Source organism: Streptomyces sp. NPDC053076 (assembly GCF_044546845.1).
Lineage (GTDB): Bacteria > Actinomycetota > Actinomycetes > Streptomycetales > Streptomycetaceae > Streptomyces.
Genome location: NZ_JBITZL010000001.1, coordinates 57,672 through 170,167, shown reverse-complemented (window position 1 = coordinate 170,167; position 112,496 = coordinate 57,672). Strand labels below are relative to the sequence as shown.

General features: G+C 73.0%; 103 protein-coding genes and 1 pseudogene (2 of these 104 cut by a window edge). 58 read left to right on the top strand and 46 right to left on the bottom strand.

Features of this window, described 5'->3' with window-relative positions; all coding sequences use genetic code 11:
- From ACIGYR_RS00710 to ACIGYR_RS00685, 6 genes are all read left to right on the top strand, one after another.
- Positions 1-161, top strand: the 3' end of a protein-coding gene (locus tag ACIGYR_RS00710) for an FAD-binding protein (RefSeq protein WP_399605463.1). Its footprint begins 1,171 nt before the window's first position; only the last 161 of its 1,332 coding nucleotides appear in the window; the start codon falls outside the window, past its left edge; it ends in the stop codon at positions 159-161.
- A gap of 201 nt (positions 162-362) precedes the next feature.
- Positions 363-1,607, top strand: a complete 1,245-nt coding sequence (locus ACIGYR_RS00705; protein WP_399605465.1) for an ROK family transcriptional regulator — start codon at positions 363-365, stop codon at positions 1,605-1,607.
- On the top strand, positions 1,604-3,154 hold the full coding sequence (locus ACIGYR_RS00700) for a glycoside hydrolase (protein WP_399605467.1): 1,551 nt from the start codon (positions 1,604-1,606) through the stop codon (positions 3,152-3,154). The genes ACIGYR_RS00705 and ACIGYR_RS00700 overlap by 4 nt, the downstream gene beginning before the upstream one ends.
- A 91-nt stretch (positions 3,155-3,245) precedes the next feature.
- Positions 3,246-6,113, top strand: coding sequence for a glycoside hydrolase family 2 TIM barrel-domain containing protein (locus tag ACIGYR_RS00695; RefSeq protein WP_399605468.1), 2,868 nt, complete (start codon positions 3,246-3,248; stop codon positions 6,111-6,113).
- A gap of 123 nt (positions 6,114-6,236) precedes the next feature.
- A complete protein-coding gene (locus tag ACIGYR_RS00690; protein ID WP_391841309.1) occupies positions 6,237-6,821 on the top strand; it encodes a TetR/AcrR family transcriptional regulator in 585 nt (194 codons plus the stop codon).
- The gene (locus ACIGYR_RS00685; protein WP_399605470.1) at positions 6,814-7,530 is read left to right on the top strand and encodes an alpha/beta fold hydrolase; all 717 of its coding nucleotides are present in this window, start codon (positions 6,814-6,816) and stop codon (positions 7,528-7,530) included. Before ACIGYR_RS00690 ends, ACIGYR_RS00685 begins: the two co-directional genes overlap by 8 nt.
- On the opposite strand, the gene ACIGYR_RS00680 is transcribed toward ACIGYR_RS00685, so the two are convergent.
- Positions 7,464-8,273, bottom strand: coding sequence for an isocitrate lyase/phosphoenolpyruvate mutase family protein (locus tag ACIGYR_RS00680; protein ID WP_399605472.1), 810 nt, complete (start codon positions 8,271-8,273; stop codon positions 7,464-7,466). The two genes, ACIGYR_RS00685 and ACIGYR_RS00680, sit on opposite strands and share 67 nt — an antisense overlap.
- A gap of 103 nt (positions 8,274-8,376) precedes the next feature.
- A complete protein-coding gene (locus tag ACIGYR_RS00675) occupies positions 8,377-10,278 on the bottom strand; it encodes a DUF2264 domain-containing protein (protein WP_399605741.1) in 1,902 nt (633 codons plus the stop codon).
- 7 nt (positions 10,279-10,285) lie between these two features.
- On the opposite strand from ACIGYR_RS00675, the gene ACIGYR_RS00670 reads away from it, so the two are divergent.
- Positions 10,286-10,540, top strand: a complete 255-nt coding sequence (locus ACIGYR_RS00670; RefSeq protein WP_399605474.1) for a hypothetical protein — start codon at positions 10,286-10,288, stop codon at positions 10,538-10,540.
- 9 nt (positions 10,541-10,549) lie between these two features.
- Complete coding sequence (mmuM, locus tag ACIGYR_RS00665) at positions 10,550-11,470, top strand: homocysteine S-methyltransferase (protein WP_399605476.1); 921 nt, start codon at positions 10,550-10,552, stop codon at positions 11,468-11,470.
- Positions 11,471-11,700: 230 nt separating this feature from the next.
- Here the strand turns inward: mmuM and ACIGYR_RS00660 are convergent, their stop codons facing one another.
- Complete coding sequence (locus ACIGYR_RS00660) at positions 11,701-13,269, bottom strand: carboxylesterase/lipase family protein (protein WP_399605478.1); 1,569 nt, start codon at positions 13,267-13,269, stop codon at positions 11,701-11,703.
- 418 nt (positions 13,270-13,687) lie between these two features.
- Here ACIGYR_RS00660 and ACIGYR_RS00655 point away from each other — a divergent pair, with 418 nt between their 5' ends.
- Entirely contained in the window at positions 13,688-13,891 is a 204-nt protein-coding gene (locus tag ACIGYR_RS00655; protein ID WP_399605480.1) for a hypothetical protein, read from the top strand.
- Between the two features lie 79 nt (positions 13,892-13,970).
- On the opposite strand, the gene ACIGYR_RS00650 is transcribed toward ACIGYR_RS00655, so the two are convergent.
- The 4 genes from ACIGYR_RS00650 to ACIGYR_RS00635 form a co-directional block, all read right to left on the bottom strand.
- Positions 13,971-14,249, bottom strand: coding sequence for a hypothetical protein (locus tag ACIGYR_RS00650; protein ID WP_399605482.1), 279 nt, complete (start codon positions 14,247-14,249; stop codon positions 13,971-13,973).
- On the bottom strand, positions 14,246-15,109 hold the full coding sequence (locus ACIGYR_RS00645; RefSeq protein WP_399605484.1) for an oxaloacetate decarboxylase: 864 nt from the start codon (positions 15,107-15,109) through the stop codon (positions 14,246-14,248). The genes ACIGYR_RS00650 and ACIGYR_RS00645 overlap by 4 nt, the downstream gene beginning before the upstream one ends.
- Positions 15,110-15,268: 159 nt before the next feature.
- Positions 15,269-15,979 carry a ThuA domain-containing protein gene (locus ACIGYR_RS00640; protein WP_399605486.1) on the bottom strand — a complete coding sequence of 237 codons (711 nt, stop codon included), beginning with the start codon at positions 15,977-15,979 and terminating at the stop codon, positions 15,269-15,271.
- Positions 15,980-15,985: 6 nt separating this feature from the next.
- On the bottom strand, positions 15,986-16,579 hold the full coding sequence (locus tag ACIGYR_RS00635; protein ID WP_399605488.1) for a membrane lipoprotein: 594 nt from the start codon (positions 16,577-16,579) through the stop codon (positions 15,986-15,988).
- A gap of 264 nt (positions 16,580-16,843) precedes the next feature.
- On the opposite strand from ACIGYR_RS00635, the gene ACIGYR_RS00630 reads away from it, so the two are divergent.
- Positions 16,844-17,704: a DUF817 domain-containing protein gene (locus tag ACIGYR_RS00630; protein WP_399605490.1), complete on the top strand. Its 861-nt coding sequence runs from the start codon at positions 16,844-16,846 to the stop codon at positions 17,702-17,704.
- A gap of 626 nt (positions 17,705-18,330) precedes the next feature.
- Here ACIGYR_RS00630 and ACIGYR_RS00625 read toward each other — a convergent pair.
- Entirely contained in the window at positions 18,331-19,530 is a 1,200-nt protein-coding gene (locus ACIGYR_RS00625) for a YihY/virulence factor BrkB family protein (protein ID WP_391841290.1), read from the bottom strand.
- Positions 19,531-19,707: 177 nt separating this feature from the next.
- Between ACIGYR_RS00625 and ACIGYR_RS00620 the strand changes: the two genes are divergently transcribed.
- From ACIGYR_RS00620 to ACIGYR_RS00550, 15 genes are all read left to right on the top strand, one after another.
- A complete protein-coding gene (locus tag ACIGYR_RS00620) occupies positions 19,708-21,342 on the top strand; it encodes an acyl-CoA dehydrogenase family protein (RefSeq protein ID WP_399605492.1) in 1,635 nt (544 codons plus the stop codon).
- Positions 21,343-21,911: 569 nt separating this feature from the next.
- A complete protein-coding gene (locus ACIGYR_RS00615) occupies positions 21,912-23,201 on the top strand; it encodes a GAF domain-containing protein (RefSeq protein ID WP_399605494.1) in 1,290 nt (429 codons plus the stop codon).
- A gap of 186 nt (positions 23,202-23,387) precedes the next feature.
- Positions 23,388-24,722, top strand: coding sequence for a hypothetical protein (locus ACIGYR_RS00610; RefSeq protein ID WP_399605496.1), 1,335 nt, complete (start codon positions 23,388-23,390; stop codon positions 24,720-24,722).
- Positions 24,723-24,782: 60 nt separating this feature from the next.
- The gene (locus ACIGYR_RS00605; protein WP_399605498.1) at positions 24,783-25,355 is read left to right on the top strand and encodes a GNAT family N-acetyltransferase; all 573 of its coding nucleotides are present in this window, start codon (positions 24,783-24,785) and stop codon (positions 25,353-25,355) included.
- Positions 25,356-25,482: 127 nt separating this feature from the next.
- A complete protein-coding gene (locus ACIGYR_RS00600; RefSeq protein WP_309486338.1) occupies positions 25,483-25,566 on the top strand; it encodes a putative leader peptide in 84 nt (27 codons plus the stop codon).
- A 126-nt stretch (positions 25,567-25,692) separates the two neighbouring features.
- On the top strand, positions 25,693-27,390 hold the full coding sequence (locus tag ACIGYR_RS00595) for a nitrite/sulfite reductase (protein WP_399605500.1): 1,698 nt from the start codon (positions 25,693-25,695) through the stop codon (positions 27,388-27,390).
- Positions 27,387-27,569 carry a hypothetical protein gene (locus ACIGYR_RS00590; RefSeq protein ID WP_391841278.1) on the top strand — a complete coding sequence of 61 codons (183 nt, stop codon included), beginning with the start codon at positions 27,387-27,389 and terminating at the stop codon, positions 27,567-27,569. Before ACIGYR_RS00595 ends, ACIGYR_RS00590 begins: the two co-directional genes overlap by 4 nt.
- Entirely contained in the window at positions 27,566-28,279 is a 714-nt protein-coding gene (locus tag ACIGYR_RS00585) for a phosphoadenylyl-sulfate reductase (RefSeq protein WP_399605503.1), read from the top strand. Before ACIGYR_RS00590 ends, ACIGYR_RS00585 begins: the two co-directional genes overlap by 4 nt.
- Positions 28,280-28,305: 26 nt before the next feature.
- Entirely contained in the window at positions 28,306-28,842 is a 537-nt protein-coding gene (gene cysC / locus ACIGYR_RS00580) for an adenylyl-sulfate kinase (RefSeq protein WP_399605505.1), read from the top strand.
- Positions 28,839-29,774, top strand: a complete 936-nt coding sequence (gene cysD / locus ACIGYR_RS00575; RefSeq protein ID WP_391841272.1) for a sulfate adenylyltransferase subunit CysD — start codon at positions 28,839-28,841, stop codon at positions 29,772-29,774. The genes cysC and cysD overlap by 4 nt, the downstream gene beginning before the upstream one ends.
- A 2-nt stretch (positions 29,775-29,776) precedes the next feature.
- The gene (locus ACIGYR_RS00570) at positions 29,777-31,111 is read left to right on the top strand and encodes a sulfate adenylyltransferase subunit 1 (RefSeq protein ID WP_391841270.1); all 1,335 of its coding nucleotides are present in this window, start codon (positions 29,777-29,779) and stop codon (positions 31,109-31,111) included.
- A 223-nt stretch (positions 31,112-31,334) separates the two neighbouring features.
- A complete protein-coding gene (locus ACIGYR_RS00565) occupies positions 31,335-32,447 on the top strand; it encodes an aliphatic sulfonate ABC transporter substrate-binding protein (protein WP_399605508.1) in 1,113 nt (370 codons plus the stop codon).
- Positions 32,448-32,482: 35 nt separating this feature from the next.
- Complete coding sequence (locus ACIGYR_RS00560) at positions 32,483-33,262, top strand: ABC transporter ATP-binding protein (protein WP_399605510.1); 780 nt, start codon at positions 32,483-32,485, stop codon at positions 33,260-33,262.
- Positions 33,249-34,133: an ABC transporter permease gene (locus ACIGYR_RS00555; RefSeq protein WP_391841264.1), complete on the top strand. Its 885-nt coding sequence runs from the start codon at positions 33,249-33,251 to the stop codon at positions 34,131-34,133. The genes ACIGYR_RS00560 and ACIGYR_RS00555 overlap by 14 nt, the downstream gene beginning before the upstream one ends.
- A gap of 1 nt (position 34,134) precedes the next feature.
- On the top strand, positions 34,135-34,872 hold the full coding sequence (locus ACIGYR_RS00550; protein WP_399605514.1) for a sirohydrochlorin chelatase: 738 nt from the start codon (positions 34,135-34,137) through the stop codon (positions 34,870-34,872).
- Positions 34,873-35,182: 310 nt separating this feature from the next.
- On the opposite strand, the gene ACIGYR_RS00545 is transcribed toward ACIGYR_RS00550, so the two are convergent.
- Both ACIGYR_RS00545 and ACIGYR_RS00540 read right to left on the bottom strand, forming a co-directional pair.
- The gene (locus ACIGYR_RS00545; RefSeq protein ID WP_399605517.1) at positions 35,183-35,506 is read right to left on the bottom strand and encodes a hypothetical protein; all 324 of its coding nucleotides are present in this window, start codon (positions 35,504-35,506) and stop codon (positions 35,183-35,185) included.
- Between the two features lie 617 nt (positions 35,507-36,123).
- On the bottom strand, positions 36,124-36,762 hold the full coding sequence (locus tag ACIGYR_RS00540) for a DsbA family protein (protein WP_399605520.1): 639 nt from the start codon (positions 36,760-36,762) through the stop codon (positions 36,124-36,126).
- A gap of 491 nt (positions 36,763-37,253) precedes the next feature.
- Here ACIGYR_RS00540 and ACIGYR_RS00535 point away from each other — a divergent pair, with 491 nt between their 5' ends.
- The gene (locus ACIGYR_RS00535; RefSeq protein WP_399605523.1) at positions 37,254-39,506 is read left to right on the top strand and encodes an MMPL family transporter; all 2,253 of its coding nucleotides are present in this window, start codon (positions 37,254-37,256) and stop codon (positions 39,504-39,506) included.
- A 209-nt stretch (positions 39,507-39,715) separates the two neighbouring features.
- Here the strand turns inward: ACIGYR_RS00535 and mgt are convergent, their stop codons facing one another.
- From mgt to ACIGYR_RS00515, 4 genes are all read right to left on the bottom strand, one after another.
- Positions 39,716-40,930, bottom strand: coding sequence for a macrolide-inactivating glycosyltransferase (mgt, locus tag ACIGYR_RS00530; RefSeq protein ID WP_399605526.1), 1,215 nt, complete (start codon positions 40,928-40,930; stop codon positions 39,716-39,718).
- A gap of 74 nt (positions 40,931-41,004) precedes the next feature.
- Positions 41,005-42,279, bottom strand: a complete 1,275-nt coding sequence (locus ACIGYR_RS00525) for an ABC transporter substrate-binding protein (RefSeq protein WP_399605528.1) — start codon at positions 42,277-42,279, stop codon at positions 41,005-41,007.
- Positions 42,279-43,112 carry a carbohydrate ABC transporter permease gene (locus ACIGYR_RS00520; RefSeq protein ID WP_399605530.1) on the bottom strand — a complete coding sequence of 278 codons (834 nt, stop codon included), beginning with the start codon at positions 43,110-43,112 and terminating at the stop codon, positions 42,279-42,281. The genes ACIGYR_RS00525 and ACIGYR_RS00520 overlap by 1 nt, the downstream gene beginning before the upstream one ends.
- The gene (locus ACIGYR_RS00515) at positions 43,109-44,032 is read right to left on the bottom strand and encodes a carbohydrate ABC transporter permease (protein WP_399605744.1); all 924 of its coding nucleotides are present in this window, start codon (positions 44,030-44,032) and stop codon (positions 43,109-43,111) included. Before ACIGYR_RS00515 ends, ACIGYR_RS00520 begins: the two co-directional genes overlap by 4 nt.
- 191 nt (positions 44,033-44,223) lie before the next feature.
- On the opposite strand from ACIGYR_RS00515, the gene ACIGYR_RS00510 reads away from it, so the two are divergent.
- A complete protein-coding gene (locus ACIGYR_RS00510; protein ID WP_399605532.1) occupies positions 44,224-45,087 on the top strand; it encodes a phosphotransferase enzyme family protein in 864 nt (287 codons plus the stop codon).
- A 203-nt stretch (positions 45,088-45,290) separates the two neighbouring features.
- On the opposite strand, the gene ACIGYR_RS00505 is transcribed toward ACIGYR_RS00510, so the two are convergent.
- The 4 genes from ACIGYR_RS00505 to ACIGYR_RS00490 form a co-directional block, all read right to left on the bottom strand.
- Positions 45,291-46,016: a 3'-5' exonuclease gene (locus ACIGYR_RS00505; RefSeq protein WP_399605535.1), complete on the bottom strand. Its 726-nt coding sequence runs from the start codon at positions 46,014-46,016 to the stop codon at positions 45,291-45,293.
- 102 nt (positions 46,017-46,118) lie between these two features.
- Positions 46,119-47,357, bottom strand: coding sequence for an SAV2148 family HEPN domain-containing protein (locus ACIGYR_RS00500; protein ID WP_391841234.1), 1,239 nt, complete (start codon positions 47,355-47,357; stop codon positions 46,119-46,121).
- A 115-nt stretch (positions 47,358-47,472) separates the two neighbouring features.
- Positions 47,473-48,819 (bottom strand): copper amine oxidase, encoded by a 1,347-nt coding sequence (locus ACIGYR_RS00495; RefSeq protein WP_399605538.1) that lies wholly within the window; start codon positions 48,817-48,819, stop codon positions 47,473-47,475.
- Between the two features lie 51 nt (positions 48,820-48,870).
- Positions 48,871-49,683 (bottom strand): Tat pathway signal sequence domain protein, encoded by an 813-nt coding sequence (locus ACIGYR_RS00490; RefSeq protein ID WP_399605541.1) that lies wholly within the window; start codon positions 49,681-49,683, stop codon positions 48,871-48,873.
- 197 nt (positions 49,684-49,880) lie between these two features.
- On the opposite strand from ACIGYR_RS00490, the gene glgX reads away from it, so the two are divergent.
- On the top strand, positions 49,881-51,989 hold the full coding sequence (gene glgX, locus ACIGYR_RS00485; RefSeq protein ID WP_391841228.1) for a glycogen debranching protein GlgX: 2,109 nt from the start codon (positions 49,881-49,883) through the stop codon (positions 51,987-51,989).
- Here glgX and ACIGYR_RS00480 read toward each other — a convergent pair.
- Entirely contained in the window at positions 51,943-52,737 is a 795-nt protein-coding gene (locus ACIGYR_RS00480; RefSeq protein WP_399605543.1) for a hypothetical protein, read from the bottom strand. The genes glgX and ACIGYR_RS00480 overlap by 47 nt on opposite strands.
- 73 nt (positions 52,738-52,810) lie before the next feature.
- A complete protein-coding gene (locus ACIGYR_RS00475) occupies positions 52,811-52,993 on the bottom strand; it encodes a hypothetical protein (protein ID WP_399605544.1) in 183 nt (60 codons plus the stop codon).
- An 80-nt stretch (positions 52,994-53,073) separates the two neighbouring features.
- Between ACIGYR_RS00475 and treY the strand changes: the two genes are divergently transcribed.
- Both treY and ACIGYR_RS00465 read left to right on the top strand, forming a co-directional pair.
- Positions 53,074-55,443: a malto-oligosyltrehalose synthase gene (gene treY, locus ACIGYR_RS00470; RefSeq protein ID WP_399605546.1), complete on the top strand. Its 2,370-nt coding sequence runs from the start codon at positions 53,074-53,076 to the stop codon at positions 55,441-55,443.
- A gap of 400 nt (positions 55,444-55,843) precedes the next feature.
- A complete protein-coding gene (locus tag ACIGYR_RS00465; protein ID WP_399605549.1) occupies positions 55,844-57,094 on the top strand; it encodes a M14 family zinc carboxypeptidase in 1,251 nt (416 codons plus the stop codon).
- A 39-nt stretch (positions 57,095-57,133) separates the two neighbouring features.
- Here the strand turns inward: ACIGYR_RS00465 and ACIGYR_RS00460 are convergent, their stop codons facing one another.
- Both ACIGYR_RS00460 and ACIGYR_RS00455 read right to left on the bottom strand, forming a co-directional pair.
- On the bottom strand, positions 57,134-57,547 hold the full coding sequence (locus tag ACIGYR_RS00460; protein WP_399605551.1) for an SSI family serine proteinase inhibitor: 414 nt from the start codon (positions 57,545-57,547) through the stop codon (positions 57,134-57,136).
- A 273-nt stretch (positions 57,548-57,820) separates the two neighbouring features.
- Entirely contained in the window at positions 57,821-58,375 is a 555-nt protein-coding gene (locus tag ACIGYR_RS00455; protein ID WP_399605554.1) for an FHA domain-containing protein, read from the bottom strand.
- A gap of 177 nt (positions 58,376-58,552) precedes the next feature.
- Between ACIGYR_RS00455 and treZ the strand changes: the two genes are divergently transcribed.
- Entirely contained in the window at positions 58,553-60,298 is a 1,746-nt protein-coding gene (treZ, locus tag ACIGYR_RS00450) for a malto-oligosyltrehalose trehalohydrolase (protein WP_399605557.1), read from the top strand.
- A gap of 18 nt (positions 60,299-60,316) precedes the next feature.
- On the opposite strand, the gene ACIGYR_RS00445 is transcribed toward treZ, so the two are convergent.
- The 4 genes from ACIGYR_RS00445 to ACIGYR_RS00430 form a co-directional block, all read right to left on the bottom strand.
- Positions 60,317-61,252: an aminoglycoside phosphotransferase family protein gene (locus ACIGYR_RS00445; protein ID WP_399605560.1), complete on the bottom strand. Its 936-nt coding sequence runs from the start codon at positions 61,250-61,252 to the stop codon at positions 60,317-60,319.
- Between the two features lie 52 nt (positions 61,253-61,304).
- A complete protein-coding gene (locus tag ACIGYR_RS00440; protein ID WP_399605562.1) occupies positions 61,305-62,432 on the bottom strand; it encodes an aminopeptidase P family protein in 1,128 nt (375 codons plus the stop codon).
- A gap of 221 nt (positions 62,433-62,653) precedes the next feature.
- Positions 62,654-63,217 (bottom strand): PDZ domain-containing protein, encoded by a 564-nt coding sequence (locus ACIGYR_RS00435; RefSeq protein ID WP_399605565.1) that lies wholly within the window; start codon positions 63,215-63,217, stop codon positions 62,654-62,656.
- 486 nt (positions 63,218-63,703) lie between these two features.
- On the bottom strand, positions 63,704-64,570 hold the full coding sequence (locus tag ACIGYR_RS00430; protein ID WP_399605568.1) for a LysR family transcriptional regulator: 867 nt from the start codon (positions 64,568-64,570) through the stop codon (positions 63,704-63,706).
- A gap of 93 nt (positions 64,571-64,663) precedes the next feature.
- Here ACIGYR_RS00430 and ACIGYR_RS00425 point away from each other — a divergent pair, with 93 nt between their 5' ends.
- A complete protein-coding gene (locus ACIGYR_RS00425) occupies positions 64,664-65,386 on the top strand; it encodes a hypothetical protein (RefSeq protein WP_391841209.1) in 723 nt (240 codons plus the stop codon).
- Positions 65,387-65,441: 55 nt separating this feature from the next.
- Here ACIGYR_RS00425 and cyc2 read toward each other — a convergent pair whose 3' ends face one another.
- A complete protein-coding gene (cyc2, locus tag ACIGYR_RS00420) occupies positions 65,442-67,625 on the bottom strand; it encodes a germacradienol/geosmin synthase Cyc2 (protein ID WP_399605571.1) in 2,184 nt (727 codons plus the stop codon).
- Between the two features lie 153 nt (positions 67,626-67,778).
- Here cyc2 and ACIGYR_RS00415 point away from each other — a divergent pair, with 153 nt between their 5' ends.
- A complete protein-coding gene (locus ACIGYR_RS00415) occupies positions 67,779-68,570 on the top strand; it encodes an alpha/beta fold hydrolase (protein ID WP_399605574.1) in 792 nt (263 codons plus the stop codon).
- Positions 68,567-69,838: a cytochrome P450 gene (locus tag ACIGYR_RS00410; RefSeq protein WP_399605576.1), complete on the top strand. Its 1,272-nt coding sequence runs from the start codon at positions 68,567-68,569 to the stop codon at positions 69,836-69,838. The genes ACIGYR_RS00415 and ACIGYR_RS00410 overlap by 4 nt, the downstream gene beginning before the upstream one ends.
- Here the strand turns inward: ACIGYR_RS00410 and ACIGYR_RS00405 are convergent.
- A complete protein-coding gene (locus ACIGYR_RS00405) occupies positions 69,815-71,014 on the bottom strand; it encodes a damage-control phosphatase ARMT1 family protein (RefSeq protein WP_399605579.1) in 1,200 nt (399 codons plus the stop codon). The genes ACIGYR_RS00410 and ACIGYR_RS00405 overlap by 24 nt on opposite strands.
- Before the next feature lie 22 nt (positions 71,015-71,036).
- Positions 71,037-71,684: a ScbR family autoregulator-binding transcription factor gene (locus tag ACIGYR_RS00400; RefSeq protein WP_391841199.1), complete on the bottom strand. Its 648-nt coding sequence runs from the start codon at positions 71,682-71,684 to the stop codon at positions 71,037-71,039.
- Positions 71,685-72,122: 438 nt separating this feature from the next.
- Here ACIGYR_RS00400 and ACIGYR_RS00395 point away from each other — a divergent pair, with 438 nt between their 5' ends.
- On the top strand, positions 72,123-73,040 hold the full coding sequence (locus ACIGYR_RS00395) for a lytic polysaccharide monooxygenase (RefSeq protein ID WP_399605583.1): 918 nt from the start codon (positions 72,123-72,125) through the stop codon (positions 73,038-73,040).
- Positions 73,041-73,058: 18 nt separating this feature from the next.
- Here the strand turns inward: ACIGYR_RS00395 and ACIGYR_RS00390 are convergent, their stop codons facing one another.
- Positions 73,059-73,709: a Tat pathway signal sequence domain protein gene (locus ACIGYR_RS00390; protein WP_391841195.1), complete on the bottom strand. Its 651-nt coding sequence runs from the start codon at positions 73,707-73,709 to the stop codon at positions 73,059-73,061.
- Between the two features lie 622 nt (positions 73,710-74,331).
- Between ACIGYR_RS00390 and ACIGYR_RS00385 the strand changes: the two genes are divergently transcribed.
- The 3 genes from ACIGYR_RS00385 to ACIGYR_RS00375 all read left to right on the top strand — a co-directional run bounded on the left by ACIGYR_RS00385 (position 74,332) and on the right by ACIGYR_RS00375 (position 76,225).
- Complete coding sequence (locus tag ACIGYR_RS00385) at positions 74,332-75,030, top strand: DUF6230 family protein (RefSeq protein ID WP_399605586.1); 699 nt, start codon at positions 74,332-74,334, stop codon at positions 75,028-75,030.
- Positions 75,031-75,035: 5 nt separating this feature from the next.
- Positions 75,036-75,497 (top strand): DUF6114 domain-containing protein, encoded by a 462-nt coding sequence (locus tag ACIGYR_RS00380; protein WP_399605588.1) that lies wholly within the window; start codon positions 75,036-75,038, stop codon positions 75,495-75,497.
- A 272-nt stretch (positions 75,498-75,769) separates the two neighbouring features.
- Positions 75,770-76,225: a tellurite resistance TerB family protein gene (locus ACIGYR_RS00375; RefSeq protein ID WP_391841191.1), complete on the top strand. Its 456-nt coding sequence runs from the start codon at positions 75,770-75,772 to the stop codon at positions 76,223-76,225.
- 94 nt (positions 76,226-76,319) lie between these two features.
- On the opposite strand, the gene ACIGYR_RS00370 is transcribed toward ACIGYR_RS00375, so the two are convergent.
- The 9 genes from ACIGYR_RS00370 to ACIGYR_RS00330 all read right to left on the bottom strand — a co-directional run bounded on the left by ACIGYR_RS00370 (position 76,320) and on the right by ACIGYR_RS00330 (position 85,063).
- Positions 76,320-77,279 (bottom strand): ABC transporter substrate-binding protein, encoded by a 960-nt coding sequence (locus ACIGYR_RS00370; protein ID WP_391841189.1) that lies wholly within the window; start codon positions 77,277-77,279, stop codon positions 76,320-76,322.
- Between the two features lie 146 nt (positions 77,280-77,425).
- Positions 77,426-78,094, bottom strand: a complete 669-nt coding sequence (locus tag ACIGYR_RS00365) for an ABC transporter permease (protein WP_399605593.1) — start codon at positions 78,092-78,094, stop codon at positions 77,426-77,428.
- Positions 78,091-78,744 (bottom strand): ABC transporter permease, encoded by a 654-nt coding sequence (locus tag ACIGYR_RS00360; protein WP_391841185.1) that lies wholly within the window; start codon positions 78,742-78,744, stop codon positions 78,091-78,093. The genes ACIGYR_RS00365 and ACIGYR_RS00360 overlap by 4 nt, the downstream gene beginning before the upstream one ends.
- Positions 78,741-79,874: an ABC transporter ATP-binding protein gene (locus ACIGYR_RS00355; protein WP_399605596.1), complete on the bottom strand. Its 1,134-nt coding sequence runs from the start codon at positions 79,872-79,874 to the stop codon at positions 78,741-78,743. Before ACIGYR_RS00355 ends, ACIGYR_RS00360 begins: the two co-directional genes overlap by 4 nt.
- Positions 79,875-80,113: 239 nt before the next feature.
- The gene (locus ACIGYR_RS00350; RefSeq protein ID WP_399605599.1) at positions 80,114-81,433 is read right to left on the bottom strand and encodes a PP2C family protein-serine/threonine phosphatase; all 1,320 of its coding nucleotides are present in this window, start codon (positions 81,431-81,433) and stop codon (positions 80,114-80,116) included.
- A 97-nt stretch (positions 81,434-81,530) separates the two neighbouring features.
- Positions 81,531-81,938: a peptide-methionine (R)-S-oxide reductase MsrB gene (gene msrB, locus ACIGYR_RS00345; protein ID WP_391841180.1), complete on the bottom strand. Its 408-nt coding sequence runs from the start codon at positions 81,936-81,938 to the stop codon at positions 81,531-81,533.
- A gap of 15 nt (positions 81,939-81,953) precedes the next feature.
- Entirely contained in the window at positions 81,954-83,345 is a 1,392-nt protein-coding gene (gene murC, locus ACIGYR_RS00340; RefSeq protein ID WP_399605601.1) for a UDP-N-acetylmuramate--L-alanine ligase, read from the bottom strand.
- A 275-nt stretch (positions 83,346-83,620) separates the two neighbouring features.
- Complete coding sequence (locus ACIGYR_RS00335) at positions 83,621-84,103, bottom strand: indole-3-glycerol phosphate synthase (protein WP_391841176.1); 483 nt, start codon at positions 84,101-84,103, stop codon at positions 83,621-83,623.
- Between the two features lie 129 nt (positions 84,104-84,232).
- Positions 84,233-85,063: a pyrimidine reductase family protein gene (locus ACIGYR_RS00330; RefSeq protein WP_399605603.1), complete on the bottom strand. Its 831-nt coding sequence runs from the start codon at positions 85,061-85,063 to the stop codon at positions 84,233-84,235.
- A gap of 36 nt (positions 85,064-85,099) precedes the next feature.
- Between ACIGYR_RS00330 and zapE the strand changes: the two genes are divergently transcribed.
- From zapE to ACIGYR_RS00285, 9 genes are all read left to right on the top strand, one after another.
- Complete coding sequence (gene zapE, locus ACIGYR_RS00325) at positions 85,100-86,203, top strand: cell division protein ZapE (RefSeq protein WP_399605605.1); 1,104 nt, start codon at positions 85,100-85,102, stop codon at positions 86,201-86,203.
- A gap of 207 nt (positions 86,204-86,410) precedes the next feature.
- Positions 86,411-86,803 (top strand): hypothetical protein, encoded by a 393-nt coding sequence (locus ACIGYR_RS00320; protein ID WP_399605607.1) that lies wholly within the window; start codon positions 86,411-86,413, stop codon positions 86,801-86,803.
- A gap of 80 nt (positions 86,804-86,883) precedes the next feature.
- Positions 86,884-87,462, top strand: coding sequence for a carbonic anhydrase (locus ACIGYR_RS00315; RefSeq protein WP_399605608.1), 579 nt, complete (start codon positions 86,884-86,886; stop codon positions 87,460-87,462).
- Positions 87,463-87,470: 8 nt separating this feature from the next.
- The gene (locus ACIGYR_RS00310) at positions 87,471-88,949 is read left to right on the top strand and encodes a SulP family inorganic anion transporter (RefSeq protein WP_399605611.1); all 1,479 of its coding nucleotides are present in this window, start codon (positions 87,471-87,473) and stop codon (positions 88,947-88,949) included.
- Between the two features lie 152 nt (positions 88,950-89,101).
- Entirely contained in the window at positions 89,102-89,902 is an 801-nt protein-coding gene (locus ACIGYR_RS00305; RefSeq protein WP_391841164.1) for a slipin family protein, read from the top strand.
- A 345-nt stretch (positions 89,903-90,247) separates the two neighbouring features.
- A complete protein-coding gene (locus tag ACIGYR_RS00300; protein ID WP_399605614.1) occupies positions 90,248-91,105 on the top strand; it encodes a PPK2 family polyphosphate kinase in 858 nt (285 codons plus the stop codon).
- 315 nt (positions 91,106-91,420) lie between these two features.
- Positions 91,421-92,974, top strand: coding sequence for an FAD-dependent oxidoreductase (locus tag ACIGYR_RS00295; RefSeq protein WP_399605618.1), 1,554 nt, complete (start codon positions 91,421-91,423; stop codon positions 92,972-92,974).
- 245 nt (positions 92,975-93,219) lie between these two features.
- Entirely contained in the window at positions 93,220-94,056 is an 837-nt protein-coding gene (locus tag ACIGYR_RS00290; RefSeq protein ID WP_399605620.1) for a polysaccharide deacetylase family protein, read from the top strand.
- Positions 94,057-94,074: 18 nt separating this feature from the next.
- Positions 94,075-94,257, top strand: coding sequence for a hypothetical protein (locus ACIGYR_RS00285; RefSeq protein WP_391841156.1), 183 nt, complete (start codon positions 94,075-94,077; stop codon positions 94,255-94,257).
- A 65-nt stretch (positions 94,258-94,322) separates the two neighbouring features.
- On the opposite strand, the gene ACIGYR_RS00280 is transcribed toward ACIGYR_RS00285, so the two are convergent.
- The 3 genes and pseudogenes from ACIGYR_RS00280 to ACIGYR_RS00270 all read right to left on the bottom strand — a co-directional run bounded on the left by ACIGYR_RS00280 (position 94,323) and on the right by ACIGYR_RS00270 (position 96,621).
- The gene (locus ACIGYR_RS00280) at positions 94,323-94,994 is read right to left on the bottom strand and encodes an ABC transporter (RefSeq protein ID WP_399605622.1); all 672 of its coding nucleotides are present in this window, start codon (positions 94,992-94,994) and stop codon (positions 94,323-94,325) included.
- Between the two features lie 302 nt (positions 94,995-95,296).
- Positions 95,297-96,151 (bottom strand): annotated as a pseudogene (locus ACIGYR_RS00275) (ATP-binding cassette domain-containing protein); the annotation flags it as partial.
- Between the two features lie 32 nt (positions 96,152-96,183).
- Positions 96,184-96,621, bottom strand: a complete 438-nt coding sequence (locus ACIGYR_RS00270; RefSeq protein WP_399605624.1) for a DUF6086 family protein — start codon at positions 96,619-96,621, stop codon at positions 96,184-96,186.
- 225 nt (positions 96,622-96,846) lie between these two features.
- Here ACIGYR_RS00270 and ACIGYR_RS00265 point away from each other — a divergent pair, with 225 nt between their 5' ends.
- From ACIGYR_RS00265 to ACIGYR_RS00245, 5 genes are all read left to right on the top strand, one after another.
- Complete coding sequence (locus ACIGYR_RS00265; protein WP_399605626.1) at positions 96,847-97,563, top strand: aminoacyl-tRNA hydrolase; 717 nt, start codon at positions 96,847-96,849, stop codon at positions 97,561-97,563.
- Positions 97,564-97,909: 346 nt separating this feature from the next.
- The gene (locus ACIGYR_RS00260) at positions 97,910-99,238 is read left to right on the top strand and encodes a DUF692 domain-containing protein (RefSeq protein ID WP_399605629.1); all 1,329 of its coding nucleotides are present in this window, start codon (positions 97,910-97,912) and stop codon (positions 99,236-99,238) included.
- Positions 99,239-99,415: 177 nt separating this feature from the next.
- Complete coding sequence (locus tag ACIGYR_RS00255; protein WP_399605631.1) at positions 99,416-100,183, top strand: DUF4142 domain-containing protein; 768 nt, start codon at positions 99,416-99,418, stop codon at positions 100,181-100,183.
- A gap of 116 nt (positions 100,184-100,299) precedes the next feature.
- Positions 100,300-101,079: a TIGR04222 domain-containing membrane protein gene (locus tag ACIGYR_RS00250; RefSeq protein WP_391841144.1), complete on the top strand. Its 780-nt coding sequence runs from the start codon at positions 100,300-100,302 to the stop codon at positions 101,077-101,079.
- A gap of 152 nt (positions 101,080-101,231) precedes the next feature.
- Positions 101,232-102,890 (top strand): alpha/beta hydrolase, encoded by a 1,659-nt coding sequence (locus ACIGYR_RS00245; protein ID WP_399605633.1) that lies wholly within the window; start codon positions 101,232-101,234, stop codon positions 102,888-102,890.
- A gap of 129 nt (positions 102,891-103,019) precedes the next feature.
- Here the strand turns inward: ACIGYR_RS00245 and hemQ are convergent, their stop codons facing one another.
- Together hemQ and hemG are read right to left on the bottom strand one after the other, a co-directional pair.
- The gene (gene hemQ / locus ACIGYR_RS00240) at positions 103,020-103,751 is read right to left on the bottom strand and encodes a hydrogen peroxide-dependent heme synthase (RefSeq protein WP_391841140.1); all 732 of its coding nucleotides are present in this window, start codon (positions 103,749-103,751) and stop codon (positions 103,020-103,022) included.
- 5 nt (positions 103,752-103,756) lie between these two features.
- On the bottom strand, positions 103,757-105,211 hold the full coding sequence (gene hemG, locus ACIGYR_RS00235; RefSeq protein WP_399605636.1) for a protoporphyrinogen oxidase: 1,455 nt from the start codon (positions 105,209-105,211) through the stop codon (positions 103,757-103,759).
- 157 nt (positions 105,212-105,368) lie between these two features.
- Here hemG and ACIGYR_RS00230 point away from each other — a divergent pair, with 157 nt between their 5' ends.
- The gene (locus ACIGYR_RS00230) at positions 105,369-106,373 is read left to right on the top strand and encodes a DUF4349 domain-containing protein (RefSeq protein WP_399605639.1); all 1,005 of its coding nucleotides are present in this window, start codon (positions 105,369-105,371) and stop codon (positions 106,371-106,373) included.
- 27 nt (positions 106,374-106,400) lie between these two features.
- Positions 106,401-107,801, top strand: coding sequence for an FAD-dependent oxidoreductase (locus tag ACIGYR_RS00225; protein WP_399605641.1), 1,401 nt, complete (start codon positions 106,401-106,403; stop codon positions 107,799-107,801).
- Here ACIGYR_RS00225 and ACIGYR_RS00220 read toward each other — a convergent pair.
- Positions 107,798-108,067: a hypothetical protein gene (locus ACIGYR_RS00220; protein WP_391841132.1), complete on the bottom strand. Its 270-nt coding sequence runs from the start codon at positions 108,065-108,067 to the stop codon at positions 107,798-107,800. The genes ACIGYR_RS00225 and ACIGYR_RS00220 overlap by 4 nt on opposite strands.
- 92 nt (positions 108,068-108,159) lie before the next feature.
- Between ACIGYR_RS00220 and ACIGYR_RS00215 the strand changes: the two genes are divergently transcribed.
- On the top strand, positions 108,160-108,984 hold the full coding sequence (locus ACIGYR_RS00215; protein ID WP_391841130.1) for a rhomboid family intramembrane serine protease: 825 nt from the start codon (positions 108,160-108,162) through the stop codon (positions 108,982-108,984).
- A gap of 1 nt (position 108,985) precedes the next feature.
- Here ACIGYR_RS00215 and hemE read toward each other — a convergent pair whose 3' ends face one another.
- Positions 108,986-110,044: a uroporphyrinogen decarboxylase gene (hemE, locus tag ACIGYR_RS00210; RefSeq protein WP_391841128.1), complete on the bottom strand. Its 1,059-nt coding sequence runs from the start codon at positions 110,042-110,044 to the stop codon at positions 108,986-108,988.
- Between the two features lie 233 nt (positions 110,045-110,277).
- Between hemE and ACIGYR_RS00205 the strand changes: the two genes are divergently transcribed.
- The 3 genes from ACIGYR_RS00205 to ACIGYR_RS00195 all read left to right on the top strand — a co-directional run.
- Positions 110,278-110,955: a DUF3000 domain-containing protein gene (locus tag ACIGYR_RS00205; protein ID WP_399605647.1), complete on the top strand. Its 678-nt coding sequence runs from the start codon at positions 110,278-110,280 to the stop codon at positions 110,953-110,955.
- Between the two features lie 259 nt (positions 110,956-111,214).
- Positions 111,215-111,874: a response regulator transcription factor gene (locus ACIGYR_RS00200; protein ID WP_161290719.1), complete on the top strand. Its 660-nt coding sequence runs from the start codon at positions 111,215-111,217 to the stop codon at positions 111,872-111,874.
- 146 nt (positions 111,875-112,020) lie between these two features.
- Positions 112,021-112,496, top strand: partial view of a ribonuclease D gene (locus tag ACIGYR_RS00195; RefSeq protein WP_399605651.1) — the start only. Its footprint extends 814 nt past the window's final position; 476 of the gene's 1,290 nt are visible here — the first part of the coding sequence; the start codon lies at positions 112,021-112,023; its stop codon lies beyond the right edge, outside the window.

The window sequence follows — 112,496 nt, the reverse complement described above, 5'->3', positions numbered from 1 at the left end:
GCATCCCCTCGGCGGTACTGCGTGGGCGGTATGCGCGGCTCGCCGACTTCCGGGCCCTGGTGCGCTCCCTGGATCCCGGGGGCACGTTCACCAACGCCTTCGTGCGGGACCTCCTCGAGGACGCGGGGGGCCCGGGGGCTCCTGACGGGAGCGGGAGGTGACCGACGGTGAGGGGGCCGCCGAAGCGCTCGTCCGGCCCGACGGCACGACGAACCGGCCGGCGGGTCCGGGTGGCGGACTTTCTACAGCCCCTTTCCTAACCCCTTGTCGAAAGTCCCTCCCAGCCCATAGCCTGACGCCCGCGCCGGTGCCGATGCCGTTCCGGCCCGGTCCGGTCCGCACGGGCGAGGAGGAGCTGCCGCGTGAAACGCACGTCACGTGACATCCGCACCGCGAACCGCTACGAGGTGCTGCGCCAGATCATCGCCGAGTCCCCCACGTCCCGTCAGGATCTGGCGGCGGCCACCGGGCTGAGCCTGGCCACGGTGGCCACCCTCGTCGGCGAGCTGCTGGACCTGGGCCTGATCACCGAGGTCGGGTTCGAGGACTCGGCCGGAGGCCGCCCCCGGGGGCTGGTCGCCGTCGACGCGTCGGGAGGCGCGCTGATCGGCGTGGACGTCGCGGAGACGTACATCCATGTCGAGCTGTTCGACCTGGCGCTGAACGTGCTGGCCCGGGCCGACGAGGACATGCGGCCCGGGGAGAGCCGGCCCGAGCAGGTGGTGGCGCATGTCGCCGCCGGGGTCGGCTCGGTGGTCGCCCGGGCCGGAGTCGAAGCGGCCCGGGTGCTCGGCGTCGGGGTGAGCGTGCCCGGCCAGGTGGACCGCGACACCGGTGTCGCCGAGTACGCGCCCAACTGGGACTGGCGCGACGTACCGCTGCTCGATCTGCTCGCCGGACACATCCCCCATCCCCTGTACTTGGACAACCCGCTGCGCGCCTGCACGGTCGCGGAGCTGTGGTTCGGGGCGGCGCGGGGGCGCGGGGACGCCGTGGTCGTCAACCTCGGCACCGGGGTCGGCGCCGGTCTCGCGCTCGGCGGCGGGCTGCACCGGGGCGTGAGCAACAGCGCCGGTGAGTGGGGGCACACCACGCTCGTGCTGGACGGCCGGCTGTGCCACTGCGGCAACCACGGCTGCGTGGAGACGTACGTCGGGGCACCCGGCATCATGCAGAACCTGCGCGAACTGAGCCCGCGGTCCGCCCTGCTGCACTCCGAGGACCAGACCGCCACCATCGACGCGCTGGCCCGCGCGGTCGCCGAGGACGACCCGGTCGCCCTCAAGGTCGTCCACGAAACGGCCCGTTACCTGGGCGCCGGCATCTCCGACCTGATCAATCTCCTCAACCCCGAAGTGGTCGTCCTCAGCAGCTGGGTGGCCGCACGGCTGGGCGAGCCGTTGCTCGGGGAGGTCCGCCGGGCGGTCGCCGGCCACGCGCTGCGCCGGCCGCTGGCCGCCACCGAGATCGTCCTCTCCCCGGTCCCCGGCGACCCGGTGTCCCTGGGCGCGGCCACGTTCGCGCTGGAAGGGGCGCTGCGGTCCGTCGGGCAGCGGACAGGCAGAGGCGGCACCACCGCAAGGAGTCGTACCGCACCGCCTTCATGACGACGGAAGGGATGCACGTGCCCGGTACCCGCATCAGAAAACCGCTTCTGCTGACCGCCTCGGCCGCACTGGCCGTCACCGGGGCCCTGCTCGGCCCCCCGCCCGCGAGCGCCACCTCCCCGGCCGGCTCTCCGGTCACCGCCGAGGTCTCCCCGCACGCCGCCCAGACCATCGACAACATCGGTGCCTCCGGCGCCTGGTGGGTCAACGACCTCCAGCACTTCGATCCCGGGGTCCGGGCCCGGGTCGCCCGGCTGCTGTTCTCCCGCCAGGGCCTGAACCTCAGCTCGTACCGCTACAACATCGGCGGAGGCGGCACCGGCGTGACGTACGCGCCGCGCGCCCCGGAGGACTTCCTGGATCCGGACGGTGGCTACGACTGGAGCAAGGACAAGGCCGGCCGGTACTACCTCCACGCCGCCGCCGAGTACGGCGTGAAGGACCTGATCGGCTTCGTCAACAGCGCGCCCGCCGGGTGGAAGACGAACGGCAAGAGCTGCGGCGGGCATCTGTTGGCCGAGCACGAAGGGGACTTCGCGAGGTACCTGGCCGATGTCACCGGCCACTTCGCACGGCAGGGCGTGCGGCTGGACTACATCAGCCCGTTCAACGAGCCGACGAACAGCTTCGACTCGTGCGGTCAGGAGGGCATGCTCGTCGACGTCTCCCAGCGCGACGACATCGTGCGCGCGCTCGGCGCCGAGCAGCGGGCCCGGCACCAGCGGACGACGATCATCGCCGACGAGTCGACCAGCACGGCGAAGTTCAACTCCGAGGTCCCGCAGTGGATCTCCCAGCCCGGCACGGCCCGGTACGTCGCCAAGCTGGCCCATCACACCTACGACAACCCGAGCGACGCGGACCGGGCGCAGGTGTACGCGACCTCCCGGGCGGCCGGCAAGCACTCCTGGTCGACGGAGATCTGCTGCTTCGGCAAGGGCGGCACCGGCTGGGCGCAGGAGTACGACCCGACGATCGACGGCGGGCTGAACCTGTCCCGGATCATCTACAAGGACTTCGCGACCGCCCACGACTCCGCGTTCCAGTGGTGGGTGGCGCTGTCGGAGATGTTCGGCAGCGACCCCGAGGCCCGCAACGACGACGGCTGGAACGACGGTCTGATCTACTACGACCCCGACTACGCGGCCACCGGCAACCAGACCCTGTACTTCACCAAGCGCTACTACGCGCTCGGCCAGTACAGCAAGTTCGTGCGTCCGGGCGCGGTCCTCCACGACGTGACCGGCGTCCCGGACGGCGTGGAGGTCTCCGCGTACGACCGCGGCGGCGAGTGGGTCGTCGTGGTGAACAACCACCACACGACCGACACCGCGCTCAAGCTGCGCTTCGGCGGCGGCACGCCGGTGCGGGCCACGCAGGCGGTGCGGACGTCCGCCGACGAGAACTGGGCGAGGGCCGCCAAGCCGTCCGTCTCCGGCGGCACGATGTCCGCGACGCTCGCCGCCCGCTCGATCACGACGTACGTCCTCGCCCGGACGGGCCATGGCGGCACCGGCGGCGCCGACGAGTCCTGGACCGGGCGGTAGACCGACCCCTCTCCCTTCGTGTTCCCCGTCGCCGGCGCGGCCGGTGCCGGGGAGCACGCAGACCGGTACCGAAGGCCGAGCTAGGAGACCCATGTCGTTGCACACAACCACCGAGTACGTCGAGGACGTCTCCCCGGGCTCCGGGGCGCTGCCACCCCGCGCCTGGTACCCGTCCTCCGACGCCAAGTCCCTCTGCCTCAACGGCAACTGGCGCTTCCGGCTGTCCGACACGGCCGACGCCGAGGACGACTCCTTCGCGGCGCCGGGGTACGACGCCGGCGATTGGGCGGAGGTGTCGGTCCCCGGCCACTGGGTGCTCCAGGGCCATGGCTCCCCCATCTACACCAACCACCTCTATCCGTTCCCGGTGGACCCGCCCCGGGTGCCGACCGAGAACCCGACCGGCGACCATCTGCGCGTCTTCGACCTGCCCGGGGACTGGCCCGCGGACGGTGACGCGGTGCTCCGTTTCGACGGTGTGGAGTCCTGCGCCCGGGTCTGGCTGAACGGCACCGACCTCGGCGATTTCAAGGGGTCCCGGCTGCCGCACGAGTTCGCGGTCGGACAGCTGCTGAGGCCGGCCGACAACGTCCTGGCCGTCCGGGTCCACCAGTGGTCGGCGGGCTCGTACCTGGAGGACCAGGACCAGTGGTGGCTGCCCGGCGTCTTCCGGGACGTCACCCTGCTGCACCGGCCGGCGGGCAGTGTCCTGGACTTCTTCGTGCACGCCTCGTACGACCACACCACCGGGGAGGGCACGCTGTGTGTCGACTCCGACGTGGACGGCCGGGTGAGCGTCCCGGCCCTCGGCATCGACATCGCGACGGGCGAGCCGGTGACGGTGCCGGCCGAGCCGTGGTCGGCGGAGACGCCGAGGCTGTACGACGGCGTGCTGGCCACCGAGGGCGAACGGGTGCCGCTGCGCATCGGCTTCCGCACGGTGGCCCTGTCGGACGGCCTGATCAAGGTGAACGGCCGTCCGGTGCTCTTCAAGGGCGTCAACAGGCATGAGTGGCATCCCGAGCGGGGAAGGGCGCTGGACCTCACGACCATGCGCGAGGACGTGCTGCTGATGAAGCGGCACAACGTCAACGCCGTCCGCACCTCCCACTATCCGCCGCACCCGGCCTTCCTCGGTCTGTGCGACGAGCTGGGCCTGTGGGTGATCGACGAGTGTGACCTGGAGACGCACGGCTTCACCGAGCAGGGCTGGCGGGACAACCCCGTGGACGACGACCGCTGGACCCCGGCCCTGCTCGACCGCGCGGCCCGCATGGTCGAACGGGACAAGAACCACCCGTCGGTCGTGATCTGGTCCCTCGGCAACGAGGCCGGCACCGGCCGGGGCCTGACCGCGATGGCCGAGTGGATCCACGGCCGGGACCCCTCGCGGCTGGTGCACTACGAAGGTGACCCGAACTGCCGTGACACGGACATGTACTCGCGCATGTACGCAGGCCACGCCGAGGTCGAGCGGATCGGCCGCGGTCTGGACGGCGGACCCCGCGGGCGTCGCGGACTCCCGCTCGTCCTCTGCGAGTACGGGCACGCCATGGGCAACGGTCCCGGAGGACTCGCCGACTACCAAAGGCTCTTCGACGCCCACGACCGGCTCCAGGGCGGCTTCGTCTGGGAGTGGATCGACCACGGCATCGCCCATCCCCGGCTGGGCTACGCCTACGGCGGCGACTTCGGCGAGGAGTTGCACGACGGCAACTTCGTCTGCGACGGCCTGCTCTTCCCGGACCGCCGGCCCTCCCCCGGCCTGACCGAGTACAAGAAGGTGATCGAACCGGTCGGCATCACGGGCGGCCCTACGGCCGGCACGGTCCGCGTCACCAACAAGCACGACTTCGCCGACCTGTCGGCACTGGTCTTCTCCTGGTCCTACGAGGTCGAGGGCGAAGCGGTGGGCCGCGGCACGCTGCCGGTGCCCGCGCTGGCACCCGGCGCGTCCGCCGACGTCGAACTGCCCGAGCCGCCGGCCGGAGCGCCGGCGGGCGAGGCCCACTGGACGATCCGCGCGGTGCTCGCGGCCGACACCCCGTGGGCGGCGAAGGAGCACGTGGTCGCCTGGGGCCAGCTCCCGGCGGCGGAGCGTCGGGCGCCGTCCGTCGCGGCGACCGCCCGGCCGGTGCCGGGCGACGGGCTGATCACGCTCGGCCCCGGCGTCTTCGACGCCCGCACCGGTGCCCTGCGGGCCATCGGGGACGTCACCGTCCGCGGTCTGCGTCTGGACGTGTGGCGGGCCACCACCGACAACGACGACGGCGCCGCCTGGCAGAGCGACCTCCGCTACGGCCCGCTCTGGCGCAAGCTGGGGCTGCACCGGATGCGGCACCGGCTGGACGCGGTGGAGACGGCCGGTGACGCGCTGACGGTCCGCACGAGGGTGGCGCCGGCCGCCCGGGCCCTGGGGCTGTCGGTGGTGTACCGCTGGACGTCGGACGGTGACCGGCTGCGGTTGACCGTCGGTACCGTCCCGGAGGGCGACTGGACGCTGCCCCTCCCCCGGCTCGGCATCCGCTTCGGGCTGTCGGCGGCCGACCGTGTGGAGTGGTACGGCGGTGGTCCGGGCGAGGCGTATCCGGACACCAAAACGGCGTCCGCGATCGGCCGTTGGCGGTCGACCGTGGACGACATGCAGACGCCGTACGTTCGTCCCCAGGAGAACGGCGCCCGTATCGACGTCCGCTGGGCGGAGCTGGGCGGCCTGCGCGTCGAGGGCGACCCCGCGTTCCACCTCACCGCTCGCCGCTGGACCACCGAGCAGCTGGACGCGGCGGCCCATCGCAGCGACCTCGTGCCCGGCGAGACGGTCTGGGTGAACCTCGACCACGGCCAGCACGGCATCGGCTCCCAGTCCTGCGGCCCGGGCCCGCTGCCCCAGTACCACCTGCCGGCCGAGCCGGCCACGTTCTCGTTCGTCTTCGCCGTGCCCGCCGCCGAGGCCGGCTGAACCGCACGGATCCCGGCGTACGCGCGGCCGGCTCTCCCGGGGCCGGCCGCGCGGCGAGGCGCCCGGCCGCCCACCTACCTAGATGCTCTAGGATTGCACCTAGACATCCAAGGAGGTGGGCGTGTGGCCCGGGCGGGACTCAGCACGGAACGGCTGGTGGCGGCCGCCGCCGAGCTGGCGGACGAGGTCGGCTTCGACAGCATCAGCGTCTCCGCGCTGGCCCGCCGCTTCGGGGTCAAGGACGCGAGCCTGTACTCGCACGTCCGCAACCTCCAGGACCTGCGCACCCGGCTGGCGCTGCACGCGGGCGGCGAGCTGATCGACCGGATCGCGGCGGCCGTGGCCGGGCGGGCGGGCAAGCAGGCACTGGCGGCGTTCGCGGGCGCCTACCGGGAGTACGCCCTGGAGCACCCGGGCCGGTACGCCGCCACCCAGATCCGCATCGACCAGGCCCTGATCGCGGACTCCCCCGCACTGCGCCGCACGGCGGAGATCACTTACGGCATGCTGCGCGCCTACGGCCTGGCGGAACCGGACCTCACGGACGCGGTGCGCCTGCTGCGCAGCACGTTCCACGGGTACTGCGTGCTGGAGGGCGCGGGCGGCTTCGGCGCGGACCGGGACGTGCGGGCCTCCTGGGACAAGGCGGTCGACGCCCTGCACATCACCCTCGAACACTGGCCCCGGGAGCAGAAGAGCGATGACTGACCCGCTGCACTACGACGTGACGGGCCGCGGTCCCGTCCTGCTGCTCCTGCCGGGCGGAGCCGGGCATCCGATGGGCCTCGGGCCGCTGACCGCACGGCTGGCGACCCGCTTCACCGTGGTGACGTACGACCCGCTGGGCCTCGCGCACGGCCGGCTGGGCAGGCCGGTCGCCGAGCAGCGGGTGGCGGACTGGAGCGAGGGCGCGCGGCGGGTGCTGGACGCGGTGCTGCCGGACGGTGAGTCGGCGTACCTGTTCGGCACCAGCTCCGGTGGCATCGCCGCCCTGGACCTGCTGGCCCGGCACCCCGAGCGGGTGGCGCACGGGGTCGCGCACGAACCGCCGTGCGTCACGGTCCTGCCGCACGGGGCGACACGCCGGACCGAGCTGATCGACCAGCTGGACGGGGCCGAACGCCCGCCCGCCGAGGGCGGGTCGGCCACTGCGTTCGGCGTCTTCCTGGCTCGTGTCCTGCGCCCGTTCAGCGCGTACGCGCCCGCCGTCGCCCCGCCTCCCGGCCGGCTCACGGTCGGCTTCGGCGCCGACTCCCGCGGTCAGCTCCTGCACCGCACGGCCGAGCTGCTCGCCGAGCGGCTGGGGAGCGCCTGCGTCGCCTTCCCGGGCGGGCATCTCGGCACGCTGGATCACCCGGTGGAGTTCGCCGACCTGCTCACCGAGACGCTGCGTTCGAGTGCCGCGACGTCGGCGTAGGACGGGGTCGTACCGCTCGGGGCGCGCCCGGCCGAGATGTCGGCCACCGCGTCCAGGGCCGCGCCGAGCGCCCGCCGGTACAGCAGCGAGCCGAGGCTGACGCGACGCACGCCGAGGTCGGCGAGGCGGGCGAACGTGGGACCGGCGGGCGAGTACAGCACGTTGAGGGGGACATCGGTGTGCCGGACGAGGGCGGCGATGCGCTCCGGGTCGTCCACACCCGGCACGAAGACCCCGTCGGCGCCCGCTTCCTGGTAGGCGTCGAGCCGGCGCAGGGTGTCCTTCTCGTCGCCGTCACCCGCCCAGTAGGTGTCCGTGCGGGCGTTGACGAACAGGCCCGGTACGGCCGCCTTCACGGCCGCGATCTTCGCCGCGTGCCGGCCGGCCGGGCACAGGCCGTCCTCCAGGTTGATACCGACGGCACCGCCGGCCCACAACTCCCGTGCCAGTTCAGCGACTTCGTCCGGGTCCTCGCTGAAGCCGTCCTCGGCGTCGACCGAGAGGAGATAGGGCCCGGAGCCGAGGGTGAGGGCGAGACGAACGGTGTGCTCGCGGGTCGCGGCCTCCCCGTCGGGCAGGCCGACGGCCGCCGCCACCGCCAGGCTCGTCGTGGCGATCGCCGGGAACCCCCGGGCCGCGAGGGCGGCGGCCGAGGCGTGGTCCCAGGCGTTGGGCAGCAGCAGCGGCTCTCCCGGGCGGTGGTGGAGGCCGGTGAAGGTGAGGAAGGCGGACTCTGCGGTCATACGGCCACGCTAGCGTCGGCTCGGTTCGGCGCCCGCCGAACCGTGCGCGGTGGCCCGCGCCCCCGCGCCCTCGCGGGCCTGCACGCCTGTCACCCCTCCTCCGTCAAGCCGCCGCGTGCGGGGTCACCGACCACGACGAGCCCGCGGACCGGCCGGCCGACGCCGTGAAGCGGAAGGCGGCGTCGGGGCCCGCGGCCCAGCTCACCCGCACCTCGTAGCCCACCCGGGCGTCGTCGGTCCTCCGCACCGTGATGCCCACCAGATCCGTCAGGGGCAGGGGGTCCGGCTCCCCGGTGAGCCGGGCGAGCACCACGAAGAGCGTGGCCGCACCGCCCCCGGTCACCCCGGTCAGCCCGATCGACAGGCCCGCACCCGGGGCCAGTTCGCCCCGCACACCGTCCCCGGGCTCCGCCGACAGGCCCGCACCCGGGGCGAGTTCGGCCACCACGCCGACCCCCGGTTCCGCCGACAGGCCCGCACCCGGGGCGAGTTCGGCCCGCACACCGTCCCCCAGAACCGCCGACAGGCCCGTGACCGGGACGAGTTCGGCTCGCACGCCGTCCGTGGCGGGCCAGCCCGTCACCCGTACCGGGGTTCCGGGGGACGCGCCCGCCACCAGATGGGCCCGCACTTCCACGGCGCCCCGGACGGCCACCAGGGTGGTGACGGTGATGCCGGCGCGCACGGTGTGCCGGGAGGCGATCCAGCTCTCGCCCGTGCCGAGCGGCTCGATCCCCGTACGGTGCGGATCACCGCCGACGATCACGCTGTTGTCGTACGACGGCAGGGGCGCGGTGGCGGTCGAGTAGGCGAGCCGGGTGTAGTAGGGGTCGTACCGGACGTCCTCGCTGCCGTGGTTGTGCAGCCGGACCAGGCCGTCGGAACGGGTGGTCTGGAGCAGCCAGTTGGGGGCGGGCATCGGGTGTGCCGCGTCGGCGCGGTCGGCCGGTGCCGGTTCCTCCGGTGCCGTCCACACCTCGTGCCCGGGCGGCAGCAGCAGGCCGAGGAAGCCCTTGCTCGCCCAGTACGGGGAGGCGGGACCCGAGTAGCTCTGCACGAGCGAGGTGTCGGGACCGAGCCAGCCGAGCGGCAGCAGGCCCCGCTCGTCGACCGCGCCGCCGTCGAGGAAGTACCGCAGGGCTCCGGAGGCCAGGCGCCGCGTCTCACCCGCCGGCAGGGGCGTGTGTCCGGTCAGCGCGCCGAGCCAGAGCGGGGCCGCGGTCGCGAACCGGTAGGTCAGGGAGCGGCCCTGGTACAGCGGGGCGCCGTCGCCGCCGAAGAGCCGGGCGTAGTCCGCGAGGTGACGCGACAGCCGTCGGCCGTACGCGTCGAGCAGTTCGCCGTCGTCCGCCAGCCAGGCGTGCAGGACCGTGTACAGATGCATGGCCCAGCCGTTGTAGTAGTCGAACTTGCGGCCGTCGCCGTCGGTGTACCAGCCGTCGCCGACGTACCAGCCCTCGATCCGCTCCAGCCCGCGGTCGATCGCCTTGCGGGCGGCTTCCTCGCGGTGGCCGATCTCCGCGAGGAAGCCGCCGACGGTGACCGGGAACAGCTCCCAGTTGCACGGCCAGGGCTCGGCGGTGAGCGCGTCCGCCAGCCAGGCGGCGGTCCGCTGGCGCACCGCGTCGTCCAGGCGGTCCCACAGCAGCGGCCGGGTCAGCCGCAGGGCGAGCGCGACCGAGGCGGCCTCGACCAGTGGCTGGCTGCGGTCGGTGATCCGCGGCCAGACACCGCCGGGACCGGCCGCGAGGCCCTCGGCGTAACGGCCGAGCACGGTCTCGTCGCGGCGGAACGCGGCCAGCAGCAGCGTGCGGGCGTACCCTTCCAGACCGTCGGACAGACGCCCGGAGTGACTCACCCGGTCGCCGGGCAGGTGGTAGAGGGCGCGGTCAGGGGTGGCGTACGGCTCGACGGCGGCGAGCAGGGCGTCGGCCGCGGCCTCCCAGTGGGTTCGGGTGTAGCCGGTGTACGGGCTCGACGCGCGGTCGTCGGCGGGCAGTTCGATCACGGCGGTGGCCGTCCTTCCTCACGGGACCCGGGGCACCCCGGTGCCGGTCGGGGCGTCCGGGAGTTCATCCCACCCGTACCTCGCCCTCGGGCACCAGATGCGCGACGAGGGGGTCGTCGCGGACCAGGCCCGTGCGCGGCGGAGCCGCCCCACTCCGCGCGCGGACCGGGGCGGCTCGGGAACGACGGCCTTCCCCGGTGCGGGCGTGCCGGTCGACGTGACCGCCCCGCCGGCCCGGCGTGCCTGCCGCTTCGACTAGCGTCGTCGCATGACCAGCGACACCTCTCCCAGCCTCGCCGACGCCCTCGCCGCCGGGACGGTCGTGCTCGACGGCGGCATGTCCAACCAGCTGGAGTCGGCCGGGCATGATCTGAGCGACGGTCTGTGGTCGGCGCGGCTGCTCGCCGAGCTGCCCGAGGCGGTCACCGAAGCCCATCTCGCCTACTTCCTCGCGGGCGCGAGCGTGGCGATCACCGCCAGCTACCAGGCCACGTTCGAGGGCTTCGGGAAGCGCGGCATCGGCCGTGCGGAAGCCGCGCGGCTGCTCGCCCGCAGTGTGGAGCTGGCCCGCGAGGCGGCCCGGCAGGCGGCGGACAGGGGCGTCGACCGCCCGCTGTGGGTGGCGGCCTCGGTCGGGCCGTACGGGGCGATGCTCGCGGACGGCTCCGAGTACCGGGGCCGGTACGGACTGAGTGTGGCCGAGCTGGAGCGGTTCCACCGGCCCCGGATCGAGGCGCTGGCCGCCGCGGCGCCGGACGTGCTGGCACTGGAGACCGTCCCCGACACCGACGAGGCCGTCGCGCTGCTGCGGGCGGTGCGCGGGCTGGGGGTGCCGGCCTGGCTGTCGTACACGGTCGACGGCCGGCGGACGCGGGCGGGGCAACCGCTGGAGGAGGCGTTCGCTCTCGCCGCCGATGCGGACGAGGTCATCGCCGTCGGTGTGAACTGCTGCGCGCCCGAAGACGTCGAGCCCGCGGTGGAGATCGCGGCCCGGGTGACCGGCCGACCGGTCGTGGCCTACCCCAACAGCGGCGAGGGCTGGGACGCGCAGGCACGCGCCTGGCGGGGGCGTACGACGTTCAGCGCCGCGCAGGTCGCCGCGTGGCGGCGGGCGGGGGCGCGGCTGATCGGGGGGTGCTGCCGGGTGGGGCCGGAGGGAATCGCCGCGGTGGCGGGGCTGCTCGACTAGCGCCGGTCGGTCGTCGGGGGCGCCCCGCTCCGGCCGCGCCGCGCTCGCGGGACTGCTCGACCAACGCCGGTCCATCGTCGGGGGCGCCCCGCTCCGGCCGCGCCGCGCCGCGCTGGCGGGGCTGCTCGACCAACGCCGGTCCATCGTCGGGGGCGCTCCGCTGCGGCGGCCCCGGATCCCGCGCGGGGCGCGAGCCGGCGCCGTCGTACTGGCGTGCCCGTCCGGTCGGCTCAGCGGCGCAGGGTTCCCATCGACCGGCGCAGCCGGCGCATGGCGGCGCCGAGTTCGGCGCCCGGAGCGCGGGGTACGGCCGTCCGCGGGACCTCCGGCGGGGTGGACGCGGTCGACCACAGGGCGACCTCCGCATCCCGTGGACCGTATGCGGTGTCCGGAACGCCGTCGTCGAAGATCCGTACCGGATGACGGGCGTCCCACGCCGCCCAGCCGGGGGCCCCGTGCGTCACGAACCGTACCCAGGCGGCGTGCATCGCGTCGCACAGTTCCTGCGGGGCGCCCTCACCGGCCAGCTTCTTCGCCTCGGCTACGTCCCCGGTCCCGAAGACGAATCCCAGCTCCAGCGCGTGGCAGGCGCCGAGGCCGGGCAGGCGGGACGGCCACGCGAACTCGTACACGTAGGAGCCGCCGGGGCGGGCGTCGGCGAGCCGGTGCAGGGGCACCCGCAGCAGGTGGTCGGTGACCATCTGGCCGACGATCTCGGCGGTCCCGGCGTCGGGGTGCAGGGCCCGGTAGCCGCGCGGGATGTCGTGGCCCGCGTGGCAGCGGACCGTGGCCGCGGCCAGGGCTACGGCGCCGAGCCGGTCGATGCGCTCCACCAGCCCGCCGGGCACCAGCCACAGCCGGTACTCGTCCCGGGTCCAGCCCATGAGCAGTTCGACGTCCCGGGCGGCGGCGCCTTCGGTCAGCGCCTTCAGCGGGTCGCGGGGCACGAGGTCACCGTCCACGACGATGTGGAACCCGGGTCCGCCCAGCACCGGGCTGCTGAGGCGGCCGGCCTCGGCCTGGGTGCGCAGCAGCGCTTCGCGGTCGACGCCGGCGAACGCCTCGGCGGTGGCGGGGATCTTCAGCCGGGTGGCCATCCGGCGCACCATCCGCCGTACCTTGTCGCGGTCCGAGACCTCGGGCGCGCCGCTCTGCAGCACCGCCCGCCGGATCAGGCCCTGCGTCCGGGGTGCGGCGAGCAGGGCGCCCGCGCTGATGGCGCCGGCCGACTGGCCGCACAGCGTGATCCGGTCGGGGTCGCCGCCGAAGGCCGCGACCGTCTCGTGCACCCAGCACAGTGCGGCGAACTGGTCACGCAGCCCGGGGTTCGGGGGCGCGTCCGGGAACAGGCCGAAGCCCTCGACTCCCAGTCGGTAGTTGACCGAGACACAGACGACCCCGTCACGGGCGAAGGCGGCGCCGTCGTACACGGGCACCGCGGAGGAGCCCCTGGTCAGAGCGCCACCGTGCAGCCAGACCAGCACCGGCAGCCGGGCGCCCGGCCCCGGCTCGGGGGTCCATACGTTGAGGTTGAGACAGTCGTCGCCGGGGACGACGGGGTCGGACAGGTACGGGGCGAACGCCTCGGAGTACGCCGGTTTCGGCGCGGTGGGCCCGAAGGCGCCGGCGTCCCTCACCCCGTCCCAGGGCTCGGGCGGGCGGGGCGGGCGGAACCGCAGGGGGCCGAACGGCGGGGCGGCGTACGGGATGCCCCGGAAGACCGCGATCCCCCGCTCGTACCGGCCGCGCACGGCTCCGTGAGGCGTGCGCACCACGGGGCCCGTCCGGTCCGCCGTCATCGCCCACCAGCCCTTCGCCTCGCGCGTGCTGTGCTCATTTCAGAGCACCACACCGCCCGGAGGTATTCCGGTGCACAGCCCCCGGCTGTGGGCCGTTCGGTGTACATCAGGGGTGCCGGACCCGGGCCGGGAGCCGTGCGGTGGGCTTCGGCCGCCTGCCCGAGGCGCGCTGTGTCACGCCCCGCACCGTCCCCCGGCCGTCAGCGGAGAGGGCGGCGATGCCACCGTGCGCCGGTGCGGGTGACGCACGGCGACCGGCCCGAGGGCGCGCCGACCGAGGTGCCGGCGCGGCCGGTACGACGCGCGAGTACGGCCCCGCCCCCGGCGTCCGGCCCCGCGCCGCGGCCAACTGCGTGACGCGCACGGCGGGTTCGGGCGGCGGAGGGTGACCACGCGCGCGCAAGATCGTTCGCCGGGCATGAAGCACACCACGCGTACCGCCGCGGCCCTCGCCGTGGCCGCAGTCGCCCTGGTCACCGCCTACGGCACGGCACACGCCGCCTGCCACACCCTCGCTCCCGGACAGCAGCGCGCCACCGTGACCTCGCCCTCCGACGAGCACGATCCGAAGGAGGATGTCGAGGTCGACGAGAACGGCCGCCCCGACCTCAGCGAGGACTGAGATCCGGGGACCGGCAGCACCATGACGGCCGGGCACCTCCCGCACGGGGTGCCCGGCCGTCGTCCCGTTCCGTTGTCCCTCAGTCCCCCTCGTCCCGGCCGGCGGCGGCGAGGGCCTCCACCACGTCCACGGCGCTGCCGTCGTGGTCGCTGCCGGCGGTGCCGCCGCTGCCGGCCTGCGCGTTGGCCGTGCGGTCCACCTCGAGGAACGAGTCGGTCTCCGAATTGTCGGTTCCCGTACGGGAGTTGTCGATCACGGTGATCAGGCTGCCGGAGGCGACCGCGGGCGCCGCGGCGGCTGAGAGGAGCGCGGCGGCGACCGCCGTGGCGATGCCCAGCCGGGGCACGGCACGACTCACACGCCCACGCCCTCGGGGGTGAGCCGGTCGCGGGCGATGTTGCGCTCCAGCAGAGTGGTGGACGCCTTGACGCCGACCCCGCTCGCGGGATCCACCTCCGGCAGCCGGCCGTCGGCCGCCTTCAGGCCGGTGAGCGCGGTGTCCATCGCCTCGTGCGCGGCGAACAGACAGGGGGTGCTGTAGATGGCGACATCCACGCCGAGGCCGGACAGTTCACCGAGGGACAGGCGGGGTGACTTGCCGCCGGCGATCTGGTTGAACAGCAGCGGCTTGTCGCCGACGACCTCCCGGATCCGCTTGATCCACTCGACGCTGCGCACCCCGTCGACCAGCACCACGTCGGCGTCGGTGGCGGCCAGCATCTCGGCGCGGTGCAGGATGTCGTGCTCGTCGGTGGCGTCCGTACGGGCCACGACGACCAGGTCCTTGCGGGTCTCCAGGACCTGGTGCAGCTTCTCCAGGTACTCCCCCAGCGGCAGCACCTGCTTGCCGTCGGCGTGGCCGCAGCGGCGGGGCCGCTTCTGGTCCTCGAGGATCACCCCGGAGGCGCCGATGCGCTCCAGCCCCTCGACGACGTGACAGGCGACCTCGGGGTCGACGTATCCGTCGTCGATGTCGACCAGCAGATGGTGGTGCGGGAAGGCCCCCCGCAGTCGCTGGACGAAGGCCACCATGTCCGGCCAGGCGATGAATCCGATGTCCGGCAGCCCGTAGTACGAGGCCGCGAAGCCGAAGCCCGATACGAACATCCCGTCGTAGTGCTTGGCCGCGATCGACGCCGAATACATGTCGTACACGCCGATCAGCGGTGTGGTCCCGGGCCCGGCGATGCGCTCGCGCAGCTTCTTACCGTAAGTCAAGGTCCGGCTCCTCCTGTGGGTGGGTGACGCGGTGCGGGGTCGACCCGACGCGTCTCGACGCCCTTTGCCAAGACAAGAGCATCTCTAGATAGTCACGTGACCTTCCCCCTACGCCAGCTTTACTCACCCCGATGGCGGAACCGGTTCACCGCAGAAACGTCACTTGTCGAGCCGGGACGCCCAGCCGAGCCCTCCGTTCAGGTGAGCCAGGAAGACCGGGTCGCGGTATGCGGCGGAGGCGTGGCCGAGTGCCGTGTAGAACACGCGTCCGCCTTGGGGGCTCCGCTCGCGGCACCAGGCCAGCGGATGGTCCGCGCCCATCCCGCCGCCGCCGTACGACGTCTCGTCGGCACGCAGCAGCACCCGGGTCCGGCCGCCCGGGGCGTGGTCGAAGTCGTACCACTCGTCGGTGAACTCCCACCCGGCCGGCAGGTGCCGGGTGGCGGGATGGCCGGGGTCCACGACGAGGGCACGACCCGGCTGGTGGGAGGGGTGCCGGGTGAAACGGGCGCCGAGCAGCTCGCCGTAGTACGGCCACCCGTACTCGGTGCAGGCCGCCGCGTGCACCCCGGCGAAGCCCCCGCCCGACGCGACATACCGCTCCAGCCGCTCGCGTCCGGCCGGGGTCAGCACGTCCCCGCTGGTGGAGAGGAAGACCAGGGCCGCGAACCCGTCCAGCGGCCGTTCCAGGTCGGCCGGGTCCTCGGTGTGCTCGACGGCGAACCGGCCGAGCGCCCGGACGGCGGCGACGGCGTCCGGGATGGAGTCGTGGCGGTAGTCGGCGGTGCGGGTGTAGAGGAGGAGACGAGGAGGCGTGCCGAGGGACTCCGGTCGGGCGGGCCGGCGCCGGTCCGCCGGGCGATCGTGCACGGCGGCTCAGCCACCCTCGCCCACACTGTTGTCGGGCGCTCCGTCGCCGTACGAGGGGAGGTCGCCGCGCGCCACCGGGGCCGTCGCCGTGGGGGCCGGCGGCAGGAGGCCGGCGAGTTCGGCCGGCGTGGGGCGGTGGACGGCGTCGGCGGCTGAGCGGATCACGGCGGGGGCCACCTTCTCCCCACTGATGCGCACCACTTGACCCTTGGCCGGCGCCAGACAGGCATACCCCTCGGGACAGCCGGCCGCGCTGCCCCGCTCTGCGTAGAGGTGCAGTACGGCACCGTTCTTCGCCCAGTACGCGACGGAGAAGCCGTCGTCACCGTTCACCCCGACGGACTGCTGCGCGAGCGTGAAGCCCGGCGCGTCGGTGACGTAGACGAGTTCCGGGGCGATACCCAACGCGCGCAACCGTGCGTCCAGTCCGGCTCGCCCGGGCACGGCGGACGCCGACTCCCGGACCTCACCGGCATCCGCCGTCTTCCCGGCGCCGGCACCCGTCTTGCCAGTGCCCCCGTCCGCCTTCTCGGTGCCGCACGCGGTGAGCAGTGCGGGGAGGAGCAGGAGCAGCGGCAGGGCGCGTACGGTACGGATCATCCGCCCATGGTGCCGCACGGACGTTCCACCGGGCGGTCTCGATCCCGTAACCCCGCGCGGGATGAACGCCGTTGCGCCTCTGCTGGACCGTCTCGTCCGCCCAGCACCGCCCCTCCCCCCGGACCACCGGATCCTGCGACGCCGTCCCGCGCACCGCGAGGCATTCTCCCCGGCCGTCAGGTCGGCCGGAGGGCGATCCACTCTTTGAACGTGTTCAATTATGCCTCTACGATCAGGGCCTCGCCGTCGCGCGAAGGAGGAGGCATGCGTCACCAGGAGAGGTCCGTCCCGAGAGGACTCCGGTACGGGCTCGGGCAACTGGTGCGGTTCGGGGTGGTCCAGGCCCGCGCCTGCGCCTTCGCCGTGGCACTGCTGGCCGGGATCGGCGCCTCCCGGCTGCTGCCGCCGCTGCCCGTGGCACGCTACGACCTGGTCCTGCTCTACGGCGTGCTGCTCACCTTCGTCGCCCACCGGGTGGGCTGGGAGACCCGCCGGGACACCGCGGTGATCGCCGTCTGTCATGTGGTGGGGCTGTTGTTCGAGCTGGTCAAGGTGCGCCTGGGGTCCTGGAGTTACCCGGAGGACGCCCTCACCAAGATCGCGGGAGTGCCGCTGTACGGAGGCTTCATGTACGCGGCGGTCGCCGGCTATGTGTGCCGGGCCCGGCGGCTGATGCGGCTGCGCTACACCCGCTACCGCGCCGCCGCCACCACCCTGGTGGCCGCCGCCGTCTACCTCAACTTCTTCACCCACCACTGGATACCGGACCTGCGCTGGCCGCTCGCGGTGGCCATGACCGCCGCGACCGCCGGCACCTGGGTGGGCTTCAGCGTCGGCGCGCACCGCTACCGCATGCCGCTGCCCGCCTCCTTCGTCCTGATCGGCTTCTTCCTGTGGGTCGCCGAGAACGCCGCGACCTATGCGGGCGCGTGGAGCTATCCGCAGCAGCTCGGCGGCTGGCAGCCGGTGCCGCTGGCCAAGTTCGGCGCCTGGTCCCTGCTGATCAGCGTGACCTTCGTCCTCGTCGAGCACCTCGCGGCGGACCGTCCCGGCCGCCGCACGCGCCGCCGCGCGGAACCGGGCCGGTGTCCGCCGCCGGTGTCCGACTCCTTCAGGACCGGCTGACCGCCCGCAGACCAGGGTCAGCACCCGCAGGCCCCGGCGGACCGCGGCGCCGTCCCGCCAGATCCTGGTCCGCGCGCGGGCCGCCCCGCCCCGGTGCGGTCGCCGGCTCAGCTGGAAGGCCAGCGGTCTGCCGGTGAACGCGGTGCCGAGGACCCGGCCGCCTGCCACGGCGGCGTCCCTGAACAGCATCACGCGCGGGCCGCCGCCGATCAGGGCCACCAGCGCGGCGGTGGCCGGCAGGACCGCGAAGAACAGGTCCACCCCTTCCCTCTCGGCTCTCCTCAGCTGTCCGCGTTCCGTCGGCCCGCCGGCTCCTCGACCCACCGACCCGCCGGCTCCTCGACCCACCGACCCGCCGGCTCCTCGTCCCGCCGGCTCCTCGCCCCATCGGCCCGTGAGCCCGTCAGCACCCCGGCCCGTCAGCACCTCGGCCCGTCGGGACCCCGGCCCGTCAGCACCTCGGCCCGTCGGGACCCCGGCCCGTCAGCACCTCGGCCCGTCGGGACCTCGGCCCGTCAGCCCAAGAGCCCGTCAGCACCCCGGCCCCGTCGGCTCTGCCCGTTCCTTCCGCGCTGCCTCGGCCGGAGGTCGCTGCGGCCGTCCGGGTGTACGAGTCGGCCGGACCGTCACTGCTCCGGGTGTGAGGGGTTCCCGTTGCTCCCGTGATGGCCGGTGGTCCCCTTGCCGCCGCTGCCCCCGGTGGCCTTGTGCGCATGGTGCGGGTTCTTCGCATGGGTGCGGAGGCGGGCCGTCACGTCCTCGGGGGGCAGGAAGCGGGACCAGCGTTCGGGGAACTCGGAGGGCATGTCGGGGTCGTCGGGGTCGGTCTCGCGGGCCGCCGCGGCGCGGGCGACGTACTCGGCGACCTGCGCCTCCCGCACCCGCTCGTTGGCCTCGCGCGCGGCGGCCGTGGCCGCGGCCGGCCAGACCCGGTCGATGGCCGCGTTCACCGCCGCGCCGACGAGCACGGCGAAGGCGGACACACCGATCCACAGCAGGACCGCGACGGCGGCGGCGAGGGAGCCGTAGATCGTGGCGCCCTCGATGGTGCTCGTGAGGTAGATGCGGAGCAGGAAACTGCCCAGGACCCACATGGCGAGGGCGACCAGGGCACCGGGCACGTCCTCGATCCACGGGGAGCGGACCGGCACCGAGACGTGGTACAGGGTGGTCAGGAAGACGATGGACAGGATGATCACGACCGGCCAGTACAGGACCTGCACGACCGTCTCCGACCAGGGCACGATCCGTACCACCGCGTCCGGCCCGGCCACCATCAGCGGCAACGCCACCGAGCCGATCAGCAGCGCCACGATGAACAGCAGGAACGCCATGATCCGGGTCTTGACGATGCCCCGGACGCCGTCGAGGCCGTACATGACGGTGATGGTGTCGATGAAGACGTTCACCGCGCGCGAGCCCGACCACAGGGCGAACAGGAACCCTATGGAGATGACGTCGGGCCGGCCGCCTTGCATCACGTCGTGCAGGATGGGCTCGGCGATCTCCTTGACGCCCTTGTCGGACAGCACCGTGCGGGATGCCTCCAGGAGGTTGGTCTCCAGGCTGTGGATGGTGTCGGCGCCGGTCCAGTCGTCGACGTACCCGAGCAGTCCGATCAGGCTCAGCAGCAGCGGCGGCACCGACAGCAGCGTGAAGAACGCCGCCTCGGCCGCCAGGCCCAGGATGCGGTACTCCATGCAGGAGTTGACGGTGTCCTTGAGCAACAGCCAGGCGGTCCTGCGCTTGGAGACGTTCCGGTAGAGGGCCCTGGCCCGGTGGAGCCGGCCGGCCGGCCGCTCGGGGGTATCACTTGCTGGCTGCACGACCCAAAGGTATCCGCAGCACGGGACCGCCCTCACCTTCCGGGGCCGATGACCGGTCCCGGCGGCCCCGGGGAACCGGTTCCGGCGCGCTTCGGGGAACCGGTTCCGGCCCGCTTCGGGGCGGTGCTGTGCCACTCTGGAGGCCATCACCACCGCCTTCCCGGGTAGGTTCCCCTCATGGCAGGCACCTCCACTCACACCGTGACGAACCAGCCGCCCCCGCTGGTCGGCTACGACGTCTTCACCGCCGACCGGGCGCTCGCCGAGGCCGTCGACCGTCACACCGGCCCGGACCTCCTGGACGAGGTGCGCGCGGAGCTGTCCGCGCTCGGCCGGGCCGCCGGTTCGGCACAGCTGGAGGAGTGGGCGGTGCAGGCGAACGAGCACCCGCCCCGGCTGCGCAGCCACGACAGGTACGGCCACCGGATCGACGAGGTCGAGTTCCACCCGGCCTGGCACCGGCTGCTCGGCAAGGGCGTCTCGGCCGGGCTGACCGGTGCCTGGACCCGGCCGTCCGGGCACGTGCGCCGGGCGGCCGGGTTCCTGGTCTGGACACAGGTCGAGGCCGGCACCTGCTGTCCGCTGTCGATGACGCACGCGGCCGTGCCCGCGCTGCGCGCCGACCCGGAGCTGGCCGCCGAGTGGGAGCCCCGGCTGACCTCCACGGTCTATGACCGGGAGCTGCGGCCCGCCGGTCAGAAGCCCGGTGCGCTGTTCGGCATGGGCATGACCGAGAAGCAGGGCGGCAGCGACGTCCGCGCCAACACCACCCAGGCACGGCCGCTCGCCGAGGCGGGCACGTATCTGCTGACCGGGCACAAGTGGTTCTGTTCGGCGCCGATGTCGGACGCGTTCCTGGTGCTCGCGCAGGCCCCGGGCGGGCTCACCTGCTTCCTGGTCCCGCGGGTCCTGCCCGACGGCGACCGCAACGTCTTCCTCATCCAGCGACTGAAGGACAAACTGGGCAACCGCTCCAACGCCTCCGCCGAGGTCGAGTTCGACGGCACCTGGGCGCGCCGGGTCGGCGAGGAGGGCCGCGGGGTGCGCACGATCATCGGGATGGTCTCCGCGACCCGGCTGGACTGCGCGCTCGGCTCGGCGGGGCTGATGCGGCAGGCGGTGGCCCGGGCGGTGCACCACTGCACCTACCGGGCGGCCTTCGGCGGGAAGCTGGCCGACAAACCGCTGATGCGCAACGTCCTCGCCGATCTCGCGCTGGAGTCGGAGGCGGCCACCGCGCTCGCGCTGCGGCTGGCCGCGGCCTGCGACGACGACGGCGAGCAGGAACGCGCCCTGCTGCGGCTCGCGGTGCCCGCCGCCAAGTACTGGATCGGCAAGCGGTGTGCGCCCGTGGCCGTGGAGTCCGCCGAGTGCCTGGGCGGCAACGGGTACGTCGAGGAGTCCGGCATGCCCCGGCTGGTGCGGGAGTCGCCGCTGAACTCCATCTGGGAGGGCGCCGGGAACGTGCAGGCACTGGATGTGCTCAGGGCGCTGCGGCGGGAGCCGGGCGCGCTGGACGCCTGCCTCACCGAGATCGGCCGGGCGCACGGTGCCGACCACCGGCTGGACCGGGCGGTGAAGGACCTGTTCACCGAGCTCGCCGACCTGGACGGCATCGAGGGACGGGCGCGGCGGCTGGTGGAGCGGCTCGCGCTGGTGCTTCAGGGCTCGTTGCTGGTGCGGCACGCCCCGTCGGAGGTCGCCGACGCGTTCTGCGCCTCCCGCCTGGGCGGCGACCACGGCGCGTCGTTCGGCACCCTGCCCACGGGCCTGGACCTGGAGTCGGTGGTGGATCGGGCGCGGCCCGCCTGAGGTACCGGGGGCACCGGGTCCTGACGTACTCGGGTGGCGCGGGGACGTTGAAAAGCGGCGTCGCCGTACCGGCGCGGGGCGACGTTGAAAGGCGGCGTCGCCGTACCGGCGCGGGGCGACGTTGACACGGAGCTTCGCCGTACCGGCGCGGCCCGTCACTCCGGACAGGCACGAACCGCGGAACGCCGGCCGTGGACGACCCGCGGAACATCCGGCCGTGCGCGACCCGCGGACGCCGGCGTCCCGGGGCCGTGCCCGCCGCCGCGAAGTCCGCCGAGGCGCCGGACGGCAGGGGGTGGTGCTGCGCCGACACGGCACCACCCCCACCGTCTGGGCCCGTTGAGCCCGCGGACGCGAAACGCGTCGTGGTCAAGTCTCAGCCACCTCCCGGCGGTTCACCAGGGTTGCAGGGGGTTGCAACTTATGGGGGCACATGCGCGGAGTCTGTGCCTCCGCCATGCCCGGAGCGGCACTATGAGAGGCACAGCCGGACCGGAAACCGCCGCCCGGACGGCTTGACAAGTGTGTTCGGCGCCCTTTCCGGGAGGATCACCGTGGGGAACCCGCCGATGAACGTGGCCCGCCTGGCCACCGTGGACGCGGCGCAGGCGGCGCGGATGCTGACCGAGATGCGCGAGGCCACGCTCGCCGGACAACGTGCGCGGATCGCGCCCCGGCCGGTGATCGAGCAGTCATGGGGGCGGATGCTGCGCAGTGGCGTCGACCCCGAACACGACCGCAGGTCGGGGCTGTTGCCCTCGGACGAGGTGTACCGCAGACGGAAGGAGTCACCGCTGCGACACGTGCTGCCGGTGCTGCGCGAGGGGCTTCTTTCGGTCGCGGACGTCGCCCAGCACATCATGGTCGTGGCGGACGCCGACGGGCGTGTGCTGTGGCGGGAGGGGGCGCCTCCGGTGCTGCGCAGGGCCGACGGGCTCGGCTTCGAACTCGGCGCGGACTGGCGGGAAGACGTCGTCGGCACGAACGGGGTGGGCACTCCGGCAGTGGTACGGCGGCCCGTTCAGGTGTTCGCCGCCGAGCACTTCGTGCGGTCGCAGACCTCGTGGACCTGTTCGGGCGCCCCGATCACCGACCCACGGGACGGCCGGCTGCTCGGTGTGGTGGATGTCAGCGGCCCGCTGGAGACCATGCATCCGGCCACCCTCGCCTGGGTGGACTCGGTGGCCAAACTGGCCGAGTCCCGGCTGCGGGAGCTGCACCTGGCCTCGCTGGAGCAGTTGCGGGCGGTGGCGGCGCCGGTGCTGGCCCGGCTGGCCGGGCGAGCCGTGGTGGTGGACCAGAACGGCTGGGCGGCGACGATGACCGGGATGCCGTACGTGCGACGCGTGACGCTGCCCAAGGCGCTCCAGCCGGGCCGCCGGTGGCTGCCCTCACTCGGCTCGTGCACGGTGGAGCCGCTGGCCGGGGGCTGGCTGCTGCGCGCGGAGGACGAACCGCTCGCCACGCCCACGCGCCGGATCGTGCTGGACCTCTCCCGGCCGGCCCGCCGCACGGTGACAGTCACGGCCTCGACGGGCTCCTGGTCACGGGAACTCAGTCCACGGCATGCCGAGTTGCTGTTCCTGCTCGCCGAGCACCCCGCCGGGCACGGGGCGGCGGGGCTGGCCGAGGATCTGTTCGACGACCCCTCCAGGACCGTCACCGTGCGGGCGGAGATGTCCAGAATCCGGCGGTATCTCGGGGAACTTCTCCAGCATCGGCCGTATCGTTTCTCTGACGATACGGAAGTTGAAGTAATCGTTCCAGATGATCCTCGCGATCTGCTCCCCCAGTCGACGGCACCGGCGGTGGCCCGGAAACGGAACGCCATGCAGGACGGCCGGACCGGGGCGCGTTGAGCGCGGCCGGCCTGCGCCCCCGTCCCCGGCCGGCCCGGGTCGGGCCCGTACGTCTTCCGCCCATCTGCGGCGACCTGCCCCTGCCCGGCCCGTTCCTGCCGTAGCATCCCGTACGGGCCTCCCCACCTGCTCCTCGCGTCAACGTACGCACCGTGAGGCGCAGTTGGCCCGCCCTCTGGAGGAGAGATGAAGCATCGCGGCAGACACCGCAGGCGCAGACGGGGCGCGGCACTGCGCGCCGTCCTGACCGGGACCGCGCTGGCGCTCACCGCCGCCGCCACCCTGATCAGCGCGTCCCAGGCCGAGGTGACCGAGAGCCCCGGCGCGCTCAGGCCGCTGACCTCCTCGGCGGACACCGGCCGGCTGCGGCTCCAGGAGCACCTGGTCCCCGCCCGGACGCTGGACCGGCTCGCCACCGCGATGGGCCGTCCGGTCGGTGTGGACGCCGTGCTCCAGAGCGCCGACCGGGTCCTGCGTGAGGCCGCCGACTGCTCCGCCGGCGACCGGGCGTCCCTGCCCGTCGGCCCGGCCGCCGCCCACGCCTACTGCTGGGACCCGGCCGACACCGGCGACGACGCCTGGCGGCCGGCCTCGGTGACCACCTCCGGGGACGCCGATGACGACGGGGTCCGGGGCACCCACCAGGTCGTCCTGGCCGGCTGGACGCACAGCACCACCACCGGCCGCCCCGGCGAGCGGGGTCTCGCCCGGGTCGCCTTCGTCGACGCCGACGACCCCGCGCACCTCACCTACCGGTGGGCGCTGCTGGTGGTACCGGTCGACGGCGGCCGGGACTACCGGGGCCTGGCCTCCGGTGTCTCCGGCATGGTCTGGTACCGGAACAAGCTGCTGGTCACCACGACGGCCGGCAGCGCCGACGCGCTCTACGTCTACGACCTCGACCGCGTCCAGCGCACCACGGTCGCCGGAGCCGCGGTCGGCCGGGTGCCCGGCGGCTGGTCCGCCGACGGCTACGGCTATGTGCTGCCCGCGGTCGGCTCCTACCGCTTCTCCGCCGGCCGCTGCACCCCCTCCGGGCCGCCCTGTCCCGGCGCGCTCGCCGTGGACCGCGGTACGGCGCCAGGCAGTCTGGTGGCCGCGGAGTGGACCGCGCCGGGCGGGGACCGGCGCGCCCGGCTGTGGCGGTACGCGTTCGGCACCGATCCGGCGCGTCCCGGGCTGCTCGCCACGGATACCGCGGGGCGGGCGGACGCGGTGGAGGCGTACCGGACCCGGGCGGACGGGATCCGGGGTGTGCTGTCGTACCGGAGGGCCGGGGCGGACCGCCCGTCCTGGTATGTGGGACGACTGCCCGATGCGCGGGACGGCCACGGCCTGCTGTGGCGGCAGGACACCGCGGGCGCCCGGGCGGCCCGCTGCGGCGCCGACGCCTCGGACCGCTGCTGGGCCCAGCAAGCCGGCTCCCTCTCCTACCGGCAGGACACGGGCGACGTCTGGTCCCTCTCGGACCGCATGCTGTTCACCCTGCCCCTGGCCGCCCTCGACCACTCCCTGGACTGAGACCCCCGGCGTGACCCGGTCGATCGACAGACCGGGTGGCGGGATGGTTCCCTGGCCCGCATGAGCAGCGCCCCTGTCACCACCTGGTCCCTGGAGCAGACCTCCCCGGCCGATCTCCTGCCCGCCGCCGCCCCCGACGGCGATGTCCGGATCGTCCGCGCCGAGGTACCCTCCCCCGAGTTCAGCCGGTTCCTGTACACCTCGGTCGGCGGCGACATCCGCTGGACCGACCGGCTGGGCTGGACCTACGCGCGGTGGCAGGAGTACCTGGAGCGGTACGGCGTGGAGACCTGGGTGGCCTACGACCGGGGCACCCCGGCCGGCTATGTCGAGCTGGAGCCGCAGGACGAGGGCGTGGTGGAGATCGCCTACTTCGGCCTGGTCCCCGCCTTCCGCGGCCGGCGCATCGGCGGCCACCTGCTGTCGTACGGCACGGCCCGCGCCTGGGACCTGGCCGAGCGCCGTCCCGAGCGGACACCGACCAAGCGGGTGTGGCTGCACACGTGCAGCAAGGACGGCGAGCACGCGATGGCCAATTACCAGCGGCGGGGGTTCAAGCTGTTCGACACCAAGGTGGAGCTGGAGGCCGATACGACCCCGCCCGGGCCGTGGCCCGGGGCATACCCCGCCTGAACTGCCGGGACAAGCCTTCCGGCACGACATGTGAGCGACGACACCCTTGTTCCACATTTCGGGACAAGGATGTCCGCATGATGGATAAAGCTGGACTGTGTCCAGATCGCCGTGACACGCTTCCGTCATGTCTGGAACTGGAATTGCCTTGGTGAGTCGGCGGCACGTCGACCTCGGCCGCATGTCCAGCGCCATCTGTCCGGCGAGCTGACGCCCCAGCACCGCCGCGAACACTCGTTCCCCCATGCCCTTGCGCAATGACGCGCACGCCTGCCCGCGTGCGCGCATCTGTGCAGGTCAGTGTCGATTCCCACCGGGTCCCGAAGGACGTAGAACCATGGCCGCCACCCCACCGAACCCTGCCGCCTCCGCGCCCCGCCGCAAGGTGAGCCGTCACCGCGGCGAGGGCCAGTGGGCCGCCGGTCACTTCACGCCGCTCAACGGCAACGAGCAGTTCAAGAAGGATGACGACGGTCTCAATGTGCGGACACGCATTGAGACGATCTACTCCAAGCACGGTTTCGACTCGATCGACCCGAACGATCTGCGCGGCCGGATGCGCTGGTGGGGGCTGTACACCCAGCGCAAGCCCGGGATCGACGGCGGCAAGACCGCGATCCTGGAGCCGGAGGAGCTGGACGACGAGTACTTCATGCTGCGCGTCCGCATCGACGGCGGGGCGCTGACCACGCGGCAGCTGCGGGTGATCGGCGAGATCTCGCAGGAGTTCGCGCGCGGCACCGCGGACATCACCGACCGGCAGAACGTCCAGTACCACTGGATCCGGATCGAGGACGTGCCCGCGATCTGGGAGCGCCTGGAGGGCGTGGGCCTGTCCACGGTCACCGCGTGCGGTGACACCCCGCGTGTGATGATCGGCTCCCCGGTGGCGGGCATCGCCGAGGACGAGATCATCGACGCCACGCCGGCGCTGGAGGAGATGAAGCGCCGCGTCCTGAACAACAAGGCGTACTCGAACCTCCCCCGGAAGTTCAAGACGGCCATCTCGGGCTCGCCGCTGCTCGACGTCGTGCACGAGATCAACGACGTCGCGTTCGTCGGTGTACGGCACCCCGAGCACGGTCCGGGCTTCGACGTGTGGGTCGGCGGCGGCCTGTCCACCAACCCGAAGCTGGGCGTGCGGCTGGGCACCTGGGTGCCGATCGACGAGGTCCCGGACGTCTACGAGGGCGTCATCTCCATCTTCCGTGACTACGGTTACCGCCGGCTGCGCAACCGGGCCCGGCTGAAGTTCCTGGTCGCCGACTGGGGCGCGGAGAAGTTCCGGCAGGTGCTTCAGGACGAGTACCTGAAGCGCACGCTGGTCGACGGACCCGCCCCCGAGCAGCCGGTGCAGCAGTGGCGCGACCACATCGGAATGCACCGGCAGAAGGACGGCCGGTTCTACGTCGGTTTCGCGCCGCGGGTCGGCCGGGTCGACGGCGCCACGCTGACGAAGATCGCCGACCTCGCGGAGGCGCACGGCTCGGGCCGGGTCCGCACCACGGTCGAACAGAAGATGATCATCCTCGATGTCGAGCAGGACCAGGTCGACTCGCTGGTCGAGGGCCTGGAGGCGCTGGACCTCACCGCCCGGCCGTCCTCCTTCCGGCGCGGCACCATGGCCTGCACCGGCATCGAGTTCTGCAAGCTCGCCATCGTGGAGACCAAGCAGCGCGGTTCGCAGCTCATCGACGAACTGGAGCGCCGCCTGCCGGACTTCGACGAGCCCCTCACCATCAACCTCAACGGCTGCCCGAACGCCTGCGCCCGCATCCAGGTCGCTGACATCGGTCTCAAGGGCCAGCTGGTCCTCGACGACCAGGGCCGGCAGGTCGAGGGCTACCAGGTGCACCTCGGCGGCGCCCTCGGCCTGGAGCCGGGCTTCGGCCGCAAGGTGCGCGGTCTGAAGGTGACGTCGGACGAGCTGCCCGACTACATCGAGCGGGTGCTGAAGCGCTTCCAGGCGGAGCGCGAGGACGGCGAGCGGTTCGCGACCTGGGCCGCCCGTGCTCCCGAGGAGGCGCTGTCGTGAGCGAGCGCGCCGCGCCCTTCTACTGCCCCTACTGCGGCGACGAGGACCTGCGTCCGAACGAGCAGGGCCACGGCGCCTGGGAATGCGGGGCGTGCAACCGCGCCTTCCAGCTGAAGTTCCTCGGGTTGCTGACCCGGGGTCTGCAGCGAGCCGACGACGGAGGGGACGACCGGATATGACCACGGCTCAGGAACAGCAGCGTACGACCGATGAGTTGAGGGCGCTCGCCGAGCAGGCGGGCCGTGATCTGGAGGACGCCTCCGCGCTGGAGATCCTCCAGTGGGCGGTGGACACCTTCGGCAGCAAGTTCTGCGTCACGTCTTCCATGGAGGACGCCGTGGTCGCCCATCTGGCCTCGCGCGTGCTGAAGGGCGTGGACGTCGTCTTCCTGGACACCGGCTACCACTTCCCGGAGACCATCGGCACCCGGGACGCCGTGGAGGCCGTGATGGACGTGAACGTCATCACCCTCACGCCGAAGCGGACGGTCGCCGAGCAGGACGCGGAGCACGGCCCGAAGCTGCACGACCGCGACCCCGACCTGTGCTGCAAGCTGCGCAAGGTGCAGCCGCTGGAAGAGGGCCTGAAGGACTACCGGGCGTGGGCGACGGGCCTGCGCCGCGACGAGTCCCCGACCCGGGCGAACACCCCGGTCGTCGGCTGGGACGAGAAGCGGCAGAAGGTCAAGATCTCGCCGATCGCCCGCTGGACCCAGGACGACGTGGACGCGTACATCACCGAACACGGCGTGCTCACCAACCCGCTGCTGATGGACGGCTACGCCTCCGTCGGCTGTGCTCCGTGCACACGCAGGGTCCTGGAGGGCGAGGACGCGCGCGCCGGCCGCTGGGCGGGCCGCACGAAGACCGAGTGCGGGCTGCACGGATGACGAACGATCAGATTCAGGAGAATCACGTGACGACCGGAGCCACCGTCTGGCTCACGGGTCTGCCGAGCGCCGGCAAGACCACCATCGCGTACGAACTGGCGGGCCGGCTGCGTGCCGAGGGCCATCGTGTCGAGGTGCTCGACGGCGACGAGATCCGCGAGTTCGTCTCCGCGGGCCTCGGCTTCTCCCGCGAGGACCGGCACACCAACGTGCAGCGCATCGGCTTCGTCGCCGAGCTGCTGGCCCGCAACGGTGTCAAGGCGCTGGTGCCGGTGATCGCGCCCTACGCGGACAGCAGGGACGCGGTGCGCAAGCGGCACGAGGAGAACGCGACGCCGTACCTGGAGATCCATGTGGCGACCCCGGTGGAGGTGTGCAGCGTGCGTGATGTGAAGGGTCTGTACGCCAAGCAGGCCGCGGGCGAGCTGACCGGGCTCACCGGGGTCGACGACCCCTACCAGGAGCCGGAGACGCCCGATCTGCGGATCGAGTCGCAGCACCAGACGGTCCGGGAGTCCGCGGCGTCGGTGTACGCGCTGCTGAGCGAGAGGGGACTGGCATGACCACGGTCGCCAAGGTCGAGGACGGCACGGAGAGCCCGTACGCCCTGTCGCACCTGGACGCCCTCGAGTCCGAGGCGGTGCACATCTTCCGCGAGGTGGCGGGCGAGTTCGAGAACCCGGTGATCCTGTTCTCCGGTGGCAAGGACTCCATCGTCATGCTGCACCTCGCGCTGAAGGCGTTCGCCCCTGCCGCGATCCCCTTCTCCCTGCTGCATGTGGACACCGGACACAACTTCTCCGAGGTCCTTGAGTACCGGGACCGTGTGGCCGACACCCATGGGCTGCGCCTCCATGTGGCCTCCGTCCAGGACTACATCGACCGCGGTGTGCTCAAGGAACGCCCCGACGGCACCCGCAATCCGCTCCAGACGCTCCCGCTGACCGAGAAGATCCAGAGCGAGAAGTTCGACGCGGTGTTCGGTGGCGGCCGCCGCGACGAGGAGAAGGCCCGCGCCAAGGAACGCGTCTTCTCCCTGCGCGACGAGTTCTCCCAGTGGGACCCGCGCCGCCAGCGCCCCGAACTGTGGAACCTCTACAACGGACGCCACGCCCCCGGCGAGCACGTCCGCGTCTTCCCGCTGTCCAACTGGACCGAGCTGGACGTCTGGCAGTACATCGCCCGTGAGTCCATCGAGCTGCCCCAGATCTACTACGCCCACGAGCGCGAGGTGTTCCGGCGCGGCGGCATGTGGCTGACCGCCGGCGAGTGGGGCGGCCCGAAGGACGACGAGACCGTCGAGAAGCGGCAGGTGCGCTACCGCACCGTCGGCGACATGTCCTGCACCGGCGCCGTCGACTCCGACGCCGACACGATCGAGAAGGTCATCACCGAGATCGCCGCGTCCCGGCTGACCGAGCGCGGCGCCACCCGCGCCGACGACAAGCTCTCCGAGGCCGCGATGGAAGACCGCAAGCGCGAGGGGTACTTCTAAGCATGAGCACCACCACGACCGAGGCACTCTCGGCCACCACCCTGCTGCGGTTCGCCACCGCCGGCTCCGTCGACGACGGCAAGTCCACGCTCGTCGGACGGCTGCTGCACGACTCCAAGTCGGTGCTCACCGACCAGCTGGAGGCCGTCGAGCGCGTCTCCGCGAGCCGCGGCCAGGACGGCCCGGACCTCGCGCTGCTCACCGACGGCCTGCGCGCCGAGCGCGAGCAGGGCATCACCATCGACGTGGCCTACCGCTACTTCGCCACGCCCCGCCGCCGGTTCATCCTGGCCGACACGCCAGGACACGTGCAGTACACCCGCAACATGGTGACGGGCGCGTCCACGGCCGAACTGACGGTGATCCTGGTCGACGCCCGCAACGGTGTGGTCGAGCAGACGCGCCGGCACGCGGCCATCGCCGCCCTGCTGCGCGTCCCGCACGCCGTCCTCGCCGTCAACAAGATGGACCTCGTCGGGTACGACGAGAAGGTCTTCGCCGCGATCGCCGAGGAGTTCACGGCGTACGCGACCGACCTGGGCGTCCCCGAGGTCACCGCCATCCCGATCTCGGCGCTGGCCGGTGACAACGTGGTGGAGCCGTCCGCGAACATGGACTGGTACGGCGGTCCGACCGTGCTGGAGCACCTGGAGACCGTGCCGGTCAGCCATGACCTGGCGCACTGCCACGCGCGGCTGCCCGTGCAGTACGTGATCCGGCCGCAGACCTCCGAGCACCCGGACTACCGGGGTTACGCGGGCCAGATCGCGGCCGGCACGTTCCGGGTCGGCGAGGAGGTCACCGTTCTGCCGTCCGGGCGGACCACGAAGATCTCCGGCATCGACGTGCTCGGCGAGCCGGTCGACGCCGCATGGACGACGCAGTCGGTGACGCTCCTGCTGGAGGACGACATCGACGTCTCGCGCGGCGACCTGATCGTGCCGACGAAGGACGCCCCGGCCACCACGCAGGACGTGGAGGCGACCGTCTGCCATGTCGCCGACGCCCCGCTCACCGTCGGCCACCGGGTGCTGCTCAAGCACGGCACCCGCACGGTCAAGGGGATCGTGAAGGACATCCCGTCCCGGCTCACGCTGGACGACCTCTCCCTGCACCCCCACCCGGGACAGCTCGTCGCCAACGACATCGGCCGGGTGAAGATCCGTACCGCCGAGCCGCTGCCGGTCGACTCCTACGCCGACTCGCGCCGCACGGGCTCCTTCATCCTGATCGACCCCGCCGACGGCACCACGCTCACCGCGGGCATGGTCGGCGAGTCGTTCGCGTCCCCCGAGCCGGTCAAGGACGAGGCCGACGACGACGGGTGGGACTTCTGAACATGAACTCCACCGATTTCTACGCCACGTTCGCGAAGGAGGGCGGCCGCGTGGGCAGCGGTGCGCTCGGCAGCGGGCAGGGCGGAGTGGCGCGATGTGCGTGCTGACGTACGCGCACTGCCTGCGCGCCCTCACCCCCCACCGCCGTAAACGCAGACCTGCCGACCTCCCGGCCACGACCTGAGAGACCGTGACCGCCGGGCCACCGAGAGGAAACCCTCCCGTGCCTGCCAACCACCCTCAGCACCTGCTCCGCCGCGGCCTGGCCGCGCTCACCGCGCTCCCCCTTCTCGCCCTCGCCGCCTGCGGTTACGGCTCCGAGGCCAAGGACGACGACACGGTCAAGGTCGCCGCCGGGGCCAAGAAGACCGACGGGCTCGACTCCGTCCGGATCGGATACTTCGGGAACCTGACCCACGGCACCGCGCTGGTCGGCGTCCAGAAGGGCTTCTTCCAGAAGGAACTGGGCGCCACCAAGGTCAGGCCCGCGATCTTCAACGCGGGTCCGTCCGAGATCGAGGCCCTCAACTCCGGCTCCATCGACATCGGCTGGATCGGCCCGTCCCCGGCGATCAACGGTTACACCAAGTCGGACGGCAAGAGCCTGAGGATCATCGGTGGTTCGGCTTCCGGCGGCGTGAAGCTGGTCGTGAACCCCAAGAAGATCACCTCCCTGAAGGACGTCAGGGGCAAGCGGATCGCCACCCCGCAGCTGGGCAACACACAGGACGTGGCGTTCCTCAACTGGGCCGCCGAGCAGGGCTGGAAGGTCGACCCGCAGAGCGGCAAGGGTGACGTCACGGTCGTCCGCAGCGACAACAAGGTGACGCCGGACGCCTTCAAGGCCGGCTCGGTCGACGGCGCCTGGGTGCCGGAGCCGACCGCGTCCAAGCTGGTCGCCGAGGGCGGCAAGGTGCTGCTGGACGAGTCCACGCTGTGGCCGGACAAGAAGTTCGTGATCACGAACATCATCGTGCGGCAGGCATTCCTCAAGGAGCACCCGAAGGCCGTCGAGGCGGTCCTGAAGGCGTCGGTGGAAGCCAACAAGTGGATCAACGCCAACCCGGACGAGGCGAAGGCGGCGGCGAACAAGCAGCTGGAGACGGCCTCCGGCAAGGCGCTGTCGGCCGATGTCCTGGACCCGGCCTGGAAGTCCATCCAGTTCACCGACGACCCGCTGGCCGCCACCCTTCACACCGAGGCGGCGCACGCGGTCAAGGCGGGCCTGCTGGACCAGCCGAACCTCAAGGGGATCTACGACCTGACGCTCCTCAACAAGGTCCTCAAGGCCGCGGGAGCGAGCCCGGTCGACGCCGCCGGCCTCGGCACCAGCTGACGTAAGCCCCGATGAGTTCCCAGGAGGTGACGACCATGGCCACGACTCTCACGAAGGCCGCCTCGACGGTCGAGTACGCCGCACGCCTCGAACACGTCTCGAAGTCCTTCGCGGGACCCGGCGGGCAGCAGCTCGTCCTGGACGACATCAACCTCGATGTCGCGCCCGGCGAGTTCGTCACCCTCCTGGGGGCCTCGGGCTGCGGCAAGTCGACGCTGCTGAACCTGGTGGCGGGCCTGGACCGGCCCACCGCCGGGGCCATCAGCACCGACGGACGCCCCGCCCTGATGTTCCAGGAACACGCCCTCTTCCCGTGGCTGACCGCGGGCAAGAACATCGAGCTCGCCCTGAAGCTCCGGGGGGTTCCCAAGTCCGAGCGGCGCGACAAGGCCGCGGAGCTGCTCGAACTCGTCCGGCTGACCGGGGCGCACGGCAAGCGCGTCCACGAGCTGTCCGGCGGTATGCGCCAGCGCGTGGCGATGGCCCGCGCACTGGCGCAGGAGAGCAGCCTGCTGCTGATGGACGAGCCGTTCGCGGCCCTGGACGCCATCACCCGGGACGTGCTGCACGACGAGCTGACCCGTATCTGGGCCGAGACCGGCCTGTCCGTGCTGTTCGTGACGCACAACGTGCGCGAGGCGGTACGGCTGGCGCAGCGTGTCGTCCTGCTGTCCTCCCGTCCGGGCCGGGTGGCCCGGACGTGGGAGGTCGACATTCCGCAGCCGCGCCGCATCGAGGACGCGCCCGTGGCGGAGTTGTCCCTCGAGATCACCGAAGTACTGCGTGGGGAGATCCGCCGCCATGGCCAGCACTGAGACGACGACCGCTCCGGGGACGGGGAGTGTGGAGGCGGGCCTCGACGCGCTGGAGACCGCGCAGTCCGGCCGTACGCCGTTCCGCAAGACCTTCGTCGACAAGATCGTGCCACCGGTCACGGCGATCCTCGTGGTGCTGCTGGTCTGGCAGGGGCTGATCACCCTGAAGGTCGTCGACGACCCGACCAAGCTGCCCACGCCGGCCGCGGTCTGGGACGCCTTCCGCAACGACTGGCTCCAGGGCAAGCTGGTCGGCTACATCTGGACCAGTGTCTCGCGCGGTCTGCTCGGTTTCTGCTTCGCGCTGCTGATCGGCACCCCGCTGGGCCTGCTCGTCGGGCGGGTGCGGTTCGTGCGCGCGGCCATCGGCCCGATCCTGTCCGGTCTGCAGTCGCTTCCGTCGGTGGCGTGGGTGCCGCCCGCGGTGGTGTGGTTCGGCCTGAACAACTCGATGATGTACACGGTGATCCTGCTCGGCGCCGTGCCGTCGATCGCCAACGGTCTGGTGTCCGGTGTGGATCAGGTGCCGCCGCTGTACCTGCGCGCGGGCCGCACCATGGGCGCGACCGGCCTGAAGGGCACCTGGCACGTCACCCTGCCGGCCGCGCTGCCCGGTTATGTGGCGGGCATGAAGCAGGGCTGGGCCTTCTCCTGGCGTTCGCTGATGGCCGCGGAGATCATCGCCCAGTTCCCCGACCTGGGGATCGGCCTCGGCCAGTTGCTGGAGAACGGCCGTACCGCCAGCGACATGGCCATGGTGTTCGAGGCCATCCTGCTCATCCTGTTCGTCGGCATCGCCATCGACCTGTTGATCTTCAGCCCGCTGGAGCGGTGGGTGCTGCGCAGCCGCGGCCTGCTGGTGAAGAGCTGACATGCGCCGCCCGGTACTCCTTGTGATCGCACACGGCAGCCGTGACCCGCGGCATGCCCGGACCGTGCACGCCCTCGTGGAGCGGGTGCGGGCGCTGCGGCCGGACGTGCGGGTGGAGACCGGCTTCCTCGACTTCAACGTCCCGTCGGTGCACGGGGTGCTGCAGTCCCTGGCGGCGGAGGGAGTACGCGACGTCGTCGCCCTGCCCCTGCTGCTGACCCGCGCGTTCCACGCCAAGGCGGACATCCCGGCGGTACTGCGGGACGCCCCGGCGCGGCTGCGGATCCGGCAGGCGGAGGTCCTCGGCCCGTCCCCGCTGCTGCTGGCCGCGCTGGAACGGCGGCTGTACGAGGCGGGATTGACGGCCGCCGACAAGTCCTCGACCGGGGTCGTGCTGGCCTCGGCGGGGTCCTCCGACCCGGAGGCGATCGCAGTGATCGCAGATATCGCGCGGGAGTGGCGGCACACCGGTTGGTGCGCCGTGCGGCCTGCGTTCGCCTCCGCATCTCTTCCGCGCACCGAGGACGCGGTGCGTGAACTGCGCCGGCTCGGCTGCGAGCGGGTCGCCGTGGCGCCGTATGTGCTCGCTCCCGGCTTCCTGCCGGACCGCATCGCGCGCGGCGCGGCCGAGACGGACGTCCTGGCCGATGTGCTGGGTGCGGCACCGGAGGTCGCGCGGGTCCTGTTGGAGCGGTACGACCAGGCCCGGCGGCCGGCACTGGCGGCGCTGGGCGCGTGACCGGCGGGCCCGGTCCTCGCTCACCGCACCGAGTGCACCTCGTGGCGTGAGCCGCCACCGGGTTGCCGGGCGCGCGGGTCGGTCCTCGCTCACCGCCCCGCGTGCACCTCGTGGCGTGAACCGGCGCCGCGGGGGTTGCCGGGCGCGGGTCGGTCCTCGTCCACCGCCCCGAGTGCACCTCGTGGCGTGAACCGGCGCCGCGGGGGTTGCCGGGCGCGCGGGGACCGGCCGGTGCCGCCGCGGCGGCTGCCGCCGACCGCTTCCGCGACTCAGTGGCGGCAGGACCCCGCGGTGGCGGGACTCCGGCCGCTCAGAGGCCGAGTGCGGTGGTGAGGTGCCGGGTGTAGGCGAGACTGCCGGTGCCGGCCGACGCCGCGATGGCGATCGTCTCCAGCGCGGAGCGGATCCGGCCCCGGTTGGGCGGCAGCCCGTCCTCGGCGGCCTGCGCCAGCTCCCCCTGGATGATCTCGCCCCTGCTGACGAGCTGCGGATACTCGGCGTGCAGTGTGTCGGTGAGCCGGTCGGCTACGTCCATGAGCGCCTGCAGGTCCGGGATGGCGTAGTTGCTCCGCCTGCGGCCGCCGTCACCGAATTCGGCCGGGCCGTTGACGTCTCCGAAGGGGTAGGTACTCATTCCTGTCCTCGCTTCTGGGCCGGCGGCTCGCGTCCGGACCGGAGGAGCCGTCGGATGGCTGGTGGTCACTGCTTCGGCACGCCGTCCGGGGAATCGTCCCGGGGGCGCCGAAGTTGCTGGGAGCGCTGACGTTACCGAGGTTGCGCGGCGGCCTGTCGCTGTCCGGTGCGGCCCGGTGGACCGGTCGCGGCTGTCGATGGACTGAGCAGGGCACGCGGCTTGGCCGGCGGCAGGCAGGAGGGCTGAAAATCGCCACCCATCCGGGTGATCGGTGTCCGTTGACCGCCGACCGGGGTCCGGCGAGGAGCGTGCGGGTGGCTAGGCCGACGCTGCGACCCGGTCCTGGCACGCCGCGTACCGGTCTGTCCGTCACCCTCATCCGTCCCTCCGGCCTTCCGCGCGCTTCACCCTAGGGACGCCCCCGCGGGATTGTCGCGAGGTTCGGTGAGCCGGCCCGGCCGGGGGCGGTTGTGTGGTACTGGCCGCCGCGGTCCGGCGCTCCCCTGTGACGTCGGACCGCGGCGGCTTTCCGTCCTGCGTCGGGGACGGCCCCCGTGTCACACGTGTGGCGAAGCCGGTGCGCCGCAGGGGTGTTTATCGGCCAGTCCCGGTGCGGGTCAGTCGAAGCGGAGGGCACCGGTACGGGTGCGCTTGAGTTCGAAGAAGTCGGGGTGGCGAGCCAACACGCGGAAGCTGTCGAATACTTCGGCCGCTTCGACACCACGGGGGACGGCGCGCAGCACCGGTCCGAACCACACGGTGCCGTCGATGTGGAGGGTGGGCGTGCCGACGTAGCCGCCGGTCGCCGGTTCGGCTCCGGCGGTGTGGCGGCGATGGACCGCCTCGTCGTACGACGGATCGTGGGCGGCGGCCGACAGGTCGGCCGGAAGCCCGAGTTCGGCCAGCGAGTCGGTGATCACCGTGTCGAAGTCCTTCACGCCGTGTTCGTGGATGCGGGTGCCGAACGCGGTGTACAGCTCGCGCAGCACCTTCTCGCCGTGCCGTTCGGCCGCGGCCACGGCGACCCGGACCGGGCCGATCGAACGGTCCACCAGGTCCCGGTACCAGTCAGGGAGTTCGTTGCCCGTGTTGTGCAGGTACAGGCTCATCACCCGGAACCGGAGGTCGAGCGGGCGCAGGCACTCGACCTCCAGCAGCCAGCGGGAGGTGATCCAGGCGAACGGGCAGGCCGGGTCGAAGAAGAAGTCGACCCGGGTCGGGGCGGCGGGGGCGGTCTCGGTGCTGCTGTGCGTCATGGCGCCGACGCTAGTGTGCCGGTGGCATCAAGTCCCGGCCCAATCCGCCCCTCTTTCCTTGGTCCAATTCCCGGTCCTGGCCGGTCGGAGCGCGCGGCCGTCGTGCCCCGTGGGGGCGGGCACGACGGCCGCGCCCGCGCCGGGGCGGGCTGCGCGAAACTCTGGCCGATGGCCGGGGCCCGGAGCAACCTCTTCACGCACCTGTGACTTGTTCAACAAAGTTTCGCAATGACAAAGCGGATCTCTGTCGGTCGGAACGGACACCGCAGGTCCCCGCCCCGATCCCCCTCCCTTCCCCGTCCCTGAGACGCGCCCCGGAGAACCGGCGATAGATGTAAGGGGCCGCCGTCCTCCCCTGCGGTGACCCGGGCCGCGCGCACTTCACCGGGCAGTACGACGAGACGCCCTTGTCCGGCGCCTACCGTCGAACCCGAGCGAACGCGGACGTGGCGGCAGGGGCCGGCACGGCACACGAGGGGGGCAGGCCCGTCATGGGGAACACAGAGGTGCGGGTGCGGGGGCTGGCCGCACGCGCCGGCGGCTGGAGCGCCCGGCACCGCTGGGCGGCTGTCGGCATATGGGTGCTGTTCGTCGTCCTGGCCGTGGGGCTGGGCTCCGCGGCGGGCCGGACGGACGTGGACGAGGGCGATCAGCTCAAGGGTGAGACGCACACCGCCGCGAAGATCATCGACGACGCCGGTATCAAGGAGCCGGCCGCGGAGACCGTCCTGATCCAGTCCGAGGACAACGCCGTCGGGGCCACCAGCGGCGAGTTCCGCGCGGCCGTCGCCGACGTGGTCAAGGCCGTCGAGAGCACCGGGAAGGTCACGCACGTGACCTCGCCGTACGACACGCACACCGTCTCGCGGGACGGCCGCAGCGCGCTGGTGCAGTTCGATCTGCGCGGTGACGCGGAGACGGCCGCCGACCGGATCGAGCCGGTGCTGGACGCCGTCGCCGGGGTGCGGAAGGACCACGGCGGCCTGCGGATCGAGGAGATCGGCGGCGCCAGCATGCAGAAGCAGTACCAGGACGCCTTCGGGGACGACTTCCAGCAGGCCGAGTACTCGGCGGTACCGGTGGCCCTCGGCATCCTGCTGATCGCGTTCGGCGCGCTGGTGGCCGCGCTGCTGCCGGTGGCCCTCGCGATCACCGCGATCATGGCGACGATGGGCCTGATGGGCCTGGTCAGCCATGTGCAGCCGATGAGTGACACCGCCAACTCCGTGATGCTGCTGGTCGGTATGGCCGTCGGTGTCGACTACTGCCTGTTCTACCTGCGCCGCGAGCGTGAGGAGCGGGCGGCCGGCCGGGACGCGGCCACCGCGCTCCGGATCGCCGCGGCCACCAGCGGACGGGCGGTCGTCGTCTCCGGTGTCACGGTGTGCGTGGCGATGGCGGGCATGCTGTTCACCGGCCTCGCCGAGTTCGAGGCGATGGGTCTGGCCTCGCTGATGGTCGTGGCGGTCGCGATGGCCGGGTCGGTGACCGTGCTCCCGGCGCTGCTCTCGCTGCTCGGTGAGCGGGTCGAGAAGGGCCGCCTCCCGTTCCTGGGCCGCCGGCGCCGCAAGCAGGGCCCGGACTCGGGCAGCCGGTTCTGGACGGCCGTGCTGCGTGGCGTGCTGGCCAGGCCGCTGATCTCGGTCGTCGTCGCGGCCGGCGCGCTGCTGGCGATCGCCGCGCCCGCGCTCGGCATGAAGACCCAGCAGCTCACCCTGGACCAGGAGTTCGGCGACTCGCTGCCCATCGTGCAGACGTACGACCACCTCAACGAGGCATTCCCGGGCGGCAGCGAGCCGGCGCAGGTCGTCGTCAAGGCCACGGACATCAACGCCCCCGAGGTCCGCCGGGCGCTGGCCGGCTTCAAAAGGGAGGCGGTGGCCTCGGGCGCCTCGCGCGGCCCGGTCGGCATCAAGCTGTACGACGCGCAGAACGTGGCCCTGGTCTCCGTGCCGCTGGTCGGCGGCTCCGATCTGGACCAGGCGACGAAGAGTCTGCGGACGCTGCGGGAGGAGGTGCGGCCGGCCACGCTCGGCAAGGTCGAGGGCGTACAGGCGCCGGTCACCGGGCAGGTCGCGGGCAACCACGACTTCAACGACCAGCTGATGGGCTCGGTCCTGCCGGTGTTCGCGTTCGTGGTCGTCTTCGCCTTCCTGCTGATGCTGCTGTCGTTCCGCTCGCTGACGGTCGCGATCACGTCGATCGTGCTCAACCTGCTGTCGGTGGCCGCCGCCTACGGCGTTCTCGTCGCCGTCTTCCAGCACGGCTGGGGTGCCTCGCTGGTGGGCGCGGAGGGCGTCGGCGCGATCGTCACCTGGCTGCCGCTGTTCCTCTTCGTGATCCTGTTCGGGTTGTCCATGGACTACCACGTGTTCGTGGTGTCCCGGATCCGGGAGGCCCGGATGCGCGGCCGTACGACGGCGGACGCGATCCGGCACGGCGTGGTCACCACCGCCGGGGTCGTCACCAGCGCCGCGGTCATCATGGTCGCCGTGTTCGCGATCTTCGGCACGCTGTCCATGCAGTCGATGAAGCAGATGGGTGTGGGCCTGGCCGCGGCGGTCCTGATCGACGCCACGGTCATCCGCGGGGTGCTGCTGCCGGCGGTGATGGCGCTGCTCGGCGAGCGCAACTGGTATCTGCCGAAGTGGCTGCACCGGCTGCCGGACCTCACGCACGACGAGGCTCCGCGGGGGCGTGCGGAGCGACCGGTGCGGGAGGAGGGCGAACGGCTGCCGGTCTGATTCCGCCGACGCGCGGGGGTGGGGCCGTACGCGGCTGGGGGGCAGTTGGGACCGTACGCGGCTGCGAGGGGGCGGTTCGGACCGTACGCGGCTGCGAGGGGGCGGTTCGGACCGTACGCGGCTGCGGGGGCGTGGGGGCTGGTCGCGCAGTTCCCCGCGCCCCTTCGGGGCGCGGCGCGTTGCCCCGGTCGGTATCCGTGCGGGGGGGACTACTCCTTCGTGTGGCCCGGTAGTTCTGCCTCGATGAGGTCGGCCGCGCGGTGGGTGCCGCCCTCCTGGGCCATCTCCGCCTGGGTCTCCTGCAGGCGGCGCGCCACCTGCGGATCGTCCACCAGGGCGAGGGCGGCCTCGCGGAGGCGGTCGGCGGTGGCCTCCTCGGTGGCGAACCGCCGGGCGACACCGAGCGCCTGGAGCATGTCGGCGTTGCCGAACTGGTCGGCGGCCTGCGGCACGGCGATCATCGGAGTCGCGGTGGCCAGCCCCTCCTGGCTGCCACCGGCGCCCGCGTGCGTGACGAAGAGGTCGGCCTGCCGCAGGATCGCCAGCTGCGGCACCCACTCGCGCACCTCGATGTTGTCCGGTACCTCGCCCAGCTCGCCGCGGGTCACGTGCCGGCCGGCCTGCAGGACGACATGCCAGCCGGGCAGGTTCCCGAAGGCGCGCACGCACTCCCGGTAGAACGCGGGCTGCTTGGTGAAGGCCGAGCCGAGCGAGACCAGCACGACCTTCTCGGCACCGGCGGGCCGCTGCCAGTCGCCCTGGTCCGCGCGGTCCCCCTGGCAGGCACCCACGAAGGTGTGGACGCGTTCGTCCACCCGGTCGGCCTGCGGCTGGAGTGCCTTCGGGATGAGCACCAGGGAACGCGCCGGGCGGCCGGCGAAGGGGTCCGGATGCTGCGTGATGCCGTTCTCCGCGAGCCATGCCTCGAACCGGGCGTAGTACGCCTGCCCGCGCTCGGTCTGCCTCGGCTCCTTCCACATCGGCTCGGCGACCTCCTCCTCGTAGCCCTCCCAGGCGACGAGGTTCGGGGAGAGGGAGATCGCCGGGACGCCCCAGCGGTGGGCCAGCACGCGGGCCGGGTACGAGGCGATGTCGTGCAGGACCAGGTCGGGCGTGTCGTCGGCGTAGGCCGCGATGAGCTGGGGCAGCGCCTGGATCGCGTCGGCCAGGAACGGCTCCACGTTGTCCAGCAGGGTGGTCCCCCAGGCCGCCGGGTCGGCGTCGGGGCCCGGCAGGGTGGAGGTGTAGGGCACGGGCCGGGCCCCGGTGGCGGCCACCTTGTCCGCGAAGACCGGCGGGATGGCGTACGTGACCCGGTGGCCCCGGGTGACGAGTTCACGGATCACCTCCAGGCTGGGGTTCACGTGGCCGTGGGCGGCGATGGAGAACATGGCGATGTGGGCAGGCGGGGTCACCGGGTTCATGCCAGCGAGGCTAAACGAGACGGAACGTATCGTCTAATGCATTTCCCGTGCCCGCCCTCGCGCGGCGGGACCGGTCAGCGCTGGTAGCGGGCCAGCACGAGATTGCCGTCCCGTTCGAGGCGTACGCGCAGCTCGTCGAGGTCGATCGCGCCGCTGTAGTACTCCTGGTAGGCCGGGGTGGCCACCTTGTCCTTCCATTCCGGATAGCCGCGCACCGACTGTGCGGGTGCCGGACGGAGCCGGGCGGCGAGGGCGGTGCCGGTGGCCCAGCCGTTCCTGGCGGTGTGCAGGGCCGGGTCCTTCAGGGCCCGGTTTCCGGTGGGCAGCATCCAGTCGCCGAGGGCGAGGCGGACCATGTTCTGCGGCCGCAGCAGGTAGTCGATGAAGGCGACCGCCTCCTTCTTGTGCGGGCAGTCGGCGGAGACGGACAGCGTCTGCGGGCTGACGCCCTGGGCGAGTCCGCCGGCGCCCGCCGGAGCCGGCAGTACCGCCCAGGGGAAGCCTTCGGGGGCCTGCTGCACGATCTGCTGCCGGTAGGAGAAGCCCAGCGGGACCATCGCGTACCGGCCGGCGAAGAAGCCGGGCAGGGTGTCCGAGCCACCGCTGCCGAGCGTCGAGGCCGGGGCGCTGTGGTCGACGGCGACCTGGTCGTGGACGGTGCGGGGCACGACCGCGTCACCCTCGGTGAAGCGCACCGCGATCCTGCCGTCCGCGCCCCGGTGGAAGAGCTGACCGCCCGCCGACAGGGACAGGTTGAGCGTGGCCGAGACGGGCTCCTTCAGCGGCCAGGCCACGCCGTACTTCCCGGGCCCGCTCAGCCGCTTGGCGACCTCCCGGAACTCCGCCCAGCTCCAGGGACGTTCGGGTGTCGGTATGCGCACCTTCGCCGCCCGCAGGCGGTCCGTGTTCGCGATCAGCACCCGCGGCTCCTGGAGGAACGGCACGCCGTAGACGCCGGGCCCGAAGGTGGCCGTCCGCCAGCTGCTGCGCGGGATGTCGGAGGTGAGCCGGGTGGGCAGCAGGCCGGTCAGGTCGGCGAGGTAGCCGCCGTAGGCGAAGTCGGCGAGGTCGTCGGAGGCGTCGTGGATGACGTCCGGGGCCTCACCGCCCTCGAAGGAGGTGAGCAGCTGGTCGTGCACACTGTCCCAACTGCCCTGGACATACTCGACCTTGACGTCCGGGTGGGAGGCGTTCCACTCCCGCACCAGCTCTTTGTTGGCGGCGACGGACTCCTGCTGCCAGGCCAGGGACTGGAACCGCAGAGTGACCGGGCCGCCGTCACGCCGGCCCGGCGACGAGCACGCCGCGAGGAGCAGCAGCACCGCGAGTGCCTTGGCGAGGGTCCGCATCAGCTCTTCACCGCCCCGGCGAGCAGGCCACCCGTGATCCGCCGCTGGACCAGCGCGAAGACCGCCACGGAGGGCAGGGTGGCGAGGAACGCGGCAGCGGCCAGCGGGCCGAGGTCGGCCACGCCCTCGGCGCCGATGAAGTGGGTGAGGACGACCGGAAGGGTCTGCCTGTCCGGGCTCTTGAGCAGCACCAACGCGAAGAAGAACTCGTTCCACGCGGTGACGAAGGCGAACAGGGCCGTCGCCGCGATGCCGGGTGCGAGCAGCGGCACCGTCACCGACACGAGAGTTCTCAGGCGTCCGGCCCCGTCCACGGCCGCCGCCTCCTCCAGTTCGGCGGGCATCGCCCGGACGTGGCCGGTGAGCATCCACAGCGCGAACGGCAGCGCCCACACGACGTACACCAGCACCAGTCCGACCAGGGAGTCGATCAATCGCAGGTTCTTCAGCACCAGGAACAGCGGGATGATCACCAGTACGAAGGGGAACGCCTGGCTGACCACCACCCAGCCCGTGGCGGCCCGGACCAGCCGGCCGCGGTGCCGGGCCATGACATAGGCCATGGGGGTGGCGAGCACCACGGCGACGACGGCGGTGGCGAGCGCCACCAGCAGGGAGTTGAGGGCGGCCTGTGCCAGCGGCTGCTCGTCGAACGCCTGCCGGACGTTGGCCAGGGTGGGCCGGCGCGGGATCCAGGACGGATGCAGACCGCCCAGCTCCCGGGGGGACTTGAGCGCGGTGGACAGCAGCCACAACAACGGGAAGGCCAGGAAGAGCAGGTACCCGAGCAGTGCGGCGTACTGGCCGACGCGGGCCGCGCGGCGGGTCCTCATGCCTCGTCACCGCCTCGCAGCCGGCCGGCCAGGAACACCGCGAGCAGCACCGAGACCACCGCGACGAGCACGCAGCCCATCGCCGCCGCGTAGCCGAACTGGCCGTAGCGGAACGCCTCTTCGTAGGCGAAGAGCATCGGCAGCCGGGTCTTTCCGCCGGGCCCGCCGCTCGTGAGCACGTAGACCAGGGCGAAGGAGTTGAGGTTCCAGATGAGGTTGAGCGCGGTGACGGCGAAGGCCACCGGTCTGAGCGCGGGCCAGGTGACCGCACGGAAGCGGCGCCAGGCGCCCGCGCCGTCGACCGCCGCCGCCTCGTGGAGTTCGCGCGGGACGTTCTGCAGTCCGGCGAGCAGGGCGACCGTGGTCTGCGGCAGGCCCGCCCAGACGCCGACGACGATCACCGCGGGCAGCGCGGTGGCCAGCCCGCTCAGCCAGTCCCGGCCGTCGCCGAGACCCAGGTCGCGCAGGGTCTCGTTGAGGACACCCGCGTCCGGGTTGTAGACGAGCCGCCACATGATGCCGACGACGACCTCGGGCATCGCCCAGGGCACGATCGCGAGGGCGCGGGCCAGGCCGCGCAGGCGCAGGTCCTGGTCGAGGAGGAGGGCGAGGCCGAGCGCCAGCAGGAACTGGGGCACGGTGACGCCGACCGCCCAGACCAGTCCGATCCGGAACGACTCCCAGAACAGGGTGTCGTGCAGCAGGTCCTGGAAGTTGAGGGCCCCGATCCACCGGGTGGCGGCCGTCCGGCCGGACTGGGCGTCGGTGAAGGCCAGGAGGATGCCGTAGAGCAGCGGGCCGACGCTGAGCACGAGGATCGGGACGAGGGCGGGCAGGACGAGGAACCAGGTACCGCGGTCGGCGATCCGGCGCCCGGCGGGGCGCCGCGCTCCGGCCGGTGACGACCGCGCCTGGGCCATTGCTGTCACGGAATCAGCCCCTTTGCCTGCCCCGGTTGGCGTGTTCATGGTCGTGAAGGCACCGGTTCCCCGTCAAGGGACCGCACACGGCGGACGACCTGTGCGAATGCGAGACTGACCGGACACGGCCCGCGCCCCGCACCGGCGGTGGGCCCACGGACGGCACGGGAAGACGGCACGGAGGCACGACGATGGACGAGGCACGCGCGCGGGACGTACTGGCCGCGGCGGGGGCGCTGCCGGGCCCGGCCGGGGACGCGCGGCTCCTGGCCCTCGGCGAGAACGCGGTGTTCGCCGCCGGGGACCTGGTGGTGAAGGTGGGCCGGGACGCCGAACTGCTGGCGCGGGCCGAACGCGAGCTGGCCGTCGCCGGATGGCTGGCCGAGGCGGACGTACCGGCGGTGCGGGCGGCCGAGCCGGAGCCGCGTCTGGTGGCAGGGCACCCGGTGACGGTGTGGCACCGGCTGCCCGATCCGGTACGACCGGCCGAGCCGCGGGATCTGGCGCGGTTGCTGCGGACGGTGCACTCACTTCCCTCTCCTCCCTTCGTCCTGCCGCCCCGCGAGCTGCTGGGCGGAGTGGAGCGGTGGCTGCGGCTCGCGGGCGACGCGATCGACCCGGAGGACGCGGGCTATCTCCGTGAGCGCCGCGACGGTTTCGCCGCCCAGGCGGCGGCGCTGACACCGCGTCTGACGCCGGGACCGATCCACGGCGACGCGCTGCCCCGCAATGTGCACGTCGGTCCGGACGGGCCGGTCCTGGTCGACCTGGAGACGTTCTCCGCCGACCTGCGCGAGCACGACCTGGTGGTCATGGTCCTCTCCCGCGACCGGTACGGACTGCCGGCCGAGGCGTACGACTCCTTCACCGCGGCGTACGGCTGGGACGTGCGGGAGTGGGAGGGCTGTGCGGTGCTGCGGGGCGCCCGGGAGACGGCCAGCTGTGCGTGGGTGGCCCAGCACGCGCCGAGCAACCCCAAGGCGCTGGCCGAGTTCCGCCGGCGTGTGGCATCGCTTCGGGACGGGGACGAGGCTGTGCGGTGGTATCCGTTCTGAGGGACCCCGCGACGCCGGGTGCACGGCGTCGAGGCTGAGGCCGGGGCGCGCGGTCCGGCGCCGGCGCCCACAGGTGCAGCCCCAGCGGCACGACTGCCCGTGGCCACGGTGACCTTTTCGGCCGCGGCGCCGCAGCGCGCTGAAGAGGCGCGGTGACCTGGGCGACCAGCGGCTCACCCACCCCGGCCGCGACGGCCCGCGGACTAAGCGGGCTGGCTCTCGGTCAGCTCCCGCAGCGGCCACGTGCCGTCGACCACCGCCCCCGCTTCTCCCTTGCGCCGCAGGAACGCCTGGAAGTCCGCCGCCCACTCGGCGTACCACTCGATCTGCCGTTGGTGCAGTTCGGCCGGGCCCAGCGAAGCGATCTTCGGGTGGCGGTCGGCTATCGCGGACGCCAGCCGTGCGGCGGCGAGGGCGTCGGCGGTGGCGTTGTGGGCCGCGTCGAGGACTATGCCGTACTCGGCGCAGACCGCTTCCAGGTTCCGCTTGCCGCGGCGGAAGCGGTCGACCCAGCGGTCGATGGTGTACGGATCGATGACCGGGGCGGGGCGGGCACCGCCCAGCCGGTCGGCGAGGGACGGCAGGCCGTACCGGCGCAGTTCCGCCGAGAGGAGGGTGAGGTCGAAGGCCGCGTTGTAGGCGACGACCGGGACGCCCGCCGTCCAGTGGGACACCAGGACGCCGGCGATGGCGTCGGCCACCTGGTCGGCCGGGTGGCCCTCGGCCGCCGCGCGTTCGTTGCTGACGCCGTGCACCGCGACCGCGTCGGCCGGGATCTCCACGCCCGGATCGGCCAGCCATTCCCGGCGCCCCATGGGCTCACCGGCCCTGACCTCGATCACGGCAGCCGTGACGATGCGTGCCTCACGCGGATCGGTCCCGGTCGTCTCCAGGTCGAAGCCGATCAGCAGCTCCCGGTGCCAGCCCATGGGCGGCCCCCCTTCTTGGTGGTGCTTTCCCCCAGTGGCCTCCACCATCGCATGCGGCACTGACAGTCCGACGATGGCATTCCGCTTCCCGGCACCGACAGGTCAGGACACCGGGCGCGAATCCACCCAGGTCTGCTCGAATTCCTCGCGGTATGTCGGGAAGAGTCCACCTTCGCCCACGTCATCCGGCGTGACCAGCCGGCTGCCGTTGCGCAGCACCAGGACCGGCGACTCCATCCCCCGCGCCCCCCGCAGATAGGACTGCACCACGGCGATCCCGTCGGCACCGTCGCCGTCCACCAGATAGGCGGTGCAGCGGGGCGTCTCGTCGTACACCTGGATCTCGAAGGCGCCCGGGTCGCGCAGCCGGGACCGCACCCGGCGCATGTGCAGGATGTTCATCTCGACCGAGCGGCTCAGCTCGCCCCGCTTCATCCCGAGTTCGCGCTCGCGGCGCTTGACCGAACTGGAGGCCGGGTTGAGGAAGAGCAGCCGTACCCGGCAGCCGGACTCGGCGAGCCGGACCAGGCGCCGCCCGGAGAAGTTCTGCACCAGCAGGTTGAGGCCGATGCCGATGGCGTCGAGCCGGCGGGCGCCGCCGAAGAGGTCCTCGGCCGGGAACTGGCGCATGAGGCGCACCCGGTCGGAGTGGACGGCGACGACGTCGGCGTACCGGTCGCCGACCAGGTCCTCGACCGCGTCGACGGGCAGCCGGCGCGCCGAGGGCACGTCACCGCCCGCGCCGAGCATCTCCAGCAGCCGGGCGCAGGCCCGCTCGGCCTGGCCGAGCACCGCCTCGGACAGAGCCCGGTTGCGGGAGACGACATTGCGGGTCACCTCCAGCTCGTCCAGGGCGAGTTCGAGGTCCCGGCGCTCGTCGAAGTACGGTTCGAAGCACGGCCAGTGCTGCACCACCAGCTCGCGCAGCTGGGGCAGGGTGAGGAAACTGAGCACGTTGTCGTCGGCCGGGTCGAGCAAGTAGCCCTTGCGGCGGCTCACTTCGCGGACGGCGACCGCGCGCTGCACCCACTCCTGCCCGGCCGGTCCGGCCGCGGCCACCACCCACTCGTCGCCGTGCACGGGTTCGTAGATGGGCCGCAGCACGGCGGCCACGACCGCGCGCAGCCGTTGTTCGACGAGGTTCAGCCAGATGTAGGCCCGGCCTGCCCGCTGGGCGCGGGTGCGCACCTCACGCCAGGCGTCGGCGTCCCAGTCCAGCTCCGGCCCGATGGACCCCGCGTCCATCGGCCGGGCCAGGGACACCGCGCCGGGCGGGACGTCTGTGGAGTTCCCCTCGTGACCCTCGTCACCAGGAGGCAGCTCCAGCCCTCCCGAGCCCACCCGTGCACCGCCTTCCGCCCCCTGGGCCGTCCCCGTCTCAACGATCAAGGAAGGGTACTCCGCAAGCGGCCGGCGGTGCAGCCGGATGGACAGGTCGGTTTCCCGACTGCTTGGCTCAACTACGCCATTCCCAGTGTCCGTTCTGCCATGCCAGTTCCTTGGGAGTGAGCGGGTTCATAGCCGTGACGTCCCGCGGGGCGATGGAGAAGCCCTGCCAGTGCACGGGCATGGGCTGCTGGTCCTCGTCCCGCGCGATGTGGTGGAAGCCCACGTTCACCCAGACCACGGGGTGGGTGAGGGTCTGGCCGCCGGCCCACTTGTCGACGGAGTTCGGGTGACCGCCGGCGCATGTCGGGTTGTAGCTGGCGAACAGCTCGCACTTGTTGTACTCGGTCACGTACAGGTCGTGCTTGGTGAAGCTGCGGCCCGGGTACTTGGTGGTGGGCCCGGGGACCAGCTCGTACGAACGGGCGTGCCCGTCCTTGTTCTTGCCGGTCGCGCTGACCATCCGCCACCAGCGGTAGGTCTTGTAGTCGCCCGCGAACTCCTTGGTGACCTTCGTGCGGGTGGTCTTGGCGGTCGGGCCCTCCTGCCGCCCGGAGGGGGCGCTGACGGTCGAGTCGTACTGCTCGACCTTCGCCTTGGACGAGCCGTCGAGGCCGAAGTCGAGCCGCCAGAAGACGTTGTGGCTGTGGCTGGTGGCGTAGTCCTTGGCGCCCTTGCCGAGGGGCCAGCCGCGTCCGTCCTGGGCGTTGTAGTCGTCCCAGGAGAGGCTGCCGGTCGCACCGATGTTCATGTTGACGGTGCCGTCGTCCTGGAAGCGCCACTCGGTGATGTACTCGTACCAGCCGACCTGGTTGACCGTGTAGATCAGAAGGTCCTTGCCCTGCTGCTGGTAGACCTTGTCCGTCGCGAAGTCGTGCATGCGGTAGGCGTGACCACGCGAACGGGTGGTGGTACACAGGCCCTTGACGTTCGGGTGGCCCGGGTCGCCGTCCGGGACCCGGACGGTCTTGATGGTGCCGCCGGGGCACTCGCCGGGCGACAGCTCCTGCAGCTCCTGCGCGAAGTCCTGGCCCGTCAGGTCGTAGTACTCGTGCTTTCCGTCGTCGTACGGGACGTGGATCTGGCCGAGTCTGGCGCTGTTGAGGACCTTGATCGGCTTGGTCTCGCCCTTGGGCTGGTAGGAGACGTTCTCCAGGACGAGACCGGCCTTGCTGTCGTAGCGCCAGCACATCCGCCAGGTCGTGCCGGTGGTGAGCTTCTGTTCGATCGCGTAGGCGGCGCTGCAGCCGGGGGCCGCCGCGGCAGCGGACTGCGGCCGGGCCGCGGCCGGGCCGGCGACCGTCGTGGCGCCGGCGGCCAGCGCGGCCAGGGACAGTCCGACGGCCGCGCTCTTGCGGGCGGCGGCACGGCTGACGGCTCGCGGCCGGGCGCCGCGGGGAAGGTGCTTTTCGGGCATGAAGGGATGACTCCTTGCCGAGGTACGGGTGTGCGGGCGGGTGGCGGCCGGTCAGCCGCGGTCGAGGGCGGCGGCCTTGCGGGTGCTCAGGTCGATCACGAGGTCCCGGGTGTCGATCCACGGCCCGTTCCTGACCTTGGAGAACAGCCGCACACACCGGTGCACGCCGCAGTCGTCGAGCACCGCCGGCTGGGCGCCCGGCGCGGCCTGGTAGATCCCGCCGGTCAGCTCCAGTTGGTCCGGCGAGGTGAGTTCCCCGCCGGTGGCGTCCTGGTAGTCCGCCTTGAGGCCCGCGCCCAGCGGGGCGGCGATCAGGATCCGGGCCGCCTCGGCGTTCTCCGCGCGGCTCGGCGGCGGCTGGACGCCGCGCTGGGTGCCCGTCCGCTCGACCTTCCCCGTCCTCAGGTTGACGGTCCTGGTGACGAGGGTGTCGGTCCGGTAGTCGTAGAAGGTGACGTCGGCCCGGCGCGGCACGTCCGGGTCGTCCGCCTCGGCGGCCTCGGGCTCGGCGAGATCGACGCTCAGCCGCTGCGGTCCGCGGCCGCCGTCGACGTCCTGGCCCGTGACCGACAACTGCCCCGCGACGGCGATCTTCTCGACCCGCTTCAGCTCGTCACCGGTGAGCGGGTCGCGGCCCGTGCCCTGTTCCCCCTCGGCGGGCGGCTGCTCCACGACGCCGGGCGGTGCGTCGTCCGGCCCCTGTCCGGCCTGACCCGCGGCCCGTGTCCCGCCGCCGGCCCCGCCGGAGTCGTCCGCGCCCGCCGTGCCCGGCAGGGTGACCGCGACCATGGCGGCGGTCGCCGCCGCCGCCAGGGCCGCACCGGTCAGTACTTTGCCCAGATGGCGGTGGACTGTCTCACGCACATCTTCCCCCTACTCCCCCTGGTCCCCGGGAGTACGTTCCTGCCCCGCTTGTTCGGCGCACGGTGGGTACCAGAACCGCCGTGCGCACTGGTCGGTGGATAAGAGGCACGTGAACGACGGGAGGTTGCATCACTTTCGGACAAGACTCGGGGCCAACGCGGCCCCAGGCGCACGGCACACCTGGGAGAGTCGTATCCATGCAGGTCTGGCCTGGAGAGGCGTATCCGCTCGGCGCCACCTATGACGGCGCCGGAACCAACTTCGCGGTCTTCACGGAGGCCGCGGACCGAGTAGAGCTGTGTCTGCTGCACGACGACGGCTCGGAGACGGCGGTGGAACTGCGCGAGAGCGACGCGTTCGTGCGGCACGCGTACCTGCCCGGCGTGATGCCGGGACAGCGGTACGGGTTCCGGGTGCACGGCCCGTACGACCCCGGCCGCGGGCTGCGCTGCAACTCGGCGAAGCTGCTGCTCGACCCGTACGCGAAGGCGGTCAGCGGGTCGGTGCGGTGGGGCGAGGAGGTGTACGGCTACCACTTCGGCGCGCCCGACAAGCGCAACGACCTGGACTCGGCGCCGCACACCATGACCTCCGTGGTGATCAACCCGTACTTCGACTGGGGCGACGACCGCCCGCCGCGTACCGAGTACCACCACACGGTGATCTACGAGTCCCACGTCAAGGGCCTGACGATGCGTCACCCGGGGCTCCCCGAGGAACTGCGCGGCACGTACGCGGCGCTCGCCCACCCGGCCGTCATCGACCACCTGACCAAGCTCGGCGTGACGGCGCTGGAGCTGATGCCCGTGCACCAGTTCGTGAACGACCACCGGCTGGTCGACATGGGCCTGAACAACTACTGGGGCTACAACACCATCGGCTTCTTCGCCCCGCACAACGCGTACGCCTCCTGGGGCGACCGCGGCCAGCAGGTGCTGGAGTTCAAGTCGGCGGTCCGGGCGCTGCACGAGGCCGGGATCGAGGTGATCCTGGACGTGGTCTACAACCACACCGCCGAGGGCAACCACCTGGGCCCGACGCTGTCCTTCAAGGGCATCGACAACCCCTCGTACTACCGGCTCACGGACGATCCCCGTTACTACATGGACACCACGGGCACCGGGAACTCGCTGCTCATGCGGTCCCCGCACGTGCTCCAGCTGATCATGGACTCGTTGCGCTACTGGGTGACCGAGATGCACGTCGACGGCTTCCGGTTCGACCTCGCGGCCACCCTGGCCCGGCAGTTCCACGAGGTGGACCGGCTGTCGTCGTTCTTCGACCTGGTGCAGCAGGACCCGGTGGTCTCCCAGGTGAAGCTCATCGCCGAGCCGTGGGACGTCGGCGAGGGCGGCTACCAGGTGGGCAACTTCCCGCCGCTGTGGACCGAGTGGAACGGCAAGTACCGCGACACGGTACGGGACCTGTGGCGGGGCGAGCCGCGCGCGCTGGCCGAGTTCGCCTCCCGGCTGACCGGTTCCTCCGACCTCTACCAGGACGACGGCCGGCGCCCGCTGGCCTCCATCAACTTCGTCACCTGCCACGACGGTTTCACCCTGCACGACCTGGTGTCGTACAACGACAAGCACAACGACGCCAACGGGGAGGACAATCGGGACGGCGAGAGCCACAACCGGTCCTGGAACTGCGGTGCGGAGGGCGACACCGACGACCCGGAGGTGCTGCGGCTGCGCGCCCGCCAGATGCGGAACTTCATCGCCACGCTGATGCTGTCCCAGGGCGTGCCGATGATCAGCCACGGCGACGAGTTCGCGCGCACCCAGCGCGGCAACAACAACGCCTACTGCCAGGACAACGAGCTGTCGTGGATCCAGTGGCCCGAGGAGGGCAGTGACCTTCTGGAGTTCACGCGCGCGATGGTGTGGCTGCGCCGCGACCATCCCGTCCTGCGCCGGCGCCGCTTCTTCCACGGCCGTCTGGTGGAGGGTGCCCGTGACGAGCTGTCCGACATCGCCTGGTTCACTCCCGAGGGCGGTGAGATGACCCAGCGGGACTGGGACTCCGCGCAGGTGTCCGCGCTGACGGTGTTCCTGAACGGCAACGCCATCTCCGAGCCCGGCCCGCGCGGCGAGCGCATCGCCGACGACTCCTTCCTGCTGATGTTCAACGCCTCCCCCGGGCCGCTGGACTTCGTGGTGCCGGTCGACCACGGACGGCAGTGGCAGGTGGTGGTCGACACGGCCCGCCCGGAGGGGGTCCCGCCGGGGACGGGCCCGAAGGTCGAGGCCGGTGACCGCGTCACCCTGCCGGACCGCAGCCTGACGGTGCTCCAGCGGCCGGCGTAGCCAGGTGCGCGGCTGACGGTGCTCCGGCGGCCGGCGTAACCAGATGCGCGGCTGACGGTGCTCCGGCGTCCGGCCTAGCCAGGTCCGCGGCTGACGGTGCTCCGGCGGCCGGCCTGGCGAGGTGCGTGGCGCCCTGGGACGCGCGGCCCCCTAGCGGGGTCGCGTGTCCCCCGCGCGCGCGTGGGGCGCGTGTTCGGTGGTTCCGGGGGACTTGCGCGTACGTCGTCGGGCGCACCGCCATGGCGAGGGCGAAGGTCAGTCCGGCCGCCGTGCTCGCCGCCGCGAAGGCCGCCGCGGGGCCGTGGGACTCGGCGAGGCGTCCGGTGACGGCTACCGCCAGGGCCTGGCCGCCGACGAGGGCGCTGGTGGCCACCGCCATCGTCTCGGCCAGCCGGGACGGCGCGACGGCGCGCTCCAGGAGACCGAACACGGTGATCAGGTGCGGGGCGTACGCGATGCCCAGGACGGTGACGACGGCGTACAGGCCGGGCAGACCGGTCGTGCCGAGCAGCGGCACGGAGAGCGCGAGGGCGGCACCGGTCGCCAGCCGCCAGCGCGTACGGGCACCGACGCGGTCCGGTACGGCGGCCATGGCGAACCCCGCCGACGCGCTCATCACCCCCATGGCGGCGTACACCAGCCCGGCCTGGTCCTGCTGCCCGAGCCGGGCGGTGAGCGCGGTGATGCCTGCCTGACAGGCGCCGAACATCGCACCCTGGAGCGCGAGCGCGGTGAGCAGGGCGGGCACGCACCGGGGCAGCCGGGCACACGGCGGCACGCACCCGGCCGGGGCCGGGATCCGTGCGCGCGGGTGCCACCGGTCAGGCCGGCCGTGCCGAGGGAGCCGCTCGTCCGGCGACGAGCAGCACACTGCCGAACTGGATGGTGGCCGTCGGCAGCCGCCCCAGGAACGACACGCACGGCAGCGCGGGACCGGTCAGCCGGATCACCTGGCGATAGGTGTCCGCCGTGCGGCGGCGTCCCGGATTCACCGTTGTCCCCATCGCTCGAATCTAGACACGCGTGCGTGATCCGGGCAGAGGTGGATGACACGAAAGACGTCGAGCGGGGTACGTAGGTTCCCATGACTCCTGCGCGATCCGGACCGGCGGTGCCCACGGCCACCTACCGGCTGCAACTCCAGCCCGCGTTCCCGTTCGCCGCCGCCGAAGCGGCCGTACCGTACCTGGCGGCGCTCGGCGTCTCGCATCTGCACCTGTCCCCGGTCCTGGAGGCCGTACCGGGCTCCGTGCACGGCTACGACGTGGTGGACCCCTCACGCGTGCGCGAGGAGCTGGGCGGCGAGGAGGGGCTGCGCGCGCTGGCGCGGACCGCGCGGGAGCACGGTCTCGGCCTGGTGGTGGACATCGTGCCGAACCACATGGCGATGGCCCCCCGATACAACCCGGCCCTGTGGGAGGTGCTGCGTGAGGGCCCCGGGTCGCCGTACGCGCGCTGGTACGACATCGACTGGGAGGCGCAGGACGGCCGGATCCTGCTGCCGGTGCTCGGTGGCCCGGTCGGCGCCGAACTGGAGCACCTGAGGGTCGACGGTCAGGTGCTGCGTTACCACGGCCACGTCTTCCCGCTCCGTACCGGCACCGAGCACCTGCCCATGCCAGAGCTGCTGGACGCCCAGTGGTACCGCCCGGTGTGGTGGCGGCTGGCCCGTACCGAGCTGAACTACCGGCGGTTCTTCAGCATCTCGGAGCTGATCGGGGTGCGGGTGGAGGACCCCGAGGTGTTCCACGCCACCCACGGCACGATCCTGCGGCTGCTGGCGGAGGGCGTGATCGACGGGCTGCGGGTCGACCACCCCGATGGGCTCGCCGACCCCGACGGCTACCTCGCGCGGCTGGACGAGGCGACCGGCGGGCGCTGGACGGTCGTGGAGAAGATTTTGGCCGACGGCGAGCGGCTGCCGGCCTCCTGGCCCGTCGCGGGCACCACGGGCTACGACGCCCTGCGGCACGTCGACGGCCTGTTCACGGACCGCACCGGGGCGTACGAACTGCTGGGGCGCTACCGGGCGTTCGCGGCACCGCAGACGGACCGGGGCGGCAACTGGGAGGCCACGGTCCGGCGGGCCGCGTACAAGGTGCTCACCCACGAACTGGCCACCGAGACCGACCGGCTCACCCGGGTGGCCGCCCGGCTGTGCGCCACCTCGCCCGACCTGGGCTTGCGCGACCGGGCTCCCTGGGCGCTGCGGACGGCCGTGGAGGAGCTGCTGGTGCGGATGCGGGTCTACCGGCCGTACGCGTCGGGCGACGCCGCCGCCGTGATCACCGAGGAGGCGGCCGAGGAGGCCCGGCTGGCGTTCGTGGTGCCGCAGGAGGCGGAGGCCGTCGGCATCGTGCGCCGGCTGCTGGTCGAGCCGCCCGGTGAGGCGTCAGCGCCGGACCACGCCGACCGGGTGGAGTTCCGCACCCGGTTCGCGCAGACCGCCTCGGCGCTGCGCGCCAAGTCGGTGGAGGACACGGCGTTCTACCGCTATGTGCCGCTGCTGTCGGCGGCCGAGGTGGGCGGCGACCCGGGCAGTCCGGGGGTGTTCCCGGAGGATTTCCACACGTACTGCGCGCGCGTGCAGCGCGACTGGCCGCTCACCGGCACGGTCGTCACCACGCACGACACCAAGCGCAGCGCCGACGTGCGAGCCGCGCTGGCCGTGCTCACCGAGTGCCCGGACCGCTGGACGAAGCTGCTCGCCGAGGTGAGCCGGGACGTGCAGGGCGCACCGGACGGGCAGCTGGCCTGGGCGGCCTGGCAGATGGTGTTCGGCCTGGGGCCGGCGGAGGAGGAACGCGTCCAGGGGGCGCTGCTCAAGCATGTCCGTGAGGCGGGCATGTACACCAGCTGGACGGAGCAGGAGCCGCCGTACGAGGAGGCGGTGGCGGCCTTCGTCGCCGCCGGGCCGTGCGGGCCGCCGGGCGAGCGCGTGGCCACGTTCCGCAAGGCGCTGGAGCCGCACGTCCGGGCGAATGTCCTCGGTACCGCGCTGGTCCACCTCACGATGCCGGGAGTGCCGGACGTGTACCAGGGCACGGAGGGCGAGTACCGGGCGCTGGTGGACCCGGACAACCGGCGGCCGGTGGTGTTCCCGCCCGAGGCGCCCGGTGAGAAGGAGGCGCTGACGACGGCGGCGCTGCGGCTGCGCGCCCGGCGTCCGGACGTCTTCGGCGCGGACGCCTCGTACGACCCGCTGGCCGCCGAGGGTCCGGCGGCCGAGCACTGCCTGGCGTTCGCGCGTTCGGGTGAGGTGGTCACGGCGGTGACCCGGCTGTCGCTGCGGCTGGCGGAGGCGGGCGGCTGGCGGGAGACACGGCTGCCGCTGCCGCCCGGGCGGTGGGCGGACGTGCTGACGGAAGGGCGGGAGTTCACCGGGCACGCGCGCGTGGCGGACCTTTTCGACCGGCTGCCGGTGGTGCTGCTGGCGCGGGTCGCGGAGGACTGAGGGAGCGGGGGCGCCCGCACCGCTCACCGGGCCGGCCGGCGGATCGACCCCGCCGACCGCCCGGACGCCGGTGCGGCCGGGGTGATCCCCTGATGCTCACGGAACGCGGTCCGCACCAGCAGTGTCCCCGTGGCACACAGTGGCCCGGACACCCGCGGGCCCTTGCGTCCGGGCGCTCCGGGGCCCTCCCCGCCGACCGCCCGGACGCCGGTGCGGCCGGGGTGGTCCCCTGACGCTCACGGGACGCGGTCCGCACCAGCAGTGTCCCCGTGGCACACAGTGGCCCGGACACCCGCGGGCCCTTGCGTCCGGGCGCCCCGGGGCCTCCCCCGCCGACTGCTTGACAGTTCACCCGTCCCGTGCGGGACTGGGAGGGCGAAGCCGGGCGGACAAGTCGGGGGTGAGTCCTCTGCCGGAGCTGCGCTATCCCAGCGTTCCCGAACTGGTCGCCTCCGCACGGGCCTTGGCGGCTCAGGGACCCGGGCTGTGCACGCTGCGCCAGGTGGGCGTCTCGCGCGCGGGAAGACCCCTGCACCTGCTGTCGGTGGGACACGCCCGCCGTGCGGTGCTGGTCGTCGCCGGTGCCCACGCCAACGAGCCGACGGGCGGTTCCACACTGCGGGTGCTCGCCGAACGGGTACTGGCCGACCGGGAGTTGCGGGCGGGTACCTCCTGGCACTTCCTGCTGTGCGCGGACCCGGACGGCGCGAGTCTGCATGTCACCCCGGCGCCGCGCAGCCTGCTCGACTACCACCTCGGTTTCTACCGGCCGACGGGCGCGGAACAGCCGGAGTGGTCGCCGTCGGTGCTGCCGCCCGACCGGCTGCCGCCCGAGACCCGGGCGCTGACCGGGCTGATCGACGAGTTGCGCCCGTACCTCCAGGTGACGTTGCACGGCACCGATCTGGGCGGCAGCTGGGTGCAGTTGACCAAGGACGTGCCGGGCCTCGCCGAGCCGTTCGCCAAGTCGGCGGCGGAGCTGCACATCCCGGTGGAGACGGGGGCCTCGGACGCGGCGGGCTGGCCGGCCTCCGGTCCCGGGGTGCACGTGATGCCCGGCCCGGACACGGGCGTGGCCTATCCGAGCATGCCGGACGACGCCCGGCACAGCACCTGGTACCACGCGCACCGGTACGGCGGTCTGACCGCCGTGGTGGAGGTGCCGATGTGGGCCAGCGATCTGGTGGACGACCCGGCGCCCCACCCGGCACCGGCGGCGGCCATGCGCCGCCTGGCCGCGCGGCTGCTGCGGGACGCGCTGGAGGTGGAGCGGATCCTCGCCGAGACGCTGCCCCGGCTGGACGGCGCGGACGGGCCGCTGCTGCGGGCCGCGCGGTGGGCGCTGGAGCTGATTCCCGGTCTGGCCGAGGACTGGATCCGCACCTCCCCGGCGGGCACCACGATGGCGTACGTCGGCAGTGTGGACGCCTTCGGGCGGCGGCTGCCGCTGCGGGCCGCGGCGATGCTGCTCCGGGTGCTCCGGGAGGCGGACGACCGGGCGGCGCCGCGCCTGGAACAGCTCGTGGCCACCTGGTGCGATGCGTTCGCTCATCGGTTCCGGGCCCGCTGGGTGCCGTTGGAGCACCAGGTGGAGCACCAGTCCCGGACGGTGCTGGTGGCGGCGCAGCAGGCGCGGGCCCAGGCGGCGTGAGCCGGTGCCGGCCCGCGCCGCCCGGGATCGGGTCGCCGGTCAGCCGTCCAGGGCGAAGACGTGCCGCGTCCGCGCCTTCATGACGCACGTGCTCGTGTACGTCTCCTGGAAGTCGACCGACCGGCCGTTCCACCGCCCGCGCGCGTGGGTGGTCACCGGGGCGTAGATCATCGGGCAGAAGACGCCCTCGGCCGGGATGCGGCCGATGTCACCGCCCACGTCGGCCAGTTCGCCGCATGCCTGGCTCGCGTGCGCGTGGCCGCTGGGCGGGTCGCACAGCAACAGTGTGCCGTGGGTGTGGCCGGACCTGGCGTCACCCCTGGTGACCGTCAGGTAGAGCCAGTTGCCCTGCTGGATGTCGCGGGAGGCGGCCCGGGCCGGACCCGCGGTGAGGAGACCGGCGGCGGCCAGCAGGGCGCCGGCCGTCGCTGCCGTTCTGGTGAGGTACGTCATGCCCGTTGCATCGGCACGAGGGGCCGGCCTCCCCAGTGCGGCTCACCCGTTCGGGAGGGCACGCGCGCGTGGCCGGGCACCTGTTCGAACAGGGCCGGTCGGGCGGCGAGCGGCCGTGCTGGACCGTGCGGGCGCCGCGCCGGTAGCGGCTGAGCCGCGGTGCTGTCGCGTCCCGTCGCAACGGGAGGAACAGCAGGAACAGCAGGAACAGGAGGAACAGGAGGAACGCGGGGAGGAGGACTTCCGTGGACCGCGACCTGGCCCGGCGGAGCGCTACTGGCCGGCCGCGAGCCGGAACGCCGTTCTGCCGAAGGCGACCTGGTCGCCCTCGCGGACGACGACCGCGCCGATCACCCGGCGGCCGTTGACGGTGGTGCCGTTGGTGGAGCCGAGGTCCCTGAGCACCCACAGTCCGCCCTGGCGGCTGAGTTCGGCGTGCACACGGGAGACGGTCTCGTGGTTCAGGCGCAGCCCGTTCGCCGGGTCCCGGCCGATGCGCAGCGGATGGGTGTGCGCCGGATGCGGCAGCAGCAGCTTGGGCAGCCGCTCGGCCTGCCAGGCGCGGCGCAGCCGTACGGTGAATCCGGAGACGGCCTCGACGGTACCGAGGACCGCGCGGGAGAATCGGTTCTCCCGCGGCAGGTCGGCGACGAGGGCGGCCAGTTCGTCGGAGCGGCGCGCGGCGAGCGCCAGCTCCATGCGGCGCACGAACGTGTCGTGCGAGAGCCGGCCCAAGGCGACGCCGTCACGCAGCACCTGCAGCGCCTTGTCCCGCTCCGCGTCGGACAGGCGCGCGGGGTAGGTGGAGAACTCGAAGGACGACGTCACGCTGGTGATTGTCGGGCAGTGAACCCCGGGTGTCCAGAAAACGCGGAACCGGTGCCGATGCGCGGGTACTTCCGCGACACCTGCCGCCAAAGGGCGAATTCGAAAGCGGATTGATCGTCCGGGGCGGCACGATGGTGGCGCGGGACATCACGGTGAGCAGACGAAGGGGAACCGTCCGTGCAGTTCGAGGTGTGGGCACCGCAGGCAGACCGAGTGACGCTCCATTGTGAGGGCGCCACACACGCGTTGGCGCGCGATCCCGCGCGCGAGGGGTGGTGGGCGGGGGAGGCGGAGGCGGGACACGGCGCGCGGTACGGGTTCGCGCTGGACGACGGGCCGGTGCTGCCCGACCCGCGCTCGCGCCGCCAGCCGGATGGCCCGGACGGGCTGAGCGCGGTCGTGGACCACGGGCGCCACGAGTGGCGCGCTCAGTGGCCGGGGCGCGGACTGCCGGGCGCGGTGCTGTACGAGCTGCACGTGGGCACGTACACCCGCGAGGGCACCCTGGACGCCGCCGCGGACCAGCTGGCACACCTGGTGGAACTGGGTGTGACGCATGTGGAGTTGCTGCCGCTGTGCCCCTTCCCGGGGCGGCACGGCTGGGGTTACGAGGGGGTGTCGCTGTGGGCGGTGCACGAGCCGTACGGCGGCCCCGAGGCGCTGAAGCGCTTCGTCGACCGGGCACACGCGCTCGGCCTCGGCGTCGTCCTGGACGTCGTGCACAACCACTTGGGGCCCTCGGGGAACCATCTGCCCGCGTTCGGGCCGTATTTCACGGACACCCACCAGACCCCGTGGGGGTCGGCGGTGAACCTGGACGCGCCCGGCTCGGACGAGGTGCGCGCGTTCCTCCTCGGCAGCGCGCTGGCGTGGCTGCGGGACTACCGGATCGACGGGCTGCGGCTGGACGCGGTGCACGCGCTGTACGACACGCGCGCGTGCCACTTCCTGGAGGAGCTGTCGGCGGCCGTGGACGGCCTGGCCGGCGAAGTGGACAGGCCGCTGTTCCTGATCGCCGAGTCGGACATGAACGACCCGCGGTTCATCACCCCGCGCGCGGAGCACGGCCTCGGACTGCACGCGCAATGGAACGACGATTTCCACCACGCGCTGCACACCACCCTGACCGGTGAGTCGCAGGGCTACTACGCCGACTTCGCGCGGGAGTCCTTCGCCGCGCTCGCCAAGACGCTCACCGGCGGCTGGTTCCACGACGGCACCTACTCCTCCTTCCGGGGGCGTCGTCATGGCCGGCCGCTGGACCGCGCGCGCGTGGCCGGGCACCGGCTGGTCGGCTACAGCCAGACCCACGACCAGGTCGGCAACCGCGCCCAGGGCGACCGGCTCGCCGCGCGGCTCTCCCCCGGCCTGCTGGCCTGCGCGGCCACGCTGACACTGACGGCCCCGTTCACGCCGATGCTGTTCATGGGCGAGGAGTGGGCGGCGGGCACGCCCTGGCAGTTCTTCACCGACCACACCGATCCCGAGCTGGCCAAGGCGGTACGGCGGGGCAGGCGGCGGGAGTTCGCGGCGCACGGCTGGGCGGAGGAGGAGGTACCGGACCCGCAGGACCCGGCCACAAGGGAGCGGTCCTGCCTGGACTGGTCGGAGCCGCAGCGCGAACCCCACGCGCGCGTGCTGGCCTGGTACCGGAAGCTGATCGCGCTGCGCCGCGCACAGCCCGACCTCACCGACCCGGACCTGGCCGACACGAAGGTGGCGTACGACGAGCAGGCCCGCTGGCTGGCCTTCCGGCGCGGGGACGTACGGGTGGCGGTGAACCTCGGCGAGGAGCCCGTGAAGATCCCGCTGGGCTCCGGCCGCGTGGAGGTCCTGGCGGCCTGGGCCCCGGTGTCGGCGCCGGGCCCGGACGGGCTGCTCGAGGTGCCCGGCGAGTGCGGCGTGGTGCTCTTCCAGCCCTGAGGGCGCCCCGCCGCACCGTCACGGCTGCGGGTCGTCCTCCGTGAAGTCGGTCACCCGCTCCAGCAGGATCGGCTCCCACACGCGCCTCAGCTGGGTCCGCAGCAGCGGAAGGGAGCCGCTCGCGCGGCCCTCCAGGTGGTCGGTGAGGCGGATGACGGTGTCGCAGCGGGCGAGCCACAGCCCGCGCAGGCAGGGGCGGGGGCCGTAGCCGGCCAGGGTGGCGGCGCGGACGGCGGCCGGGGAGCCGGTGGCCGCGGCGAGCCCCGCGATGTCCTCGGCGGGGTCGCCGAGGACCGCCGCGGTCCAGTCCAGGATGCCCCGGACACGGCCGTCGGCACTGACCACCACGTGCGCGCCGGTGAGCCCGTGGTGGGTGAGGACGGCGGTGCCGGGCTGCGCGGCGAGCTGGGCCGCGCCGGGCGAGGTGAGCTGGTGCAGCCGGGCGGCGTCGAACTCGTCGGCGGCCGCGAGCCGTTCGGCCGCGTGCACGGCCATGCGGCGCAGCGCCTCCAGCGAGCGCGGGGCGGTGCGTGGCACGCCGAGCGCCTCGGTCTGGCGGACGGCGACCGCGCGCAGCCCGCTGAGCAGTCCGGCGAGGTCGGCCTCTCCTACGGCGGAGACGTCGTACTCGTCGGCCGTGCCGCCGGGCACCCTGGTGTCGAGGGTGTAGGCGAGGCCGGGCGCCCAGTCTCCGTGCGCGACGCTGACCGGGACGGCGACCGGCACGTGCGGGCGGATCACGTCGCGCAGGCGCAGTTCCCGGCGGCGGCGTACGGACGCCGCACGGTCGGGTGCGAGGCGCAGCACATGGCGGCTGCCGATCCACCAGGTGTGCTCGCGGTCCTCCGCCACGGGCCGCACATCGGGTCCCCCGGTGCCGTCGCCGCCCTCCTTGAGCAGCGAGCGGACCAGTCTGCGGACGCTGTCCGCGGTGGGTGTCGGTGCCTGGGTCATGGGTCGAGCGTCGCCGTTCCGGTGTCGTCGAGGATGGGTCTCCCTGGATCTCTCAGTCCACTATGACCATCTCACGGGTGGTGTTGTTGAGTCGGCGGCCACCGTCCTCGGTCACCGAGACGATGTCCTCGATGCGCACCCCGAAGCGGCCGGGCAGATAGACACCGGGCTCCACGGAGAAGCACATGCCGGGCACGAGCGGCTGTTCCTCGCCCTCGATCATGTACGGCGGTTCGTGCGTGGTGACGCCGATGCCGTGCCCGGTGCGGTGGATGAAGTACTCGCCGTACCCGGCGTCCGCGATCACCGCGCGGGCGGCGCGGTCGACCTCCTGGCAGGCCACGCCCGGGCGTACGGCCCGGAAGCCGGCCTCCTGGGCGGCGCGCACGACGTCGTGGACCCGGCGCTCCTCCTCGGTGGGCTCGCCGACGTGGACCGTGCGGGTGGTGTCGGAGCCGTAGCCGTCCTTCAGGCCGCCGAAGTCGAGGACGACCATGTCGCCGGGCCGGATGACGCGGTCACCGACCTCGTGGTGCGGGTTGGCGCCGTTGGGACCGGAGCCGACGATGGTGAAGTCGACCTGGGAGTGGCCGAAGCGGCGCAGCAGGCCGGCGAGGTCGTGTCCGACGTCGGACTCGCGGCGGCCGGTGAAGGGAACCTGCCGGATCGCCTCGAACGTCGCGTCGGCAGCCGCGCCCGCGGCTGCCAGGAGTTCCAGCTCCGCGGGGTCCTTGACCGCGCGGAGCATGGGGAGGGCGTCGGTGAGGGCGGCGTAGGAGGTGTCCGGCAGGGCCCGCTGGAGGCCCAGCAGGTGCATGGCCCAGGTGTTGTCGCTGATGCCGAACCGGCCGCGGTCGTCGAGGAGGCCGGCGGTGACCGCGTAGGGGTCCTTGCCGTCGGTCCAGTCGCGCAGGGTCAGCGCGGTGCCGCCGGCCGCCTGCTCGGCGTCCGGGGCCTCCAGGGTGGGCACGACGAGCACGGGGTCCCGGCCGGGGACGAGGACCAGCACGGTCAGCCGTTCCGTGACCGCGGTGGGCGTGTAACCGGTGAGCCACACCATGTCCGGCCCCGGGGCCACGAGCAGCCCGGCGAGGCCGGCGTCGGCGGCGGAGCGCACGGCACGCTCCATACGGGCCTCGTGATCGGCGGCGGTGAAGGGCGCGGGCGTGGTACCGGTCATCCGGGCCTCCGGGCGCGGGCGGGCAAACGGGGCGATGGCGTCCCGGGCAGCATCCTGCCCGCCTGGCCGGAGCCACGCGAGCCGGTCCCCGGAACGGGCGTCCCACGGTCCACCGAGCAGGGTCTCGGCACGGGCCCATGATGACCCGTGCGACGGGCGGCGACCAGCGGATTTCCCGGTGTGTACGAGGTCCGGGCACCGGCAGCGGCGACCCGGACGGGTCAGGTCACCACTCCGGGGGTCACCGTCAACTGCTGGTAGCCGCCGTTGCTGTGCCGCACGGCGAGGAGCACGTCCTTTCCGGGGCGGGCCCGGGTGACGGCCCGGGCGAGGTCGGCCGCGGTGTCGATGCGGGCCGAATCGAACTGGAGCACGACATCGCCGCGGATCAGGCCCGCCGCGTAGCCCGAGCCGGGCACGTGCACGCCCACCACCAGAGCGCCCGGCTTCTCGGCGTCGACGACCTCCAGCCCGAGGGTCGCGCCGGGCGGGGCGGAGCCGGGAGCCGGTGTGGCCGTGGGGGTGGCCTTGGCCGAGGGGGCGGGCGGCGGGACCTGGTGTCGCAGTTCGGCGAGTCTGCTCATGCCGGTCACCGTGGCGCCGACCGTGCCGATGCCGACGCCCGAGAGCACCAGTACGGTGCCGGTGCACAGGCCGAACAGCAGGGTCCGCAGCCGCTGCCCGCGCCGGCGCGCGGCGTGCGGGCGGCGGGCGGGGCCGGGGGTGTCGTCGTCCCGCCGGTCCTGACCGGGCATCGGCTTGGGACGCAACGCAGTCTGTTCCATGGTTCGCTCGCCTCCGGCTGGTGCTCTACCCGGAGCGGCGGGCGGTCACGGGACACGAAAGGGTGAGACTGGCCGGAGGGTGGCGGAGGGTAGCCATGGCTGTCGAGGCAACGCGGCCCGTCCCCACACCGCACCGCCACCCACCACAGGCCGCCAACACCCGAACCTCCACCACAGGCCGCCCACACCCACAGCCCGCCGACACACGCCGCCCACCACAGGCCCGCCCACACCCACAGCCCACCGACACACGCCGCCCACCACAGGCCCGCCCACACCCACAGCCCGCCGACACACGCCGCCCACCACAGGCCGCCCACACCCACAGCCCGCCACAGGCCGTCAGCATCCGCCGGCCACTCCAGCCCGCCAGTACCCGCCGGCCGTCGCGCCCCCTCACCGGCGTCCGCCGGCCATCGCCCACCGGCGCCGCCTACCCGACGCCGCGCCCCCTCGTCGGCGCGCCGGTCTCCGCGGGCCGCTCCCTCACCCCGCGCCCAGGAGTCTGCGCACCAGGTCCGCCGCCGCTCCCCCGGTACCGCCGCCGTGCAGGAGTTCCGTGCGATGGACGAGGCGTGGGGCGGTGAGCGGGACGGCGACCGTGCCGCGGACGCCCGTGGCCGCGGAGCGGGGCAGCAGGGTGAGGCCGTGGCCGGCCGCCGCGAGAGCGGTGAGGGTGCGCACGTCGGTGCCCTCGTAGCGCAGGGCGGCCCGGAAGGCACCGCCGTCGGTCGCGGCGCGCAGCTGGGCCAACGGGAGGGCGGCGCCGGGCGCGTCGAGCCAGCGGGCGTCGCGCAGGTCGCCGAGGCGCAGGCCGGCCCGCCCGGCGAGTGGGTGACCGACGGGCAGCAGGACGCTCACGGGCTCCTCGGCGACGCCGTGCGTGGTCAGCGGGGCCACGTCGGTCAGCCGCAGCGGATCGCTCGGCGCGGCGAGCCCGTCGACGAGGCCGAGGTCGGCGGTGCCGGTGGCGACCGCGGCGGGAATTTCCGTACGGGGCAGCACGCGCAGGGTGACGCCGGCCGGCGGGAGCGCGCCGAGGACGGCGGGACCGAGCGCGGTCGCGGAGGTGGCGAGCGTCAGGCCGTACGCGGGCGCGGCGGCGATGCGCACGACGTCGGCGCGGGCCGCGTCGAGACGCAGCAGCAGCGGGCCCGCGTGCTCCAGCAGCCGGTCACCGGCCGCGGTGGGCGCGACCGGTCTGCGGGTCAGCAACGGTGCGCCCAGGTCCTGTTCGAGGGCGGCGATGTGCTGGGAGACCGCGGACTGGGTGTAGCCCAGCTCGCGCGCGGCCTCCGAGAAGGAGGCGAGACGCGCCACGGTGATGTAGGTGCGCAGGAGATGCGGGTCCATGCCGCCCAGCATCCCACCACATCAGCAGTGCTTATCGACCGTGCAGAAACCATCGTTGGACGTGAACGACCCGTCCTGCGGAGGATGGTGGCCATGACGAACACCGCCACTCTCGCCCTCGTCGGCGACCGCTCCGCGCACGTTGTCTCGCACACCCGCGTCCCGCTCCTGCTCGACGCCCTGGCCGCACGCGACCGGCTGGTCCTGGACGCGTACTGGATCTCCTCGCAGGACGCCGAGGCCGAGGGCGCGGTGCGCGGCTTCGACGCCGTGTGGGTGCTGCCGGGCAGCCCGTACCGCAGCGAGGCGGGTGTCCTCGCGGCGGTGCGCACCGCCCGTGAGGAGGGCATCCCCTTCCTGGGCACGTGCGGCGGCTTCCAGCACGCGCTGCTGGAGTTCGCCCGCGGCGTCTGCGGGCTGACCGGGGTCGCGCACGCCGAGAACGACCCGGCCGCCGAGGACCCGCTCATCGAGCCGCTGGCCTGCTCGCTGCTGGGGCACGAGGCCGCCGTGACGGTCACGCCGGACTCGCTGGCCGCGTCCGTGATCGGCGCCGCCCGCACGGTCGAGCGGTACTTCTGCGCCTACGGCCCCTCCCGTCACCTCGACACGCTCCACGCCCACGGGCTGCGGTTCTCCGGGCACGACGAGGACGGCCACGTCCGCATGGCCGAACTGCCCGGCCACCCCTTCTTCCTGGCATCGCTGTTCCAGCCGGAGCTGGCCGGCGACGGCTCGGACCCGCACCCGATGATCCGGGCCCTGGCGCGCGCCGCGGTCGAGCACGCGGCGGCCCGGCAGCCGCGGCCGGTGTGACGCCGGGACGCACCGCGGGCACCGGCGGGGACCCGGCCGGGGATCTTCGGGACCGTCAGCCGCGCGACAGTGCCGGCCCGGCGAACGCCGGAGCCGGCACGGCGGGCGGCTGGTCCGGCAGGAAACCGTGGGCGCGGCGGCCGAGCCACTCCGCCTTGTAGCGGTCGACCTCCCGGTGCCAGTTGAGGATCCCGGCCAGCCAGTTCTTCAGGTCCAGCACATAGGCGTCCATGACCGCGCGGGCCTCGGCCGACAGCCCGAAGTCGTCGCACAGCACCGGCAGCTCATGGGCGATCACATGCTCGAACTGCTCCATGCGCTGGGTCATCAGGTCGTGCACGACGCGCAGCGCGGCCGGGTAGCCGACGCCGAAGAAGTTCTGCACGACCAGGACGGCGTTGTGGATCTCGCCCTCGTACTCGATCTCCTTCTGGTAGGAGAAGACGTCGTTGAGGAGGCAGGCGTAGTCGATGGCGGCGTTCTCCAGGGAGCGCACCGGACCGCTGGCGTACACCTCGGCCGGGATCGCCGGGCCGTGGCCCATCCGGCACAGACTCAAGGTGAGGTCCGAGCCGAAGGTGGAGCGCCGCATCTCCAGGTAGTCGACGGGGTCGGGGACGCGGTTGTGCAGCTGGTTGGAGACCTCCCAGACCCAGCTCTCGGTCATCGTGTCCACGGCCGCCTTGAACGTGCGCCGCTGCTCGAGAGTCATCCCGGCCGTCGTGCGGGCCCACAGGTCGGTCAGCGCCCGCTCCATGGCGTTGCCGGGGACCGGGGCCGGCTCGCCCGCCAAGGGCATGCACAAGGAGAGCCGGGCCGTGGTCAGCCGGGCGGCGGCCAGGTCCCGGCGATGGCCGTAGACGAGGGGGTAGTAGTCGTCGCCGTAGGTCCCGAACGCGAGCCACTGAGCGCTGAGGTCCAGGGCCTCGGGTGTGGCGTCCGGGTCCAGGCCGGCGGAGCACAGGGCGAGGTCGTACGCGGCGAGCTTGTCCTCGTCCCAGACACCTTCCTGGAGGATGCCCATCGCGTGGCACCAGTCGACGAGGCGATGCCGGGACCGGTCGAGGTGAGGGCTGAGCTGGAGCTCGAAGGGCATGTACAGGTCGGGGATGCGGGACGGTCCGACCTTCTGGTAGGGCACGTGGGAGTAGGCGCGCAGCCGGTCCTGGGCGGCCGCGGCGAGGAGCGCGCCGACATCGGCGGCGGAGGCCCCGGGGCCGCTCGGGAGCTGCCAGGGCGCGCCGGACCGGGCGCCCTCGTTCATGTAGCGGCTGGAGCGCATGTGCCACTCGTGGCCGCCGGACTGCCAGTCCTGGAGGCCCTTGGTGTAGGCGGCGACCGCGGCGACCTCGCCCGGGGTGAGTCCCTGCTCCAGGGCGACGGCGGGGACCTCGGTGAGCGCGGTGTGCTCGAACTGGTGCAGCCGGGAGGTGAGGACGTCGTTGACGGTGTCGGCGGCCTCCTGGGTGGTGCAGCCGAAGAACGTCTCCAGGACCAGCACGCCGTTGCTGTTCTCGCCCTCGTCCTCGACCTCGCGCTGATAGGAGAACAGGTCGTTGCGCAGATGGACGGCGTCGGAGAACGTCTCCATCAGCACGCGCAGCGGCCGGGTTCCGGCGACGGCCGCGGGCACCTCGGCGGTCGCGTACTCCACGAGCCCGGCCGACCAGGGGGCCCCGCCCACCTTGCGGCGCATCTCGATGTACTCGACGGGGTTGGCGATGCGCCCCTCGTTGATGTTGGACAGTTCCCACATCGACTCGTTGAGCAGGTGCTCCGTGGCGACGGAGAACCGGCGGCGCCAGCCCACGGACATGGACGGCACCGTGCGCGCCCACAGGTCCTTCAGGCCCGCCTCGACGGGATTCTCCGGCTCCGGCACCGGGGCCGCCGGATCGAGCGGCATGAACAGCGGCAGGCGGTCCAGGTGTGCCTTTCCGGCGGCGCGGTCCTGGGTGCGCTTGAACATGTCGAGGAAGTGGTCGTCGAAGAAGAACACCCACACGTACCAGTCGGTGATCAGCGAGAGAGCGGGACCGTCGCAGTCGGGGTGGGTGTAGGAGCAGAGGAGCCCGTAGTCGTGCGCCTCCAGGTCGGCCTGCTCCCAGATCCCGGAGCCCTCCAGCATGCCCATCTCGCGGGCCCACTGGTTCGAGTGGGCCCGGGCCTCCTCCAGGTGCGGGTTGAGCCGCGCGGGATACGGCATGTAGAAGTGCGGGAGTTCGAACGGCTGCGTCATGGCCGGGCCCTACCCGTGGCCCCGGATCCCCATCCGCCCGGCGGCACATGATCACACCATCGCGTGAACCGTCGCCGAAACGTGGCACCCCGCCGGGGAGTTGTGGCGTCGGCTCCCTTGCCGTACCCGTGCGCGCGGGCCACGGTAGGCGGCATGACCTCCTTCGTGCTGCCCCATGAGGTGCACGGCGACGGCGCCCACAAGGTGTTCGCCGTGCACGGCTGGTTCGCCGACCGGTCCGCCTACGCGGCCGTCCTGCCGAGCCTCGACCGCGCCTCCTTCAGCTACGCGCTGGTCGACCTGCGCGGCTACGGCGAGGCCCGGGAGGCCACCGGCTCGTACACCACGGCCGAGGCGGCCGTGGACCTGGTGGAGCTGGCCGACCGGTTCGGCTGGGAACGGTTCTCGGTGATCGGGCACTCGATGGGCGGCGCGGTGGCCCAGCGCCTGCTCGCCGTCGCCCCGCACCGGTTGCGCCGGATCGCGGGCGTCTCGCCCGTGCCCGCGTCGGGCATGCCGCTGTCCGGCGAGCAGGCGGTGCTGTTCGCGGACGCGGCGCACCGGACGGAGAACCGGCGCACGATCATCGATGTCACCACCGGAGGCCGCCGGCCCGCCGCCTGGCTGGACCGGATGGTCGCCGGTTCGGTGGAGCGCAGCGACGCGAAGGCGTTCCGGGCCTGGCTCGACTCGTGGGCGGGCGACGACTTCAGCGCCGATGTCGAGGGCAGCGAGGTGCCGGCGCTCGCCGTGGCCGGCGCGCTCGATCCGGCGCTGTCGCCGGAGGTCATGCGGCGGACCTGGATGTCCTGGTATCCGCGCGCACAGCTCGCCGTGCTGCCCGGCGCCGGGCACTACGCGATGGACGAGACCCCGCTGGACCTGATCCGTACCGTGGAGGACTTCCTGCGCGCGGACGAGGCACACGCGGGCGAGCCGGCGTGAGCGTGCGCGTGGCACCGCCGGTGCCGGACGTCTTCGACCCGCGCCGGTACGCCACCGGGGTGCCCCACGACGACTACCGCGTGCTGCGCGACCACCATCCGGTGGCCTGGCAGGAGGAGCCGGAGGTGCTGGGCTGGCCGGCCGGGCCGGGGTTCTGGGCGGTGACCCGGCACGCGGACGTCGTACGCGTGCTGAAGGACGCGGTGACGTACTCCTCGTACGTCGGCGCGACCCAGATCCGCGACCCCGATCCGCAGGACCTGCCGTTCATCCGGCGAATGATGCTCAATCAGGGTCCGCCGGGACACGGCCGGCTGCGGCGGCTGGTGAGCCGTGCCTTCACACCGGGGCGCGTCGAACGGTTCGCGGCCCTCGCCCGGGAGCGGGCGCGCACGCTGCTCACGCGAGCCCTGGCGGAGGCGCGGGAGGGGGACGGGACGGTCGACCTGGTGGCCGCCGTCACCGACGAGTACGCCCTGCTGAACCTGGCGGACCTGCTGGGCGTCCCGGAGGACGACCGGCGCTTGCTGCTGCACTGGACGCAGCGGGTCATCGGCTACCAGGACCCGGACGAGGCCGGTTTGCCGGTGCTGGACGGGACGGGCAAGCCGGTCGATCCGCGGTCGCCGGCGATGTTGCGGGACATGTTCGCCTACGCCGGGCAGCTGGCCGCGTTCAAGAGACGGTGTCCCGCCGACGACCTCATGACGACGCTCGGCCACGACACGGAACTGGCCGACGGGGAGCTGGAGATGTTCTTCTTCCTGCTCACCGTGGCGGGCAACGACACCGTGCGCAGCGCGGCCCCGGGGGGACTGCTGGCGCTGGCGGAGCATCCCGGGGCGTACGAGACGCTGCGCGCCGGAAAGGCGGACCTGACGTCCGCCGTCGACGAACTGCTGCGCTGGCATCCGCCCGTGCTGACCTTCCGCCGGACGGCCGTGCGGGACACCGAGCTGGCGGGCCGCCGGATCCGGTCGGGCGACAAGGTGGTGGTGTTCCACGCCTCGGCCAACCGGGACGAGCGCGTCTTCGCCGGCCCCGACCGGCTCGATCTCACCCGCTCCCCCAATCCGCACGTCTCGTTCGGGGACGGCCCGCACGTCTGTCTCGGCGCGCACTTCGCCCGGCTGCAACTGCGGGTGCTGCACGAGGAGGTGCTGCGCGTCCTGCCCGGGGCGCCGCGCCTCGCCGGCCCGCGCGCTGCCCGGCGGCTGGTGTCGAACTTCATCAACGGCATGAAGTCACTGCGGGTGCACCTGCCCTGACGGGTCGACCTGGATCAGGGCGTGGGTGCCGCTCGTCCGCCAGCGCTGCCCCTCGGCCGCCACCAGCGCGGCCTCGGTCGCGGCGGACAGGCCGGTGATCACATCGGACTTGAGGGTGCGCAGCGCGGCGACCGGGCCGGGGAAGTACGCGGTCACCTCACGGAAGGGCGTGGTGGGCGGCCAGCGCCGGTCGCCCACCAGACGGCGGTAGTTGAGGTCGCCCTTGACGATGGTCAGGGTCGCCGCCGCGAACTCGGCGCGCAGGTCGTCCGGCATGTCGGCGTACGGCAGCGGCGCACAGGAGAAGGGGTGCGCGCGGACGGTGAGCCGGCCGTCGGCCATGGCCGCCCAGAGCACGCGCGCGTGCTCGGCGGCGGTGCCCCCGGCCGCGCGCAGCCGGCGCAGGGCGTCGGCCAGGTCGGCGGTGGTGGCGTCGGAGACGTAGTACGGGTACGGCTTGACGTGCAGGACCGCCCGCGCGGTCCGGCCCTCGGCGAGGAGGTGGGCGATCAGGAGGAGATCGGGGACGAGTTCGCGGCCCGCGTTGTCGGCGACGAGCACGAGGGTGCCCGTCCCGGTGGGCGGCAGGAGCGACCACAGGGTGCCGCTGTCGTCGGCGACCAGCGCGGGGGACGGCTCCTGGGCCTCGGCGCCCGCGGCGGAGAGCCGGAAGCCGAGGTCGGCGCGGTTGCCCCACAGGGAGCCGTGCAGCAGGGCGTGTGCCCGCTCCTGCTCCGGCAGGCCGCGCAGGCCGTCCAGGGCGGCCAGTTCCTCGTCGGTCTCGGGGGCGTCGAGTTCGGCGCGCTTGGAGGGGCGGAAGGGGTCGATGCCCTGCCACGGGCCAGGGCCGAAATAGCCGACGGCGTCCAGCAGCCGGCGGTAGAAGTAGCTCTCCGACCACAGCCACGGCACGTCGTACCAGGACCGGCCGGTGTGGCGGGCCAGGCCCCAGTCGTGCCACCGGTCGTGGTCCGGTGCGCCCGCGGGGAGCGGCTCGACCGTCCCCTCATCGCAGCCGCGCAGCAACTCGTCCAGGGCCCTGTGCTGCTCGGGGCCGTACGGAAAGGCGTCCCGTACCTGCCGGATGATCGCGGGGTGCCGCTCGGCCAGCACGCTGTGCGGGAACGAACCGGGTTCGTCGCCGAGGATCACGGGTGCGAACGGGGTGTCGGGCATGCCCGTCACCGTATCGCGGGCGTCAGGCGGTTCGGGCCTCCCGCTCCAGCAGCGTGGCGAGGGTGACGTAACGGGGGCGCCGGTGCACCGGGACGAGGCCACGGATCACGAGGTGCCACATCTCGGCGACTCTGCGCGGCAGCCGTCCGACGGGTTCGAGCGAGCGGCCGGCGACCCGGGTGCCGATGAAGAAGCAGACGAGGGAGTGGGCGACGACACCGACGTCGACATCACCGTGCAGATCGGCTTCCCGGACGGCTCCGGTGAATTTGCGAGTGGCAAAGTCGAGCCACTCGGTGAACGGATGCCGCAGCGGCGGCCGTACGGCGATGTCCGCGGTGGCGAGGCGGAGCCCGGCGCGCGGCACGGGATCCTCCACGGCGAGCCGGGCGATGCCGAACGTGGCGCGCATCAGAGTCTCCAGGGAGGAGCAGCCGCGGCTCTCGACGTCGTTCACGACCTTCTGCGCGGCCCTGGCCTGGAGTTCCAGGATGGCGTGGGCCAGATCCTCCTTGGCGGCGAAGTGGAAGTACAGGGCGCCCTTGGTGACCTTCGCGTGTGCGACGATGTCGCTCAAGCTGGTGGATTCGTAGCCGTGCTGGTCGAACAGGTCGGCGGCGGCCGTGATGATCGTGGCGCGGGTCTGTTCAGCGCGTAACTGCCTCGCCATCCTGGGACCCCTTCCTCCCACCTCAAAAGAACGGGACATGCGGTTTGTTTCTAACCCCCCGCATACGATAACTCACTGAACGGCAACGGGAGTCCAGGGCGTCACCCTCGCCGGGGCGACACGTGTCAGTAGTGCGCCGGGCGCGTGCCCGAGGTGCGTCAGCACGCGCAACGGACGAGATCACATCGGTGCGCCCGCCGTCACCGGGCGACGCCGGGCAGCCTCGGGGCGACAAGTGCCGGATCCATGATCGTCACGCTGCGGGGCGGACGGCCGGCTTCTCGACGGGACGTGGGAGCAGGCGCGAAACAGCCGGACCGGTCGGTGCTTTCGCGCCCCCCGGGGCCGGGTGCGCCGGCCCGGGTGAACGGGGGACGCCCCGGCGCCGTACTGGACGGCGCACACCCCGTTCCCGCGCCCGCCGAGGAGACGTCCCGGATGACTCGGATGACAGCCCGCCTGAGCCTCAGGGCGGCCGCCGCGGCGGCACCGCTTCTGCTCCTGCCCTGGGCGGCGGCGTCCGCCTGGGCGCACGGAGCCCCGACGGACCCGGTCAGCAGGGTCTACGCCTGCTCGCCCGAGGGCGGCGCCGCGCGGTCGGCGGCCTGCCGGGCCGCGATCGCGGCGAACGGCGCCCCGTTCACCGCCTGGGACAACCTGCGCGTGGCAGGGGTGGGGGGCCGTGACCGGCAGGTGATTCCGGACGGCAGACTGTGCAGCGGGAACCTGCCGGCGTACCGGGGCCTGGACCTGGCCCGGCGGGACTGGCCGGTGACACGGCTGGCACCGGGCGGCCGGCTGACGCTGACCTATGCGTCGACCATCGCGCACACGGGCACGTTCCGGCTGTACCTGACCGAGCAGGGGTACGACCCGTCGAGGCCGCTGACCTGGTCCGACCTGCCGGAGCGCCCCTTCGCCGAGGTCACGGACCCGCCGCTGCGCGACGGGGCGTACCGGATGACCGCAACCCTGCCGGCGGACCGGACGGGACGTCAGGTGCTGTACACGGTCTGGCAGAACAGCAGTACGCCGGACACGTACTACTCGTGTTCCGACGTGCTCTTCCCGGAGCACGGCAAGTCCGCCGGCGTTGCGCGGTCCGCGCGGCCGGCGGCGACACCGGCCGCACCGCCTGCGCGGCCCGCACGGACGGCGGGTGCGCCGACGAAGAGCCGGGCCCCCGTGTCGGGGCGCGACGACGGGCGGCCCGAGCGCGCCGCCGCCGGGACGCCGGTGGCGAAGGCCACGCAGGGGGGCTCGGGCCCCTCGGCGCCGCTGCTGGCGGGCGGCGCCGCCGCGGTGCTGGTGCTCACCGGGGGCGCCGCCTTCGCGCTGCGGCTACGACGACGCTGAACCGGACGGCCTTGTGCGTCAGTTCACGTAGACACGGACCCCCGCGTCGGTGACGGGCGCGTACTTGGCCGTGAAGTAGCCGTTGGCGAAGCACAGCGACGAGCCGGAGGTCTTGGTGAACTGCTGGTTGGTGAAGGTGATGCTGCTGTCGGCGTTGTCGGCCTTACCGGTCAGACCGGGCGCCTGGTACACGCAGGTCACGGAGCCCAGCAGGGTGCGCAGCTGGACCGTGGCCTGGATGACGGAGCCGCTCGGGGGCGAGACGGTGAGGGTGCCGCTCGAGGTGATCGTCGCCGAGTAGGGCAGGTTGTTGATGGTGATGCCGTTGACCCCGAGGACGCCGATGACGTTGCTGGTGCAGGTGCTGCTGTCGAACGTGTGCGCGGTGACGGACTCGGTGGCCGTGCCGGGTGCGGTCGGGTTGCCGGTGACCTTGGCAGTGAACTGGGAGCCGGTGCACTTGACGCCGCTGGTGCCGGTCGCGCTGGAGTAGAACGTCGCGGAGGTGCCGGTGGCCAGGGGCGCGGTGAGGGTGTCGCCGACGGCGACGGCGGTGCCGCCGGTGCTGCCGGTGGTGAGGACCGTGCCGGCCGCGGAGGCCGGAGTGGCCCAGGCGAGGGCGAGCGCGGTGGCCGCGCCGGCGAGGGTGAGGAGGGAGCGCTTACGCATGCGGGTGCCTCTCTTCCGAAGTGGGGGCAGATGAGGTGAGGTGGGGGGTGGGGGTGGTGCGCGCGGTGCCGCCGGCGCGGGGCCGTAGCGCCTTCTCCGTACGCCGCGGACCCGCGACGGCGGCACACCGGGCACCGGCCGAAGGTCTCGGGGGAAGACCTCCGGCCGGGCCGGACAAGGGGGCGGCCGGGCACGGCGGAAAAAGAGGGAAAGCGATCGTGCCGGAGCCGGGCTGCGAGGTGGAGCGGTTGCCGTGACGGGGCCGGGAACACGGCCGGTACCTGCGCCGTGGGACACGGCTGGTGCCGCCTGCCGGATCCGGCGCCACGGATCCGTGGAAACAGGGGAAGTTGTAGACCTGCTCGACCGTCAACGTCAAGGCTGGAAAGGCGAGTTGTGGCGTGCGGTTGCGTCCCGCGCACATCCCACACCCTTTTTCCACATCTCCCTTGACCCTTCAATGTAACCGGCGGTAACTTCCTCGAAGGCTACTGCCGCGTAACGAGAAAGCCCTTGCACCCGCCGGGAGTCGCGAGGAGGCGTGCGCGGCGTCCGCTGTCCGCGCCAGGACACCGCGCCACTGAAGCCCAACCCGCATTGATTTATGCCCATGGGAGCAGACATGGCCTCGTCCCCGGACGTTCCGTCCGCCGGCAACACCCCCGGGAATCCGGGAAGCGACACCCCGTCCGAAGTTCCGAACGCCATCGCGAGCACCACCGGAGGTGAACGGCGAGGACGGGTCCGGGCCCGCCGGGCCGCGGTGATGGCGGTGCCCGCCACCCTGATCGCCGCCGGCCTCGCGGTCCTCACCGCCCAGGGAGCGCTGGGTGTCCAGTTCGCCATCTCCGGCATGCCGTTCACGGTCACCGCGACGGAGCTGAACGGCACCGGATTCGAGCAGTTCGGCGCGCTCGACAACATGGCGGAGGGCAGCCCGAACGCCGGGGACACCGGCGGTCAGGTGCTCGTCGTCACCTCGGCCATCAAGAACGCCACCCTCACCAAGCTGTGCCAGAGCGTCGACCTCGGCGGCACCAACTTGCTGATCACCGCGGGCGGCGGCTCGCAGAAGGTCTCCGCGACGGATCTGACCACCGACTCCACCCTGTTGACGGGTGACGCGGCGTTCAACAACATCGAGATCGGCAACGACGCCAGCACGCTGGACAAGGCGGGTGTGAAGGGTCCGATCGGGGTCTTCAGCCAGCAGGCCGACACCGTGCGCATCGCCAATCTGCGGCAGACCAACTACGCGACCACCGCAGGTGTGTTCAAGCTGCCGGGTCTCAAGCTCCGCTTCAGCGATTCGGGTTGCTGATCGCCGTGCCGGACCGTCCACGTCGTGGGCCGAGGCTCGCCTTCCGCGGATGGCGGGCCCGCCGGCCGTTCTGGGGCGGGTTGCTGCTCGCCCTCGGCGGCGGCGAGATCCTGCTCACCGAGAAGGCGTCACTGAAGGTCGTGCTGCACATCGGCATGCAGGGCCTGGCCGGCTATCTGCTGCCGGGCCTCATGGTGCTGCTGGGCCTGCTGATCCTCTTCAACCCTTCCCAGCGGCTCTTCTACTCCCTCACCGGCGTCCTGCTCTCCCTGGGCACCTGGCTCACCTCCAACCTGGGCGGCTTCTTCCTCGGCCTGCTCCTCGGCGTGACCGGCAGCTGCCTCGCCTTCGGCTGGCTCCCGGACCAGGAACCGCGCGTCGGCCGCCGCGCGCGCCGCAAACAGGCGAGAGCCGCGGCAGACACGGCGGCCGTGGAACGGGAGCAGGGCGTCGAGAGGGCGGCCTGACGGTGCCGGGTCGAGCGATCTGACGGTGCCGGGCCCCGAGGGTGCGCAACCGAGGCACGCCGGGGCCCGCCCGGCACGCACTCGCCGTGTTCCGTCCCCGTCGGCCGCGTCCGTCGTATCCGCCGCGTCCGCCGGCTCCGTCGTATCCGACGTGTCCGCGGGCTCAGTGTGGATCTGCGGAACTTTCCGGCCGTCCCACTAGTTCCCGCGGTGCTGTACAACTTGCCGCCGGGTGCCGAGGGGGCGCCGGGCGGCCGATACGAGGAGTGGACATGGCCCTGTGGGACCGCGTCAAGGAGTCGGCGTCGCAGATGCAGACCCAGCTGGTGGCGAAGAAGAACGACCTGAAGAGCGGCGCCTTCCGTGATGCCAGCATGGCGATGTGCGCGCTGGTGGCCGCCGCCGACGGGACGGTGGATCCGTCGGAGCGGCAGCGGGTGGCGCAGCTCATCGCCACGAACGAGGTGTTGCAGAACTTCCCGGCGGACGACCTGCGCCGCCGTTTCGAGGAGAACCTGAACAAGCTGACGGCCGACTTCGCCTTCGGCAAGGTGAGCGTGCTGCAGGAGGTCGCCAAGGCGAAGAAGAAGCCGGCCGAGGCGCGGGCCGTCATCCAGATCGGCATCGTCATCGGCGGCGCGGACGGCGACTTCGACAAGGACGAACAGGCCGTGGTCCGCGAGGCGTGCTTCACCCTGGACCTGCCGCCGCACGAGTTCGACCTCTGAGCCCCGCGAGGAGCACGAGGCAGGACGCGGGTGTCCCCCGGCTTCGGGGGCACCCGCGTCGGCACGAAGGGGGCCGTCCCGGGCGGGCGGAACGTCAGCCGAGGCCGGCCGACTTCAGCCATGCCTTGGCGACGTCCAGCGGGTCCTTCCCGTCCACCTGCACCTGAGTGCCCAGCTCCTGCAGCGTCGGGGTGTCCAGCTTGGCGGAGACGGCGTTGAGCGCGTCGGCGCCCTTCTGGCTCAGTGCGCCCTTGCGGACCAGAGGCTGCACGTTCTGGAAGCCGAAGAGGTTCTTCGGGTCCTGCAGGACGACGTACTTCTCCTTGGAGATGGTCGGGTCCGTGGTGAGCATGTCCGCGGCCTGTACGGCGTCCTTCTTCAGCGCCGCCCGGGTGAGCGGCCCGCCGACGTCCAGCGCCTTGAAGGATTTGAACTCCACGCCGTAGACCGACTTCAGGCCCACCAGTCCCTGCTGCCGGGTCTGGAACTCCGGCGAGGCGCCGATGACCAGGTCCTTGGCGATGGCCTTCAGGTCGGCGATGGAGGACTTCGCGGTGAGGCCGTACTTCTTCGCGGTGGGCGCGTTGACCGTCACCGAGTCCTTGTCCTGTGCCGGCGAGGTGTCCAGCAGCGTCAGCCCCGGGTCGAGCTTGGCCTTGATGGCCGCCGTGGTGTCCTCGGCGCTCTTCGGAGCGGCCTTCGGGTCGAGGTAGGAGAGCAGCGCGCCGTTGTACTCGGGCAGGAGTGTCAGGGAGCCGTTCTTGATCAGGCCGTAGGTCGTCTCACGGCTGCCGATGTTCGGCTTGTAGGTGACCTTGATGCCCTTGGCCTTGAGCGCCTCGCCGTAGATGTCGGCGAGCAGGGTGCTCTCGTAGAAGTTGTTGGAGCCGACGACGACGCTGTCGCCGCTCGCCTTGTCGTCCGTCAGGGGGTTGCCGGACTTGTCGTCGCCGGAGGAGCAGCCCGCCAGCAGGACCGTCGCCGCCGCCAGGGCGACGGCCACCGCGCCCCGCTTCCCCCGGATGGACCTGCTGATGTGGATCGTTGAAGTCACCCGTCGATCCAAGCCAGCCGGTTCTCGGTCAGTCAAGTGCATAAGATCACCGATGGCGTCGAATTGTGGTCCGTTGTGCGCTCGGAACGCGTTTGTCGTCACACAGATTTCACAATGGCAGGGCTCCCTGGAGCCCTTGGGGGCCGTCAGCCGCTGCGCCGTACGCCCGGTGACACCGTGAGCCGGGACGTCGCCCAGAACACGGTCAGGGTCACGAGGGCCAGACCGGCGACCAGGGTGGCGCCGCCGACGACCTTCTCGTAGTCCTTCTGGTAGAGGCCGTCGATGATGTACCGGCCGAGCCCGCCGAGACTGACGTAGGCGGCGATGGTGGCGGTCGAGACGATCTGGATGGCCGCCGTGCGCAGGCCGCTGAGGATCAGCGGCAGCGCGACCGGCACCTCCACCTGGAACAGCACGCGCGCCTCGGGCATCCCCATGCCGCGGGCGGCGTCCACCGGGGAGGGGTCGACCGAGCGGACCGCCTCGTAGGTGGTCACCAGGATCGGCGGTACGGCCAGCACCACCAGCGGGATCATCACCGGCAGCAGGCCGAAGCCGATCCAGACGAACATCAGCACCAGCAGACCGAAGCTGGGCAACGCCCGGCCGGCGGTGGCGATGAGCGCGAGGGCGTTGCCGCCGCGGCCGTAGTGGCCGGTGAGCAGGCCGATGGGCAGCCCGATCACGGCGGCGATCAGGAGGGCTTCCAGCGAGTAGCCGACGTGCTCGGCGAACCGGGTGGGAATGCCGTCGTACCCGTGCCAGTGGGCGCTGTCACTGAAGAAGCGTTGCGCGAAGTCCAGGACGTTCACCGGCCGGCACCCTTCCTCGGCATCCAGGGGGTGAGCAGCAGGCGTACGAGGACCAGCAGGGCGTCGGCGAGGATGCCCAGCACCGCGATGGTCAGGACCGAGTTCACGGCCAGGGCGGGACGGCCGTAGGTCTGGGCGTCGTACAGCATGTTGCCGAGGGCGCCCTGGTTGCCGATGAGCATGCCGACGCTGACCAGGGAGATGCTGGACACGGTCGCCACCCTCAGACCCGCGATGATGGCGGGTACGGCGATGGGCAGCTGGACCTGGAAGTAGCGGCGTACCGCCCCGAAGCCCATGGCCTGGGCGGCGGCCAGGGTCTCCGGTGGCACCGAGCGGACGCCGTCCACGATCGCCGGGACCAGCACCACCAGGCTGTAGAGCGCGAGCGGGACCATGACGGTCGTCTCGCTCTGGCCGAAGTAGTCGATGAGGACGACGAAGAAGGCGAGCGACGGGACCGCGTAGAGCACGGTGGTGATCCCGAGGACCGGCGGGTAGATCCAGCGGAACCGCACGCACAACTGGGCCACGGGCAGCGAGATCAGCAGTCCGGCCAGGACCGGCAGCAGCGCCTCGCGCAGATGCAGCCCCACGAGACCGAGGTAGCTGTGCTGGAGGTCGCTCGGGAGGTCGAAGAAGCCGTTCATCGCCCGGCCTTCACCGCGGCGGCCTGCTCCGCGACCCGGCCGTGCGCCTCACGGATCGCCTCGCCGATGACCTGCTGGGAGACGACGCCGACCGCGCGGCCCTCGCCGTCCACCGCGACCGCCCATCCGGTCGGCGAGAGCACGGCACCGTCGAGCGCGGTGCGCAGCGAGTCGGTGCCGGGCTCGAACGGCCGCCCGAAGTCCAGGAGCCGGTCCCGGTCGACGGCGCCGGCGGTGAGCCGGTCCGGCTCGCTCCAGCCGAGCGGCCTGCCGTCGAGGTCGGTGACGAGGAGGTAGGGGGCCTCGGCGCGGGCGGCGAGCGTGGCCGCGTCGGCGTCGATCGGAACCACGGGCGCGCTCAGCAACTCCAGCCCGTCGGCCGGGAAGAAGGAGAGCCGGCGGATGCCGCGGTCGGCGCCGAGGAAGTCCTCCACAAAGGAGTCGGCGGGCGCGCTGAGCAGCTCGGCGGGCGGGGCGAACTGGGCGAGCCGGCCACCTGTGCGCAGCACGGCCACCTTCGTGCCCAGCTTGATCGCCTCGTCGATGTCGTGCGTGACGAAGACGATGGTCTTGCCCAGTTCGTCCTGGATGCGCAGGAGTTCGTCCTGGAGTCCCTTGCGGACGATGGGGTCGACGGCGGAGAACGGCTCGTCCATCAGCAGTACCGGCGGGTCGGCGGCGAGTGCGCGGGCGACACCGACGCGCTGCTGCTGGCCGCCGGAGAGCTGGTACGGGTACCGCTTGGCGAGCGCGGAGTCGAGCCCGACCCGCTCCATCAGCTCGGCCGCCCGGGCGCGGGCCTCCTGCTTGGGCCGGCCGAGCAGGCGGGGCACGGTGGCGATGTTGTCGAGGATGGTGCGGTGCTGGAAGAGACCGGCGTTCTGGATGACGTACCCCATCGACCGGCGCAGGGTGTTGACCGGCTGCTGCCGGATGTCCCGGCCGTCGAGGAGGATGCTGCCCTCGGTGGGCTCCACCATCCGGTTGATCATCCGCAGGGTCGTCGTCTTGCCGCAGCCGGAGGGCCCCACGAGGACGGTGATCGAGCGGTCCGGTATCTCCAGCGACAGCCGGTCGACCGCGACCGTGCCGTCCGGGTACCGCTTCGTGACTGAATCTATCCGTATCAAAACGCCGCGTGCCCTTCGGGTCCGACCGATGCTGGCCTGCTCCGGGGAGAGTCTAGACCGCGAGTGTTTCAGCACTTTGGCCGGAGAGTGGCCCTGGCCTTGTCGTGCGCACGGATCCCGGGACCGCCGCACGGTCCGCCCGGCTCATCGGGCGTGACGTGGCGTCATTTCGTGAGCCCGGCCGCGACGTGGACGGCGGCGGCGCTGCCGCTTCGGGCCGGAGCCCGCGCAGCCGGCTCTCAGCGCCCGGCCGTTCCCTCCGCCCCCGGCTCCGTCTTCGGCCCCTGCCGGACGTGCGGCCGGGCCGCGAGGATCGCGACGTCGTCCTCGGCGTGCCGGGCGTCCAGGCGGCCGAGGATGCTCTCCAGGACGGCGTCGACGGCGTCCCCGGCGGTGAAGCGCAGGGCGGCCAGCCGGGCCAGGGAGTGGTCGATGTCCTCACCGCGGTGCTCGACGAGCCCGTCGGTGAACAGGACGAGGGTCTCGCCGGGCGCCACCCGGTGCGTGGCCGACTCGTACCCGCCGAGTCCGGTGCCCAGCGGCGGCCCCACCGGCACGGGCAGCAGCCGGGCAGCGCCGTCCAGACCGATGAGCACGGGTGGCAGATGGCCGGCGCTGGCCAGCGTGAGCTGGCCCCGGCCGGGGTCGACGCGGGCCAGCAGACAGGTGGCGGGACGGCGGTCGTCCTCCCCGGAGGCGATGTCGTCCATCTGCCGCAGCACCCGGTGCGGGGGGAGGTCGGCGGAGGCGATGTAGCGCAGGGAGGAGCGGTAGGCGCTCATGTCGACGGCGGATTCCAGGCCGTGCCCCATGACGTCACCGACGACCAGCAGGGTCCGGCCGAAGTGCAGCCGGACGGTCTCGCACCAGTCGCCGCCGACCAGGGTGCTCCGGCCGGCCGGCTGATAGCGGATGGCGACGTCGAGGTTGGGGTGCGGGCGGCCGGGCTCGGCGAGCAGGGCGCGCTGTAGATCGCCCGCGGTACGGCTGACCTGCTCGTAGTCGCGGGCGTGCCGGAGGTGGGAGGCGGCGCGTTCGGCCAGCAGGGCGAGCAGCTCGCCCTCGGCGCGCTCCAGCGGTTCCCCGGAGCGCGCCCACACCAGGACGCCGTACGCGTCGTCCCCGCTGGTCAGCGGGGCGGACAGGGCGGCTCCGGAGCCGCCCGGGTGTTCCAGCCAGGGGGCGGTGGGTGTGCCGGCGGCCGGCGTCTTGGCCTCGCGGGCCGTGGCGGCGGCCCACCGGGCGTCGGGCAGCAGTGCGGGATCGCCGACGATCGCGCCGTACCCCGAGCCGGCGTCCCCGGTGCGGCGCAGCACGGCGGCGGCTCCGCCGAGCAGCCCTACGGCGGCCCGGGCCAGCTCGGTGCAAGTGGTGTCCGCGTCGAGGGTCGTACCGATCCCGCCCAGGCCCTCCCGCAGGTCGCTCAGCCGCGCCGCGGCCTTTGCGGCCCGGCCGGCCCCGCCGGGGCCGTCGAGCCCCGCACCGGGGCCGCCGTCCGCCGGTCGGTGGTCACCGTCGGCGGTCAGGGGCCTGCGGCGGGACTGGATCCACCGCGCCACGCCCAACACCCTCACAGAGTCTCAAACCCGAGCGGCCGGGGCACCAGCCCCAGCCGTCCCACCGGTTTCGGCGCGTCCCGACGGCGGCCTGGGCGGCTCAGTCCTCGGCGGGGGCCAGCCGCAGGGAGATCGAGTTGATGCAGTACCGCTGGTCGGTCGGGGTCGCGTACCCCTCCCCCTCGAACACGTGCCCGAGGTGGGAGCCGCACCGGGCACACCGCACCTCGGTGCGGACCATCCCGTGGGAGCGGTCCGCAATCAGCTCCACCGCGTCGGTGTCCTTCGGGTCGTAGAAGGACGGCCAGCCGCAGTGCGACTCGAACTTGGTGTCGGAGGTGAACAGTTCGGCGCCGCAGGCACGGCAGGAGTACACACCCTTGGTCTTGGTGTCCGTGTACTCACCGGTGAAGGCCGGCTCGGTGGCGGCCTGGCGCAGCACGGCGTACTCGGCCGGGTTCAGCTCCGCGCGCCACTGCTCGTCCGGCTTCTCGACGTCGTACGACATGAGCTCTCAGCCCCTTCACTGCGACAGGCGGTCCAGGATCAGCGGGCCCAGGTCGGTCACATCGCCCGCGCCCATGGTGAGAACGAGATCACCGGGCTTCGCCATTCCCGCGATCACCGCCGGGATCCGCGCCTTGTCATGCACGGCGGTGACGTCGGCGCCGGCCGCGCGGGCGGCCTCGATGATCAGCTCGCTGGTCACGCCGGGGATCGGGTCCTCACGGGCCGGGTAGATGTCCAGGACCACCGAGGCGTCCGCGAGGGCCAGCGCCTGCCCCATCTCCTTGCCCAGCTCCTGGGTGCGGGAGAACAGGTGCGGCTGGAAGACGACGAGGATCCGGGCGTCACCGGCGGCGGCGCGCATGGCCTCCAGGTCGGCCGTCATCTCGGTCGGGTGGTGGGCGTAGGAGTCGATCACCTGGACGCCGGCCGCCTCGCCCTTGAGCTGGAGGCGCCGCTTGACGCCGGTGTAGGCGGCGAGCGCGGGTGCCAGCTCGGCAGCCGGGATGCCGACGGCGGCACCCGCGGCGAGCGCGGCGACCGCGTTGAGCGCGTAGTGCCGGCCGGGCACGGACACCCCGAAGGTCAGCTCCTGGCCGTCCAGCACCACGGTGACCCGGCTCCGCAGCCCCTGCGGGACGATCGACAGGACGCGTACGTCGGCGTCCTCGGCCTCGCCGTAGGTCACCACCCGCACCGCGCCCGCGCGCACCCGCCGCGTCAGCTCCCGGGCGCCCTCGTGGTCGGCGGAGACGACCAGGGTGCCGCCCTCGGTGACGCGGTCCACGAACGTCTCGAAGGACTCGTAGATCTCGTCCATGGAGGCGTAGTTGGCGTGGTGGTCCAGTTCGACGTTGAGGACGATGGCGACCTCGGGCGCGTACTTGTGGAAGCTGCGGTCCGACTCGTCCGCCTCCGCGACGAAGAGGTCGCCCTCGCCGTGCAGCGCGTTGGAGCCGGGCGCGTCCAGGTCGCCGCCGATGGCGTACGAGGGCTCCAGACCCAGCTCGGTCAGGGAGACCGCCAGCATGGAGGTGGTGGTGGTCTTGCCGTGGGTACCGGCCACGGCGATCGGGCGCAGCCCGTCCATCAGCGCGGCGAGGGCGTCGGAGCGGTGCACGACCGGGACGCCCAGCTCGGCGGCGCGGGCCAGCTCCGGGTTGTCCGCACGGATCGCCGACGACACGACGACACAGCTCGCGTCGTCGGCGAGGTGCTCGGCGGCGTGCCCGATGTGCACGGTCGCGCCCAGCGCCCGCAGCGCCTCGGCGGTCGCGGACTCCTTGGCGTCGCTGCCGGCCACCTTGGCCCCGCGCTGCGCGAGGATCTTGGCGATACCCGACATCCCGGCGCCGCCGATGCCGATGAAGTGCGGTCGGTCCATGGCGGCAGGAAGGCCGGGTGCCATGCGTTTCTCCCCAGAGACGGTACGAGCTAGAGCAGGGCTAGCCTATGTGCTGGCACGGGTGGCACCCCGCAAGGGGCGCGAGTGGCCCACCCAGAGGCGCCAGTGGCACCACCCAGGGACGCCAGTGGCCCCACCAGGGACGCCCGCGACCCCACCCAGGGGCGCGAGTGAGCCCGCTCAGAAGCCGGGAGTGGCCCCGCCCGGAGGCGCGGGGTGCGGCGCGACGGTCCACGACGGACCGGTATCGCGCCACGCACCGCGCCCCCGCCCGGGCCTCACTCCCCCTGCGCCCTGCTGTGCGAGAACAGCTTCAGCACCGGCACCCCCACCTTGTGGCGAGCCCGGGAAGCCCAGTCCCGGTGGAAGAACTCCTCCACATAGTGCGGATCGGTCAGCACGATCACCTCGTCGGCGTCCACCTCGCCCACCAGCGCCTTCAGCGCGTCCAGCGGGTGATCCTCGATCAGCCGGCCCTCCGCCTCGCTCCCGGCGGCACGCAACGCCTGCAGCGACACGTCCAGGGCCTGCTCTCCCACGCCCCGCGCCTCCGTGCCCTCCGGGGTCTCCCCCTCGCGGACCGCCTCGTCGAGTTCGCCGAGCGCGATGTCGTCGATGGCCCGCAGCAGCCGGTCAGCCTGGTCGCCGCGCGGCTGGAGCAGCACGTGGAAGTAGACGGTCTCCTCCCCGTGCAAGGTGGTGACGAACTCCACGTCGGCGGACGTCAGGGCCTTCTCGATCATCAGAACGCTTGTGAACACCAGGCGCCTCTTCTCCTTAGTGGGCCCGGCAGGGCCCCTGCGGAAACCATCCTTCCCCGTGATCGCACGGGTACTGCCGGACTAAGTGTGCCCGTCGGAAGATAACCAGAACGGTAGATTCCGCTGATGTCAGGACCGACGGTAACGACCGAACAGAAAACCGTCCTCCTCCAGCAGGGACGCGAGCGCGAACCGGTGGGGAACGGCGACCGACGGTCCCCCGGCGATGCGCTGCGCGCTCCCCGCGGTGAGCGTCGGCGAGAGGGTCAGGCACAGCTCGTCCAGTACCTCGGCGGCGATCAGCTGGCCGAGCAGCCGGGGGCCGCCCTCGGTGAGCAGCCGGGTGTGACCGAGGCCGGCGAGGGCCTGGACCGCGCGCGCGGGCTCCACGCCCATGCCCGCACCGGCGATCACCACCTGGCCACCGGCCTTCTCGGCGGCGGCGACCCGGTCGGGAGCGGCCGAGGCACCGGTCAGGATCAGCGTCGGCACCAGGGGGGAGGTGAACAGGGGCTGGGTGAGGTCGAGCTCCAGGCTCGCCGTGACGACCGCGATCGCCGGCGCCGGGGCCTGACCGGCGGCCGCGCGGGCACCGGCGAACTCCGCGCGCGCCCGGGCGGGGCGGTACCCCTCCTGCCGTACCGTCTCCGCGCCGACCACGATCACGTCGGCGAGCGCCCGCAGCGTGCCGAAGATCCGCATGTCGGCGGCGCTGGAGATGGGCTGCGAGCGGCCCTCGTGCTGGGCGGCGCCGTCGAGGGAGGAGACCATGTTGGCCCGCAGCCACGGCCGCGGGGCGCCCGGCGCGGGCTCCGGGTAGGCATAGGCGGCGGCCAGCTCGGCGAGGTCCCACTCCCGGTCCACCAGCGCCGCCGCCCCGCCCGGCCCCCCGGCGGCCGGGCCGGCCCCGGCGGGAGCCCGGACTGCTGTTTCTTCGGTCACAGGGAAGAGGCGTCGCATCCGTGCAGTGTGACACGGCGCTTAGCATGGATAACTGTGTCGTCCTCCACCACCACCCACGGATCCGGCTCCCTGTCGGACGCGGGCCCTCTGTCGCTGTGCGCGCGTGAGCCGCACGTCCCCGCGGACCGGCTGGTCGCCGAGATGGTGCCGCCGCCGCGGTTCGACTCGGTCCGCTTCGCCACCTACGTCCCGGACCCCGGCGAGCCCAGCCAGTCCGAGGCCGTCGGAGTGCTGGAAGGCTTCGCGGCCGGGCTGGGCGGGGCGCACGCCGTCGGCGGCGGAAAGCGCGGCTTCCTCGGGTTCGGCAGGGCGAAGGCCCCGAAGCCGCCGGCCGGCCCCCGTGGCGTCTACCTGGACGGCGGCTACGGCGTCGGCAAGACCCACCTGCTGGCCTCCCTGTGGCACGCCACCCCGGCCGAGCCGGCGCTCAAGGCGTTCGGCACCTTCGTGGAGCTGACCAACCTGGTCGGGGCGCTGGGCTTCCAGCAGACCGTGCGGACGCTCAGCGGCCACCGTCTGGTGTGCATCGACGAGTTCGAACTGGACGACCCCGGCGACACGGTCCTCGTGTCGACGCTGCTCGGCAAGCTCGTCGAGGCGGGCGTGGCACTCGCCGCCACCTCCAACACGCTGCCCGGCAAGCTGGGTGAGGGCCGCTTCGCCGCCGCCGACTTCCTGCGCGAGATCCAGGGCCTGTCCGCCCACTTCCGCGCCCTGCGCATCGACGGCGAGGACTACCGCCACCGCGGGCTGCCCGAGGCCCCCGCGCCCTTCTCCGACGAGGAGGTCATGAAGACGGCCTTCGCCACCGAGGGCGCCTCGCTGGACGACTTCGCGCACCTGCTGGAGCACCTGGCCAAGGTCCACCCGAGCCGGTACGGCGCGCTGACCGACGGGCTGCGGGCCGTGTGCCTGACCGGGGTACAGCCCGTGCCGGACCAGTCGACGGCGCTGCGGCTGGTGGTCCTCGCCGACCGGCTCTACGACCGCGAGGTCCCGGTGCTGGCCTCGGGTCTGCCGTTCGACAGGCTGTTCAGCGAGGAGATGCTGAACGGCGGCTACCGCAAGAAGTACTTCCGCGCGATATCCCGGCTCACCGCGCTGGCCCGGGACGCGAAGGGACTGGTCGGCGCCTAGCCCGCCGCACCGGCTGTCATTAGCCGACCGAACGTTCGCGGGTCAAGGGCTGGTTCGCGCCACGCCACCCGCACTTTTCACGCTTCCTTCCGCGCGTAACGCGCGGTTAACCCTGCAAAGGACTGTGCGGGGTTAACGTGTTTCTTGACCTTCCATTGACCATCGCTTGGTCTGGACTAGAGACGTGAACACGGCGGAGGGGGGCTCATGTTCCGAGGTGCGACAGCCCGGACCCTGCTCACCCTCCTCGGCGTGGCACTGTTCGCCCTCCACCTCTTCACCCCCACGGGAACCTTCGCACCCGCGCATACATACGGTCAGGCGCTGGCCAAGGCCGAGACCGGAATCGCCTCCTCCGTGCAGGCGGTGCGCGACGGGGCGGAGACCGTCCGCTCCCCCGGCCACCCGGGCAAGCCCGTGGGCCTCCCGCAGGTGCGCGACCGGCACCGCGGCCCGGGGTCCGGCGGGACGCAGGAACACCCTCTGATATCCCCGGCGGCCCAGACCGGCCCGGCGGAACCCGCCGGCGCCCCGTACCGCCATACCCCCGACTCCGCAAGAGCCCACACACCGGCAGCGCTTCAGGTCTTCCGCTGCTGAGACCCGGGCCGTACTCCCCCCCCACATCAGTTGTGCAAGTCCGACGCGCCAGGCAGGCGCGCCAGGAGGAACCCACACTCATGCAGCCCCTCATCGACAACGCCCGTACCTTCGGACAGCGCCCTGAGGAGTTCGCCAAACTCGCCGAGGGCCAGTCCCCGCAGGTGCTGTTCATCACCTGCTCCGATTCCCGGGTCGTCCCGGCCCTGATCACGGGCGCCCGCCCCGGCGAGCTGTTCGAGCTGCGCACCGCGGGCAACATCGTCCCACCCCACGCCTCCGAGCATCCCACCAGCGAGGCCGCCACCATCGAGTACGCCGTGGAAGTGCTGGGCGTCCGCGACATCGTGGTCTGCGGCCACTCGCACTGCGGCGCCGTCGGCGCGCTGGTGCGCGGTGACGACCTGACCGCCGTACCGGCCGTGCGCGACTGGCTGGCGCACGCCACCCCGCGCCCGGCCGGTGCCGCCGAGGACCCGGAGGTCGCCGAGGGTGTGCAGAGCCATGTCCTTACCCAGCTGCTACGGCTGCGCTCCTACCCCTGCGTCGAGCGGAAGCTGACGGAGGGACGGCTGGAGCTGCACGCCTGGTACTACGAGGTGCACACCGGCGCCGTACGGACGCACCGCCCGCAGACCGACACCTTCGAGGCCCTGTGAGCCCGCCGATGACCAGCAACCACACCCTCATATCCCGTTTCCCGTACCTGAGGCAGGACTTCGCCGCCTCTCTCGTCGTCTTCCTGGTCGCGCTGCCGCTGTGCGTGGGCGTGGCCGTCGCCTCCGGGGTGCCGGCCGAACTCGGCCTGGTCACCGGCATCGTGGGCGGCCTCGTCACCGGGCTGATGCGCGGCAGCAGCCTCCAGGTGTCGGGGCCGGCGGCCGGCCTGACCGTGCTCGTCTTCGAGGCGGTCAAGGAGTTCGGGCTGCCGGTGCTCGGCGTGATCGTGCTCCTCACCGGGCTGCTCCAGGTCGCCATGGGCCTGTTGCGGCTGGGCCGTTACTTCCGGGCCATCTCGGTCTCCGTCGTGGAGGGCATGCTGGCCGGGATCGGCCTGGTGCTCATCGCCGGGCAGTTGTACCCGGCCCTGTCGGCGAAGGCCCCCGACTCCGGCCTGGGCAAGATCGCCGGGCTGCCCGCCGCGTTCCTGGACGCCTTCGGCGACAGCGACGCCCTGGCCTCGCTCGCGGTGTGCGCGGGCACGATCGCGGTACTGCTGCTGTGGAAGCGCACCCCGGCGAAGGTGCGCGCGATGCCCGGCCCGCTCGCCGCGGTCGGACTCGCCACACTGGCCACGCTCGGCTTGAGCCTGCCGGTGGCCACAGTCGAGGTGCGGGGCCTGTTCGGCTCCGTCCAGCCGCCGTCGCTGAACGCCTTCGGCGAGTCGGCCGGCGTGGGGCTCCTGGGCACGGTCCTGGCCTTCGTCCTGATCGCGTCCGCCGAGTCGCTGTTCAGCGCGGCGGCCGTGGACCGGCTGCACTCCGGGCCGCGCACCCAGTACAACCGGGAACTCGTCGCCCAGGGCGTCGGCAACACGGTGTGCGGCCTGCTCGGCGCGCTGCCGATGACCGCCGTGATCGTGCGCAGCGCGGCCAACGTCCAGGCCGGCGCCCGTACGAAGACCTCCCGGGTGCTGCACGGCGTCTGGCTGCTGCTGTTCGCGGCGCTGCTGCCGGGCGTGCTCGCCCACATCCCGATCCCGGCCCTGGCGGGCATCCTGATCCACGCGGGCGCCAAGCTGGTCCCGGTCCGGGCACTGGCCGTGCTGTGGCGCGAGCACCGCGGGGAGGCACTGGTCCTCGCCGTCACGGCCGTCTCCATCGTCGCCGTCAGCATGTTCGAGGGCGTGCTCATCGGTCTCGCGCTGGCGGTGGTGAAGACCGCCTGGGATGCCTCGCACGTCAAGCTGGAGGTCGTGGACAAGGGGGCGGGCCCGGTGGAGGCGCATCTGTCGGGCAACGCGACCTTCCTGCGTCTGCCGAAGATCCTGGACAGCCTGGAGTCGCTGCCCCAGGACCGGCCGGTCCGGCTCGACCTGTCCGGGCTGCACCACCTGGACCACGCCTGCCGTACGGCCCTTCACAACTGGGCCGCGCGGCACAGTGCGGCGGGCACCGAACCGGTGAAGCTGCTCACGGCCGCGTGAGTGCCCGCCCGTGAGGGCCGGGACACCGGGATCTCTCGGCTTCCCGGCCGCCCGCCCGAGGGGCCCGGACACCGGCACCTCTCGGTTTCCCGGCCCCACGGGCCTATCGTGGCAGCAACAGAAACAACCGACCTCTGTACGAGGAGGTCACCATGGTCGAGGACCTTCTGGTGGCCGTGGTAGCGGCGGGCTCCGCCGGTGTGCTGTACCTGGCAGCGGCGGCCCGCGTGGTCAAGCAGTACGAACGGGGCGTGCTCTTCCGGCTCGGCCGTGTCGCCGGGGAGGTACGGTCGCCGGGCCTGACCCTGATCATCCCCTTCGTGGACCGGCTGCGGAAGATCAACATGCAGATCGTGACGATGCCGATCCCGGCCCAGGAAGGCATCACCCGCGACAACGTCACCGTCCGGGTGGACGCGGTGGTCTACTTCCGGGTGGTCGACGCGGCGAGCGCCCTGGTGAAGGTGGAGGACTACAAGTTCGCGGTGTCGCAGATGGCGCAGACGTCCCTGCGGTCGATCATCGGCAAGAGTGATCTCGACGATCTGCTCTCCAACCGCGAGAAGCTCAACCAGGGCCTGGAGCTGATGCTCGACAGTCCGGCGGTGGGCTGGGGCATCCAGGTCGACCGAGTGGAGATCAAGGACGTGTCCCTGCCGGACACGATGAAGCGGTCGATGGCCCGCCAGGCCGAGGCGGACCGCGAACGCCGGGCCCGGATCATCAACGCCGACGCCGAACTACAGGCATCCAAGAAGCTCGCCGAGGCCGCCCAGCAGATGTCCGACACACCGACCGCGCTCCAGCTGCGGCTGCTGCAGACCGTGATGGCGGTGGCGGCCGAGAAGAACTCCACCCTGGTCCTGCCGATCCCGGTGGAGCTGCTGCACTTCCTGGAACGGGGCGCACAGCAGCCCGCGCCGAACGGCGAGCCGAAGCCGCTCACCGACTAGGGCTCCCTCGGGACCGGAGCGGCCCAGTGGCCGTGCCTTACGGCCGCCCGTCCCGGGGAACCGTGCCCTACGGCCACCCGTCCCGGGGAACCGTGCCCTACGGCCGCCGGTCCCGGGGGCCGGAGCGGTACCGCCGCGCTCGCCGAATAGACCGCGCGCAGGCCGCCGAGGACTGGTTTCCGTACGGCCTCCGGCCACCGCGCGGCCCTCGACACCCACCCGCGTCACCCCCACGAACAGGGCCCGTCCCGGCGGCGCCGGACGGTGAGGAGGTGTTCCGCCCGGAACTCCTGGGCACCTGATCACGCGGGAGCGCATCGTGGGACCTGAGGAAGGGAGCGCGGCATGCCGCACCGAGGTGCCCGGAGCCTGCGGGAGACGCTGCGTGTCCCGCTCGGCCAACCCGTCGACCTGACCGCCTACGACACCCGGGCCACCCCGGGCGCCCGGAACGGCAAGGCCGCGGCCCGCGCGGACACCGCGCGTATGGGTGCCGACCTGGCCGGGCTCCAGGAGCGGCTGTGGGCGGCGGGCACCGCGGGCGACCGCCGCCGGGTCCTGCTCGTGCTGCAGGGCATGGACACCAGCGGCAAGGGCGGCACGGTCAAGCACGTCATCGGTCAGCTCAACCCGTCCGGCTGCCGCATCCACTCCTTCAAGGCACCCACCGAGGAGGAGCGGGCGCACGACTTCCTGTGGCGGGTGCGAAGGGCTCTGCCGGGCCCGGGTGCGATCGGCATCTTCGACCGCTCGCACTACGAGGACGTCCTGATCGCCCGGGTCCGGCATCTCGTTCCGCCCGCCGAGATCGGCAGCCGCTACGGCCTGATCGACGACTTCGAGCGGGAGCTGGCCGAGGACGGTGTGACCCTCGTCAAGTGCTTCCTGCACATCTCCTACGAGGAGCAGAGGCGCCGTCTGCTGCGCCGGCTCGACCGGCCCGACAAGCACTGGAAGTTCGACCCGTCCGACATCGACGAACGGGCCCTGTGGCCCGCCTACCAGGAGGCGTACGAGCTGGCCCTGGAGCGCTGCGCCGCCCCGCACGCCCCCTGGTACGTGATCCCGGCGGACCGCAAGTGGTACCGGAACTGGGCCGTCGGCCGACTGCTGCTGGAGCACCTGCGGGACCTGGACCCGCGCTATCCGGCGGCCGGCTTCGACGTCGCCGAGTGCCGGGAGCGGTTGCTGAAGCAGCCGTGAGGCGGACGCGGTCCGGCCGACCGGAGGCCCGCGCGGTCCAGGGAACCGGCAGCGGTCCGGCCGACCGGAGACCCCGCGCGGCCCAGGGAACCGGCAGCGGTCCGGCCGACCGGAGACCCGCGCGGTCCAAGGAACCGGCAGCGGTCCGGGCGACCGGAACCGGACGGGTCCGAATGACCGGAAGCGGACGCGGACCGGGCGAGCGCAAACGGACGCCGAGCAGGCGAGCGCACGCGGACCGGACGCGGGCACGGACGGGAACGGCGGCTCGCCCGGAGCACACGTGAGCCTCCGCGGTCGGGGTACCCGGCGGACATGCGTGAGCAGCGGAAGGTCACCGATTCGTACTGGCTGCGGACCGCTCCCGGGCCGGACCACCCCGCCCTGGACGCGGACCTCGACGTCGACGTGGCCGTCGTCGGCGCCGGCATCGCCGGGCTGAGCACCGCTCATGAACTGACCCGGGCCGGACTGCGGGTCGCGGTGCTGGAGGCCCGGCGGGTGGCGGCCGGGGTCACCGGCTACACCACCGCGAAGCTGACCGCCCAGCACACCCTCGTCTACGACCGGTTGCGGCGGACCCGGGGGCCGGACGGGGCGCGGCTGTACGCCCGTTCGCAGTCGGAGGCGATCGAACACGCGGCGGCGCTGGTGGCGGAGCTGGGCATCGACTGCGAGTGGGAGACGAGGGACGCCTACACCTACGTCCGGGACCGGGACCGGGCCGAGGAGGTGCGGGCGGAAGCGGAGGCCGCGCGGGAGGCGGGGCTGCCGGCGGTGTTCACCACGGACACCGGGCTGCCGTTCCCGGTGGCGGGCGCGGTCCGGGTGACCGGACAGGCGCAGTTCCATCCGGTCAAGTACCTGCGGGCGATCACCGCCGACCTGATCGCGCGCGGCGGCCAGGTGTACGAGGGCACGCGGGTCACCGGTCTGGCGGAGGCCGAGCCCTGCCGGCTGACGACGGAGTCGGGTGCCACGGTGACCGCCCGGGACGTCGTGCTCGCCACCCATTATCCGGTGTTCGACCGGGCCCTGCTGTTCGCCCGGCTCTCCCCGCGCCGGGAGTTGGTCGTCGCCGGGCCGCTGAACGACGGCCCGGACCCGCACGGCATGTACATCACGCCGGACGAGAACACCCGCTCGGTGCGCACCGCGCCCTACGGCGCGGACGGTCAGCGGCTGCTCGTGGTCACCGGGGAGCACTTCACACCCGGCACCGGTGATCCGCAGGCCGGCTTCGACCGGCTCGCCGCCTGGGCCGAGGTGCACTTCCCCGGGGTGACCCTGGATCATGCCTGGGCCACCCAGGACAACGAGTCCACCGACACCGTCCCGCTGATCGGCCCGTTCCATCCCGGCGCCCGGCACACCTATGTCGCCACCGGCTTCGGCGGCTGGGGCCTGAGCGGCGGCATCATGGCCGGGCGGCTGCTGACCGCGCTGATCACCGGCCGGGACTGCGCCTGGCGCGAGCTGTACGACCCGCGCCGGCTGAAGTCGGTGGTGCGTGAGGCCCCCTCGCTGCTGAAGACGCAGGCGGAAGTGGCCCGGCACTTCGTCGGCGACCGGCTGAAGACGCCGGCCCCGGTGGCCGAACTGGCGCCCGGTGACGGCGCGCTGGTCCGTTCCGGCGGCGAACGGGTCGCCGCGTACCGGGACGAGGAGGGCGCCCTGCACGCGGTGTCGGCCCGCTGCACCCACCTCGGTTGCCTGGTGGCGTTCAACCGCGCCGAGCGCGCCTGGGAGTGCCCCTGCCACGGCTCCCGCTTCGCCGTCGACGGCACGGTGCTCCAGGGTCCGGCGGTCAAGCCGCTGGAACGGCGCGACCTCGACCGGCCGGCGGAAGGACGCCCGTCGGAGGACTGACCGATGCGGGCCGCCCCGCTGTCCGGCACGGGGCGCCCCACCGTCCGGCGCGGGCCGCGTCCTGTCCGGCGCGGGGCGCCCCACGCCCGGCGCGAGCCGTCCGACTGTCCGGCGCGAGCCGGTCCCACCGTCCGGCGCGGGCCGCCCCCCTGTCCGGCGGGGCCGCCCGCCAGGCGGGTGACCGTGTCGTCGTGTCGCGGCGTTAAATAAGCATATAAACTGTTTTTCCTACTTAAGTTCGTCCCGTGATCCCACAAGCACGCCGTATCGCCGCCGTCTGCGCCTTGGGCGCCGCGCTCACCGCCTGCGGATCCGCGGGCTCCGTCCGCCCGGCCCCGGCCGGGCCCGCCTCCTCGTCCGCCGCGCGTCCGCCGGTGCTCGCCCCGGGCCCCGGCGGGCTCACCCCGGTCTTCGAACACGGCCCTCGCACCCGGGGCAAGACGGTCGCGTTCACCTTCGACGCCGACATGACCGCCGACCAGGGGCCCCGCGCGGCCTCCGGCGAGCACTTCGACAACCCGGGCCTGATCGCCGCGCTGCGCGAACTGAAGGTGCCGGCGACCGTGTTCATGACCGGCAGATGGGCCGACCAGTACCCGGCCGAGGCCCGCGATCTGGGCCATGACCCGCGGTTCGAGGTGGCCAACCACTCATACAGCCATTACGCGTTCACCGCCCACTGCTACGGCCTGCCGACCGTCGACGCCGACGGGATGCGGGCGGACGTGCAGCGGGCGTACACCTCTCTCCGCGCGGCGGGAGTACCGCACGCGATGCCCTACTTCCGCTTCCCCGGCGGCTGTTACGACCAGCGGGCGCTGCGCGCGCTCAGCGGGCTGGGGGTGACGGCGGTGCAGTGGGACGTGGTGAGCGGGGACGCGTTCGCCACGGACGCCGACGCGGTCACCCGGCAGGTGCTCGACGGCGTGAAACCGGGTTCGGTGGTCATCATGCACTGCACACGCAGTGCCGCCCCGACGACCGAGCGGGTCGTCCGCACGGTCGTACCGGAGCTGCGCAAGCGGGGCTACCGGTTCGTGAAGGTCTCCGAGCTGATCGGCGAGACCGGCGGCCACCGCTGACCGTCCTACCCTGAAAACATGAGCGACGAGGACTACTGCACGATCATCGACGCGGTGAAGCCGGCGAAGGCCGACGGCCCGCCGTACGCGGAGTGTGTGCTGTGCCGGGAGCCCACGGAGTACCCGGAGTCGTACAAGGGCATCACGCTGTGCCCCCGGTGCGAGTGGCAGGAGGCACAGCGCACCGCCTGTTCCGGGTGAACCGCGGGGTGACCGGCGGGGCCGTGCGTCCAGGGTGGCCCGAGGACGGCGAGCCGACGCCTGGCTCAGGGTGACCGACGGCTGCTGAGCCAGGCCGCCGCGGCGAAGGCCGCGGCCGTGAGCAGGGCCGCGGCGGCCAGTGGCGGCAACGTCACGGGCGTCCGGCCGGTCTGCGAGCCGATGACCAGAGCACTGACCGCGGCCTGCGCCGGGGAACCGGCCGACACCACCGCGAGCAGCGTGCCCAGCAGCATCGCGGGCACCGCGCGGCCCGTGGAGCGCAGCACCGGATGGCTGGTGAGCGCACCGACGGCCGTGCCGAGCAACGCGCACGCGAGGGTGGCCGGCAGACCGGCCGCCGCGGCCCGGAGCGGGGCGACGTGGACCCGGTGGCCATCGCTCGCCGGAGCGCTGAGGAGCGTCACCGCCACGGTGGCCGCCACCCCGAGCAGCACGGCCGCGACCAGAGCGGTCAGCAGACAGGCGAGGTGCGCCCGGGCGGGTCCGCGCGCGGCGGCGACGCAGGCCCGGGCCGCGGGCGGCTCGCCGGTGACACAGATCCGGACCAGCCAGGCGGCCACCGGCAGCAGCGCGGCGGCCGTGTAGCCGAGCGAGTTCAGCACCGGCTGGCCGCTCTGCACCCCGACCCCCAGGAACACGACGTACAGGATCACCGGCGGCAGCCAGCGCTGGGAGCGCAGCAGCAGGTCGGCCTGGTAGCGCAGGAGCGCGGTCATGGGCGGCTTCCGGGGTCGGGGAGCGAGGAGCCGGCGGATTCGCGGCGTGCAGGATCGGCACGATCGGGGAGCGAGGCGCCGGCGGGGTCACGGCTCCCGGGGGCGAGGAGCGAGGAGCCGGCGGGGTCACGGCTCCCGGGGGCGAGGAGCGAGGAGCCGGCGGGGTCACGGCTTCCGGGGTCGGCACCCGAGGCGCCGGCGGGGTCACGGCTTCCGGGGTCGGCACCCGAGGCGCCGGCGGATTCGCGGCCTGCGGGGCTGGGGACCGGGGCGTCGGCGGATTCGCGGCCTGCGGGGTCGAGGGGCGAGGCGCCGGCGGGTTCGACGCGCTCCACGTGCCAGGGCGGGTGAGCCGTGAGCAGGGCGCGCAGCAGGACGTCGGAGCGGGAGGCGGGGACGGTGAGCCGGTGGCCGCCGGATGCCGTCCCCTCGGCGGAGACGGCGATCCGTACCGCCTCGAGCGGCAGCCGGCCGCCCGACGGTCCCCGCACGACGACGACGGTGACCGGCCCTGCGGGTGAGGGACTCCCGCTGTCCGTCCGCGGTCGCAGGCCGCCGTCGAGCACGGTGTACGTCGCGTCCGGTACCCCGGCGAGCCGGCGCGGGTCGTGGTCCACGAACACCACGGCGCCGCCGGCGGCCGTCCGCTCGGCCACCGCCCGCTCCAGTTCGGCGCGCGCCGACGTGTCGAGCCCGGTCCACGCCTCGTCCAGCACCAGCAACTCCGGGTCGCCGACCAGGGCCTGGGCTACCGCGACCTTCTGGCTGCTGCCCTTGGACAGCCGCGCCATCGGCGTACCGGCGTACGCGCCCGCGTCGAGCCGCTCCAGCCAGTCGGCCGCGCGGCGGGCGGCAAGGGCGCGGGACAGGCCGTGCACGGTGCCGAGGTGGGTCAGATAGCCCGCGGCCGTGAAGGGCAGGGCGGACGGGAACCGCTCCGGCACGTAGGCCGTGCGCGGCCTGCCGGTGACGCGGCCCTCGGTGGGGGTGTCGAGCCGGGCGAGCAGCCGGAGCAGGGTGGACTTCCCGGTGCCGTTCGCCCCTTCCATCCGGGTGAGGGTGCCGGGGGCGATGACCAGGTCGACGCCTCGCAGCACCCAGGGGCCGCGGATGCCGTAGCGGCGGCCTACCGCGGTCAGGCGCAGGTCACGGTCCATGAAGGCCCTTCTGTGCGGGGGTTCGGTGCGGGTCAGCGGGCCATGCCCCGGCTCAGCTCGGCCGCCCTGGCGCGCAGCGCCGCGGCCCAGGGTCCTCCGTCCCCCGGCCCGGACATCCCGGCCGCCGAGACCTGTACGTCCGACAGGGAGCCGTCCGGGAAGTCCTCGAACCGGGCCCAGTCGATGTCGATCCCGGCGCGCTGGGCGAGGACGACGACGGTGCCGACGAATCCTTCGGAGAGGGCCAGGACGACGGCGTGACCGGTCCGCCGGTGCCGGGCGAGCAGGGCGTGCACGAAGACCCCGAACACGGCGGGATCGATCTTGCACTCGTCGTTCCGCATCGGCCCGAGGCCGGACGGAAGGTCCAGCTCGGCCTCGAACACCTCCACCTGTCGCAGGAACAGCCGCGCGGCCCCGTTGGACGGGTTCCACAGTGTCTCTTCACCGATCTCGAAATACTGGCTCATCGGCCCTCCTCTTCAGTCGATCAAGACGGTCGGCCGGCCCGGCGGGTTCATCGGACGTGCCCCGATTCCCCGCCCTCTCCGCCCGGTCCCGGTACGCCCTGCCCCGCACTGTCCTGCCCCGCACTGTCCTGCCCCGCCCTGTCCTGCCCCGGCGGATCCCTCGTCCCGGCCGCTGACGGCCCGCGCGTTGATCGGCCGGGCCGGGGCTTCGTAGGGTGGGCTTCCGTGAGCGACGTTTCAGCACCTTCCGGTGACAGCCCCTTCCAGTCCGAGCACGCCCCCCGCGACGAGGCCCCGCAGTTCGTGCTGCCGCTCGTCGTACGGATCGAGCGGAGCGCCCCGCCCGCCCGTACCGACGCGCTGGAGACGGCCGCCCGAGCCGTGCTCGTGCTGCTCGGTGACGAGCGCGCGCACGGCGACGGTGAGTGGTCCGAGGCGGTGCGGAACTGGCAGGACGCCCGGATCCGGAAGGTCGTCCGGCGGGCCCGGGGTGCCGAGTGGCGGCGCGCCGGGACACTGCCCGGGATCACGGTGACCGGCAAGTCCGCGGAGGTCCGCGTCTTCCCGCCGGTCCCCCTGGACGGCTGGCCCAAGGACCTGGCCAAGCTCCAGGTGTCGGGCACCGAGCTGGACGACCCGGAGCCGCCCGTCGCCGCCGACCCGGCCCAGCCCGTGCTGTGGCTGAACCCGGACCTGGAGATGTCGGCCGGCAAGGCGATGGCCCAGGCCGGCCACGGCGCCCAGCTGGCCTGGTGGGCGCTGTCCGGCGCGGAGCGCACCGCGTGGCGGGACGCCGGCTTCGCCCTGTCCGTCCGCACGGCCGACCCCGCCGACTGGGGCCGGCTCACCGGCAGCGGGCTGCCGCTGGTACGGGACGCCGGGTTCACGGAGATCGCGCCGGGTTCCTGCACGGTCGTCGCCGACCACCCCGCGCTGCGCTAGACGGGCCCAGCTGACGCGGGTCGACGGGCGGGTCGAGCGGGGGCGTCGCCGTGGAGCTGCCCGGACACGTCCTCGGCGCCGCCCTCGCCGCGGCCGGAAGGTGCCGGCCGACTCCGCCCGGCGGGGCCCGGACTTCGCCTTCGCCCCGGCACGGGCAGTACCCGCGCAAGCCGGCCCGCTCCAGGAGACGCCGCGCCTGCCGGGCCGAGCGCCGTTGCGGTGGCCGGCACGGGAGTGAACCTCAAATGTTGCTCTGAACGCGACAGGGAGGGGATTCGATGCCGTCCGCCGGGGCCATACCCCCGTCACTCGACACACGTGCACGCGCCGAGGAGGGGGAAGCGCCATGCGGCGACTGGGGACGGGGATCGGCTGGCGGCCGGAGATCGCGGACGCCGTGGAGCGGATGCCGGGCATCGACTGGGTGGAGGTCGTGGCGGAGAACGTCTGCCCCGGGCACCTCCCGGAGTCGCTGCTGCGGCTGCGCGAGCGCGGTGTGACGGTGATCCCGCACGGCGTGTCCCTCGGCCTCGGCGGCGCGGACCGCCCGGACGGGGGTCGGCTGACGGCGCTCGCCGAGCGGGCGGCGGCCCTGGACTCCCCGCTGGTCACCGAGCACATCGCCTTCGTCCGGGCCGGCGGCGCACTCACCGCCTCCCCGCACCTGGAGGCCGGCCATCTGCTGCCGGTGCCCCGCACCCGGGACGCGCTGGACGTGCTGTGCGAGAACGTCCGTATCGCCCAGGCTGCGCTGCCCGTGCCGTTGGCCCTGGAGAACATCGCCGCGCTGTTCTCCTGGCCGGGCGAGGAGCTGACCGAGGGGCAGTTCCTGTCCGAACTGGTCGAGCGGACCGGCGTACGGCTGCTGATCGACGTGGCCAACCTGCACACCAACCACGTCAACCGGGGCGAGGACCCGGCCGAGGCCCTGGCCGGGCTGCCGCTGGAGGCGATCGCCTACGTCCACGTCGCGGGCGGCTTCGAGCGCGACGGCGTCTGGCACGACAGCCACGCGCACCCCGTGCCGCGCCCGGTGCTCGACATCCTGACCGGCCTCGCCACCCGGATCGCGCCGCCCGGGGTCCTCCTGGAGCGGGACGAGGACTTCCCCGAACCCGCGGAGCTGGAGGGGGAGCTGCGTGCCATCCGGGAGGCCGTGGCGGTCGGCCGTGCACGCGCGGGAGACACGGCGGCGAGAACCACGGCGGTCGCGGGCGCCGTCGGCGCGGGGGGCGGGGGCGTCGGCGTCCTGGCGCGGCCGGTGGCCGGCGTGCGCGAGCGGGTCGCGGTGGCCCAGGCCGCCGTGCTGTCGTCGCTGGTGGCGGGGACGCCGGTGCCGGAGGGATTCGACCGGGTGCGGATGGGGGTCCAGGCGCGGGCGCTCGCGGCGAAGCGGGCGGGCGTGGTGGCGAAGGTGGCGCCCGAGCTGCCGGTGATCGTGGGGGCCGGGTACCGGGAGGCGTTCCTGGAGTACGCCCGGCAGCGGCCGATGGGCGGGGGATACCGGCGGGACGCGCTGGACTTCGCCGGGCATCTGCTGAAACTGGGGCGGCCGGGGGACGCCGGAGCGCGGCGGGAGCTGCGGGACTGGTGGCTCGACCGCGCGGGACCGGCGCCGCGGCGGCGGGGGTTCGCGGCACGGGCGGCGCGGGCCGTCCTGCGGCGCCAGGTCTGAACAGGCGGCCCTGAGCCACCGACGCACCCCGGGCGCGCGGGAAGTCGCGCGCCCGGCCACGACACGTGTGTGCGGGTGTGAGGGGGAGGACTTGGGCCAGTGGGTCCGCGGCTCCCAGTAATATGCCAACCCCGCACCCGTCCCCGAGCACCCCCGGCGTGCGGTGCAGGAGGCACCATGCGACCGCGTCCCCCCATAAGCGGCCGAGGCATATTCAGCGGCACCGGGCTCATCGTCACCGCCCTCGCGGCGACGGTCGTCGCCCTGCTCGTCCCGCTGTGGTCCTACGCCGACCGGCAGGACCCGGCGAGCGCGAGCGTGCTCAGCGCCCCGACGGTGACGACGCCGTACGGCCCGCTGTCCGAGCAGGACCGGGACTTCGTCACCAAGGTCCGGCTGGCCGGCCTGTGGGAGCTGCCGGCCGGAGAGCTGGCGCGGCGGAAGGGCACCACCCCGGCCGTCCGCACGGCCGGGCAGCACCTGGTCGACGGCCACACCTCCCTGGACGCGCATGTCCGGACCGTCGCCACCCAGCTCGGCGTGGCCCTGCCCAACGAGCCGAACGAGCAGCAGAAACAGTGGCTGGCCACCCTGAACGCGGCCGAGGGCCAGGACTTCGACCGGCAGTTCGCCGGCGTTCTGCGGCTCGCGCACGGCCGGGTGTTCTCCCTGGTCGCCCAGGTCCGGGCGGCCACCCAGAACTCACTGGTCCGCGATCTCGCCGACGACGCCAACGCGACCGTCCTGGACCACATCAAGATCCTGGAGGCGACGGGTTACGTCGACTTCTCCGCACTGGCCGAGGACCTCGCGGCGTCCGCCTCCCCGGTGCCCACCCCGCCGGAGGTCGAGCCGGGTGCCGCCGTGCCGGTCAGGCCGTCGCCGGGCGAGACCCCCTCCCTGCCGCCCGCCACCGCCGTCCCGCCGCCGGCGAGCAGCCCCTGACATCCCCTCACGGCCCTGACCAGCCCGGGAAACGGAACGTCACATACCGGCAACACTCCGTCCGGATCGTGAACAGGGCATGGCGCTCGACCAGGCCCCTGGCATACAAACACGTCATGTTCTGGGTCCTACTCCTGCTTCTGGCCTGGGCTTTCGCCGGTGCGGCCTGCTCCCGGCTGTGCCTGGCGGCCGTTCGCGCGGCAGCCGTGGACGCGCGTGAAGCGCCGACGGTCCGGGAGCGTGATCTGACGTTGTACGAGGCGGCCTTCCTCTCCGGCGGCCCCGCGCGGGTCGCCGACGTGACCCTGGTCTCCATGGCCCGCCAGCGACGGCTGCTGCTCGCGCACACCGGCTGGGCCACGGTCGTGGACCCGCGCGGGCGCGACGAGATGGAGCAGTCCGTCATAGGGGCCATAGGGCCCGAGGGGCAGTCGCGGATCGCACCGGTGCGGACGCGGGCGGCCGGCGCGGAGGCCGTGCGCCGACTGGCCGACGGGCTGGTGCGCGCGGGACTCGCGGTGCCCGAGGGCACGGGCACGACGGTGGGGTCCGCCGTCCGCCAGGTGCGGGCCGCCGCGCTGACCGTGGCGGTGCTGGGCGTCACGGCACTGCTGCTGCCCGGCCAGCCCGGGACACCCCGCCTGCTGGTGGGCCTGTGGTTCGCCCTTCCGCTCACGCTGGCGCTGAGCTGCCTGGCGATCGCCCGGTTCGAGGTGCATCCGTACTCGCGCTGGGCCTCCCCCGCCGGCCAGCGGCTGCTGAGCGCGCTGGCCGGGAAGCCGGCCGGTGACGAGAGGTCGTTCCTCACCTCCGTCGCCGTGCGCGGTGTGCGCGCGATCGGCGAACCGGAGCTGCGCGCGGCCTTCACCCACCGCGACCAGCCCTTGCGGGAGTGAGCGCGGCGGCTTCGAGAGGTGCATAGGGGGCAATGACGCCGACACCGGCCGGGTGGTGCTTGCCTTCCCCCACCTCCGAACGAAACATCCCTTGTGATGTCGCCGGGCCGTGGCAGCCGTGCCATCGCCGCCGCGCGCCGAAGGGATACGCGATGAAAGCTGCCGCCCTCTACTCGACCGCCGGGTCCTTGCTCCTGACCACCCTGGCGGCGGCCCCGGCGGGCGGCACGCCCGGCACCCCGAGCGCCCCGGGCACCCCCGGCACCGCCGAGCTGCGCGGCACCGCGGTCGCCGTGGCCCGCGCCCGGGCGGCCGGCATCGACTTCGGCCCGTGCTCCGCCGCCGACGTGCCGCGGACGACGGACGGCCCGCGGTGCGGCACGGTGTCCGTCCCGCTGGACTACGCGCACCCCGGCGGCAAGCAGATCAAGCTGACCGTCAGCCGCGCCCCGGCCACCCAGAAGGACCCGCACAACAGCAAGCGGAAGGTCCCCCGCCAAGGTGCCCTGCTCTACAACCCGGGCGGCCCCGGCGCCTCCGGCATGTACTTCCCGCTGGTCGGCACGGTCCCGGAGTGGAAGCGGATCGCCGCGGCCTACGACCTGGTCGGCTACGCACCCCGCGGGGTGGGCCGCTCGGCCCCGCTGTCCTGCGAGGACCCCAAACGCCTCTTCAAGTCCCCCACCACGTCACCCGCGCACCCGTCCGAGGCGTACAAGCGGCAGCGGATCACCCAGGCGAAGGCGTACGCGCGCGGCTGCGCCCAGCGCTCCGGCCGCGGGCTGCGGTTCTACAACTCGCTCAACAACGCCCGGGACCTGGACGTGCTCCGGGCCGCGCTGGGCGAGGACCGGCTGACCTTCATGGGGGCGTCGTACGGCACCTACCTCGGCGCGCTGTACGCGGCGATGTTCCCCTCGCACGTGCGGCGCATGGTGCTGGACTCGGCGGTGAACCCGGACCCGCACAGGGTCTGGTACCGCAGCAACCTGGACCAGTCGGCGGCGTTCGAGGAGCGCTGGGCGGACTTCCGTGACTGGATCGCCCGGCACGACGACGTGTACCGGCTCGGTGCCACCCCCGCGAAGGTGCAGCACGCTTACGACACCGCGCGCGAGCGGCTGGCCGGCAAGGCGGCGGGCGGGAAGGTCGGTCCCGGCCAGCTGCAGAACGCGTTCCTGATGGCGGGCTACTACGACGACTTCTGGCCGAGCCGGGCCGCGGCCCTCTCGAAGTACCTGCACGGCGACCCCGAGCCGCTGGTCCGGCTGGCCGCGCCGAGCCCGGAGACGGCCACCGAGGCGGAGAACGGCAGAGCGGTGTACACGGCCGTGGAGTGCAACGACGCGCCCTGGCCGACGGACTGGAAGGTGTGGGACCGCGACAACACGCGGCTCGCCCGGGTGGCGCCCTTCGAGACCTGGGACAACGCGTGGATGAACCTGCCGTGCGCGTACTGGCCGGCGCCCCGGCAGCAGCCGCTGGACGTGCGGACCGGGCCGGGTGAGCTGCCGCCGGTCATGGTCCTGGCGGCCGAGCGGGACGCCGCGGCGCCGTACCAGGGTGCGCTGGAGATGCATCGGCGGCTGGGCGGCTCGGTGCTGGTGACCGAGCGGGACGCGGGCACGCACGGTATCGGGGGCGGCCCCAACCGGTGCGTCAACGGGCACCTGGAGGCGTATCTGCTGGAGGGCCGCCTCCCGGCGCGGCACGCGTCCTGCGCGCCGCGCCCGGAACCGGTCGCCTCCGGCGGTGCGGCCGACAAGGAGGCCCGGCGGGACGCCCTGAAGGGCAAGGGCGCCGGGCGTTAGGCGCGACCATCGGGGCGGCCGGCGCCACCGTGGTGCTGATGCCGGGCGTGCCCGGTCAGGTCGCCGGTCGGCCGCGGGTCCGCCGGCGCCGGCGCGCGGTTCCCCGCGCGCCTTCGGGGCGTCGGCGCCTCAGGCCAGCCCGGCCACGAGGTCGGCCACCGACTTGCGGCGGCCCGTGTAGAACGGGATCTCCTCGCGGACGTGCATCCGGGCCTCGGAGGCGCGCAGGTGGCGCATGAGGTCGACGATGCGGTACAGCTCGTCGGCCTCGAAGGCCAGGACCCACTCGTAGTCACCCAGGGAGAACGAGGCGACCGTGTTGGCGCGCACGTCGGGGTAACCGCGGGCCATCTTGCCGTGGTCGGCGAGCATGCGGCGGCGGTCCTCGTCGGGCAGCAGGTACCACTCGTAGGAGCGCACGAAGGGGTAGACGCTCACGTAGTTGCGGGGCGTCTCGTCGGCGAGGAACGCCGGGATGTGCGAGCGGTTGAACTCGGCCGGCCGGTGCAGCGCCATGTTCGACCACACGGGGGTGAGCGCGCGGCCCAGCTTCGTGCGGCGGAAGAGGTTGTACGCCTCCTGGAGCTGGTCGCTGGTCTCGGCGTGCCACCAGATCATGAGGTCGGCGTCGGCGCGCAGTCCGGAGACGTCGTAGGTGCCGCGGATCGTCACGTCCTTGGCGGCGAGCTGGTCGAACAGCTCCTGGACCTCGTCGGCGTATCCCGCGCGGTCCTCCGGCAGCGCGTCCTTCAGCCTGAAGACCGACCAGAGGGTGTAGCGGATGACCTCGTTGAGGTCCTTGGCCAGCTTGCCCTTGTTCGGGATCCTGCCGGACTCGGTGATGGGGGCGTCGTCACTCATGGTCCCTATTCTCCCGCTCCGCCGTGCAGGCTCTGCACCGGGTTGGCGGTCAGCTCCGCCACCCCCGTCAGGTCGCCGGCCAGCTGGTCCACCGCCGCGTACGCGCTCGCGACGCACGCCGGGATGCCGACGCCGTCGTACTGCGCGCCGCACACCGCGAGCCCCGGCAGCTTCGCCACCTGCTCGCGGATGCGGGCCACGCGCGCGTGGTGCCCGACGGGGTACTGGGGCAGGCCGTCGGTCCAGCGGGTGACCCGGCTCTCGAGCGGCACGGCGTCCAGGCCGGTGGCCTCCCGCAGGTCGTGCCGGGATGCCTCCACCAGGTCGGCGTCGTCGCGGCCGAGCACCTCCGTCTCGCCGTGGCGGCCCACGGACGTGCGCAGCACGACCACGTCCGGGTCCTCCTCGTCGATCCAGCCCCACTTCCGGGAGGCGAAGGTGGACGCCTTGATGGTGCGGCCGTCGACGGGCGGCACGAGGAAGCCGCTGCCCCCGGGGAGGGCCAGCCCGGCGCGCCGGTAGGCGAGGGTGATCAGGGCCATCGAGGCGTACTCGACGGCGGCCAGCTCGGCGGCGGCTCCCGGGGACTCGGCCCGCAGCAGTCCGGCGGCGGCCGGGGCGGGTACGGCGACGATCACGGCGTCGGCGTGCAGCACCCGCTCACCGGCGGTGATCCGCCAGCCGCCGGCCGCCTCCCGGCGCAGTTCCCGGGCGGGCGTGCCGGTCAGGATCTCGCCGCCCCGCGCCCGCACCGACTCGGCGACGGCGAGCGGCAGCCGTCCGACCCCGCCGGCGATGCCCATGAAGACCGGCCCGGTCTGCCGGGCCGCGGCGGCCCGCGCCTGGATCTCCCGGACGCCCTCGGTGAGGGAGGTGTGGGCGCGGGCCGCCTCGAACAGCTGCGGAACGGCCGAGCGCATCGAGATGCGGTACGCGTCGCCCGCGTACACCCCGCCGAGCAGGGGTTCGACCAGCCGGTCGACGACCTCGCGGCCGAGCCGGGCCGCCACGAACTCCCCCACGGCGACGTCGTCGCCGATCTCGGTGCGGGGCAGGTCGGCGTCCCGCTCGATGCGGGTCAGGCCCTCCTCGGAGAGGACGCCGGAGAGCGCGGCGGCGGTGCCGGGCACGCCCATCACATGGCCCTTGGGCATGGGCCGCAAGGCGCCCCGGGTCCAGATCGAGGCGTTGGCGGTGGCCGGCGGCTGGAGGTGCTCGCCCAGTCCCGTCTCGCGCGCGAGCGTGACGGCCTCGGGGCGGCGGGCGAGCATGGACTCGGCGCCCAGGTCGACCCGCACACCGGCGATCTCGCCGGGCAGCAGCTTGCCGCCGATCCGGTCGCCGGCCTCCAGCACGGTCACCCGGGCCCCGCGTCCCAGCAGCCGGTGCGCGGCGGCCAGCCCGGCGATACCGGCCCCGATGACGACGACGTGCCCCAAGCCCCTACCCGTAGCGCTCATGTCCCCACTCTCTCAGACCCCGCCGGCGCTCCCGCCGGGACCCGGTGGCCGGGCCGAGTCCGGACCGTGACCGCATCGGAACCGGCGGCGTCCAACGTTCCCGCCGGTTCCGGCGTCGAAGAACCGTCACAGCCCAGAACACTCGGGGGTATCACTCATGCGCACACCACGTTCCACCCGCTCCATCCGCTCCACCCGCTCCGCCCGGCCCGCCCGGCCCGCCCGGCCCGCCGGGATCCTGGCCGGGGCCCTGCTCGCCGCCTCACTCGCACTCGCCGGGTGCAGCGCGGACGGTTCGGGCGGCGGCGACGCGAAGGCCGCCTCGGCCGCCGACGCCGTGCGGCCCGGAGCCGCCGGCGGCGCGGCGGAGCGCGGGAAGGCCGCCCGCGCGACGCCGAAGCTCGCCCCGGACGCGATCATCCGCACCGCGTCCCTGACCGTCGAGGTCGAGGACGTTCCCAAGGCGCTGGAGGTGGCCCGGACGAGCGCCGAGGACGCGGGCGGCTTCGTCGGCAACGAGACCACGAGCCGGGACGCCGACGGCCACGAGCACACCCGGGTCGTGCTGCGCGTGCCCACGGAGAAGTACGACGAGGTCCTCACCGGCCTCCAGGGCACGGGCCGGCTCATCGGCCGCACGGCCAAGGCGGTCGACGTCACCGACCAGGTCGTGGACGTGGACAGCCGCATCGAGTCGCAGCGGGCCAGCGTGGACCGGATCCGCGCGCTGATGGGGAAGGCGGCCAAGCTGAGCGACGTGGTCTCGCTGGAGGGCGAGCTGAGCAGCCGTCAGGCCGACCTGGAGGCGTTGCTGGCCCGGCAGGCGTCGCTGAAGGACCGCACGAGCCTGGCCACCATCGCCCTGTCGCTGTCCGAGACCCCGGTGCGGCAGGCGGACGATTCGCCGGGCTTCACGGACGCGCTGGCGGGCGGCTGGCACGTGTTCGTGTCCATGCTGCGCTGGATCGCCCTCGCGCTCGGCGCCGCCCTGCCGTTCGCGGCCCTGGCCGCGCTTGTGGCGTTGCTGTGGCGGCGGGTCGTACGCCCCCGGCTGCCGCGCCGCGCGGAGTCCGGGGAGGCCATGACGGCCCTCGGCCCGCTGCCGTCGGCCCGGCCGGCGCCGGACTCCGCCGCGCAGGCCGGGGAGGGGGGCCGGGACTGAAATGCCCACGCCCCGTAGCGTGTTCCCATGAGCATGAGCGGTGGACGGGGCAACGGGGGCAGGGAGCGGCTGGTCGTGATCGGGGGCGACGCCACGGGCATGTCCGCGGCGTCGCAGGCACGGCGGCTGAGGGGCTCCGCGGAACTGGAGATCGTGGCCTTCGAACGGGGCCACTTCAGCTCCTTCTCGGCGTGCGGCATCCCGTACTGGGTGGGCGGCGAGGTTCCCGAACGCGACAAGCTCATCGCCCGTACGCCCGAGGAGCACCGCGCGCGGGACATCGACCTGCGGATGCGCACGGAGGTCACCGAGATCGATCCGGCCGGGCAGCGGGTGCGCACGCGTGACGTCGATTCCGGCGCCGAGTCCTGGACGTCGTACGACAAGCTCGTGATCGCCACCGGCGCCCGCCCCGTCCGTCCGGACCTGCCCGGCACGGACGCCCCCGGGGTGCACGGCGTGCAGACCCTCGACGACGGCCAGGCCCTGCTGGACACGCTGGGACGCACGCGTGGCCGCCGGGCGGTGGTCGTGGGCGCCGGCTACATCGGCGTCGAGATGGCCGAGGCGTTGATCAACCGGGGTTTCGAGGTGACGGTCGTCAACCGCGGCAAGGAGCCCATGTCGACGCTGGATCCGGACATGGGCCGGCTGGTGCACCGGGCCCTGGAGGGCCTCGGCATCACCATGGTGAACGACGCCGAGGTCACCAAGGTCCTCACCGGGCCGGACGGCCGGGTCCGGGCGGTGGCCACGGAGGACGCCGAGTACCCGGCGGACGTGGTGATCCTGGGCATCGGCGTCCGCCCGGAGACCGCCCTCGCCCGGGCGGCCGGCCTCCCGCTCGGCGCCCACGGCGGTCTGCTCACCGATCTGGCGATGCGGGTGCGCGGGCACGAGGACATCTGGGCGGGCGGCGACTGCGTGGAGGTGCTGAACCTGGTCTCCGGGCAGGAGCAGTACGTTCCGCTCGGCACCCACGCCAACAAGCACGGCCAGGTCATCGGCACCAACGCCGGCGGCGGCTACGCCACCTTCCCCGGTGTCGTCGGCACGGCGGTGAGCAAGGTCTGCGACCTGGAGATCGCCCGCACCGGCCTGCGGGAGAAGGACGCCCGCCGGGTGGGCCTGCGGTTCGAGACGGTCACCATCGAGTCGACCAGCCGCGCCGGGTACTACCCCGGTGCCGCCCCCATGACGGTCAAGATGCTCGCCGAGTCCCGGACGGGCCGGCTGCTGGGCGTGCAGATCGTCGGCAGGGAGGGGGCGGGGAAGCGGGTCGACATCGCGGCGGTGGCGCTGACCGCGCGGATGACGGTGGACCAGATGACGGCCCTGGACCTGGGCTACGCCCCGCCGTTCTCACCCGTGTGGGACCCGGTCCTGGTGGCGGCGAGGAAGGCGGCGGCGCGGGTGCGGGACGCCTAGGCCGAGCCGCTGATCCTCGGCAGGGCGGACACCGCCGCCGGCTGCTCCCCGGAGGGCTTGGCGTGCGTGGCGGACGGCCGCGTGGACCTCAGCCGGTAACTCACCGCCTCGTCCAGCGTCACGGGCCGCTGCATCTGGGAGGCCAGCCGTCCGGCCTCCTGGCCGAGCCGGGCGAGGTCCTCCCAGGGGAGCCGTACCACCAAGGACAGCTCGGCCTCGCCGTCGGGCAGAGCGTGCATCGCCGGAACCTGCGGAGCGTTCGTCATCGCCTGATCCTCACGTCGGTTGAGGAGAGATACGCACGCTCCGCCGGCGGTGTTCACCGATTCGGCCGCCGCATCGCGGGCACTACTTACGTGTGGTCATCCCCGTCCATGACGTGAACCCGGTGCGCCGTACGCCCTGGGTGACGTACGCGCTCATCGCCGCCAACGTGCTGGTGTTCATCACCACGCCCGGCACGGCCGGTTCCGTGGCCGGCGGCAGCGACCTGGTGCAGCTGTGCCATCTGCACGCCTTCATGGACCACTACGCGGCGGTGCCGCGCGAGCTGATCCACCATCAGTTGCCCGGGGTCGTCCCGACCGGGGAGGTCGGCCTGGGCCCGCACGGCCCGGGATGTGCCGTGCGGCCGCCCACCTACGACAAGTCGCCGGCGCTGTCGGTGTTCACAGCGATGTTCCTGCACGGCGGCTGGCTGCACCTGCTGGGCAACATGCTCTTCCTGCTGATCTTCGGCAACAACGTCGAGGACCGGATGGGCCACATCCGTTACTTCCTCTTCTACGTCGTCTGCGGCTACGCGGCCGGCTACGGCTTCGCCCTGCTCAACGCCGACTCCACCGAACCGCTGATCGGTGCGTCGGGCGCGATCGCCGGGGTCCTCGGCGCCTATCTGGTGCTGTATCCGAAGGCCAGGGTGTGGGTCCTGGTGCCGTTCCTGGTCTTCCTGCCGCTGCGGCTGCCCGCCTGGCTGGTGCTGGGCTTCTGGTTCGGGCTCCAGGCGGTGTACTCGTCCGGGCACGGGGTGTCCGGCGCCGGGACGGTGGCGTACGCGGCGCACGTGGTCGGCTTCGTGGCGGGCATGCTGCTGGCCTGGCCGCTCAAGCCCGGCACGCCGCCCCCGCCGGAGCCGCCCGGCCTGCTGTTCGGCAGGCGGGCGCGGCCCCACTACTCCTGGTGAATCAGCGCGCGGTCGCGGTGTGGACGTACTCCACGAGCCGGGTCAGCGCGTCCGGGTCGGTGTTCGGCATGACGCCGTGGCCGAGGTTGAAGACGTGTCCCTCCAGCCCGGCGGCGGCGTCGAGCACCTCGCGCGCCTTGGCCTCGACGGTGTCCTTGCCGGTGAACAGGACGGTCGGGTCCAGGTTGCCCTGGAGCGCCTTGCCGGGACCGACCCGGCGCACGGCCTCGTCCAGCGGGACGCGCCAGTCGACGCCGACGACGTCCGCGCCGGCCTCGCCCATGAGCTTCAGCAGCTCGCCGGTGCCGACGCCGAAGTGGATGCGCGGGACGCCGTAGCCCGCGACGGCCTCGAACACCTTCGCCGAGGCGGGCATCACGGACCGCACGTAGTCGGCCGGGGCCAGCGCGCCGACCCAGGAGTCGAACAGCTGGACCGCGCTCGCGCCCGCCTCGATCTGCACCTTCAGGAAGGCGGCCGTGATGTCGGCCAGGCGGTTCAGCAGGTCGGCCCACAGCTCGGGGTCGCCGTACATCATCGCCTTGGCGTTCTCGTACGTGCGCGAGGGACCGCCCTCGACCAGGTAGCTCGCGAGGGTGAACGGCGCGCCCGCGAAACCGATCAGCGGGGTGGCGCCCAGCTCACCGGTGAGCTGGCCGATGGCCTCGGTGACGTACGGCACGTCCTCGGGGGTGAGGTCGCGCAGCCGGGCCAGGTCGGCGCGGGTGCGGATGGGCTGCTCGACGACCGGGCCGACGCCGGGCTTGATGTCGAGATCGAGGCCGATCGCCTTCAGCGGGACGACGATGTCGCTGAAGTAGATCGCCGCGTCCACGTCGTGCCGGCGCACCGGCTGCAGCGTGATCTCGGTGACCAGCTCGGGCCGCATGCAGGACTCCAGCATGGGGACGCCCTCGCGCACCTTGCGGTACTCGGGCAGGGAGCGGCCGGCCTGGCGCATGAACCACACGGGTGTGTGCGGCACCGGTTCACGCCTGCACGCCTTGAGGAAGGCGCTGTCGTACGTCGCTGTCGGCTGCGTGGTGTCTTTGGCGGTCACGAGGCAAGTTTCGCATGCCGCCGGATCGGTACCTGCCGGGTGTGGGGCCACCGCCGGACCGGAACCCGCCGGCTCCGTGGGCGGCCCTCCTGGGCGGTTGCCGACCAGGGTGCGCGCCGGGGTGCGCGCCGACTCCTGATAACGGCCGCCCGCCCGCCGCGTGCGTCAGCCGCGCGCGGTGTAGTGGGTGTCTTGCCCTGCGCGGGGGCCCGCTTCCCCTTACTCTTCCCCGCATGGCTGCGGCTCACGGACGAATGTCGGACAGCGCTGATGGAATGGGCGACGTGAAGGACACCGAGGATGCGGACCGGCACTCCAGTACGCCGGGGCCGCCGGCCTTCCTGGCCGCGGTGGAAGCCCTGCGCAGCAGCCGGCTGCGGCCGCAGGTCGAGGTGGAGCCGACGCCCGCCCCGCAGCGGCTCGCCCCGTACGCGTACGCGCTGGAGGCGGTGGTGGTCGACGGCGAGCAGGAGCTGGCCGACGGGCGGCTGGTGCTGCTGCACGACCCGGCCGGGCACGAGGCATGGCGGGGCACGTTCCGGCTGGTGACGCTGGTGCGCGCGGAGCTGGAACCGGAGATGGCGGCCGATCCGCTGCTGCCCGAGGTGTGCTGGTCGTGGCTGACCGGGGCGCTACAGGCGCGCGGGCTGGGCTACGGCGAGCCGAGCGGCACGATCACGCGGGCCGGCTCGCACTACTTCGGCGGGCTTGCGGAGCGGCCGGCCGCCTCGCAGATCGAGATCCGGGCGTCGTGGACGCCCCGCGAGGGCCTCGGCGGGGTGCCGGACACCGCCGCCCACCTTCTCTCCTGGTGCGATCTGCTGGCCCAGGTCGCCGGTCTGCCGCCGGCCGGTCCGGGAGACGCGTCGGTGGTGACCCTGCCGCAGCGCAGGGGCCCGCAGTCCCGCTGAGCGATCACCGCGAAACGCCTTGTTGACCATCTCTTTGTCGATACGACCACTTTGCGCACTCGAATCGCACTCGCTCGAACCGACTCGATCTTCGGATGATCGATCGCGTGTCCGAATTGCACGGATTGTTACTCACTAGATCGTGATCATTCTCTAAAGGCGGACGAGTTTGCTGCCGAAGACGACTGTGACCTTGAAAGCACGGTTCGTCCCGGCTTCCTCCCCACAAGCCGGCCCCGTCCCCCACCCAGGAGGCCTGGTGTCCGTTCTCCTTGAGCAACCCGCAAGCCTGGTCGCCTACCGCCCGAACAAGCCGACCGCCATGGTGGTCGTGGCCGACCCGCGCGTCCGCTCCACCGTCACCCGCCACCTGTGGGCGCTCGGTGTGCGCGATGTCATCGAAGCCTCGTCCATCGCGGAGGCTCGTCCCCGCATCGGCAACCCGCGCGACATCTGCGTCGCCGACGTCCACCTGCCCGACGGCTCCGGCCTCACCCTCCTGTCCGAGACCCGCGCCGCGGGCTGGCCCAACGGACTCGCCCTCTCCGCCGCCGACGACATCGGCGCGGTCCGCAACGCACTGGCCGGCGGGGTCAAGGGCTACGTCGTCACCGGCACCCGCACCAACATCGGCCTGCCCAGCCGGCCCGGCGCCGCTCCCCTCGGCGCCGCCGCCCGCATGCACCGCCGCCCCCCGGGTGCCCCGAGCCACCCGGGCGGCTACCGGGAACTGTCCGGGCGCGAGGTCGAGGTGCTGCGGCTGGTCGCGGAGGGCCAGTCGAACAAGGCGATCGGCGTCTCCATGGGCCTGTCCGCGCTCACCGTGAAGAGCCACCTCGCCCGCATCGCCCGCAAGCTGGGCACGGGTGACCGGGCCGGCATGGTGGCCGTGGCCCTGCGTACCGGGATCATCCACTGAGCCCAGCGCATGCCCCCTTCGGCGGAATCCGGTGTCCGCTCCCGTCAACCAGCCGCACCCCGAGCTGACTGGTTTACGCCCCTCCCGTGCCCGTCGACGGAACGTTCCGTCGACGGGCGCCGTCCGTACACGGATACCCTTGACAGGTGACCGACGCCCAAGACACCGCAGCAGACAGTTCCCTGCGCACCACCGGAGGCACTCCTCCGGACGACGCCGGATCGTCTGTGATGGGGGCGCCGACTCCGTTGCTCGAACCCCGCGAGGGCATTCCGCCCGTGATCGCCGACGAGGCGGCCCTCGCCCAGGTGATCGCCGCCTTCGCGGCCGGCTCCGGTCCGGTCGCCGTGGACGCCGAGCGCGCCTCCGGCTACCGCTACGGCCAGCGCGCCTATCTGGTGCAGCTGCGCCGTGAGGGCGCCGGCACCGCGCTGATCGACCCCGTCGCCTGCCCCGACCTGTCCGGTCTCGGCGAGGCACTCTCCGGCGTCGAGTGGGTGCTGCACGCGGCCACCCAGGACCTGCCCTGCCTGCGCGAGATAGGCATGACCCCGACCCGCCTGTTCGACACCGAGCTGGCCGGCCGGCTCGCCGGCTTCCCCCGGGTCGGCCTCGGCGCCAT

What these genes read in the sequence shown, in the direction of transcription:
- ACIGYR_RS00680 (WP_399605472.1), bottom strand. Translation starts at nt 8,273, where the DNA reads ATGACCGCAGAGTCCGCCTTCCTCACCTTCACCGGCCTCCACCACCGC.
- hemG (WP_399605636.1), bottom strand. Translation starts at nt 105,211, where the DNA reads ATGAGCGCTACGGGTAGGGGCTTGGGGCACGTCGTCGTCATCGGGGCC.
- ACIGYR_RS00430 (WP_399605568.1), bottom strand. Translation starts at nt 64,570, where the DNA reads ATGGACCCGCATCTCCTGCGCACCTACATCACCGTGGCGCGTCTCGCC.
- ACIGYR_RS00555 (WP_391841264.1), top strand. Translation starts at nt 33,249, where the DNA reads ATGGCCAGCACTGAGACGACGACCGCTCCGGGGACGGGGAGTGTGGAG.
- glgX (WP_391841228.1), top strand. Translation starts at nt 49,881, where the DNA reads ATGCAGGTCTGGCCTGGAGAGGCGTATCCGCTCGGCGCCACCTATGAC.
- ACIGYR_RS00245 (WP_399605633.1), top strand. Translation starts at nt 101,232, where the DNA reads ATGAAAGCTGCCGCCCTCTACTCGACCGCCGGGTCCTTGCTCCTGACC.
- ACIGYR_RS00330 (WP_399605603.1), bottom strand. Translation starts at nt 85,063, where the DNA reads ATGCGACGCCTCTTCCCTGTGACCGAAGAAACAGCAGTCCGGGCTCCC.
- mmuM (WP_399605476.1), top strand. Translation starts at nt 10,550, where the DNA reads ATGACCAGCGACACCTCTCCCAGCCTCGCCGACGCCCTCGCCGCCGGG.
- ACIGYR_RS00375 (WP_391841191.1), top strand. Translation starts at nt 75,770, where the DNA reads ATGGCCCTGTGGGACCGCGTCAAGGAGTCGGCGTCGCAGATGCAGACC.
- ACIGYR_RS00685 (WP_399605470.1), top strand. Translation starts at nt 6,814, where the DNA reads ATGACTGACCCGCTGCACTACGACGTGACGGGCCGCGGTCCCGTCCTG.
- ACIGYR_RS00460 (WP_399605551.1), bottom strand. Translation starts at nt 57,547, where the DNA reads ATGACGTACCTCACCAGAACGGCAGCGACGGCCGGCGCCCTGCTGGCC.
- ACIGYR_RS00520 (WP_399605530.1), bottom strand. Translation starts at nt 43,112, where the DNA reads ATGAGGACCCGCCGCGCGGCCCGCGTCGGCCAGTACGCCGCACTGCTC.
- ACIGYR_RS00475 (WP_399605544.1), bottom strand. Translation starts at nt 52,993, where the DNA reads ATGGGGACAACGGTGAATCCGGGACGCCGCCGCACGGCGGACACCTAT.
- ACIGYR_RS00615 (WP_399605494.1), top strand. Translation starts at nt 21,912, where the DNA reads ATGAACGTGGCCCGCCTGGCCACCGTGGACGCGGCGCAGGCGGCGCGG.
- ACIGYR_RS00535 (WP_399605523.1), top strand. Translation starts at nt 37,254, where the DNA reads ATGGGGAACACAGAGGTGCGGGTGCGGGGGCTGGCCGCACGCGCCGGC.
- ACIGYR_RS00445 (WP_399605560.1), bottom strand. Translation starts at nt 61,252, where the DNA reads ATGACCCAGGCACCGACACCCACCGCGGACAGCGTCCGCAGACTGGTC.
- ACIGYR_RS00270 (WP_399605624.1), bottom strand. Translation starts at nt 96,621, where the DNA reads ATGAGCCAGTATTTCGAGATCGGTGAAGAGACACTGTGGAACCCGTCC.
- ACIGYR_RS00310 (WP_399605611.1), top strand. Translation starts at nt 87,471, where the DNA reads ATGACCAGCAACCACACCCTCATATCCCGTTTCCCGTACCTGAGGCAG.
- ACIGYR_RS00505 (WP_399605535.1), bottom strand. Translation starts at nt 46,016, where the DNA reads ATGGGCTGGCACCGGGAGCTGCTGATCGGCTTCGACCTGGAGACGACC.
- ACIGYR_RS00560 (WP_399605510.1), top strand. Translation starts at nt 32,483, where the DNA reads ATGGCCACGACTCTCACGAAGGCCGCCTCGACGGTCGAGTACGCCGCA.
- ACIGYR_RS00405 (WP_399605579.1), bottom strand. Translation starts at nt 71,014, where the DNA reads ATGCCCGACACCCCGTTCGCACCCGTGATCCTCGGCGACGAACCCGGT.
- cysD (WP_391841272.1), top strand. Translation starts at nt 28,839, where the DNA reads ATGACCACGGTCGCCAAGGTCGAGGACGGCACGGAGAGCCCGTACGCC.
- ACIGYR_RS00570 (WP_391841270.1), top strand. Translation starts at nt 29,777, where the DNA reads ATGAGCACCACCACGACCGAGGCACTCTCGGCCACCACCCTGCTGCGG.
- ACIGYR_RS00225 (WP_399605641.1), top strand. Translation starts at nt 106,401, where the DNA reads ATGAGCATGAGCGGTGGACGGGGCAACGGGGGCAGGGAGCGGCTGGTC.
- ACIGYR_RS00295 (WP_399605618.1), top strand. Translation starts at nt 91,421, where the DNA reads ATGCGTGAGCAGCGGAAGGTCACCGATTCGTACTGGCTGCGGACCGCT.
- ACIGYR_RS00280 (WP_399605622.1), bottom strand. Translation starts at nt 94,994, where the DNA reads ATGACCGCGCTCCTGCGCTACCAGGCCGACCTGCTGCTGCGCTCCCAG.
- murC (WP_399605601.1), bottom strand. Translation starts at nt 83,345, where the DNA reads ATGGCACCCGGCCTTCCTGCCGCCATGGACCGACCGCACTTCATCGGC.
- ACIGYR_RS00390 (WP_391841195.1), bottom strand. Translation starts at nt 73,709, where the DNA reads ATGCGTAAGCGCTCCCTCCTCACCCTCGCCGGCGCGGCCACCGCGCTC.
- ACIGYR_RS00435 (WP_399605565.1), bottom strand. Translation starts at nt 63,217, where the DNA reads ATGGAACAGACTGCGTTGCGTCCCAAGCCGATGCCCGGTCAGGACCGG.
- msrB (WP_391841180.1), bottom strand. Translation starts at nt 81,938, where the DNA reads ATGTCGTACGACGTCGAGAAGCCGGACGAGCAGTGGCGCGCGGAGCTG.
- ACIGYR_RS00510 (WP_399605532.1), top strand. Translation starts at nt 44,224, where the DNA reads ATGGACGAGGCACGCGCGCGGGACGTACTGGCCGCGGCGGGGGCGCTG.
- ACIGYR_RS00360 (WP_391841185.1), bottom strand. Translation starts at nt 78,744, where the DNA reads ATGAACGGCTTCTTCGACCTCCCGAGCGACCTCCAGCACAGCTACCTC.
- ACIGYR_RS00630 (WP_399605490.1), top strand. Translation starts at nt 16,844, where the DNA reads ATGCGTCACCAGGAGAGGTCCGTCCCGAGAGGACTCCGGTACGGGCTC.
- ACIGYR_RS00400 (WP_391841199.1), bottom strand. Translation starts at nt 71,684, where the DNA reads ATGGCGAGGCAGTTACGCGCTGAACAGACCCGCGCCACGATCATCACG.
- ACIGYR_RS00515 (WP_399605744.1), bottom strand. Translation starts at nt 44,032, where the DNA reads ATGGCCCAGGCGCGGTCGTCACCGGCCGGAGCGCGGCGCCCCGCCGGG.
- ACIGYR_RS00540 (WP_399605520.1), bottom strand. Translation starts at nt 36,762, where the DNA reads ATGACGCACAGCAGCACCGAGACCGCCCCCGCCGCCCCGACCCGGGTC.
- mgt (WP_399605526.1), bottom strand. Translation starts at nt 40,930, where the DNA reads ATGAACCCGGTGACCCCGCCTGCCCACATCGCCATGTTCTCCATCGCC.
- ACIGYR_RS00300 (WP_399605614.1), top strand. Translation starts at nt 90,248, where the DNA reads ATGCCGCACCGAGGTGCCCGGAGCCTGCGGGAGACGCTGCGTGTCCCG.
- ACIGYR_RS00655 (WP_399605480.1), top strand. Translation starts at nt 13,688, where the DNA reads ATGAAGCACACCACGCGTACCGCCGCGGCCCTCGCCGTGGCCGCAGTC.
- ACIGYR_RS00440 (WP_399605562.1), bottom strand. Translation starts at nt 62,432, where the DNA reads ATGACCGGTACCACGCCCGCGCCCTTCACCGCCGCCGATCACGAGGCC.
- ACIGYR_RS00660 (WP_399605478.1), bottom strand. Translation starts at nt 13,269, where the DNA reads ATGACGGCGGACCGGACGGGCCCCGTGGTGCGCACGCCTCACGGAGCC.
- ACIGYR_RS00285 (WP_391841156.1), top strand. Translation starts at nt 94,075, where the DNA reads ATGAGCGACGAGGACTACTGCACGATCATCGACGCGGTGAAGCCGGCG.
- ACIGYR_RS00315 (WP_399605608.1), top strand. Translation starts at nt 86,884, where the DNA reads ATGCAGCCCCTCATCGACAACGCCCGTACCTTCGGACAGCGCCCTGAG.
- hemQ (WP_391841140.1), bottom strand. Translation starts at nt 103,751, where the DNA reads ATGAGTGACGACGCCCCCATCACCGAGTCCGGCAGGATCCCGAACAAG.
- ACIGYR_RS00205 (WP_399605647.1), top strand. Translation starts at nt 110,278, where the DNA reads ATGGCTGCGGCTCACGGACGAATGTCGGACAGCGCTGATGGAATGGGC.
- ACIGYR_RS00610 (WP_399605496.1), top strand. Translation starts at nt 23,388, where the DNA reads ATGAAGCATCGCGGCAGACACCGCAGGCGCAGACGGGGCGCGGCACTG.
- ACIGYR_RS00425 (WP_391841209.1), top strand. Translation starts at nt 64,664, where the DNA reads ATGACGAACACCGCCACTCTCGCCCTCGTCGGCGACCGCTCCGCGCAC.
- ACIGYR_RS00545 (WP_399605517.1), bottom strand. Translation starts at nt 35,506, where the DNA reads ATGAGTACCTACCCCTTCGGAGACGTCAACGGCCCGGCCGAATTCGGT.
- ACIGYR_RS00255 (WP_399605631.1), top strand. Translation starts at nt 99,416, where the DNA reads ATGCGACCGCGTCCCCCCATAAGCGGCCGAGGCATATTCAGCGGCACC.
- ACIGYR_RS00595 (WP_399605500.1), top strand. Translation starts at nt 25,693, where the DNA reads ATGGCCGCCACCCCACCGAACCCTGCCGCCTCCGCGCCCCGCCGCAAG.
- ACIGYR_RS00600 (WP_309486338.1), top strand. Translation starts at nt 25,483, where the DNA reads ATGTCTGGAACTGGAATTGCCTTGGTGAGTCGGCGGCACGTCGACCTC.
- ACIGYR_RS00585 (WP_399605503.1), top strand. Translation starts at nt 27,566, where the DNA reads ATGACCACGGCTCAGGAACAGCAGCGTACGACCGATGAGTTGAGGGCG.
- ACIGYR_RS00415 (WP_399605574.1), top strand. Translation starts at nt 67,779, where the DNA reads ATGACCTCCTTCGTGCTGCCCCATGAGGTGCACGGCGACGGCGCCCAC.
- ACIGYR_RS00320 (WP_399605607.1), top strand. Translation starts at nt 86,411, where the DNA reads ATGTTCCGAGGTGCGACAGCCCGGACCCTGCTCACCCTCCTCGGCGTG.
- ACIGYR_RS00620 (WP_399605492.1), top strand. Translation starts at nt 19,708, where the DNA reads ATGGCAGGCACCTCCACTCACACCGTGACGAACCAGCCGCCCCCGCTG.
- ACIGYR_RS00525 (WP_399605528.1), bottom strand. Translation starts at nt 42,279, where the DNA reads ATGCGGACCCTCGCCAAGGCACTCGCGGTGCTGCTGCTCCTCGCGGCG.
- ACIGYR_RS00230 (WP_399605639.1), top strand. Translation starts at nt 105,369, where the DNA reads ATGCGCACACCACGTTCCACCCGCTCCATCCGCTCCACCCGCTCCGCC.
- ACIGYR_RS00385 (WP_399605586.1), top strand. Translation starts at nt 74,332, where the DNA reads ATGGCCTCGTCCCCGGACGTTCCGTCCGCCGGCAACACCCCCGGGAAT.
- ACIGYR_RS00260 (WP_399605629.1), top strand. Translation starts at nt 97,910, where the DNA reads ATGCGGCGACTGGGGACGGGGATCGGCTGGCGGCCGGAGATCGCGGAC.
- cyc2 (WP_399605571.1), bottom strand. Translation starts at nt 67,625, where the DNA reads ATGACGCAGCCGTTCGAACTCCCGCACTTCTACATGCCGTATCCCGCG.
- ACIGYR_RS00250 (WP_391841144.1), top strand. Translation starts at nt 100,300, where the DNA reads ATGTTCTGGGTCCTACTCCTGCTTCTGGCCTGGGCTTTCGCCGGTGCG.
- ACIGYR_RS00605 (WP_399605498.1), top strand. Translation starts at nt 24,783, where the DNA reads ATGAGCAGCGCCCCTGTCACCACCTGGTCCCTGGAGCAGACCTCCCCG.
- ACIGYR_RS00220 (WP_391841132.1), bottom strand. Translation starts at nt 108,067, where the DNA reads ATGACGAACGCTCCGCAGGTTCCGGCGATGCACGCTCTGCCCGACGGC.
- ACIGYR_RS00635 (WP_399605488.1), bottom strand. Translation starts at nt 16,579, where the DNA reads ATGATCCGTACCGTACGCGCCCTGCCGCTGCTCCTGCTCCTCCCCGCA.
- ACIGYR_RS00550 (WP_399605514.1), top strand. Translation starts at nt 34,135, where the DNA reads ATGCGCCGCCCGGTACTCCTTGTGATCGCACACGGCAGCCGTGACCCG.
- treY (WP_399605546.1), top strand. Translation starts at nt 53,074, where the DNA reads ATGACTCCTGCGCGATCCGGACCGGCGGTGCCCACGGCCACCTACCGG.
- ACIGYR_RS00700 (WP_399605467.1), top strand. Translation starts at nt 1,604, where the DNA reads ATGACGACGGAAGGGATGCACGTGCCCGGTACCCGCATCAGAAAACCG.
- ACIGYR_RS00695 (WP_399605468.1), top strand. Translation starts at nt 3,246, where the DNA reads ATGTCGTTGCACACAACCACCGAGTACGTCGAGGACGTCTCCCCGGGC.
- ACIGYR_RS00395 (WP_399605583.1), top strand. Translation starts at nt 72,123, where the DNA reads ATGACTCGGATGACAGCCCGCCTGAGCCTCAGGGCGGCCGCCGCGGCG.
- ACIGYR_RS00495 (WP_399605538.1), bottom strand. Translation starts at nt 48,819, where the DNA reads ATGCCCGAAAAGCACCTTCCCCGCGGCGCCCGGCCGCGAGCCGTCAGC.
- ACIGYR_RS00305 (WP_391841164.1), top strand. Translation starts at nt 89,102, where the DNA reads ATGGTCGAGGACCTTCTGGTGGCCGTGGTAGCGGCGGGCTCCGCCGGT.